At 67.5% G+C, this 98300-nt stretch carries 100 protein-coding genes, 2 pseudogenes and 1 riboswitch (1 of these 103 cut by a window edge); of the genes and pseudogenes, 48 read left to right on the top strand and 54 right to left on the bottom strand.

Annotated elements, in window-relative coordinates; all coding sequences use genetic code 11:
* Positions 1-172 precede the first annotated feature (172 nt).
* Complete coding sequence (gene ligD / locus ACYU8W_RS03370; RefSeq protein WP_499466626.1) at positions 173-1153, bottom strand: non-homologous end-joining DNA ligase; 981 nt, start codon at positions 1151-1153, stop codon at positions 173-175.
* A gap of 30 nt (positions 1154-1183) precedes the next feature.
* On the opposite strand from ligD, the gene ACYU8W_RS03365 reads away from it, so the two are divergent.
* Positions 1184-1474 carry a hypothetical protein gene (locus ACYU8W_RS03365; RefSeq protein WP_499466624.1) on the top strand — a complete coding sequence of 97 codons (291 nt, stop codon included), beginning with the start codon at positions 1184-1186 and terminating at the stop codon, positions 1472-1474.
* A 43-nt stretch (positions 1475-1517) separates the two neighbouring features.
* Here ACYU8W_RS03365 and ACYU8W_RS03360 read toward each other — a convergent pair whose 3' ends face one another.
* The 4 genes from ACYU8W_RS03360 to ACYU8W_RS03345 form a co-directional block, all read right to left on the bottom strand.
* Entirely contained in the window at positions 1518-1880 is a 363-nt protein-coding gene (locus tag ACYU8W_RS03360) for a type II toxin-antitoxin system death-on-curing family toxin (protein WP_129625446.1), read from the bottom strand.
* Complete coding sequence (locus ACYU8W_RS03355) at positions 1877-2080, bottom strand: CopG family transcriptional regulator (protein ID WP_129625447.1); 204 nt, start codon at positions 2078-2080, stop codon at positions 1877-1879. Before ACYU8W_RS03355 ends, ACYU8W_RS03360 begins: the two co-directional genes overlap by 4 nt.
* Before the next feature lie 208 nt (positions 2081-2288).
* Positions 2289-2708, bottom strand: a complete 420-nt coding sequence (locus ACYU8W_RS03350; protein ID WP_129625448.1) for an SCO6045 C-terminal-like domain-containing protein — start codon at positions 2706-2708, stop codon at positions 2289-2291.
* Complete coding sequence (locus tag ACYU8W_RS03345) at positions 2695-3567, bottom strand: MbnB/TglH/ChrH family RiPP precursor modification enzyme (protein WP_499466621.1); 873 nt, start codon at positions 3565-3567, stop codon at positions 2695-2697. The genes ACYU8W_RS03350 and ACYU8W_RS03345 overlap by 14 nt, the downstream gene beginning before the upstream one ends.
* Positions 3568-3658: 91 nt before the next feature.
* Between ACYU8W_RS03345 and ACYU8W_RS03340 the strand changes: the two genes are divergently transcribed.
* Positions 3659-4270 (top strand): maleylpyruvate isomerase family mycothiol-dependent enzyme, encoded by a 612-nt coding sequence (locus ACYU8W_RS03340; protein ID WP_499466619.1) that lies wholly within the window; start codon positions 3659-3661, stop codon positions 4268-4270.
* A 58-nt stretch (positions 4271-4328) separates the two neighbouring features.
* On the opposite strand, the gene ACYU8W_RS03335 is transcribed toward ACYU8W_RS03340, so the two are convergent.
* Together ACYU8W_RS03335 and ACYU8W_RS03330 are read right to left on the bottom strand one after the other, a co-directional pair.
* Positions 4329-5060, bottom strand: coding sequence for an ATP-binding cassette domain-containing protein (locus tag ACYU8W_RS03335; protein ID WP_499466617.1), 732 nt, complete (start codon positions 5058-5060; stop codon positions 4329-4331).
* A 72-nt stretch (positions 5061-5132) separates the two neighbouring features.
* Positions 5133-5918 (bottom strand): ATP-binding cassette domain-containing protein, encoded by a 786-nt coding sequence (locus ACYU8W_RS03330; protein WP_499466615.1) that lies wholly within the window; start codon positions 5916-5918, stop codon positions 5133-5135.
* Between the two features lie 195 nt (positions 5919-6113).
* On the opposite strand from ACYU8W_RS03330, the gene ACYU8W_RS03325 reads away from it, so the two are divergent.
* A complete protein-coding gene (locus tag ACYU8W_RS03325; RefSeq protein ID WP_499466613.1) occupies positions 6114-7880 on the top strand; it encodes a long-chain-acyl-CoA synthetase in 1767 nt (588 codons plus the stop codon).
* A gap of 256 nt (positions 7881-8136) precedes the next feature.
* On the opposite strand, the gene ACYU8W_RS03320 is transcribed toward ACYU8W_RS03325, so the two are convergent.
* The 6 genes from ACYU8W_RS03320 to ACYU8W_RS03295 all read right to left on the bottom strand — a co-directional run bounded on the left by ACYU8W_RS03320 (position 8137) and on the right by ACYU8W_RS03295 (position 12664).
* Positions 8137-8397 (bottom strand): hypothetical protein, encoded by a 261-nt coding sequence (locus tag ACYU8W_RS03320; protein WP_499466611.1) that lies wholly within the window; start codon positions 8395-8397, stop codon positions 8137-8139.
* Between the two features lie 309 nt (positions 8398-8706).
* A complete protein-coding gene (locus ACYU8W_RS03315; RefSeq protein WP_115921368.1) occupies positions 8707-9180 on the bottom strand; it encodes a hypothetical protein in 474 nt (157 codons plus the stop codon).
* A gap of 181 nt (positions 9181-9361) precedes the next feature.
* Positions 9362-10486 (bottom strand): NAD(P)/FAD-dependent oxidoreductase, encoded by a 1125-nt coding sequence (locus ACYU8W_RS03310; RefSeq protein ID WP_499466608.1) that lies wholly within the window; start codon positions 10484-10486, stop codon positions 9362-9364.
* A 141-nt stretch (positions 10487-10627) separates the two neighbouring features.
* Positions 10628-10930 carry a putative quinol monooxygenase gene (locus ACYU8W_RS03305; protein WP_075818624.1) on the bottom strand — a complete coding sequence of 101 codons (303 nt, stop codon included), beginning with the start codon at positions 10928-10930 and terminating at the stop codon, positions 10628-10630.
* Positions 10927-11496, bottom strand: coding sequence for a type 1 glutamine amidotransferase domain-containing protein (locus tag ACYU8W_RS03300; protein ID WP_499466606.1), 570 nt, complete (start codon positions 11494-11496; stop codon positions 10927-10929). Before ACYU8W_RS03300 ends, ACYU8W_RS03305 begins: the two co-directional genes overlap by 4 nt.
* A gap of 1 nt (position 11497) precedes the next feature.
* Positions 11498-12664: a glutathione-independent formaldehyde dehydrogenase gene (locus tag ACYU8W_RS03295; RefSeq protein WP_499466604.1), complete on the bottom strand. Its 1167-nt coding sequence runs from the start codon at positions 12662-12664 to the stop codon at positions 11498-11500.
* Between the two features lie 326 nt (positions 12665-12990).
* Between ACYU8W_RS03295 and ACYU8W_RS03290 the strand changes: the two genes are divergently transcribed.
* Positions 12991-14640 carry a PucR family transcriptional regulator gene (locus ACYU8W_RS03290; protein WP_499466602.1) on the top strand — a complete coding sequence of 550 codons (1650 nt, stop codon included), beginning with the start codon at positions 12991-12993 and terminating at the stop codon, positions 14638-14640.
* Positions 14641-14692: 52 nt separating this feature from the next.
* Here ACYU8W_RS03290 and ACYU8W_RS03285 read toward each other — a convergent pair whose 3' ends face one another.
* The 4 genes from ACYU8W_RS03285 to ACYU8W_RS03270 form a co-directional block, all read right to left on the bottom strand.
* Complete coding sequence (locus tag ACYU8W_RS03285; protein WP_499466600.1) at positions 14693-15274, bottom strand: low temperature requirement protein A; 582 nt, start codon at positions 15272-15274, stop codon at positions 14693-14695.
* Positions 15271-15396 (bottom strand): hypothetical protein, encoded by a 126-nt coding sequence (locus ACYU8W_RS03280; RefSeq protein ID WP_499466598.1) that lies wholly within the window; start codon positions 15394-15396, stop codon positions 15271-15273. Before ACYU8W_RS03280 ends, ACYU8W_RS03285 begins: the two co-directional genes overlap by 4 nt.
* 87 nt (positions 15397-15483) lie before the next feature.
* Positions 15484-16743 (bottom strand): fatty acid desaturase family protein, encoded by a 1260-nt coding sequence (locus ACYU8W_RS03275; RefSeq protein WP_499466596.1) that lies wholly within the window; start codon positions 16741-16743, stop codon positions 15484-15486.
* Between the two features lie 42 nt (positions 16744-16785).
* Positions 16786-17841 carry a ferredoxin reductase gene (locus ACYU8W_RS03270; protein ID WP_499466594.1) on the bottom strand — a complete coding sequence of 352 codons (1056 nt, stop codon included), beginning with the start codon at positions 17839-17841 and terminating at the stop codon, positions 16786-16788.
* Positions 17842-17967: 126 nt separating this feature from the next.
* Here ACYU8W_RS03270 and ACYU8W_RS03265 point away from each other — a divergent pair, with 126 nt between their 5' ends.
* Positions 17968-19152 carry a PucR family transcriptional regulator gene (locus tag ACYU8W_RS03265; protein ID WP_499466592.1) on the top strand — a complete coding sequence of 395 codons (1185 nt, stop codon included), beginning with the start codon at positions 17968-17970 and terminating at the stop codon, positions 19150-19152.
* 66 nt (positions 19153-19218) lie between these two features.
* Here ACYU8W_RS03265 and ACYU8W_RS03260 read toward each other — a convergent pair whose 3' ends face one another.
* Positions 19219-19377: a hypothetical protein gene (locus tag ACYU8W_RS03260; protein WP_499466590.1), complete on the bottom strand. Its 159-nt coding sequence runs from the start codon at positions 19375-19377 to the stop codon at positions 19219-19221.
* 50 nt (positions 19378-19427) lie between these two features.
* Between ACYU8W_RS03260 and ACYU8W_RS03255 the strand changes: the two genes are divergently transcribed.
* The 3 genes from ACYU8W_RS03255 to ACYU8W_RS03245 all read left to right on the top strand — a co-directional run bounded on the left by ACYU8W_RS03255 (position 19428) and on the right by ACYU8W_RS03245 (position 21223).
* The gene (locus tag ACYU8W_RS03255) at positions 19428-19802 is read left to right on the top strand and encodes a hypothetical protein (protein ID WP_499466588.1); all 375 of its coding nucleotides are present in this window, start codon (positions 19428-19430) and stop codon (positions 19800-19802) included.
* Between the two features lie 70 nt (positions 19803-19872).
* Entirely contained in the window at positions 19873-20541 is a 669-nt protein-coding gene (locus ACYU8W_RS03250) for a histidine phosphatase family protein (protein WP_499466586.1), read from the top strand.
* 49 nt (positions 20542-20590) lie between these two features.
* Complete coding sequence (locus ACYU8W_RS03245) at positions 20591-21223, top strand: hypothetical protein (protein ID WP_499466584.1); 633 nt, start codon at positions 20591-20593, stop codon at positions 21221-21223.
* Positions 21224-21240: 17 nt separating this feature from the next.
* On the opposite strand, the gene ACYU8W_RS03240 is transcribed toward ACYU8W_RS03245, so the two are convergent.
* Positions 21241-22194 carry a hypothetical protein gene (locus ACYU8W_RS03240; RefSeq protein WP_499466582.1) on the bottom strand — a complete coding sequence of 318 codons (954 nt, stop codon included), beginning with the start codon at positions 22192-22194 and terminating at the stop codon, positions 21241-21243.
* A 106-nt stretch (positions 22195-22300) separates the two neighbouring features.
* Between ACYU8W_RS03240 and ACYU8W_RS03235 the strand changes: the two genes are divergently transcribed.
* From ACYU8W_RS03235 to ACYU8W_RS03225, 3 genes are read left to right on the top strand one after another with little or no spacing between them, the layout of a single operon-like run.
* The gene (locus ACYU8W_RS03235) at positions 22301-23980 is read left to right on the top strand and encodes an FAD-binding dehydrogenase (protein ID WP_499466644.1); all 1680 of its coding nucleotides are present in this window, start codon (positions 22301-22303) and stop codon (positions 23978-23980) included.
* Positions 23981-24011: 31 nt separating this feature from the next.
* Positions 24012-25229, top strand: a complete 1218-nt coding sequence (locus ACYU8W_RS03230) for an AI-2E family transporter (RefSeq protein ID WP_499466580.1) — start codon at positions 24012-24014, stop codon at positions 25227-25229.
* The gene (locus tag ACYU8W_RS03225; protein ID WP_499466578.1) at positions 25226-25726 is read left to right on the top strand and encodes an NUDIX hydrolase; all 501 of its coding nucleotides are present in this window, start codon (positions 25226-25228) and stop codon (positions 25724-25726) included. The genes ACYU8W_RS03230 and ACYU8W_RS03225 overlap by 4 nt, the downstream gene beginning before the upstream one ends.
* Here ACYU8W_RS03225 and ACYU8W_RS03220 read toward each other — a convergent pair.
* The 3 genes from ACYU8W_RS03220 to ACYU8W_RS03210 are packed head-to-tail and all read right to left on the bottom strand — an operon-like array spanning position 25715 to position 27533.
* Complete coding sequence (locus ACYU8W_RS03220) at positions 25715-26332, bottom strand: response regulator (RefSeq protein WP_499466576.1); 618 nt, start codon at positions 26330-26332, stop codon at positions 25715-25717. The two genes, ACYU8W_RS03225 and ACYU8W_RS03220, sit on opposite strands and share 12 nt — an antisense overlap.
* On the bottom strand, positions 26329-26766 hold the full coding sequence (locus ACYU8W_RS03215; RefSeq protein ID WP_499466574.1) for a sensor histidine kinase: 438 nt from the start codon (positions 26764-26766) through the stop codon (positions 26329-26331). Before ACYU8W_RS03215 ends, ACYU8W_RS03220 begins: the two co-directional genes overlap by 4 nt.
* On the bottom strand, positions 26703-27533 hold the full coding sequence (locus ACYU8W_RS03210; protein WP_499466572.1) for a histidine kinase: 831 nt from the start codon (positions 27531-27533) through the stop codon (positions 26703-26705). The genes ACYU8W_RS03215 and ACYU8W_RS03210 overlap by 64 nt, the downstream gene beginning before the upstream one ends.
* 183 nt (positions 27534-27716) lie before the next feature.
* On the opposite strand from ACYU8W_RS03210, the gene ACYU8W_RS03205 reads away from it, so the two are divergent.
* The 3 genes from ACYU8W_RS03205 to ACYU8W_RS03195 are packed head-to-tail and all read left to right on the top strand — an operon-like array spanning position 27717 to position 30470.
* Entirely contained in the window at positions 27717-28778 is a 1062-nt protein-coding gene (locus ACYU8W_RS03205) for an ABC transporter permease (RefSeq protein WP_499466570.1), read from the top strand.
* On the top strand, positions 28775-29461 hold the full coding sequence (locus tag ACYU8W_RS03200; protein WP_499466568.1) for an ABC transporter ATP-binding protein: 687 nt from the start codon (positions 28775-28777) through the stop codon (positions 29459-29461). Before ACYU8W_RS03205 ends, ACYU8W_RS03200 begins: the two co-directional genes overlap by 4 nt.
* A gap of 31 nt (positions 29462-29492) precedes the next feature.
* On the top strand, positions 29493-30470 hold the full coding sequence (locus ACYU8W_RS03195) for a hypothetical protein (RefSeq protein WP_141927060.1): 978 nt from the start codon (positions 29493-29495) through the stop codon (positions 30468-30470).
* Between the two features lie 13 nt (positions 30471-30483).
* Here the strand turns inward: ACYU8W_RS03195 and ACYU8W_RS03190 are convergent, their stop codons facing one another.
* Positions 30484-31062, bottom strand: coding sequence for a bacterial proteasome activator family protein (locus ACYU8W_RS03190; RefSeq protein ID WP_246092249.1), 579 nt, complete (start codon positions 31060-31062; stop codon positions 30484-30486).
* A gap of 158 nt (positions 31063-31220) precedes the next feature.
* Here ACYU8W_RS03190 and ACYU8W_RS03185 point away from each other — a divergent pair, with 158 nt between their 5' ends.
* Positions 31221-32198, top strand: a complete 978-nt coding sequence (locus ACYU8W_RS03185) for an NAD(P)H-quinone oxidoreductase (RefSeq protein WP_499466565.1) — start codon at positions 31221-31223, stop codon at positions 32196-32198.
* A 94-nt stretch (positions 32199-32292) separates the two neighbouring features.
* On the opposite strand, the gene ACYU8W_RS03180 is transcribed toward ACYU8W_RS03185, so the two are convergent.
* On the bottom strand, positions 32293-33042 hold the full coding sequence (locus ACYU8W_RS03180) for an IclR family transcriptional regulator (protein ID WP_499466563.1): 750 nt from the start codon (positions 33040-33042) through the stop codon (positions 32293-32295).
* 71 nt (positions 33043-33113) lie between these two features.
* Here ACYU8W_RS03180 and hutH point away from each other — a divergent pair, with 71 nt between their 5' ends.
* Together hutH and hutU are read left to right on the top strand one after the other, a co-directional pair.
* A complete protein-coding gene (gene hutH, locus ACYU8W_RS03175) occupies positions 33114-34673 on the top strand; it encodes a histidine ammonia-lyase (RefSeq protein WP_211345102.1) in 1560 nt (519 codons plus the stop codon).
* A gap of 23 nt (positions 34674-34696) precedes the next feature.
* Entirely contained in the window at positions 34697-36448 is a 1752-nt protein-coding gene (gene hutU / locus ACYU8W_RS03170) for a urocanate hydratase (protein ID WP_499466561.1), read from the top strand.
* A gap of 114 nt (positions 36449-36562) precedes the next feature.
* On the opposite strand, the gene ACYU8W_RS03165 is transcribed toward hutU, so the two are convergent.
* A complete protein-coding gene (locus ACYU8W_RS03165) occupies positions 36563-37033 on the bottom strand; it encodes an aminoacyl-tRNA deacylase (protein WP_499466559.1) in 471 nt (156 codons plus the stop codon).
* Between the two features lie 23 nt (positions 37034-37056).
* Here ACYU8W_RS03165 and ACYU8W_RS03160 point away from each other — a divergent pair, with 23 nt between their 5' ends.
* The 4 genes and pseudogenes from ACYU8W_RS03160 to hutI all read left to right on the top strand — a co-directional run bounded on the left by ACYU8W_RS03160 (position 37057) and on the right by hutI (position 41049).
* Positions 37057-38271, top strand: a complete 1215-nt coding sequence (locus ACYU8W_RS03160; protein ID WP_499466557.1) for an allantoate amidohydrolase — start codon at positions 37057-37059, stop codon at positions 38269-38271.
* Positions 38271-38435, top strand: a pseudogene (locus ACYU8W_RS03155) (pyrimidine dimer DNA glycosylase/endonuclease V); the annotation flags it as partial. The gene ACYU8W_RS03160 and the pseudogene ACYU8W_RS03155, both read left to right, overlap by 1 nt.
* Before the next feature lie 53 nt (positions 38436-38488).
* Positions 38489-39856, top strand: coding sequence for a formimidoylglutamate deiminase (locus tag ACYU8W_RS03150; protein ID WP_499466555.1), 1368 nt, complete (start codon positions 38489-38491; stop codon positions 39854-39856).
* A complete protein-coding gene (gene hutI, locus ACYU8W_RS03145; protein WP_499466553.1) occupies positions 39853-41049 on the top strand; it encodes an imidazolonepropionase in 1197 nt (398 codons plus the stop codon). Before ACYU8W_RS03150 ends, hutI begins: the two co-directional genes overlap by 4 nt.
* A gap of 54 nt (positions 41050-41103) precedes the next feature.
* On the opposite strand, the gene ACYU8W_RS03140 is transcribed toward hutI, so the two are convergent.
* The 4 genes from ACYU8W_RS03140 to ACYU8W_RS03125 form a co-directional block, all read right to left on the bottom strand.
* Positions 41104-41412, bottom strand: a complete 309-nt coding sequence (locus tag ACYU8W_RS03140) for a DUF4333 domain-containing protein (protein WP_499466551.1) — start codon at positions 41410-41412, stop codon at positions 41104-41106.
* Between the two features lie 72 nt (positions 41413-41484).
* On the bottom strand, positions 41485-42768 hold the full coding sequence (locus ACYU8W_RS03135; protein ID WP_499466550.1) for a dihydrolipoamide acetyltransferase family protein: 1284 nt from the start codon (positions 42766-42768) through the stop codon (positions 41485-41487).
* A complete protein-coding gene (locus ACYU8W_RS03130) occupies positions 42761-43792 on the bottom strand; it encodes an alpha-ketoacid dehydrogenase subunit beta (protein ID WP_499466548.1) in 1032 nt (343 codons plus the stop codon). The genes ACYU8W_RS03135 and ACYU8W_RS03130 overlap by 8 nt, the downstream gene beginning before the upstream one ends.
* Entirely contained in the window at positions 43789-44913 is a 1125-nt protein-coding gene (locus tag ACYU8W_RS03125) for a thiamine pyrophosphate-dependent dehydrogenase E1 component subunit alpha (protein WP_499466546.1), read from the bottom strand. Before ACYU8W_RS03125 ends, ACYU8W_RS03130 begins: the two co-directional genes overlap by 4 nt.
* Positions 44914-44978: 65 nt before the next feature.
* Between ACYU8W_RS03125 and ACYU8W_RS03120 the strand changes: the two genes are divergently transcribed.
* Positions 44979-45503, top strand: coding sequence for an Lrp/AsnC family transcriptional regulator (locus tag ACYU8W_RS03120; protein WP_499466544.1), 525 nt, complete (start codon positions 44979-44981; stop codon positions 45501-45503).
* Positions 45504-45936: 433 nt separating this feature from the next.
* Here ACYU8W_RS03120 and ACYU8W_RS03115 read toward each other — a convergent pair whose 3' ends face one another.
* Entirely contained in the window at positions 45937-46275 is a 339-nt protein-coding gene (locus ACYU8W_RS03115) for a DUF4235 domain-containing protein (RefSeq protein WP_499466542.1), read from the bottom strand.
* Positions 46276-46420: 145 nt separating this feature from the next.
* Positions 46421-46528: riboswitch (TPP riboswitch) on the top strand.
* A 16-nt stretch (positions 46529-46544) separates the two neighbouring features.
* On the opposite strand from ACYU8W_RS03115, the gene ACYU8W_RS03110 reads away from it, so the two are divergent.
* Genes ACYU8W_RS03110 through ACYU8W_RS03095 form a run of 4 tightly spaced genes read left to right on the top strand, consistent with a single transcriptional unit; the run spans position 46545 to position 51170 of the window.
* Positions 46545-47609 carry a thiamine ABC transporter substrate-binding protein gene (locus tag ACYU8W_RS03110; protein WP_499466540.1) on the top strand — a complete coding sequence of 355 codons (1065 nt, stop codon included), beginning with the start codon at positions 46545-46547 and terminating at the stop codon, positions 47607-47609.
* On the top strand, positions 47609-49252 hold the full coding sequence (locus tag ACYU8W_RS03105; protein ID WP_499466538.1) for an ABC transporter permease: 1644 nt from the start codon (positions 47609-47611) through the stop codon (positions 49250-49252). Before ACYU8W_RS03110 ends, ACYU8W_RS03105 begins: the two co-directional genes overlap by 1 nt.
* A 2-nt stretch (positions 49253-49254) precedes the next feature.
* Positions 49255-50256 carry an ABC transporter ATP-binding protein gene (locus ACYU8W_RS03100; protein WP_499466536.1) on the top strand — a complete coding sequence of 334 codons (1002 nt, stop codon included), beginning with the start codon at positions 49255-49257 and terminating at the stop codon, positions 50254-50256.
* Complete coding sequence (locus tag ACYU8W_RS03095; RefSeq protein WP_499466534.1) at positions 50253-51170, top strand: N-acetylglucosamine-6-phosphate deacetylase; 918 nt, start codon at positions 50253-50255, stop codon at positions 51168-51170. The genes ACYU8W_RS03100 and ACYU8W_RS03095 overlap by 4 nt, the downstream gene beginning before the upstream one ends.
* An 8-nt stretch (positions 51171-51178) precedes the next feature.
* Here ACYU8W_RS03095 and ACYU8W_RS03090 read toward each other — a convergent pair whose 3' ends face one another.
* A complete protein-coding gene (locus tag ACYU8W_RS03090; RefSeq protein WP_499466532.1) occupies positions 51179-51985 on the bottom strand; it encodes a thioesterase family protein in 807 nt (268 codons plus the stop codon).
* A 93-nt stretch (positions 51986-52078) separates the two neighbouring features.
* On the opposite strand from ACYU8W_RS03090, the gene ACYU8W_RS03085 reads away from it, so the two are divergent.
* A complete protein-coding gene (locus ACYU8W_RS03085; protein WP_499466530.1) occupies positions 52079-54325 on the top strand; it encodes a heavy metal translocating P-type ATPase in 2247 nt (748 codons plus the stop codon).
* 9 nt (positions 54326-54334) lie between these two features.
* Here ACYU8W_RS03085 and ACYU8W_RS03080 read toward each other — a convergent pair whose 3' ends face one another.
* The 5 genes from ACYU8W_RS03080 to ACYU8W_RS03060 all read right to left on the bottom strand — a co-directional run bounded on the left by ACYU8W_RS03080 (position 54335) and on the right by ACYU8W_RS03060 (position 58053).
* On the bottom strand, positions 54335-55054 hold the full coding sequence (locus ACYU8W_RS03080) for an anti-sigma factor (protein ID WP_499466528.1): 720 nt from the start codon (positions 55052-55054) through the stop codon (positions 54335-54337).
* Positions 55038-55598: an RNA polymerase sigma factor gene (locus ACYU8W_RS03075; protein WP_499466526.1), complete on the bottom strand. Its 561-nt coding sequence runs from the start codon at positions 55596-55598 to the stop codon at positions 55038-55040. Before ACYU8W_RS03075 ends, ACYU8W_RS03080 begins: the two co-directional genes overlap by 17 nt.
* Positions 55599-55614: 16 nt before the next feature.
* Positions 55615-56301 carry a class F sortase gene (locus tag ACYU8W_RS03070; protein ID WP_499466524.1) on the bottom strand — a complete coding sequence of 229 codons (687 nt, stop codon included), beginning with the start codon at positions 56299-56301 and terminating at the stop codon, positions 55615-55617.
* Positions 56301-57140 carry a DUF4397 domain-containing protein gene (locus ACYU8W_RS03065; RefSeq protein ID WP_499466522.1) on the bottom strand — a complete coding sequence of 280 codons (840 nt, stop codon included), beginning with the start codon at positions 57138-57140 and terminating at the stop codon, positions 56301-56303. The genes ACYU8W_RS03070 and ACYU8W_RS03065 overlap by 1 nt, the downstream gene beginning before the upstream one ends.
* Positions 57141-57258: 118 nt before the next feature.
* The gene (locus ACYU8W_RS03060) at positions 57259-58053 is read right to left on the bottom strand and encodes an aminoglycoside adenylyltransferase domain-containing protein (RefSeq protein ID WP_499466520.1); all 795 of its coding nucleotides are present in this window, start codon (positions 58051-58053) and stop codon (positions 57259-57261) included.
* 56 nt (positions 58054-58109) lie between these two features.
* Here ACYU8W_RS03060 and ACYU8W_RS03055 point away from each other — a divergent pair, with 56 nt between their 5' ends.
* Positions 58110-59555 carry a protein kinase domain-containing protein gene (locus ACYU8W_RS03055; protein ID WP_499466518.1) on the top strand — a complete coding sequence of 482 codons (1446 nt, stop codon included), beginning with the start codon at positions 58110-58112 and terminating at the stop codon, positions 59553-59555.
* On the opposite strand, the gene ACYU8W_RS03050 is transcribed toward ACYU8W_RS03055, so the two are convergent.
* The gene (locus ACYU8W_RS03050) at positions 59552-60250 is read right to left on the bottom strand and encodes an aspartate/glutamate racemase family protein (RefSeq protein WP_129625498.1); all 699 of its coding nucleotides are present in this window, start codon (positions 60248-60250) and stop codon (positions 59552-59554) included. The two genes, ACYU8W_RS03055 and ACYU8W_RS03050, sit on opposite strands and share 4 nt — an antisense overlap.
* A gap of 174 nt (positions 60251-60424) precedes the next feature.
* On the opposite strand from ACYU8W_RS03050, the gene uraD reads away from it, so the two are divergent.
* The 3 genes from uraD to ACYU8W_RS03035 are packed head-to-tail and all read left to right on the top strand — an operon-like array spanning position 60425 to position 62371.
* A complete protein-coding gene (gene uraD / locus ACYU8W_RS03045; RefSeq protein WP_499466516.1) occupies positions 60425-60922 on the top strand; it encodes a 2-oxo-4-hydroxy-4-carboxy-5-ureidoimidazoline decarboxylase in 498 nt (165 codons plus the stop codon).
* A complete protein-coding gene (gene uraH / locus ACYU8W_RS03040; RefSeq protein WP_499466514.1) occupies positions 60922-61248 on the top strand; it encodes a hydroxyisourate hydrolase in 327 nt (108 codons plus the stop codon). Before uraD ends, uraH begins: the two co-directional genes overlap by 1 nt.
* Before the next feature lie 4 nt (positions 61249-61252).
* Positions 61253-62371: a glycerate kinase gene (locus tag ACYU8W_RS03035; protein ID WP_499466512.1), complete on the top strand. Its 1119-nt coding sequence runs from the start codon at positions 61253-61255 to the stop codon at positions 62369-62371.
* On the opposite strand, the gene ACYU8W_RS03030 is transcribed toward ACYU8W_RS03035, so the two are convergent.
* Positions 62344-63369: an endonuclease/exonuclease/phosphatase family protein gene (locus tag ACYU8W_RS03030; RefSeq protein WP_499466510.1), complete on the bottom strand. Its 1026-nt coding sequence runs from the start codon at positions 63367-63369 to the stop codon at positions 62344-62346. The two genes, ACYU8W_RS03035 and ACYU8W_RS03030, sit on opposite strands and share 28 nt — an antisense overlap.
* 81 nt (positions 63370-63450) lie before the next feature.
* Between ACYU8W_RS03030 and ACYU8W_RS03025 the strand changes: the two genes are divergently transcribed.
* The 7 genes from ACYU8W_RS03025 (at position 63451) to ACYU8W_RS02995 (ending at position 73187) form a co-directional block, all read left to right on the top strand.
* Entirely contained in the window at positions 63451-64281 is an 831-nt protein-coding gene (locus ACYU8W_RS03025; protein WP_499466508.1) for a bifunctional allantoicase/(S)-ureidoglycine aminohydrolase, read from the top strand.
* 250 nt (positions 64282-64531) lie between these two features.
* Positions 64532-65971: a xanthine dehydrogenase small subunit gene (locus ACYU8W_RS03020; RefSeq protein ID WP_499466506.1), complete on the top strand. Its 1440-nt coding sequence runs from the start codon at positions 64532-64534 to the stop codon at positions 65969-65971.
* Positions 65968-68253 (top strand): xanthine dehydrogenase molybdopterin binding subunit, encoded by a 2286-nt coding sequence (xdhB, locus tag ACYU8W_RS03015; RefSeq protein WP_499466504.1) that lies wholly within the window; start codon positions 65968-65970, stop codon positions 68251-68253. Before ACYU8W_RS03020 ends, xdhB begins: the two co-directional genes overlap by 4 nt.
* A gap of 12 nt (positions 68254-68265) precedes the next feature.
* Complete coding sequence (xdhC, locus tag ACYU8W_RS03010; RefSeq protein WP_499466502.1) at positions 68266-69084, top strand: xanthine dehydrogenase accessory protein XdhC; 819 nt, start codon at positions 68266-68268, stop codon at positions 69082-69084.
* Positions 69081-70358, top strand: a complete 1278-nt coding sequence (gene guaD, locus ACYU8W_RS03005) for a guanine deaminase (protein ID WP_499466500.1) — start codon at positions 69081-69083, stop codon at positions 70356-70358. The genes xdhC and guaD overlap by 4 nt, the downstream gene beginning before the upstream one ends.
* A gap of 49 nt (positions 70359-70407) precedes the next feature.
* The gene (locus tag ACYU8W_RS03000; protein ID WP_499466498.1) at positions 70408-72360 is read left to right on the top strand and encodes an MFS transporter; all 1953 of its coding nucleotides are present in this window, start codon (positions 70408-70410) and stop codon (positions 72358-72360) included.
* Positions 72357-73187 (top strand): aldo/keto reductase, encoded by an 831-nt coding sequence (locus ACYU8W_RS02995; RefSeq protein WP_499466496.1) that lies wholly within the window; start codon positions 72357-72359, stop codon positions 73185-73187. The genes ACYU8W_RS03000 and ACYU8W_RS02995 overlap by 4 nt, the downstream gene beginning before the upstream one ends.
* A 10-nt stretch (positions 73188-73197) precedes the next feature.
* Here ACYU8W_RS02995 and ACYU8W_RS02990 read toward each other — a convergent pair whose 3' ends face one another.
* Both ACYU8W_RS02990 and ACYU8W_RS02985 read right to left on the bottom strand, forming a co-directional pair.
* Positions 73198-73971 (bottom strand): SDR family oxidoreductase, encoded by a 774-nt coding sequence (locus ACYU8W_RS02990; RefSeq protein WP_499466494.1) that lies wholly within the window; start codon positions 73969-73971, stop codon positions 73198-73200.
* A 76-nt stretch (positions 73972-74047) separates the two neighbouring features.
* Complete coding sequence (locus tag ACYU8W_RS02985) at positions 74048-74776, bottom strand: transporter substrate-binding domain-containing protein (protein ID WP_499466492.1); 729 nt, start codon at positions 74774-74776, stop codon at positions 74048-74050.
* 78 nt (positions 74777-74854) lie between these two features.
* Here ACYU8W_RS02985 and ACYU8W_RS02980 point away from each other — a divergent pair, with 78 nt between their 5' ends.
* Together ACYU8W_RS02980 and ACYU8W_RS02975 are read left to right on the top strand one after the other, a co-directional pair.
* On the top strand, positions 74855-75883 hold the full coding sequence (locus ACYU8W_RS02980) for a GNAT family N-acetyltransferase (protein ID WP_499466490.1): 1029 nt from the start codon (positions 74855-74857) through the stop codon (positions 75881-75883).
* 49 nt (positions 75884-75932) lie between these two features.
* Entirely contained in the window at positions 75933-76274 is a 342-nt protein-coding gene (locus ACYU8W_RS02975; RefSeq protein WP_239700884.1) for a hypothetical protein, read from the top strand.
* Between the two features lie 150 nt (positions 76275-76424).
* Here ACYU8W_RS02975 and ACYU8W_RS02970 read toward each other — a convergent pair whose 3' ends face one another.
* Together ACYU8W_RS02970 and ACYU8W_RS02965 are read right to left on the bottom strand one after the other, a co-directional pair.
* Entirely contained in the window at positions 76425-76670 is a 246-nt protein-coding gene (locus ACYU8W_RS02970; RefSeq protein ID WP_499466488.1) for a hypothetical protein, read from the bottom strand.
* A 44-nt stretch (positions 76671-76714) separates the two neighbouring features.
* Complete coding sequence (locus tag ACYU8W_RS02965; protein WP_499466486.1) at positions 76715-76993, bottom strand: hypothetical protein; 279 nt, start codon at positions 76991-76993, stop codon at positions 76715-76717.
* 205 nt (positions 76994-77198) lie between these two features.
* On the opposite strand from ACYU8W_RS02965, the gene ACYU8W_RS02960 reads away from it, so the two are divergent.
* Both ACYU8W_RS02960 and ACYU8W_RS02955 read left to right on the top strand, forming a co-directional pair.
* A complete protein-coding gene (locus ACYU8W_RS02960; RefSeq protein ID WP_499466484.1) occupies positions 77199-78662 on the top strand; it encodes an HNH endonuclease signature motif containing protein in 1464 nt (487 codons plus the stop codon).
* A gap of 131 nt (positions 78663-78793) precedes the next feature.
* Positions 78794-79387 (top strand): GNAT family N-acetyltransferase, encoded by a 594-nt coding sequence (locus tag ACYU8W_RS02955; protein WP_499466482.1) that lies wholly within the window; start codon positions 78794-78796, stop codon positions 79385-79387.
* 52 nt (positions 79388-79439) lie between these two features.
* Here the strand turns inward: ACYU8W_RS02955 and ACYU8W_RS02950 are convergent, their stop codons facing one another.
* The 3 genes from ACYU8W_RS02950 to ACYU8W_RS02940 form a co-directional block, all read right to left on the bottom strand.
* A complete protein-coding gene (locus ACYU8W_RS02950) occupies positions 79440-79643 on the bottom strand; it encodes a 4a-hydroxytetrahydrobiopterin dehydratase (RefSeq protein ID WP_240795923.1) in 204 nt (67 codons plus the stop codon).
* 138 nt (positions 79644-79781) lie between these two features.
* Positions 79782-81785 carry a vWA domain-containing protein gene (locus tag ACYU8W_RS02945; protein ID WP_499466481.1) on the bottom strand — a complete coding sequence of 668 codons (2004 nt, stop codon included), beginning with the start codon at positions 81783-81785 and terminating at the stop codon, positions 79782-79784.
* Positions 81786-81796: 11 nt separating this feature from the next.
* Complete coding sequence (locus ACYU8W_RS02940; protein ID WP_499466479.1) at positions 81797-83185, bottom strand: magnesium chelatase ATPase subunit I; 1389 nt, start codon at positions 83183-83185, stop codon at positions 81797-81799.
* Positions 83186-83317: 132 nt separating this feature from the next.
* On the opposite strand from ACYU8W_RS02940, the gene ACYU8W_RS02935 reads away from it, so the two are divergent.
* Together ACYU8W_RS02935 and ACYU8W_RS02930 are read left to right on the top strand one after the other, a co-directional pair.
* On the top strand, positions 83318-84475 hold the full coding sequence (locus ACYU8W_RS02935) for an acyl-CoA dehydrogenase family protein (protein WP_499466642.1): 1158 nt from the start codon (positions 83318-83320) through the stop codon (positions 84473-84475).
* Between the two features lie 13 nt (positions 84476-84488).
* Positions 84489-85667 (top strand): acyl-CoA dehydrogenase family protein, encoded by a 1179-nt coding sequence (locus ACYU8W_RS02930; protein WP_499466477.1) that lies wholly within the window; start codon positions 84489-84491, stop codon positions 85665-85667.
* A gap of 3 nt (positions 85668-85670) precedes the next feature.
* Here the strand turns inward: ACYU8W_RS02930 and ACYU8W_RS02925 are convergent, their stop codons facing one another.
* Complete coding sequence (locus ACYU8W_RS02925; RefSeq protein WP_499466475.1) at positions 85671-85931, bottom strand: 3-hydroxyacyl-CoA dehydrogenase family protein; 261 nt, start codon at positions 85929-85931, stop codon at positions 85671-85673.
* A gap of 124 nt (positions 85932-86055) precedes the next feature.
* Between ACYU8W_RS02925 and purL the strand changes: the two genes are divergently transcribed.
* Positions 86056-89886 carry a phosphoribosylformylglycinamidine synthase gene (gene purL / locus ACYU8W_RS02920; protein WP_499466473.1) on the top strand — a complete coding sequence of 1277 codons (3831 nt, stop codon included), beginning with the start codon at positions 86056-86058 and terminating at the stop codon, positions 89884-89886.
* 5 nt (positions 89887-89891) lie between these two features.
* Here purL and ACYU8W_RS02915 read toward each other — a convergent pair whose 3' ends face one another.
* From ACYU8W_RS02915 to ACYU8W_RS02880, 8 genes and pseudogenes are all read right to left on the bottom strand, one after another.
* The gene (locus ACYU8W_RS02915) at positions 89892-91589 is read right to left on the bottom strand and encodes a serine/threonine-protein kinase (RefSeq protein ID WP_499466472.1); all 1698 of its coding nucleotides are present in this window, start codon (positions 91587-91589) and stop codon (positions 89892-89894) included.
* 214 nt (positions 91590-91803) lie between these two features.
* The gene (ptsP, locus tag ACYU8W_RS02910) at positions 91804-93480 is read right to left on the bottom strand and encodes a phosphoenolpyruvate--protein phosphotransferase (protein ID WP_499466640.1); all 1677 of its coding nucleotides are present in this window, start codon (positions 93478-93480) and stop codon (positions 91804-91806) included.
* A 19-nt stretch (positions 93481-93499) separates the two neighbouring features.
* The gene (locus tag ACYU8W_RS02905; RefSeq protein WP_141927013.1) at positions 93500-93769 is read right to left on the bottom strand and encodes an HPr family phosphocarrier protein; all 270 of its coding nucleotides are present in this window, start codon (positions 93767-93769) and stop codon (positions 93500-93502) included.
* 45 nt (positions 93770-93814) lie between these two features.
* The gene (locus ACYU8W_RS02900; RefSeq protein WP_499466469.1) at positions 93815-94375 is read right to left on the bottom strand and encodes a fructose-specific PTS transporter subunit EIIC; all 561 of its coding nucleotides are present in this window, start codon (positions 94373-94375) and stop codon (positions 93815-93817) included.
* A complete protein-coding gene (locus tag ACYU8W_RS02895; RefSeq protein WP_499466467.1) occupies positions 94351-95010 on the bottom strand; it encodes a PTS fructose transporter subunit IIB in 660 nt (219 codons plus the stop codon). The genes ACYU8W_RS02900 and ACYU8W_RS02895 overlap by 25 nt, the downstream gene beginning before the upstream one ends.
* A gap of 67 nt (positions 95011-95077) precedes the next feature.
* A pseudogene (locus ACYU8W_RS02890) lies at positions 95078-95371 on the bottom strand (PTS sugar transporter subunit IIA); the annotation flags it as partial.
* Positions 95372-95393: 22 nt separating this feature from the next.
* Positions 95394-96344 (bottom strand): 1-phosphofructokinase, encoded by a 951-nt coding sequence (gene pfkB, locus ACYU8W_RS02885; RefSeq protein ID WP_499466465.1) that lies wholly within the window; start codon positions 96342-96344, stop codon positions 95394-95396.
* A complete protein-coding gene (locus ACYU8W_RS02880) occupies positions 96335-97090 on the bottom strand; it encodes a DeoR/GlpR family DNA-binding transcription regulator (RefSeq protein WP_129624704.1) in 756 nt (251 codons plus the stop codon). The genes pfkB and ACYU8W_RS02880 overlap by 10 nt, the downstream gene beginning before the upstream one ends.
* A 192-nt stretch (positions 97091-97282) precedes the next feature.
* Between ACYU8W_RS02880 and ACYU8W_RS02875 the strand changes: the two genes are divergently transcribed.
* From ACYU8W_RS02875 to ACYU8W_RS02865, 3 genes are all read left to right on the top strand, one after another.
* A complete protein-coding gene (locus ACYU8W_RS02875) occupies positions 97283-97936 on the top strand; it encodes an NAD(P)H-binding protein (RefSeq protein WP_499466463.1) in 654 nt (217 codons plus the stop codon).
* 74 nt (positions 97937-98010) lie between these two features.
* A complete protein-coding gene (locus tag ACYU8W_RS02870) occupies positions 98011-98151 on the top strand; it encodes a hypothetical protein (RefSeq protein ID WP_499466459.1) in 141 nt (46 codons plus the stop codon).
* Positions 98152-98196: 45 nt separating this feature from the next.
* Positions 98197-98300 carry the 5' end (the start) of a carboxylesterase family protein gene (locus tag ACYU8W_RS02865; protein ID WP_499466456.1) on the top strand. It continues 1201 nt past the right edge of the window, so the window shows 104 of its 1305 coding nt (coding positions 1-104); its start codon is at positions 98197-98199; its stop codon lies off the right edge, out of view.

Here is a 98300-nt window from a genome sequence, read left to right as displayed (position 1 = left end):
AGCACAGCATCACGAACAACACGCGAGATCTCATCAGCCATGCCTGATGAGTGTCCCGGATGTCACGACACTCGGGTGTCCCGAATGTCATGACATCCGGGACACCCAGAAGTCACGAGACATCACAGCCAGTAGGTTCGGCCGCGCATCAGTAGGTTCGCATCTGGCCTGCTCACTCCGATGGTTCCGGTGGCGCTTGTTCGCCGGCCTTCTCATCGCGAGCGGCCCAGTCGAGCAACTGGTCGAGTCGGAACGCGACGTCGTCGATCTCGGCGGTCAGATCGCCCTTGTCCGCATATCGGGCCGGGACCGTCGCGATCGTGAAGTCGCGCGGGTCGATGTCGGCCAGCTCGTCCCAGTCGAACGGCGTCGAGACGGTCGCATCGGCGTTGCCGCGCACCGAGTACGCGGATGCGATCGTGTGATCGCGGGCGTTCTGGTTGTAGTCGACGAACAACGCGGCCGGGTCGCGATCCTTGCGCCACCAGGTCGTGCTGACGTCCTTCGGAGCGCGACGCTCGACTTCACGGGCGAACGCCAGGGCAGCCCGTCGCACGTCCGAGAAGCCCCACTCCTGCTCGATGCGGACGTAGATGTGCAGACCGGCGCCACCACTGGTCTTCGGGAAACCGCGAATACCCAACTCGTCCAACAGTTCCCAGCACACGTCCGCGATATTGCGTACTCGGTCGAATGGGCAGTCCGGCATCGGGTCGAGATCGATGCGCCACTCGTCCGGCTTCTCGATCTGGGGACGACGGGAGTTCCAGGGGTGGAACTCGACGCTCGACATCTGTACGGCCCAGATCACCTGTGCGAGCTCGGTGACGCAGAGCTCGTCGGCGGTGCGTTTGTAGCGCGGGAAGAAGACGCGCACGGTGTCCATCCACTCGGGCGCGCCGTGCGGCAGCCGTTTCTGGTGCACCTTCTCCCCGGAGACGCCGGTGGGGAAGCGGTGCAGCATGCACGGACGGTCGCGCAGCGCCCGCACGATGCCGTCACCGACCGACAAGTAGTAGTTGACGAGATCGAGCTTCGTCTCGCCCCGAGCAGGGAAGTAGACCCGGTCGGGGTTCGAGACCGACACGATGCGCTCGCCGACCTCGATCTCGACCTTGGGGGAGCTGCTGCGCCGTCCCGGTAAGGCTGCCATGGTCCGAACCTACGCGTACCCTTGGGCGCCGTGAGTGAGAAGCCAAGCATGTTCCGGATCTTCGCGCTGCGGGTCGCGGCGGCGATGGTGGCAGTCGTGGCCGGCCTGTGCCTCGTGGTGACCGTGCTGGCCGCGATCGTCTGGGCCAAGGGCGGGTCGGAGGCCGACGGCATGCCGGCACTCACCGGTGGCTTCTTCGCCGGCTTCCTCCTCTGCCTCCTCGGGTTCTGGTTGCTGCGTCGTCGCTCGGCGCGGGTGGAGGCGGCCTTCGACGATCCCGCGGACGGCGCGGGCAGCGGGAGCAGCTCCACATCTGTGTGATCCGTCGCTGACCGGCGGCGCTCGGTGGGCGACGGCGACGCGGTCAGTGCCAGCGGGTGAGCGCTGCGGCGATGTCGGGCAGCTCGATCCGCCCGGCCGCGGTGGCGATGACGAGGTCGTACGCATCGTCGTCGGGAGCCTCGATCCAGGCGCCGTTGAGATCGAGGAAGACGACGGTGGCGAGCCAGCCGAGTCGCTTGTTGCCGTCGACCAGTGGGTGGTTGCCGACCAGGGACTCCAGCAGCGCAGCCGCCTTCTCCTCCAGCGTCGGATACGCCTCGCGCCCCCACAGCACCGTCGTCGGTCGGTGCGCCGCCGCTTCGAGCAGACCTACGTCCCGCAACGGCCCGACGCCGAGATCGTCGACGAGACCGAGCAGATCCTCGAGCGTCAGGAACTCGGTCACTTCCCGAGGCGGTCGAGGACGTCGGCGTAACGGGCCCGGGCGCGAGCGGAAGCGTCGGTGACACGCCGCTCATGGCCCCGTCGAGCGGCGACCTCGTGGATCGCACGGATCGTCGCTTCCTGGCGGCTGATGCCGTCGGCCTCTGCCAGCATCGCCAGGACGCGCTCGTCTGCTTCGGACAGTCGCAGTGTCATCGCCATGCGGATGATGGTATCAATGTGGTATCACCATTGTGCACCGAAAGCGGGAGGGCGCCGCGGCGACCCGTGGACGCGACGTGACCGTCCGTCGATGCGGTGGCTCACGATTGCGTCACGACGGGGGCAGCGGTATTGATCGGTCCCGGCCTCCCGCTCGACTCTCAGATATGCGAAACGGCCTTGCCGCCGCAGCGCAGGCCCCCGAGGCTCAGTTCGGCAGGGCAGGCAGGGCGTGGAGGCGTCCGCGCCGACTCCACACCAGGTGCCGACGCGTAGCCATCTCGACCGTTGCTATACGTCGCCGCCCGGCGCGGAGGTCGTCGAGCACCACCCAGTCACCGTCGTCCGCGGTCGGGCGGTCGCGTACCCATTCCACGAACATCTCGGCGTCCCAGTGGGCGCACGAGCCCGCCGGTGTCGCCAGCACGAAGGCGATCGCGCGGTCTCGCCAGCGGGGGAGCAATGCGATCTCGGGTCGCACGTGGGTCATGCCGTCGACCCGCTTCATCGCGAGGATGCGACCGGTGTGGCGGGAGCGCAGTTCGTCGAAACCCTCGGGCGTGCGACCGCGCAGCAGTTCGCCGACGACCCCGCTCTGGCGCGCGGCCAGTTCGTCACGAGCCGACACGGGCGACTCCCCGGGCGACGGCGCGGTCGATCCGGTCGAGGTCGTGCAGCACCGCTTCGGCCCGCACGTCGGCGTCCCGTTCGAGCATGACGCCCGGCACCGGGGCGCCGCACGAAATCCGATGTGCAACAAAGGCACTCAACAGCTCCGACACCGCGTCGAGCACGGGGTGGGCATGGGTGTCGATGTAGAGACCGTCGCGTTCGGTGCCGCCGGCGACGTGCACGTAGGCGACGGCGTCGAGCGGGAAGCGAAGTAGGTCCGCGTGGGCATCCGTGCCGCGCGAGACCGCGCTCGCGTGCAGATTGGCCACGTCGAGCACCACCCGGACGCCGGTGCGGCGCACGATCTCGCCAAGGAAATCCGGCTCGTCGAACTCGTCCTCGGGCCAGCTGAGCAGGGCGGCGATGTTCTCGATGGCGAGTGGCACCAGCAGCTGCGCCTGCGCGATCTCGATGTTCTCGACCACGATGTCGAGCATCCGGCGGGTGCGCGGTGGCGGCATCAGGTGGCCTGCCTCGAGCACATCGCCGTGCAACGAATCAGGCGTCCCGGCGGCCCGCACGAACGCGAGGTGCTCGCTCACCAGTGGCGCGTCGAAGAGCATCGCGAGCGACGAAAGTCGTTGCAGCCGAGCGGGATCAGGGGTGGAGGCGTCGGCAAGGCCCAGGCTGACCCCGTGCGGGATCACCGTGACGTGCTCGGCAAGGGTCATCAAGGCGGCCGGCGGACGGTCGGGATCGACGTTCTCGGCCACCACCTCGGTGAACTGCAGCCGTCCCTGCGCGGCGAGGTCGGCGAGGTCGGGGGCGATGGGCGCCCGCCAGGCGATCGCGGTTCCGCTCGGCATCGGCTTCATGGGTCCGATGGTAGGTCGCAACCAACTCCGTGAGGCGGACGGCGAGACCGTGCCGGCAGCCACCGTCAGGGCGACATGTGAGGCTGGAGTCATGAGCGACATCTGGAACCTCGTCCACGCCGAACGGCACGCCCTGGTCGACGACCTCTCGAGCCTCACCGACGCGCAATGGCAGGCGCCTTCGCTGGCCGACGGGTGGACGGTGCACGACGTCGCCGCACACCTCGTCGACAATGCCACGGCGACCACCTGGCGACTGGTCAAGGCGATGGTGAAGGCCCGGGGCAACTTCCACCGGCAGAACGACACCGGCCTGCGCGCCGCCAAGGGGGCCACGCCGCAGGCGACTCTCGAGCGACTGCGTGCGGTGGCCGAGCGCACCGACACCCCGCCCGCACCGCTGGCGAGCCGGTTGGTCGAGGAGATCGCCCACGGTGAGGACATCCGGCGCCCGCTTGGCATCGTCCGCGAGTATCCGGTCGCCGCGATCGTGCCGGCCATCGGCTACCAACTGCGCACCCCCGATGCCTTCGACGGCACAAAGTCGCTCGCCAAGAGGGTGCGCTTCGTGGCCGACAACGCAGATCTGGCGATCGGGCAGGGACCGGAGTTGCGTGGCCCCGCGCTCGAGTTGCTGATGGTGGCCACGCGGCGGGCACCGCGTGAAGGTGCGTTGAGTGGCCCGGGGCGCGCGCTGATCTGACGTCGGTGCGGGAGGTGGTCAGGTGAGCGGGGGCTCGAGCTCCCGCTCCTGCACCAACTCACGACACCAGTAGCACCGTCGGCCCGCTCCACCGCGACCGCAACCACCGATCGTGGCTGGCCACGAGCACCGTCGCCGGGGCGTCGAGCAGTGCCGCCTCCAGTTCCTCGACCAGCCCGAGCGAGAGGTGGTTGGTCGGCTCGTCGAGCAGCACCAGGTCGGGGCGCCCCGCGATGAGCATCGCCAGCGCGAGGCGCTGCCGCTGGCCGAGGCTGAGCTGTCCGATCGGCCTGCGGGCGTCGCGCGGCGGCAGTAGCCCGAGTGCGTCCAGGCCGAGCTGCGACTCGTCGTCGCCGTACGCCTGCAGCGGGGTGAGGTGCGGTTCGGCGAAGCTGATCTCCTGACGAAGGAATCCGATTCGCCGGGCCGACACCTCGAGCGTGCCGTGACCCAGGGCGAGCTCGCCCGCGATCGCCGCGAGCAGGCTCGACTTGCCCGAGCCGTTGGCCCCGGTGATCAGCCAGTGTTCACCGGCGCACACGTCGAGCCGCCCGATCCGGAAGCGGCCGGCCACGGCGGCGTCACGCGCCGACACCCACCCCGCGCCGTCGGCCGAGAATGTGCCGCCGAACCGCAGGGTCTTCGGTGGCTTGCTGATGCGCGCCCGCTCGATCGCCGCGATGCGCTGCTCTGCGTTACGTCTGCGCCGCGACACCGTGGCCTGCACCCGTGACCCCTTGAACGCGTAGATGAACTTGTCGCCGTCCCTGGGCGGACGATCGTGGGCCACATCGAGATTGGTGGTGCGGGCGGTGGCGCGAAGTTCGTTCAGCTCCTCCTGTTGCGCCTCGAACGCCTCCTGTCAGCGCGCCCGCGACCGGGCCTTCTCGGCGAGGTAGTCGCTGTAGTTGCCGGTGTAGCTGCGGCCGCCTTCGCCGTCGGTGCCGAAGTGGGTGCGGTCGAGGTCGACGATCGAGGTGCACACACCGTCCAGGAAGGTGCGGTCGTGGCTCGCCGCGACGACGACGCCGCTCATCGTGCGCAGTTCCTCCTCGAGGAAGGTGAGGGCCGTCTCGTCGAGGTGATTGGTCGGTTCGTCGAGCAGCACGCAGTCGGGCCGGCGTGCGAGCAGCGCGGCAAGGGCGAGCCGTCCACGCTGCCCACCCGAGAGCGTCCCGACGGGCCGGTCGTGGGGTAACTGCTCGAGACCGAGGAGTGCGGCGGTGCGCTCGGCCCGCGTGGTCGCCGTCCAGGCGTCATGACGGGTGGCCCACGCGAGCACCTCGTCGTATCGATCGGCGGCGCCGGGTTGCTCCAATCCGGTTGCCAGCTCTTCGAGTTCGCGTACCGCGGCGTGCAGCGGCGCGAGCGCGTCGTGTAACACCCGGGCGATCGTGTGCTCCGGATCGAGTCCGCCGTCCTGCGCGACGTAGCCCAGATCTGCCGGTGCGTGCACCGCGCCGCGGGTCGGCGGCTCGACACCAGCGGCGAGGCGCAGCAGCGTCGACTTGCCCGAGCCGTTCTCGCCGACCAGCCCGACGCGGTTGCCGGCGGACGCGGCCAGGGAGATGCCGTCGAGGATCCACCGTCCGTCGTAGGTGACGGCGAGATCCTCGAGGAGGAGAGTGGGGGAGGAGTTGGCTGGCATGAGGCCTCGGAGGGGTCGGCATGGTGCGCCGCCGGGCAGGGCCGCGAGCGGGGCGATGATCCGATCAGTTCTCCATGGTGCATCCAGTCTGAAGGACGAGATCGGAGCGGGCCAACCGGTTTTCGTGGGACGGCTCGTTACCAGTGGGTAGCAAACCTGGCTAACCTTGTCCCGGTCGTTCGTGAGGAGAGTCACATGAGTCCTGCCACTCGCCGTCGCGTCGGTTTGACCGACATCAGCAAGGGCCTGCTCGGTTTCGCCCCCGACCTGCCGATGCTGGCCCGTGAGGCGCCCGGTCTGCTGCTGCGTAAGCCGACGCACACTGCGTCCATCGGCCAGCAGTTTCAGCGCACCGTCGAACGCCACCCCGACCGTCCGTTCCTCAAGGGGGAGGGCCGCACGCTCACCTATCGCGAGGCGAATGCGCTGATCAACCAGTACGCAGACCTGTTCGCCGAGCGCGGCGTCGACCACGGCGACGTCGTGGGTGTGAACTCGGCCAATGACGTCGAGAACGTCCTGGTCATCCTCGCCGTGGTGAAGCTCGGTGCCGTTGCGGGCCTCATCAATTACAACCAGCGCAGCGAGGTGCTCGCGCACAGCCTGCGGACGCTCGACGCAGCACTCGTCGTGATGGCTGACGACCTGCTCGAGGACTTCGCCAGTGCCGGCGAGATCGCTCACGAGCAGAACGTGATCCTATATTCGCAGCTGGCCGGTCTGGCCGAGGGCCGCCCGAGCGAGAACCCCGCGTCGGCCGAGCAGGTCAGGGCCAAGGAGCGGGCGCTGCTGATCTTCACCTCCGGCACCACTGGCATGCCGAAGGCGTCGGTGATGACGCACTACCGTTGGCTGAAGTCGTACTCCGGCCTCGGTGCGCTCGGCGTCCGGTTGCGTCCGACCGACACGCTCTACTGTCCGCTGCCGCTGTACCACAACAACGCAGTGACGGTTGCGCTCGGCGCAGTGCTCGCGGGCGGCGCAGCGTTCGCGGTGTCGCCGAAGTTCTCGGCCACCAAGTTCTGGGACGAGTGTCGCGCCTACGACGCAACCGCCTTCGTCTACATCGGCGAACTATGCCGTTACCTGCTTGCCCAGCCGGAGAAGTCGGACGACCGCGACCACAACATCCGGGTGATCGTCGGGAACGGGCTGCGTCCGGACATCTGGGACGAGTTCCAGCAGCGCTTCGGCATCGGTCGCATCGCCGAGTTCTACGGCGCGTCCGAGTGCAACATCGCCTTCATCAACGCGTTCAACATCGGTCAGACGGCCGGCACCTGCCCGCTGCCTTACAAGGTCGTGGCCTACGACCCCGAGACCGGTGCAGCCACCCGCGACGACGCCGGGCGCCTCACGACGGTGAAGACGGGCGAGGTCGGGCTGCTGCTCAGCAAGGTCACCGACCGGGCTCCGTTCGACGGTTACACCGACGACGAAGCCAGCGAGAAGAAGCTGCTGCGCAACGGATTCAAGGACGGCGACTGCTGGTTCGACACCGGTGATCTGGTGCGCAATCAGGGGCTCACGCACGTTGCGTTCGTCGACCGGCTCGGCGACACCTTCCGCTGGAAGGGCGAGAACGTCGCCACCACCGAGGTGGAGGCAGCGCTCGCCGGCGCACCTCAGGTGGTCGACTCCACCGTCTACGGCGTCGACGTGCCGGGTTGCGACGGCAAGGCCGGTATGGCTGCGGTCGTGCTGCCCGACGGTGAGGCCTTCGACGGTGCAGCGCTCGCGGAGCACGTGCGCTCGCAGCTCCCAGCCTATGCGCGGCCGCTGTTCGTGCGACTGGTCAACGAACTCGAACACACCTCCACCTTCAAGTCGCGCAAGGTCGAGCTGCGCAACCTCGGCTTCGCCGACGGTGACGAGGCAGTGTACGTGCTCACCAAGGACGAGGGTTACGTGCCGATCTACGACGGCTACACGGACGCGATCGTGGCTGGCACTGCCGGCTGACGACCACGCGGATGTCACTGTCAGGCGCGGGTCTTCGCGGGCGCCCGAACGCCGGCCTTCTTGGTGGCGCAGTCCCGCTTGCCGTCACCGTCCTGCGGTGCGGACGACATCTTGTGCTCCCCGGTGAGCGCCCGTGAGTTCGATGCCCGGCTCCGCGCGATCGCAAGGCCCCTTCGCCTGCTGGGGCGAAGGGGCCTGATCCCGGTGACCGGTCGGAGCCGAATGAGAAGACGGCACCGACCGGGCTGGTGGCGGGTCAGACGGCGCGCACGGTGCCGTCCTTACCGACCCGGTAGGAGATCGATCTGCCATCGCTGCGTGGTAGGTCGGTGGGGGAGACGATCGATGCCTTCGATGCTGGCGAGACGACGGCGTAATCGGTCGCCTTCGCTCCGGCTGCCTCGGCCTGGGCGGCCGGCACGACCGACGCCCCGACGAGCGCGACGCAGGTCGCGGCGAGAACACCGCGCCCGACGCGCTTTGAGGTGGACAGTGAGTTGGTGGCTGCGGTGTTCATGAAGAAGAGACTGCCGACGGTGTCTGTGCACTTCCTGTGCGAAGACTACGACTGCGCGATGCGCGTTTTCAGCGTCCTTGTGCGGCGTCCAAGTTCGCCGGGTTGATCTTGGGCGCCCGGACTGCCCGCGATCTTCGCCATCGGTGTGCGCGTGCCGGAGCAGCGCTGCACCGGACGATCAGTCCGCGCTGCGCCGAGCCGTTGCGCTCGGCGCAGCCTGGACGATGTTCGCGCTCGTCGCCCCGGCCGCACGCACGTCGTTGTTGACGCTGTCAGGTCGAGCCTTGCGGGACGTCGAGCTCGGGGGAGTCAGCTCTCGACGAACGGGGTGACCTGTCGAACACCGCGGCCGACCGATTTGGCGCCCGCCTTGGTCGCCGAGGTCAGGCCTTGGGTGAGCAAGGTCAGGCCGGCACCGACGAGCCAAACGTCCTTCGCCACGCCGGTGCCTTCCTGGGTCGGACGGATGCCGTCGGACTGGGTCATACCAGGGGTCTTGAGGTACATCCGAACCAGACTCGCGCCGAAGCCGGTCAGCGCAGCGCCGGCGACTACAGGGGAAACCATCGGAGCAAGAAGCAGCGCGCCGACTCCAATTTCGCTGTAGGACAACACCTTTGAGAACGTCTTCGGGTCCATCGAGTCGAAGACGCCGGGGTAGGCGGTCTTCGCGCCGTTGTGCAGAAACGCGGCCGTGCCCTCGTCGACCTTCAGCTTGCCGACCCCGGAGTTGAGGATGAAGGCGCCGGTGGTGACGCGCAGCGGCATCTGTGTCAGGTTCATGGACTACTCCTCATGGTGGATGACTGGACAACAAAACACACTAGATCCCAGACGCTCGTCGATGGCGCTTCGGGCAGCGTGATCCGAGGCGCACGTCGACCGTGGCCTGGCAGGTCCCCACCGCGAAGTGCCCGGACGCCGGGAGGTGCTCGCCGCGTGCCGCGCCGCAGACCCGCTAATCCTAGGCTTCGCCGAGGCGCGCTTCGGGCGTGAGCTCGTCGCGGAGACCGCCGCCGGTCGCAGCCCGGGCAAGAGCGCGACCCAGCGCCGGTGCCTGCTTGAACAGATTGTGACCGGCCACAAAAAAGACAGAGCCTGCCTCCCACACGGCCACGCCGTCCTCACTCCACGGGAGGTCGGTCACCCAGCAGTGAAGGAAGTCGCGCGGCTCTGGGTGGAGACCGGGCAGCGCTCGTGTCACGTAGTCGCGTGCGCGTTCGTCCAGCGATCGAATCGCCGCCGGGTCGATGAAAGTTCCGTCGTCGCGGACGCCGACGGTGTCGCTGAGTCCGACCGAATAGCTGCTGTTGCCCGGTAGCGGCGTCGCGTAGACGCCGACTTCGCCGAAGACGCCGCTGCTGTCCTGCAGGCACGCGACTCGTGCCGGGGCGGCGGCTTTCACCTCGAAGGTCAGCCGGACGTGTGCGGCAAGGCGAACCGGCAGCGACAGGCCGACGCTGCGGGCCAGGCGGGCGGTTTCGCGGCCGGCGCACACGACCACCTTGGAGTAGACAGCCCGGTCGGTGATGCTGCGCACCTCGACCGTCCCGTCGGCGCGGGGATCGATGGAGATGACCTCACCAGTGGTGATCGCATCTGCGAGGGCACCCGTGAGTGCCGTGATCGCGGCGCGGGTGCGGATCGCGCCGCCCGACTCGTCAAGCACCGCCGGCCCCGAATACCCAGCGAGCAGCGGCATCCGTTGGGCGACCTCGGCCGCGTCGATCTCGCGTGCTTCCACGCCGCCGACCTGGTCCAGCACCCGCAGCCGCGCGAGGGCGCTGTCTCCGATCGCCACGACACCGTCTGATGAGACCAGCTCGACGTCGAAGTGTTCGGCCCACTCATCCCATACGCCGCGGCTTTCGCGCGCGAAAGCGACGAGTCGCGGGTCGTCGTGGGCATGCCGGAAGATCCGCGACTCGCCTGCGGACTGACCCGTCCCGGGCAGACCAGCCTCGTACAAGCGCACCGCCACGCCCTGCTCTCGCAGCGCGTACGCCGTCGACAGACCGACGATCCCGCCCCCGATCACTGCTACCTCGGGTGAACGCGTCGTGGCATCGCCGTCTTCAGTTCCTGTCATCGCGGTTCCTCGATCTGTTCGTGATGAGCGATTGGCCGCAAGAGAAGGGGCCGCTGCCACGACGTCAGCGGGCTGTGTGAGCCCGAAGTCATCGCGCGCAGCGACCCCTCCTGTCTGGGCCAGTACTCCCAGTTTGTGGTGTCAGGCGGGGAGTTTGGAGCCCAGTACGTCGAGCTTCTCGATCGTCGGTTCGGAGAACAACGTGCCGGTCTGCTCGCCGAGAGCTACCGCAACAGGGCCGGACAGGTGGGCGTCACGTCCGGCGTCATCGGGGAACACGTCGAAGATCCCGAACGAGGTCGGCCCGAGGCGGATCGCGAACCACGCAGTGGTCGCCTGCTCGTCCTCGACAAGCGCACGGCCGCTGTCAAGGAACTCCTTCACGTCGTCCTCCTTGCCGGGCAACGCGTCAAACCTGACCAGCAATCCCTTGGTCACACTCATGACTTCTCCTCTTCCTTTGTCGTGGTGCCTGCGAGTTGGGACACTATCGCCTCGGAGAACGCCGGCAGGTCCTCCGGCGAGCGGCTGGTGATGAGATTCTTGTCGATCACCACGTCCTGGTCGACGACGTCAGCGCCGGCGTTGCGCAGGTCGGTGCGAATGCTCGGGTACGACGTCAGGGTGCGACCCGCGGCCACGCCGGCCTCGATCAACGTCCACGGCCCGTGACAGATCGCCGCCACTGGCTTGCCGCTCTCGACGAAGTCGCGGACGAAGGAAACGGCGTCCTCGTCGACCCGGAGCTGGTCGGGGTTAACCGTGCCGCCGGGAAGCAGCAGGGCGTCGTAGTCGCCCACCGAGGCGTCTGCGACCAGCCCGTCGACGGTGAACGTGCCCGCTTCATCCAGGTCGTTCTCACGGGCCTTGATCTCGCCGTCGTGGATCGAGAGGACCTCGGTCTGAGCGCCCGCGCGGTCCAGTACTTCGCGGGGTTGCTCGAGCTCAACGCGCTCGACGCCGTCGGCGGCGAGGATCGCGACCCTCTTGCCCTGAAGATCTGCTGCCATATCAGTTTGCCTTCTTTCCGTTTGACATGCCGGGCTTGATGACGACCTTGGTCCAACCCTCGGACCTGGAGTCGAAGTTCCTGTAGGCGTCGGCAGCCTGATCCAGCGAGATCTCGTGGGAGACGATCCAGGACGGCTTCGCCTTGTCAGCCGCGATGAGGTCTCGCAGCCGGCGGTTGTACCTCTTGACCGGGCACTGACCGTTGCCCATGGTCTGTCCCTTGAACCAGTGGGTGCCGAAGTCGATGGCCGCCTTGCCCTGCTTGGCCAATTCGCCCTTGGCCCCCGGGTCCTCGGGGACGAACACGCCGACGGTGCCGATCCCGCCGGTGAACCGGACCGAGTTGATGAGCATGTTCAGGGTGGCAGCCGGGTCTTCGTTGCCCTCAGGGTCGTGGGCCTGGTAGCCGACACACTCGCAGCCACGGTCGGCTCCGAGCCCCATGGTCTCGTCCAGCACAGCCTGCACGGGGTCGACCTTGGAGTCGTCGATGGCGATCGCTCCGATCTGCTCGGCCAGCGCGAGCCGGTCGGGGTGGCGATCGACCACCATCACCTTCGCGGCGCCCTTGATCGTCGCGGACAGGGCGGCCATCAGTCCCACGGGGCCGGCCCCGGCGATCACGACGCTGTCGCCCGGGATCACGCCGGCCATCTCGGTGGCGTGGTAGCCGGTGGGGAAGATGTCGGAGAGCATGACGTAGTCGTTCTCCTTGTCCTGCGCGTCTTCACCCAGGCGCAGCGCGTTGTGGTCGCCGAAGGGCACCCGGAGCAGTTCTGCCTGCCCGCCGCCGTACGGGCCCATTTCGGCGAAGCCGTAGGCCGCACCGGCGGCCGACGGGTCAGGTTGCGTTGTCAGGCAGTAGTTCGTGAGCCCGCGCTCGCAGTTCTTGCAGAACCCGCACGAGATGTTGAAGGGCAGCACGACCCGGTCGCCCACCTTGATCTTCTCTACTCCCTTGCCGATCTCCACCACCTCTCCCATGTTTTCGTGGCCGAACGTCCGGCCCTTCTCGAAGGAGGTGCGCCCCTCGTACATGTGCAGGTCCGAGCCGCAGATGTTGGTCGTTGTGATCTTGACCAGCACATCGGTGGGCCGTTCGATCTCGGCGTCCGGAACGTCCGTGACCGCGACATCTTTGGGTCCCTGATAGACGACAGCCTTCATGGCGAATCTCCAATCGTTGTGTCGGTGACTCCGACCTGTCCACACTCGTCGCCGACCACCAAGAATTCATGGGCGCACCAGGCCAAAGTCCCGGGGCATGATTTGGGTCGAGTGCACAACTCCCCGCGGGTGGGTGTGCTGGGCAAGGGGTACGGTGAGCGCGACGGTGCCCCCGAGAGTTGATGAGGACCGATGAGCTCGCACGGATTCGGACTGGATCCCGGGATACATCCGTGCTGCATGTACCGAGGCGTCGCCACTCAGCGCGACGACCTGTGGGGTCCCTACACAGGGGGATCCCGGGCGGGCCGCCCAGGGATCAAGAGATGACCGTCTGCGAGCCCGCCACAACCGGAACCGTTGTGCCAACCGGCGAGCTGGATCTGCGGCGTGCCCTCACCGGCGTCGAGGGGCTGCTGGTGATGTCCATGGCGATGATGCAACATCACGACGTGGACGAGGTCATCAACGTCCTGGAGCGTGAGGTCGAGTCGGTGACCGGCTGCCAGTTGGTTCACGTCACCTTCCAGCGGCACCGGGAGTGGATCACCCTGCCCCCCGGGGAGCCAACGAAGCCGGCGGAACCGAGCCCCTCAACCGGTGAACGGGTATTCGTGCAGGACCACGGCGACTCCTGGACGTCGACGACGGCTGTGGCGGTCTTGAACGGCGCCCCGGGCCAACTGGTCCTTCGCAGCTTCGCCCGGCCCGACCCCGAACAACTGTTCGTCATCGAACGGTTGGGCGATCTCCTCGGGACGGCGCTCGCGGATGCGCAGGTGCGCGAGCGCCACCGCCGACGCGCCCACGAACTCGATGCAGCCAATAACGAGATGGCGCGCACCGTCGCGGCGCTGCAGCACCGTGAGGGGGTGCTTGAGGAGTTCGCCCGACTATCCACGACCGGGACTGAGCTCGACGTGGCCACCTCACTCAGCCGGCTCACCGGCTCCGCTGTCGTGCTGCGGGACAGATTCGGGCACGAGTCGACCCGGATCACGGTTGCCGGCCGGTACCAACCGGTCCTCGAGCGAACCTCGCTCGAGGAGGTCATCGGCGGACGCCCCGAACTCGGCACGATCGAACTGGAGGTGCCACCGGACAAAGACCGAGACGACGCATCATTCGCTCTGCGGTACGCGGGCGTCGCACTGGGGCTGCTGAGGGCTCAGGCCGCAGAGATGAATGAACTGGAGAACCGACTGAGTCGAGACCTCCTCGACGACCTTCTTGGAGGGCTCCCGGCCGACGTTGCCGTGGACCGGGCATCCGCTCAGGGCCACGACCTTGGCGTTCCGCACGACCTGATCGTGTGCGCATGGTCCTCCGATCGGGGTCACCGCGGGCACGGCCGCGACGTCGATCACCTCCGGATGGCCATGGCTCGTCAGCGACTGCCCTGTTTGGTCGTCCGGAACCGGGGACTGGTCGTCGTCCTCGCCCATCGAGGTGTCGACATGGGCCGCCTGTTCAACGACTTGTCGCGCGCCTACGGCGACACCAACGGTGTGATCGCGAAGGGGGAGCCGGCCAACTCGCCGGAACAGATCCCACGTGCCTATGAGCAAGCCCAACGAGCACTCAGGGCTCGTCAGCAGTCCCACAATCCGTATGGCTTCATCGCCTACGCCGACTTGGGAGTAGACCGGCTGCTCGCCCTCGACGGCAACGCTGAGGAAGTCGAGCGCCTCATCAGGGACTGGCTCGGCGACCTATTGAGCTACGACCGTCGCCACGGCACCGAGCTCGTCTCCACGCTAGCGGCCTACCTTGACCACGGGGGCAAGTACGCCGACACGTCAACGACGCTCACCATCCACCGCAACACACTGCGCTACCGAATCAGCCGCATCACCGAGATCTCGGGCCACGACCTCAACGACGTCGAGACACAACTCAACCTCCACCTGGCGACACGCGCGTGGCGACTGCGCCGTGCCTCCGTCGGCGAGCCCCCGCGAAACGCCGTCCGGTGAGGTAGTCCCAAGCCGTAGTTGCGAGAGTCTGCGCGGCGATGGCACTGGACGATCAGGAGTCGCCGCCCGGGCCGATCGCCGGGTGGCGCCAGAGTTCCCAGCTGGTGTGCAGAAAGCAGACGAAGGTTAGCCCGGCGAGCGCCGCCAAAGCAGGCGCCACCACCGCGACCAGAATCAGGGAAGCAGCCCCCACTGCGGCCACCAGGCGACCGGTGGCGAGCTGGTGGTGGTCGCGCCATCGGTAGGCGACGTCGCCGACGTAGAACACCGCGACGCCACCGGCCAGGGCGACGGCCGGCAACAAGGGGAGTGGTTCCCCCGGTGCCGCGACTGCTTCGTGCACCCCGAGAGCGAAGAACACCACCCCTGCCACGAGCGGCAGATGAAGGTAGCTGTAGGAGTCGCGCGCGAGCCTCGACCGCTCCCGACCAGTGGTGCCGCGCAGCCGTCGTTCGGCACCGCCGCGCAGATAACCGAAGTAGGACCACCACAGACCGGCCGCGACCAGCACGGCCGTCACAACACTCGGGCGCGGAAGAGCGGCTTCGGCGCCAGCGCCTACCCCGACGATCGCCTCACCCAGCGCGATGATGATGATCAGCCCGTGCCGCTCCACGAAGTAGGCAGGTGTCACGCTCCAACCGTCAGTCCGTCGCCGGCGTTGGTCCCGACCAGGACCGGCCCCGACAGATCCATCACCGCGACCACGATCCACAGCAACTCCCGTTGCGGCGTGTCGAAGAACGCCGCGGCCACCAGCACTGCCGGGCCGGCGAGCAGGGTGGGTTCGCTCGGCGTGGCGGCTCGCAGTCTGTGCCCATGACACCCGGGCGATTCAGTCGCTCAGACCGTCTTGGGGGTGGTGCGGCCCTTCCACGCGTCGCGCAGCACCTGCCACTTGCCGGGCTTGCCCGACTCGTGACGCTCCCAGAACTCGTCCGGCAGCGACAGCTTGGCGATCTTCTTCCAGGTCTGTGCAAGCTGGGTGCCGAGCGGGCCCGTCGTGTAGTGCAGGTTGTACCGGTCGCAGATCTCGCGCACCTTCGGCGCCACCTCGATGTAGCGGTTCGAGGGAAGGTCGGGGAACAGGTGGTGTTCGATCTGATGGCTCAGGTTGCCGGTGAGGATGTGGAACAGCGGGCTGCCCGACAGGTTCGCCGATCCGAGCATCTGGCGGATGTACCAGTCGCCGCGGGTCTCGCCGTCGAGCACGTCCTCGGTGAACACGTCGACCTCGTCGGGGAAGTGACCGCAGAAGATCACCGAGTGTGCCCACACGTTGCGCACCATGTTCCCACCGATCATTCCGGCGAGCGACCACTTGCCGGAGCCGGTGAGGGTGGCGACCAGCGGGGTGGCGATGTAGTCCTTCAGCACCTGTCGAACGGCCTTGGCCTTCAGCGCCTCCAGATCCTTGTTGAACTGCTCACGGGACTTGGCACCGGTCTGCACCTGGTCCCATTCGAGGTCGTAGGAGGCGATGCCCCACTCGAAGGTCGGCGCGAGGAAGGCGTTGACGATCGGGTTGAAGATGTCGCGCTTCTGCCACGGCTGCTCGTCGCTGATCCGCAGGATGTTGTAGCCCACGTCGCGGTCCTTGCCCATCACGTTCGTGTACGTGTGGTGTAGGTCGTTGTGGGTGTGCTGCCATCCGCGGGCCGGGGCAACGAAGTCCCACTCCCAGGTGGTGGAGTGGATGTCGGGGTCGCGCATCCAGTCCCACTGCCCGTGCAGGACGTTGTGGCCGATCTCCATGTTCTCCAGGACCTTGCCCATGGAGACGCCGGCAATGCCGAGCAGGAACATCGGCTTGTGCTTGCCGAAGATCAGCGCCGTGCGTCCGGCGAGGTCGCAGGTGCGCGCGACCTTGATGACCTTGCGGATGTAGGCCGCATCGTCCGCGCCGCGCTCGGCAAGTACGGAAGCGCGGATCGCGTCGAGCTCACGTCCGAGTTCGTTGACCTGCTCGTCGGTGAGGTGCGCGGCCGCCTTCGGACGCGTGTGTGCACCGCCCTCGGTGGGCAGCACGCCGGTGCGCTTCTTCTGGGTGTCGTCGTAGATCGCGGTGCGACGTTCGATGACGGAGGCATTGGTGATCGTCATGAAATCTCCTGACTATCAAGGGGGTTCGTGAAGTGCAACGGTTCAGACTTCAAGATGGACGGGGCCGACAGCGGCCGTGATGCAGGTCTGGATGAGTTCGCCCTCGTCGGCGTGGATCTCGCCCGTGCGCAAGTCGCGCACCTGACCCGAGACGAGGGGAGTCAGGCAGGTGCGGCAGATGCCCATTCGACAACCGCTCGGCATGATGACGCCGGCTTCTTCGCCGACCTCGAGGATCGGGGTGGAGCCGTCGCAGACGGCTGCCTTGTCGGACTTGGCGAACGTGATCGTGCCACCGTCGGTGTCGGACGGTGCGAGCAGCGCCGGTGCGAATCGCTCCACCTGCAGGCCCTGCGGGAGTCCGGCGTTCGCCCAGAGCTTCTCGGTGTCGTCGAGCAACTCGGTGGGGCCGCACACGTAGGCCTTGCGCGAGCGCCAGTCGGGGCAGACGGTCTCGACCGCGGACGCGTTGCTGAAGTCGATACGTCCGTTGTTGCCGGTGAAGTGGATGACGACGGTCAGGCCGGCGTACTGCCGATCCATCGTACGCAGTTCGTCGATGAACAGTGCATCGTCCTCACTGCGGGCGCAGTGGATCAGGACGACGTCGGCGTCGGGGCGCCTCGGGATCAGGGTGCGCAGCATCGACATGACCGGAGTGATGCCGCTGCCCGCGGTAATCATCAGCAACGGGCGTGGGCCGGTCGGCAGGATGAACTCACCCTGCGGGGGAGCGAGGAACAGAACGTCGGCGGTCTTGGTGTGTTCGACCAGGTGACGCGACACGCGTCCGATCGCGGTGACGGTGATCTCCGGGTCGTGCCCCTGGGCCGCGGACAGGGAATACGAGCGCCACTGGCGGACCCCGTTGATCTCGACCCCGATGCGGGCCCATTGCCCAGCCAAGTGCGGCTCCCAGCCACGTCCGGGCCGGAAGGAGATGGTCGCCGAGCGGGTGCCGTGTCGGCGGACTTCGGTGACGACACCACGCAGCTGACGCGCGGAAGCGAGAGGATTGATGATCTGCAGGTAGTCCTCAGGGGATGCCGGCGACGTCCAGACGGACGCGGCACGATGAATCGCCTTCAGAACTCCCATACGTCAATTCTGATTGGCGCGGTCCGCGTAAACGGTGAGTCTGTAGGTAGAATTTCGACCGATAAACTGTGCTCCGGTGATAATAATGGGACGGAACGGCACGTTTCTTCGTTCGGAGGCTCGCTCATGACCACACCAGTCACACCCGATCGGGTGAGTCGCCCCCAGCCGTGGGCTCAATTGCCGCCTGAGATCAGTGCCACGATCGGTCCCGTCGTCCCTGAATTGGTGGCGACGATCATCAGCAACATTCCCCGTGAGATCACCGAGTACGCGCGCCCGCTCGACGGCGAGTTCGGTGCGGCCGTGCGGCGTGGTGTCGAGACCGCGCTGCAGCGTCTGCTGATCGAACTGCCCGGCACGGATGAGCCGCCCTTCACTCCCGAGGGCCGTGCGATCTATCGGACGCTCGGCATCGGCGAGGCGCGCACCGGTCGTTCGCTGGAAGCCCTGCTGTCCGCCTACCGGCTCGGCGCCCGCCTCACGCTGCGCAGCGTGAGCGAAGCAGCGCTCGAGGCCGGACTCGACGCGCGCGTCCTGCTCAATGTCGGCGAAGCGATCTTCGTGTACTTCGACGAGATCTCGGCGGCGAGCGTCGAGGGCTTCGCCGAGGAACAGTCCCGGCAGATGGGGGAGCGGGACCGCGCCCGTGCAGCCCTGCTGAACTCGTTGCTGTCCACTCGCGTGGACGAGATCGAGGTGCGTCGGTTGGCGGCGCGTGCCGGTTGGGTGATCCCGGACCGCTTGATCGCGCTGGTTGTGCCGCTGGAGAACGCGGAGGGCCTGCGATTGCGCCTGGGTGATCGGGCGCTCGCGTCCGCTCGCGGGGGGCAAGCCGTCGCGATCGTGCCTGAGCCGAGCACGCCCACCGCTCACCGCGAACTCGAGTTGGCGCTCGCGGGACGCAGTGCCTGGCTCGGCCCGGGGCGCCCCTGGACAGCGGTGAACGAGTCGTTGCGCGCAACGATGCAGACACTCGGAGTTCCGTCGGTCGATGAACCGCGGTGGGTCGTCGACCACGTGGTCGACGTGGTGCTCGCCTCGCAGCGTGAACTGGTGGCGGACCTGGCCGAGCGTCGACTCGCACCTCTCGACGAGGCCGGCGAGACGCAGCGCGAGCGTCTGTTGGAGACGTTGGAAGCCTGGCTGCGCTGGCGCGGCGAGCGCAAGAAGATCGCCGAGGAACTGCACGTGCACCCGCAGACGGTCGGTTACCGGCTCGGGCAACTGCGCGAACTGTTCGGCGAGGCCCTGGAGGATCCGCAGTCCCGGTTCGAACTCGAACTGGTGCTGCGGGCTCGGCATTCGTAACCGAGAATTGACGATCAGGCGGTGACGGCTTGACCCGGACATCGCCACGCTTGGCACGTGGCCACCTCACGCGTCCTCGCCTCTGCCGCCCTCACCTGCGTCGCAGCACTTGCCGCCGGTGGCGTTCACCGGATATCCGCGGCTGTTCAACGGTGAGGACTGCAACGCGCTCACCTGGTTCTCACCCCAGGAGTCACTCAATGCCGCCACCGACCAGCTCGACACGCTGCTACTCACGAAGGCGGCGAACCGCGGGTTCAAGACGGTCGACGTCCGTGCAGCGTTCGACACCCACCGGGTGCGACAGCGTCGAGTGGGTGAACGGGTTGTCGAATCCGATCGAGGAGTCCTACCACCCGAACGTCGCGGGCAATCAGGGTTACGCGGCGGCCCTGTCGCCGACTCTGGTCGGTTCTGCGATGCGTGCGACAGCCGCCGCCACAACTCAGCACAGCGGGAAGCTCGCCGCGCCGCAGATCGGCCTGTTGTCGGCCGAGTCGGTGGCGGGCGCACGCAAGGTCGGGATCAGCATCGACGAACTGTGCCGGCTCGACCGCGAACTGCGCTCGGGTGACTCCACCAGGATGACGAACGCCGGCCGGCGGATCGGGCAGCTGGACGCCTACGCCACGGCGAAGCTGGGATGCTGACGCCGCCTGTTCTTCGTCTCAGCTCACGGGGCGTTCACGTCCCGGTCAGGTCCATGGTGAGAATGGACCCATGCGGCTGATCCTGATTCGGCACGGCGAGACGCCGGCCAACGTGCAAGGTTCGCTCGACACCACTCTTCCCGGGCCCGGTCTGACCGACCGTGGCGTCGAGCAGGCGGAAGCCATCCCGGCGGCGTTGCATGGGGAACAGATCGACGGGTTGTGGACCAGTCGCGCCCTGCGCACCAAGGAGACCATCGCACCGCTGGCCGAGCACCTGGGCATCGAGCCGCAGGCGCTCCCCGGCACGCACGAGATCCAGGCCGGCGAGCTGGAGAAGCGCACCGACCCCGACAGCATCCACGCCTACCTCAAGCTGCTGGGTGACTGGGCCGAAGGTGACCTCGACCAGCGGGTCCCCGGCGGCGAGACCGGTCACGAAGTGTTGGACCGCTATGACGACAGCGTCGCGCGCATCGAGGCATCCGGTGCGCGCACTGCGGTGATGGTCAGCCACGGTGCGGTGATCCGTTTCTGGACCTACCAGCGCGCCGACAACATCAAGGACACCGACCTCGCCGTAGAACCACTGCCCAACACCGGAATCGTTGTGCTGGAAGGTGATTCGGACGATGGGTGGAGCGTCGTGTCCTGGCTCGGCACCGCGCTCGCCGGTACCGGCCCGCACGACCCAGACCCCTACGACGGTCCGACCGGGCACCCGTTCGACGAGGACTGACGGATTCGCTGATTTGGCGGGCTTGGGCGGCGCGTTGCATGGTGGTCGGATGAAGTACGCACGACGCGGCCGGGCGGCCGCCCCGATGGCCGTTCTCGTGGTCGGTGCTCTCGCCCTCGGCGGGTGCAACAGCGGTGACGACAACTCCTCGAGTTCATCCTCGAGGTCTACGACGAGCTCATCGACGAGTTCGACGTCGACTTCGTCCACCACCACCTCGGCCACCTCGACTCCCTCGAGTGCTGCGACGTCGTCCGCCCCGGCGAGTTCGTCATCGAGCGCTCCGACCTCCGCCGCTTCCTCGAGTCCCGCCTCGAGTCAGTCGTCCGAGCCGTCGGCCACCTCGTCCAAGCCGGCCGCCTCGCCGACGTTGGTCAAGTCGTGCATCAACGCGAACTCGCGGTCGAACAGTGCGGTCAACGACTGGAACGCCGCTGTTCGCTCCAAGGACAGCACGCAGCTCGACAACGCTGCGAAGGGCTTCCGCCAGACTGCGACCTACCTGCGCACGCTCACCAAGGCGCCGGGCGACAAGCAGTTCACCCCGTTGGTCTGGGCGGTCGCGAAGGACTTCGACGACCTGGCCACCGCGCGCGTCCGCCGACAGACCGTGTCGACCAAGAACTTCAACTCCGACGCCCAGAAGATGCGTACCTACTGCCTGAGCAAGATCAAGGTCTGACTGCGGCTCGTCGTCACTCAGCCGAGTGAGTCGAGCAGGTCCTCGGCGTCCTGGCGAGCCTTGGTGACCGCCGCCGCGTGTGATTTGGCAGCCGCCAGTGCCTCGCGCGCGGCGCCGACCGCCTCCTGCGCCTGGTGCTCCAGGTCTTTCAGTTGTTCGACGACGCGTTGTGCGTCTTCGGACGAAACCGGTTCCCTTTCAGCTGGTTTCGCCGGTTCTGTCGGCTTCTCTGCCTCCTCGTCGGGGGTCTCCTCGGGCCCGTCGGACAGCTCGGCGTCGTCGGGCGCTTCCTCGGTGGGCGCGTCCTCCGCGGGCTCCTCGTGTGTGGGTTCGTCCGCGGCCGGTGCCTCGTCCGGCTGATCTTCGGGTTCGGCCGGTTCGTCGGACCTCACCGAGCGCAGCGGGCGTTCTGCGCGTGCGGCGTCCCGCTCGGCGATCTCGGCCAGCCGTGCCTGCTGCAGTTCGCGCAAGGGCACGGCGACCGCCTCGTCCACCTCGACATCGCCGAAACCGCTGTAGGACAACGGGTTCACCAGGTTGCCGCTGCACACGACGTCCTCCGCCTTCTGCGAGGCGAGCGCAGCGGTGAAGGTCTGCGTCAATTGATCCTTGGCCGAAGCGGTACCGGCCCCATGCGGTTCCGCGTCGGCGAGCAGTTGTGCAATGAGTTCGGACCGCTCGGCACCCAGCTTCTTCAGGGTGGCGGCGTCCATCCGCCCCTGTGCCTCGCGCATCCGCTCACCGAGTTCGCGCAGCGCCGGGATGTTCGGTGGATCCTCCTGCCGGGCAAGGTGATTGACCGCGTCCGCTGCCACCGAGGGGCGACGTAACCCACCGACGGTCTTCGCCACTTCCTTGTCGCCCGCCTTCCGGATCTGCGCCACCAACCGCTTGCGGGTCGCGATGAACTCGGCCGGGTCGCCGGAGTAGAGCTCATCGATCGCAGCGTGCAGGGTGGGCGCGTCGTCCATGCGCCCAATCTAGTTGGGCATCAGGACGATCGATCGGGACGAACGACTCCCGCGATCAGTCCTGGGCGACTAACTTCGTCATTACCCAACAGTAGGAGTTGTCGTGATGGACGCTGACGTCATCGTCGTGGGAGCCGGGCTCGCCGGTCTGGTGGCCACCGCAGAACTGGTCGCCGCGGGCCGCAAGGTGCTCGTGGTCGACCAGGAGAACGAAGCCAATCTCGGTGGTCAGGCCTGGTGGTCGTTCGGCGGCATCTTCCTGGTGGGTTCACCCGAACAGAAGCGGATGGGCGTCAAGGACTCCTTTGATCTTGCCTGGCAGGACTGGCAGGGCAGCGCGCAATGGGATCGCCTCGACGGTGAGCACGACGAAGACCACTGGGGCAAGCAATGGGGACGCGCGTACGTCGAGTTCGCGTCGTCGATCAAGCGCGAGTACCTCACCGGCAAAGGCGTGAAGTTCACACCGATGGTCGGTTGGGCCGAGCGGGGCGACGGCCGCGCGACCGGGCACGGCAACTCGGTGCCCCGGTTCCACGTGCCGTGGGGCACCGGCACGGGCATCGCGAAGCCGTTCATCGACCTGGCCCGTGAGGGAGCGCAGAAAGGCCTGGTGACCTTCGCCCACCGGCACCGTGTGGACGGCCTGGTCACCTCGGGCGGCGCCGTCACCGGCGTCCGCGGACGCGTCCTCGCGCCCGACTCCTGTGAACGTGGTGTGTCGAGCAACCGGGACGAGATCGGCGACTTCGAGTTCACCGCGCAGGCGGTCGTGGTGGCGTCCGGCGGCATCGGCGGAAACCACGAACTCGTCCGCAAGTTCTGGCCGGAGCGCCTCGGCACGCCGCCCAAGCGCATGATCACCGGCGTCCCTGCACACGTCGACGGACGCATGATCGAGATCACCGCCGAGGCGGGCGGTCGCCTGGTCAACCGTGACCGCATGTGGCACTACGTCGAGGGCATCCACAACTGGGACCCGGTATGGCCGAACCACGCGATCCGCATCCTGTCCGCACCCTCGCCGATGTGGTTCGACGCGCTCGGGCGCCAGTTGCCCGCACCGTTCTTCCCCTCCTACGACACGCTCGGCACGCTGCGCTACCTGCGCACGACGTCCGGCATCGACCAGCACGACCACTCATGGTTCATCCTCACCACGACGATGATCGCCAAGGAGTTCGCTCTGTCGGGCTCGGAGCAGAACCGCGACCTCACCGACAGGGACGTGAAGGCGGTGTTGAAGTCGCGCGTGGCCAAGGGCACGCAGCGCGAGGTGCAGGCGTTCGTCGACAACGGCGAGGACTTCGTCACCGCCGACACCCTCCCCGAGCTCGTCGCGAAGATGAACGCGCTGACCGACGAACCGTTGCTCGACGTCGATGTCGTCACGGCCCAGGTCGAAGCACGTGACCGCGAGATCGGCAACAAGTACTCCAAGGACTTCTCCGTCAACGCCATCCACAACGCCCGCAGCTACCGCGGCGACAAGATCGGCCGCGTCACCGCTCCGCACCGAATGCTCGACCCCAAGCACGGTCCGTTGATCGGCGTGAAGTTGAGCGTCCTGACCCGCAAGACGCTCGGCGGCATCCAGACCGACCTCGAGTCGCGGGTGCTCGGCAGCGACGGCAACCCGATCGAAGGGTTGTACGCCGCCGGCGAAGCGGCCGGGTTCGGAGGAGGCGGCGTCCACGGGAAGAACGCGCTCGAGGGCACGTTCCTCGGTGGTTGCATCTTCTCCGGACGAGCAGCCGGCCTGTCACTCGCTCGTCGGGTGGGCTGAACCGGCGGTCGAGCAGTGGCAGGCTGTCACTGTGCGTGACTTCCTTCGTTCCGGACGGGCTTCCGCCGCGGAGCCCGATCCGGTTCAGCCGGTAAAGACCACCCCTGCCATGGTGTCGGCCGAAGTACCGGAGGATGCCCAGGACGAGCGTCCCAAGCGTCCGCTGGACGACGTCAGTTTCGGGGTGCAGGTCGCCGCATGGTGGTCGCTGTGTCTGATCCTGATCGTCAGCGGTGTCATCACGCTGTTCTGGCTGCTCAACGAGATCAGCCTGGTCACGATCACCATCGCCGTGGCGATCATGATCACTGCGCTGCTCCAGCCGATGGTCGCGCTGCTGACCCGATGGAAGGTGCCACGCACCCTGGCGGTGTTGATCGTCTTCCTCGGCGGTATTGCGATCATCAGTTGGCTGCTGTGGTTCGTGATCAGCCAGATCGCCTACTCCAAGGACAGCCTGCTGGACCAACTCAACGGTGGTCTGGCCTCGGTGCGGGACTGGTTGGTGCACGGTCCGTTGGAGATGACTCCGAAGCAGGCCGACCGCTTCTCGGTTCAACTGGGTGACACTTTGCAGCAGCAGTTCGGCGGATCGCCCGAGGCGCTCGATCGTGCGACCGGCGCGATCGGCGTGCTGTCCGGTGGGGTGTTCTGCCTGTTCGCGACCTTGTTCATGTTGTTCGATCGGGGACGCATGTGGGCATGGTTCGTCTCGATGTTTCCCGATCACATCCACGACCACGCGCAGGAGGCCGGACAGGCTGCCTGGCGCACGCTGACCGCGTACATGCGCAGCCTGGTACTGCTGGCCGCGATCAATGCGCTCGCGATGGTGCCGGTGATGATGATCGCCGACATGCCGTTGGTCGTTCCGCTGGCCGTGCTGCTCTTCCTCGGATCGCTGGTGCCGCTCATCGGGGTGCTGGTTGCAGGTGTGGTGGTGTGCCTGATCGCGTTCGTCAGCCAGGGCCTCACCACGGCGATCGTCGTCGCCGTCGCGCTGGTGCTGATCGTCCAGTTGTTCGGCAACCTGCTGAACCCGATCATCCTGGGCAAGGCGGTCGACATCCACCCGCTTGCGATCCTCGTCGGCGTCACCGGTGGAACGCTGCTCGCCGGCATCTTCGGAGCGTTCGTGGCCGTCCCGTTGATCGCGGTGCTCAACAACGCGATCAAGGCGGTACGTCACCACCACACTTCCAGGCCGAACGGCAGCACCGCCGACCCGGCCGAGGTGGCGAAAACATGAGCGACGAACCAGGTGCGTTGCAGCGCATCGGTTTCCGGCTCTACCGCAAGCTCTCCCCGGCGGTCGGCCAGCGGCTCGTTCGTACCTTCAAGCCCACCTATTCGCTGGGCGCGATCGCGCTGATCGAGTTCGACGGCAAGCTCCTGGCGCTGCGGCAGGCGCATCGCACGGGCTACTCCCTGCCGGGTGGTCTGGTCGACCGCGGCGAACAACCCCGGGACGCGGTGCGGCGGGAAGTGGCGGAGGAAACCGGGATCGACATCGACCCGGGCGACCTGGTCGCCGTCGTGTTCGACCCGCGGGTGCGGCACGCCGATGTCATCTTCCGCGTCGTCTGTGACCGCGAACCCGAGGTCACGGTGGCCAGCGAGGCGTACGACCACGCCTGGCTCGATCTGGCCGGCTGGCCCGAGGCCGACTACGCGACCGCGCGGATCCTCAAGGCCGTTCGCGCTGCGTCCACCGTGCCGCAGCCCGGCCGGTTGTCAGCGCAGTAGCCCGAGATCGCGGGCGCGCCCGACGGCGGCGGTGCGGGAATCCACGCCGAGCTTGTCGAAGATGTGCACCAGGTGCGATTTCACCGTCGCCTCGCTGACGAATATCTTCCTCGCGACCTCCCGGTTGGATGCGCCGTCGGCCACGAGTGTGAGCACCTCGAGTTCGCGAGCGCTGAGCCGTTGCACCGGGTTCCGCAGACTCGCCAGCAACCGGTCTGCCACCACGGGTGCGAGGGCGGTCTCGCCGTGCGCGGCCTTGCGGACTGCGCGGATCAGTTCGTCGGGCGGCGCGTCCTTCAGCAGGTAGCCGACGGCCCCCGCTTCGACGGCACGCAGGATGTCGGCGTCCGTGTCATAGGTCGTCACGATCAACACGTGCGGGGGATCGGGCAGTTCCCGTAATGCGGCGGTGGCCGCGACGCCGTCCATGCCCGGCCCGAGTTGGAGATCCATCAGTACCAGTTCCGGTTGGTGCATTCGGGTGAGTTCGATCGCCTCCGTGCCACTCGCCGCTTCGGCGACAACCTCGATTCCGGCTGCCTCCAACAGCATCCGCAGACCTGCGCGAACCACCGGGTGGTCGTCGGTGATGAGCACTCGCGTCATGAGCGCGCTCCGTTCAGCGGGATCTCGACCTGGACGGTGGTGCCCTCACCGGGTGCGGACTCGACCGCGAAGCGTCCGCCGGTCTCTTCGGTACGGGCTCGCATGGCGTTCAACCCGTAGCCGCCGCTCTGACTCGGGACGATGGGTGCGGACGGGTCGAAACCGCGTCCGTCGTCGCGGACATCGAGTCGGACGACGTCGGCGTCCCCGCCCAGGGTGACGACCGCGCGGCAGGCATCGGCGTGCTGACGGACGTTCGCGAGCGCGCCCTGCGCGATGCGTAACAGTGCGACCTCGACGGTGGTGGGGAGCGAGCCCACCTGATCGTCGACGACGAGTTCGAGTCCGGTCGGGCCGGACTGGCGGTCGATCAGCCGTTGTAGCGCAGCAGAGAGCGGGGCGCGTTCGAGCTCGGTCGGGGTGAGGGCGTGCACACCGATCGTGCGTCGGTGAGGCCGTCGGCGGCCGCCTGCTCGATGCGGGTCAGCACGTCACGCAGCTGGGATTCGTCGGCAGTGCCGGTGAGCCCGGCACGCGACAGCAGCACGATGCTGGAGAAGCTCTGCGCGAGGGTGTCGTGCACCTCGCGGGCCAGGCGGGCTCGTTCCTGCAGCACTCCGGCCTCACGCTCAGCACCGGCGAGCGCGTCGTGGGTAGCGATCAGATCACCTTGTGCCGCGAGCAATTCGGCGTTCAGTTGCCTTCGTTGCTCGCTCTCGGTCCGCAACTGCCGGTAGATGGATGCGATGCCTATCGCCACCAGCGCGCCGATGCAGGGGCCGAGGATGCGCGGCACCACGGGGCCGTCGCCCCGGGCCAACTGAGCCGTGACCACGACGAGCGTTGCGACCCCGATGACGGCCAGGGCCACTGGCACCCGGAGCAGGTGCAGCGCGATGAAGAACAGCGCGAACGCGACCCAGGACAACTCGACACTCACTGCGACCAGGGCAATCCACCCGACGAACAGCACCGCGAACCAGACGACACCGGACGAGGGCCTGCGTTTCTCGGGGACGAGTCCGATCGCGTACCAGGCGCCCAGCGCGAGACACCCGAGCACGAGGGGGATCGGGTGGCTGCTCTCCTGCGCGCCGCGGACCGTCCCGACGGCCAACAGCAGTGCGAAGAGCCCGTGCACGGCGAGTTGGAGGGTACGCAGCACAGGGCTCGGTGCGATCGGAGCGGTGGCGGCAGGCATCACCATCGACCGTACTTCGACAGCGCCCGTCGGCGCTGCCTCGCGGCATCCCTCGAACGGTTGATCCCGTCGTCCATCGACGGTCGATCCGCCGATTCCATCGGTTGCGCGATGTGCGACCTGCCTGGTACGGGGTGAACTGGACGACATCGACATCAGTGTGTCCAGAAGGAGTTGTGCAACGTGTTCTTGGCAGTCCGTGACCTGTGGTGGGCTCGGGGCAGATTCGCCCTGATGGTCGCCGCGGTCGGCCTCATCACCGCACTTGTGGTGATGCTCAGTGGGTTGACCGAAGGGCTTGCGCGGCAGTCGATCTCGGCAGTGACGTCCTTGTCGACCGATCGCATCGTGTTCGAGAAGCCCGCCGCCGGACAGGAACTGTCGATGAACGCCGGCCGGGTGACTGACGCACAGGTGGCCGCGGCCCGGCGCCAACCAGGAGTGAGGTCGGCCGATCCGCTGCGTATCGGCAACTCGCGCGCCACGGTGGACGGTGTCGTCGTCCAGGTCGCGTTGTTCGGGATCGACCCGTCGGCCCCAGCCGCGCCGAAGGGACTTACCGACGGATCGACGGTGATCAGCCGTGAACTGGCCGACGATCGGGGGATCGGTGCCGGGGACGAGATCACCGTTGCAGGCAGCAAGTTGCGCGTCGCGGCCACGGTCGACGATGCGTCGTTCAGCCACCTGCCCGTGCTCTGGGTGACCCCGTCGGTGGGACGACAGGATCCCGGCGACGGGGTCGGTTCGGTGATTCTCATGAACGTCGGATCCTCCTTCGAGGCAACCGGTTTCGAGTCCTCGACCGGCTTGCTGGCGAAGACGAAGGACGACGCGCTCGGCGCGATCGGTTCGTACTCCGCGGAGAACGGGTCGCTGACGATGATCCGGGGTCTGCTCATCGCGATCAGCGCACTCGTGATCGGTGCGTTCTTCACCGTCTGGACGGTGCAACGCGAACCCGATCTCGCCGTCCTCAAGGCCATCGGCGCCCGCACCTCCTACCTCGTCCGGGACGCGCTCGGGCAGGCGTTGCTCACCCTGCTCATCGGCGGCGCGCTCGGTGCTGCCGCGTCCGTCGCGGCCGGCCTCGCCGTCGGCGGACGCGTGCCGATCGTCATCGAGGCACGCACAGTCGTCCAACCACTCGTCCTTCTCGTAGTGGTCGGTTCGATCGGTGCGGTGGCAGCCCTGCGCCGTGTCGTGACCGTCGACCCGATGGCCGCACTCGGAGGCGCCCGATGACTTACGCACTCGAACTCGAACGGGTCTCGGTCGAATTTCCGGACGGCGACGGTGTCGTCAAGGCGCTCGACGACGTGTCGATGACGATCGATCGCGGTGCGTTCGTCGCGGTGACCGGGCCGAGCGGATCAGGAAAATCGACCCTGCTCGCGGTGGCCGGACTGCTCTTGCGGCCGACGTCAGGGCGGGTGATGCTGGCCGGCCAGGACGTCACCGGATCCTCCCGGTCGCGAAGTACCGATCTGCGTCGAGAACGGATCGGCTTCGTCTTCCAGCAGCCCCACTTGATCGGATCACTCACCGCGATGGAGCAGTTGGAGATGGTGGCCCGTCTGTCCGGTGACCGCTCGGCGCAGATGCGGGAGCGCGCCATGCACCTGCTCGAGTCGGTGGGGTTGGAGGCCGTGGCGAACCGTCGTCCGGCGGCGATGTCGGGCGGCCAGCGCCAGCGGGTGGGGATCGCGCGGGCGCTGATGAACGACCCGCAACTGTTGCTGGTGGACGAGCCGACCTCTGCGCTCGACCACGAGAGGGGCGTCGAGGTCATCGACCTGCTGCGGGGGATCACCAAGGACCAGGGCACCGGGACGATCGTGGTCACGCACGACCTCGCAACGCTGGGTGAGCAGGACGAGGTGGTGCGGTTGGCCGACGGGCGGATACAGGAACCGGTGTTCGCCTGAGTGCGCAGGGCGGTCGCCTAGGGTGGCGGGCGTGACCCAGAACCAGACAAGTCGTCGTGCAGCCCTGGCCGGAGCCCTGGCGGTCGGACTGAGCGCATGTAGCAGTAAATCCACGAACGACCCGGTCAAGACGGCGGGGACCTCCGGGACACCCGCCGGTGGGTCGTCGACCACGCCTGCGCCCTCGTCCACGCCGCCTGCCGGCAAGACGCTGCCGGGTGGGGCGCGCACGATCCTGCCGCAGCACCGGCTCGTCGGCTACTGCGGAATGCCCGGTGCCCCGGCGCTCGGAGAGCTCGGCGCAACCAATGATCTGCAGGCGCAGATCGACAAGATGATGAAGGTCGTCAAGCAGTACGACGACGGCACGGTGAAGCCGCTGCCGGTCATGGAACTGATCACCACCGTCGTCCACCCGTACGCCGGCCGGGACGGCATGTTCCGCGAGCGCCTCGACCCGAAGGTGATCGGGGAATGGAGCAAGGCGGCAGAGGACAACGGGGCCATCCTGCTGCTCGACATCCAGCCCGGTCTCGCGTCCTTCCTGGACGAGGCGAAGGCGTACGAGGAGTGGCTGCTCAAACCGCACATCGGTCTCGCCCTCGACCCGGAGTGGGCGATCAAGCCCGGGCAGATCCCGGGCAAGGTGTTCGGCACGACGACGGGCGCGAAGGTGGACGAGGTCGCGGCCTACCTGTCCGGACTGGTGAAGGAGAACGACCTGCCGGAGAAAGCGCTGATCGTCCACGTGCTGCGCCGTTCGATCTTCACCGAGGAGTCGGGACTCAAGCAACACCCCGGCGTGCTGGTCATCAAGTCCGTCGACGGCATCGGCGTACCGGCGGATAAGGTGAAGGCGTACGACGCGGTCATGAAGGGCACGCCCTCGAACATCAAGGGCGGTTTCAAGATCTTCTATCAGGAGGACACCGCGGGTGGTGGGCCGCTGATGAAACCGGACGAGGTGCTGGCGCTCTCCCCGAGGCCCGATTACGTGATGTACGAGTGAACGTGCGAGCGCGTCAGAGGTACTGACCCGTGGGGTGGTCGTCCCCGCCATGTTCGGACGGCTGCTCGGCCCGCTGCGGCAACCCGCGTCGCATCGCCTGCAACTGGGCTTGTGACGCCATCTGCTGAGCGACGATCGCGGTCTGGATGCCGTGGAAGAGACCTTCCAGCCAGCCGACCAACTGCGCCTGCGCGATCCGCAACTCCGCGTCGCTGGGCGCTTGCTCACCGAACGGCAGCACGATGCGGTCGAGTTCCTCGGCCAACTCCGGCGCGAGACCGTCCTTCAGTTCGGCGATCGAACGCTGGTGGATGTCGGCCAGCCGCTTGCGCCCCTGATCGTCCAGGCCCGCCGTGCGCACCTCTTCGAGCAACTGCTTGATCATCGAGCCGATCCGCATCACCTTGGCCGGCTGCTCGACCAGCTCGGTGGCGTTCTCGACCTTGCGGTCGCTCGACTCCTCGTCCGAGTCCTCGGAGTTCTCGTTCGGATCGGCGACACCCATGCCGTCCTGGGTGATCACCACGAACCGGCCGTGTTCGTCGGCTGCGGTCGCCGCGTCCTGCTGGGTGTTCTCGTCCTCGGGCGTCATGGCCCCATCCTGACATCCGGTTCGTGTCCGGCGATCCGGACCGCAACCGGTGCCGTCGGTGACGCCGGTCGTGATCTGCATGTCCAGAAGTGCCGCGGACGTCAAGAAGGTGGTTTCGATCCCATGGACACGTCCGTCCCCGGTCGTAGGGTCGACACATGCGTGCTGTGACCCTTCCCGAGTTCGGCGACGAGTCCGTCCTGACCCTTGCCGAGGTGCCCGACCCGCAGCCCGGGTCCGGCGAGGTCGTGATCGATGTCGCGGCGGCCGGGGTGAACCGGGCCGACCTGCTGCAACGACAGGGCCACTATCCGCCGCCGAAGGGTGAGTCGGCCATTCCCGGCCTCGAGGTCAGCGGCACGATCAGCGCGGTCGGCGACGACGTTGACGGCTGGAGCGTGGGCGCCGAGGTCTGTGCGGTGCTCGCCGGCGGCGGGTACGCCGAGAAGGTCGCCGTCCCGGCGGGGCAGTTGCTTCCCGTTCCCAGCGGTGTCTCACTGATCGACGCTGCCGGTCTGCCCGAGGTCGCGTGCACGGTGTGGTCGAACATCGTGATGACCGCGCACCTGCAGGAGGGTGAGGTGTTCCTCCAGCACGGCGGCAGCAGCGGCATCGGCACCATGTCGATCCAGGTGGCCCGCGCGCTCGGGGCGAGGGTCGCTGTCACCGCAGGGTCTGCCGAAAAGCTCGAACGGTGCCGCGAACTCGGTGCCGAGATCCTGATCGATTACAAGCAGCAGGACTTCGTCGAGCAGATCAAGGATGCGGCAGACGGGCGCGGAGCCGATGTGATCCTCGACGTGATCGGTGCAAAGTATTTGGCGCGCAACGTTTCTGCGCTCGCACCCGACGGGCGCCTGGTGATCATCGGCATGCAGGGTGGTGCGAAGGCGGAGCTGAACATCGGGGCGCTGCTGGCCAAGCGGGGCTCCGTCATCGCCACGTCGTTGCGTGGACGCGACAAGGCCGACAAGGAGCGGATCGTCGCCGAGGTCCGCAAGCATCTGTGGCCGCTGATCGAATCCGGACAGATCAAGCCGGTCATCGACCGGACGATGCCGCTCGACCAGGTGGCCGATGCGCATCGTCTGCTCAACGACTCGACGCATATCGGCAAGGTCTTGCTCACCGTCTGAAAGCCGATCACGCAGGCGCTATCAAAATCGGCGTGAGTTTCTGCCCTTCGCCAGGCGCGGCGAAGGGCAGAAACTCAAGCGGATTCGGGGTGGGTCAGGCTCGGTGGCCGAGGCGGTGGCTGAGCGACTCGGCGCTCGCCTGCACCTGTGCCACGAGGTCGTCGCGGTCCGACTCAGGTAGGTCGGCACCGAAGGTGCAGGCCAGACCGGCTGCCGGCTGCCCGGTGTGGTCGAACACGCACGCCGCGATCGACGCGATTCCTGTTGTGACAGAGCCGTTCTCGATCGCGTAGCCGCGACGGCGCACCTGAGCGAGTTCCGATTGGAGGGCCGTGAGTGAGGTCGGTCCCACGCCTTGGCGTTGAACGAACTCGGCTCGTGACGGAAACAGCGCGCGGACCTGAGCGGTGGGCTGCGCCGCGAGCAAGGCGAGCCCGGACGCGGTGAGCGGGGCGGGCAGCCGGACGCCGACGTCCGTCACCAGCATGGGACGCCCGGGCGCTCGCTCCTCGATCACGTAGAGCACGTCGCGTCCGTGAAGCATCGCGAGGTGGGCGTTCTGCTGCACCTCGTCGACCAACCGCCGGATGGTCGGGAGGGCGACCCGTTGTAGTGGTTCCTGGCGGGTGTAGGCCGAGCCGAGTTCGTAAGCAGCGACGCCGAGTCCCCAGCGTCGATCGTCGGGGGAGTGGGTCACGAAACCTGCATCGCGCAGCACGCCGAGCAGTCGGTAGGTCGACGAGCGCGGGATGCCGAGTTCGCGCGCCAGGGCGGCGCCGGGCTGGGGCGTGCCTCGACGGGCGAGCAGTTGAAGGAGGGCGAGCGCTTCGCCGGCATCGGGCACTGTTCGAATGTCTCATATCTGAGACAGTGAAGATGCCTCGGCGGTGTCGCTCCCGCCGCGACGGGAGTGGAATGACAGACATGAGCAACGAGCACGCAGAAGCTGTCGAAGTCGGGATCGGTCCGCTGAGCATCGACGACGTCGTCGCGGTTGCCCGGCACGGATGCCCGATCGCGTTGTCGCAGCAGTCGCGGGCCGAGGTCGAGAAGTCGCGGGCGATCATCGACGGTCTCGCCAATGACACGGTGCCGCACTACGGCATCTCCACCGGATTCGGCGCTCTTGCAACGAAACACATCCCGGTGAGCAAGCGACAGCAGCTCCAGCGGTCGCTCGTCGCCTCACACGCCGCCGGTTCCGGTCCGCTCGTGGAGCGCGAGGTGGTGCGCGCACTGATGCTGCTGCGTATCTCCACCCTCGCGACCGGTCGCACCGGTATCCGTCCGCAGACGCTCGATACCTACGTCGCGATGTTCAACGCCGGCATCGTGCCGTGCGTGCGCGAGTACGGCTCGCTCGGCTGCTCCGGCGATCTGGCGCCGCTGTCGCATTGTGCGCTCGCCTTGATGGGTGAGGGTGAGGTGCTGGACGCCTACGGCACCCTGATGGGGGCCGGTGAAGCGCTCCGCGCGGTGGGTATCCAACCGCTCGTGCTGCAGGAGAAGGAGGGCCTGGCGCTCATCAACGGCACCGACGGGATGCTCGGCATGCTGTGCCTGGCGATCGACGACCTACGGATGCTGCTCACCACTGCCGACCTGTCGGCGGCGATGAGTGTCGAGGGACTGCTCGGCACCGACGACGTGTTCGCGCCGGAACTGCACGCGCTGCGTCCGCATCCGGGCCAATCAGCATCCGCCGAGAACCTGCGGAAAGCACTGGCCGGCAGTGGTATTCGTGAGTCACACCGCGACCCCGAAGCCTGCACCAGGGTCCAGGACGCTTACTCTTTGCGCTGCTCGCCGCAGGTGCACGGCGCCGCGCGCGACACCCTGGCTCACGCGATCACTGTCGCCGACCGGGAACTTGCCTCGGCCGTCGACAACCCCGTCGTCACCCTCGACGGACGCGTGGAGTCGAACGGCAACTTCCACGGCGCTCCCGTCGCCTACGTGCTGGACTTCCTCGCGATCGTCATCGCCGACGTAGCGAGCATGAGCGAACGGCGCACCGACCGCTTCCTCGACGTCGCCCGCAACCACGGTCTGCCGCCCTTCCTGGCCGACGACCCAGGCGTCGACTCCGGACTGATGATCGCGCAGTACACGGCGGCCGGCATCGTCTCCGAACTCAAGCGACTCGCTTCCCCGGCCAGTGTCGACTCCATCCCGAGCAGCGCGATGCAGGAGGACCATGTGTCGATGGGATGGGCCGGCGGACGCAAGCTGCGTCGGGCCGTCGACGGGCTGGCTCGGGTGCTCGGCATCGAACTGATCACCGCTGCCCGTGGCGTGCAGTTGCGCGCTCCGCTCGAGCCCAGCCCGATCACCGCTGCGCTCATCGAACAGCTCGACCTGCCCGAGCCCGGCCCCGACCGGTACCTCTCGCCCGAGATCGAACGGGTCAGCGCACTCGTGACGAGCGGTATGGCCGTACAGGCCGCCGAGTCCGTCACCGGCCCGCTCAACTGACCCACCGCCGAAGGAGATTCACCATGCAAGGTGCACGCCACGTCCGCGCTCCCCGCGGTACCGAGATCACCGCCACCTGCTGGCAGACCGAAGCGCCCCTGCGGATGCTGATGAACAACCTCGACCCCGAGGTGGCCGAACGTCCGGACGACCTCGTCGTCTACGGCGGCACGGGCCGCGCGGCCCGGAGCTGGGAGGCGTTCGACGCCATCGTCGAGACACTGAAGTCGTTGCAGCCCGATGAAACTCTGCTGGTGCAGTCGGGTAAGCCGGTCGGTGTCGTCACCACCAACGAGTGGGCACCGCGCGTCCTGATCGCGAACTCCCACCTCGTGCCCGACTGGGCCACCTGGCCGGAGTTCCGCCGGCTGGAGGCCGAGGGCCTGATGATGTACGGCCAGATGACTGCGGGCTCGTGGATCTACATCGCGACGCAAGGCATCCTGCAGGGCACCTACGAGACCTTCGCCGCCGTCGCACGCAAGCGGTTCGACGGGACACTGGCCGGCACCATCACACTCACCGGTGGATGTGGCGGCATGGGTGGCGCGCAGCCGCTCGCCGTGACGCTCAACGGCGGTGTCTGCCTGATCGCCGATGTCGACCGCACCCGCATGGAACGTCGCGTCGCCAAGCGCTATCTCACCGAGATCGCGGACGACCTCGACGACGCCATCGCGCGGGCCGACAAGGCGAAGCAGGACAAGCGCGCGGTCTCGATCGGCATCGTCGGCAACGCCGCAGACGTCTTCCCCGAATTGCTCAAGCGTCACCAGAACGGCGACATCCACATCGACGTCGTCACCGACCAGACCTCCGCGCACGACCCGCTGTCGTACCTCCCGTTGGAGTACTCGGTCGACGAATGGCAGCGCGAGGCCGAGGGCGACCCGGACGGCTTCACCAAAAAGGCTCGTGAGTCGATGGCCCGCCAGGTGCAGGCGATGGTGGGGTTCCAGGACGCCGGTGCCGAGGTCTTCGACTACGGCAACTCGATCCGGGACGAGGCACGTGCTGCCGGATACGACCGGGCGTTCGCGTTCCCCGGTTTCGTCCCCGCCTACATCCGTCCGCTGTTCTGTGAAGGGCTCGGTCCGTTCCGATGGGTCGCGCTGTCGGGTGACCCCAAGGACATCGAGGTCACCGATGCAGCTCTGAAGGAACTCTTCCCCGGCAACGAGCACCTGCACCGATGGCTCGACGCCGCAGGCGAATTCGTCGAGTTCGAGGGACTGCCGGCCCGGATCTGCTGGCTCGGCTACGGCGACCGCCACAAGGCGGGCCTGCTGTTCAACCAACTGGTCAAGGAAGGCAAGGTCTCCGCGCCGATCGTCATCGGTCGCGACCATCTCGACTCGGGCTCGGTCGCGTCCCCGTACCGGGAGACCGAGGGCATGCTCGACGGCTCGGACGCGATCGCGGACTGGCCGCTGCTGAACGCCCTGACCGCCGCGAGCTCCGGCGCCACCTGGGTCTCGCTGCACCACGGCGGCGGGGTCGGCATCGGACGCTCGATCCACGCCGGGCAGGTGGGTGTCGCGGACGGCACGGACCTCGCAGCCGCAAAGCTCAACGCGTTGCTCACCAACGACCCGGCGCTCGGTGTGTTCCGGCACGTCGACGCGGGTTACCAGCGTGCGGTCGACATCGCCGACGAGCGCGGGGTGCGAGTGCCGATGGAGCCGGTCGTGCGGGACGCCGACGACGCCGATGCGGCCCAACTGGCCGCCACGCGCAAGGCGGCGGAGTCCAAGGCACCCAAGGCAGGACGCTGAGATGACCCCCGAAAGTCCGCAGATCGAGCGCGTTGACCCGCGCTTTCTGCGGACTTTCGTGGGGAGTGTCCGCAGATCAGGCGGGTCGACCCGCGCGTTATGCGGACTTTCGGGTCAGCCCTGCTCGGACAGGTCGGCGACGGTGGCACCGAAGTGGGCGATCACATCGTCACCGCTGACAGAGAGACCGACGCCGTGACCGCCACCACCGAGACTGATCGTGCGGCCGCGCAGGTGTTCGTCGGCGTAGACCGGCAGGTCACGCGCCGAACCGAACGGGGTGATGGTGCCGCGTTCGTACCCGGTCACTTGCTTGGCCGTCGCCGCGTCGGGCATCGACAGTCGTTTGGTGCCGAGCAGCTCACGCACCTTCGGCCAGGAGAACTGACGGTCACCCGGCACCAGCACGAACACGTACTCATCGTCGGTGACCCGCACGACGAGGGTCTTGATCAGGTCGCGCGGTTCGATCCCGCGCGCTGCCGCGGCCTCCTCCAGACTCGACACTTTCCCGTGCCGGGTCACGGTGTGTTCGATACCTGCCGCACGGGCGGCCTCGATCGCCGGAGTCGTTTCGTCAGCCATGTGACCGAGCCTAGGTTGGACAGGTGACTTCTGTGCACTCCCATTTCGACGCGATGTGGGCCGAACTGCAACCGATCGGACGCGACGGTCGGACGGCCGGTTACCGGCGGTTCGCGCTGACCGACGAGGACCTCACGCTGCGCGAATGGTTCGCCGGTGAGTGCGGCGCACTCGGTCTCGACCTTGTCGAGGACCGGATGGGCAACCAGTGGGCCTGGTGGGGAGACCCGGACGCAACCGCCGGGGTCGTCACCGGCTCGCACCTCGACTCGGTGCCGGACGGTGGTGCCTACGACGGGCCGCTCGGCGTCGTATCTTCCCTCGCCGCCGTGAAACGTATGCAGGACAACGGGTTCCGGCCCGATTGTCCGATCGGGATCGTGAACTTCGGGGACGAGGAAGGTGCACGCTTCGGTGTTGCCTGCGCCGGGTCACGGGTGATCACCGGTGCAATGACCACTGACCGTGCGCTCGCGCTGAAGGATGCCGACGGTGTGACGATGGCCGAAGCCATGCAGCGCGCCGGTCGATCCACGGGCATCGGACGGGACGAGGAGACCCTGCGCCGGGTCGCTGCGTTCGTCGAACTGCACGTGGAGCAGGGCCGCGCCCTGGCCGACCTCGACCCGGCCACGTCCGCGGTCGCCGTCGGTACGGACATCTGGCCGCACGGGCGGTGGCGCGCCGACTTCGCCGGACGGGCCGACCACGCCGGCACCACCGCACTGGGCGACCGAGCCGACGCGATGCTCGAAGCGGCTGCCTTCGTCCAGGCCGCACGCGAGGAAGCTGCCCGTCGCGACGGTGAATCCCGTTGTGTCGCAACGGTGGGCAAACTCGACGTACAACCCGGTGGTGTGAACGCGATTCCTTCGCATGTCACCGCTTGGTTGGACGCCCGTAGCAGCGACGAGCGCCTCGTGCTCGACACGATCGCCGCACTCGAGCGACGTTTCCCGGGTGCGCTCAGCCAGGAGTCCTGGACCCCGACCACACCGTTCGACGCCTCGCTGTGTGCCCGACTGCAGCGCACGCTCGGTGCACACACGCCGATGCTCGGCACGGGCGCCGGCCACGACGCAGGCATCCTGGCCAATGCCGGTGTGCCGACCGCGATGTTGTTCGTGCGCAACCCGACCGGCAGTTCGCACACACCCGAGGAGTTCGCCGAGGCGGACGACTGTCACCGAGGCGTCGACGCACTGGTGAAGGTGCTGGAAGACCTGGCGAGCGTCTGATGCGCATTTGGTCGGTCCACCCCGCTCAACTCGACCGCGCGGCTCTGGCGTCGTGTTGGCGAGAGACCCTGCTGGCTCAATCCGTGCTTGCCGGGCGCACCAAGGGCTACACCCGGCACCCGCAACTCCAACGGTGGCGAGCCACGCCCGAACCCCTCGCTGCGCACCCGATGCTCGAGTTGGTCGACGGCGGGATCGAACCGTGGGAGATCGTGAAATGAAGCAGTTCTGGTGCGAGTACGCATTGCTGCCCGACGGACTCGCGCGGTCGGTGCTGTTGACGATTGAGGACGCAGAAGACGGCGACGATGCCCGACGCTTCGTCGCCGTCGAGCAGGACGCGCCGGCCGGGGGTGCCGAGGTACTGCGCGGGGTCACCATGCCGGGTTTCGCGAACACCCACAGCCACGCCTTTCACCGCGCCTTGCGGGGTCGCACCCACGACGGCGGGGGCACGTTCTGGACCTGGCGTGACCGCATGTATCACGTTGCGGGGCAACTGGATCCCGACAACTATCTATCGCTGGCCAAGGCGACGTACGCAGAGATGGCGCTCGCGGGCATCACGACGGTCGGTGAGTTCCACTACGTGCATCACAACCCGGACGGCACCCCGTACGACGACCCGAATGTCATGGGCATGGCCCTGCAGCAAGCGGCACGGGACGCCGGTATCCGGTTGACCCTGCTCGACACCTGCTATCTGCGTGGCGGGTTGACCGCCGACGGGCACACCCCGTTGTCAGCCCAGCAACGTCGGTTCGGCGATGCGGACGTGATGGCCTGGGGTGAACGGGTGAGCCGTCTCGACGCCTGGCATTCGCGCGGCTTCGCCGTCGGCACCGCGATGCATTCAGTGCGGGCGGTGCCTTTCGACCAACTGACAGCCGCCGCGAACCTCGCTTCACACGTCTGCGAGGGCACATGGTCCGTCGATCCGTTGCACATCCACTTGAGCGAGCAGCCGGCGGAGAACGAAGCCTGCCTCGCTCACTACGGACGGACCCCGACCCAACTCCTCTCGGAAGCCGGCCTGATCGATCGCAATCTGACCGCAGTCCATGCCACCCACCTCAACGACGAGGACATCCGCCTGCTCGCAGACGAGCACGCCTTCGCGAGCTTCTGTCCGACGACCGAGCGCGACCTCGCCGACGGCATCGGTCCGGCGAAGGCGTTGCGCGACAGTGGAGTCGGCATCTCGCTGGGCAGCGACCAGCACGCGGTGATCGACATGTTCGAGGAGATTCGAGCGGTCGAGATGCACGAGCGTCTGCGCACCAATGCACGAGGTCACTTCGCAGCGCAGGACCTCCTCGGTATGGCCACCCGGCACGACAGCCTGGGCTGGGAGGACGCCGGCCAGCTCGCTCCCGGAATGCACGCCGACTTCGCCACCGTCTCGTTCGACTCACCACGCACGGCCGGCATCGACCCGGCGCAGATTCTGTTCGCCGCGACGTCGGCCGACGTGCACACCGTCGTCCGTGACGGTGAGCCGATCGTGACCGACAGGCACCACCACCTCGGCGACGTGGGACGAATGCTCGCCGACTCCATCGCACCCTTCTGGGAGGACGCATGACCAGCACGCTCATCACCGGCATCAGCGAACTCGTCACCAATGACCCAGAGCAGGACAACGGGTTGCTCGGCATCGTCGAGGACGCGGCGATCGTGGTGTCGGACAACGCGATCGAATGGATCGGTCTGCAGTCCGAGGCGTCCGCGGCGGACCTGCACCGCGACGTCGGCGGACGAGCAGTGCTGCCGGGTTTTGTCGACAGCCATACTCACCTCGTCTTCGCCGGGGACCGCAGCGCCGAGTTCTCGGCACGGATGACCGGTGAGCCGTACGACGGGGGCGGCATCGCGGTGTCGATGGCCGCCACCCGGGGCGCGTCGGACGACGAACTGCGCTCGCTCGTCCGTCGCCGCGTCCAGGAGATGCGCGGCCAGGGGACGACCAGCTGGGAGATCAAGTCGGGTTACGGACTCGATGTGGACACTGAGGCCCGGTCGCTGCGTATCGCCCGCGAATTCACCTCGGAGACAACGTTCCTGGGTGCTCACGTCATGCCGCCGGAGGCGAGGAAAGACCGCGCGGCGTACGTCGAACTCGTGACCGGACCGATGCTCGAGGCGTGCGCTCCGCACGCGAAGTGGATAGACGTGTTCTGTGAACCACACAGCCAGTACGCCTTCACCGAGGCGGAATCACGCACGGTGTTGGACGCCGGAAAGGCGAGGGCACTCGGTGTGCGGGTACACGGCAACCAGTTGGGCCACGGTCCCGGCGTGCAGCTCGCGGTGGAACTGGGTGCGGCGAGCGTCGATCACTGCACCTTCCTGACCGACGGCGACGTCGATGCCCTCGCAGCGAGCGACACCGTGGCCACGCTGTTGCCGGGCGTGGAGTTCTCCACCCGGATGCCGTACCCGCGGGCGCGTGACCTCATCGATGCCGGCGCCACGGTCGCACTCGCGAGCGACTGCAATCCGGGTACGTGTTACTCCAGTTCGATCCCGTTCGTCATCGCGCTGGCGGTGCGCGAGCTACGGATGACTCCTGCCGAGGCGGTATGGGCGGCGACTGCCGGGGCGGCGACGTCGTTGCGCCGCAACGACATCGGAGTGCTCACTCCGGGAGCGCGAGCCGACCTCGCAGTTCTCGATGCGCCGAGTCACCTGCACCTGGCGTACCGGCCGGGGGTGCCGATCGCTGCGGCGGTCGACCTTTGCGCGGGAGAAGAGCTGGATGAGCTGCACCTGGAGTAGGAATGAGGAAGGGCCGTACCGAATCGTCGCGGCCCTTCCTCATCGAGCGAAGGATCAGTCCTTCTCGACCGAGTAGTTGACGGTCTTGCCGTTGACCGACTTCACGACGGCCTTGAACTTCTGCTTGGAGCCGGCGACCTCGGCCTCACACTTGACCTCTTCACCGACCTTCGCCTTGAGGTCGTCGTCGCAGTCGACGTCCTTGACTTCCTTGTCGGGGTTGGTCGACTTGATGCGCTGCTCGATCTGCTTCTCGACGTCCTTCTCCTTCACAGCCGGTTCGCTACTGCACGCGGTGAGCCCGCCGAGGAGCAGGACACTGGTGAGGGACGCCGCTGCTGCGCGGCCGAGGCGGTTGGTCATGATGATTCTTCCTCCGAGGAATTGAGGTTTGTCCTCGTGGATCCTACGCAGGAATGCGCGCACCGAGGCGGCTCAGCAGTCGGCCAGTAGTCGCACCGGCTGCTCGACCGCATCGGCGACGAACCGCAGGAATCCGCCGGCTGAACCGCCGTCGCACACGCGGTGATCGAAGGTGAAACCGAGTTGGGTGACCTTGCGGACGGCGAGTTGTCCGTCGACCGCCCATGGCCGATCGATGATGCGTCCGACACCCAGCATCGCTGCCTCGGGGTGGTTGAGGATCGGTGTGGACCCGTCGACTCCCAACACGCCGTAGTTGTTCAGCGTGAAGGTGCCGCCGGTGAGTTCGCCGGGCGACAGGTCGCCGGTGCGGGCGCGAGCAGTCAGGTCGGCCAGCGCCTCGGCCAACCGGCCGGTGGTCATCTCCTGAGCACCGCGCACGACGGGAACGACCAGACCCCGGGGCGACTGGGCCGCGAACCCGAGATTGATCTGCTTGTGCCGCACGATCGTGTCGCCGTCGACGGACGCATTGAGTTCAGGGAACTGCTGGAGTCCGGCGACGCAGAACCGCGCCAGCAGCGCGAGCAGGCCGATGCCGGACGACTTCAACTGTGCGCGCACGGCCAGCAGTTCGGTGGCATCGACGTCGACCCAGGTGGTGGCGTCCGGGATCTCCCGACGCGAGGTCGACAGCTTCTCGGCGATGGCCTTGCGGACGCCGGTCAGCGGGATGCGTTCGTCACCGTCCGCGGCGACCACGGCCTTCTCGGGCTCGGCGGACTGCTTGTTCGTCCTGGCCGAGAGCGCCGACTCGATATCGCTGCGTCGCAACACAGTTCCCGAAGCCGGTCGCAGGGTGCGCAGGTCGAGGCCACCGTCGGCGGCGAGCTTGCGCACCAGCGGCGAGATGACCTGCGGGGCACGCTGCTGCGTGAACGCCGGCGGCAGGGAGGCTGTGGCGTCCACGCAGGAGCGGTCTGTGGCGCCGTTCAGCGCGCCGCGAGGGGCGCGCCGACGGCGGGTCTGGTCGGCGTGGCCCGTGCCGTACCCGATCAGGACGGCGCCGGAACCATGGTCGCCGTCCTCGCCCTGCACGGCCTCCGTGGCAGGGGCGTTGTCGGAGACCGTGATCAGCGGGGCACCGACTCTGACCACATCACCGGTGCTTCCGTGGCGAGTGGCGACCCGCCCGGCGTAGGGGATGGGTACCTCGACCGTGGCTTTGGCGGTCTCGACGACCACGACGTTCTGGTCGATCGACACCTCTGCCTGGTCGTGAACCAGCCACTCCACGATCTCGGCCTCGGTGAGTCCTTCGCCGAGGTCGGGCAGATTGAAGACGCGCTCAGCCACGGTTGTCACCGACGAACGGCTCGTCGTCCCACTGCAATCGGTCGATCGCATCGAGGATGCGGTCGACACCGGGCAGGTAGGTGTGCTCCAGCATCGGCGCCGGATACGGAAGCGGCAACCCGCTGACCCGCAGCACCGGGGCGGCCAGGGAGTGGAAGCAGCGTTCGGCGATCCGAGAGGCCAATTCGCCTGCGACGCCGGCAAATCCCTGCGCTTCGCTCACCACCACGCAGCGTCCGGTACGCCGCACCGACTCCATGACCGTCATGTCGTCCAACGGGACGATGCTGCGCAGATCGACGACCTCGACGTCGTAACCCTCTGCGGCGGCTGCTTCGGCCGCTTTCAGCGACACCGGTAGCGAGGGACCGTAGGCCACCAGGGTGACCTCCTTGCCCGGCCGGCGCACGGCGGCCAGACCGACAGGCGCCGAGGGAGTCTCGGTGTCGACGTCCGCCTTGCTCCAGTAGAGGACCTTCGGCTCCATGAAGATCACCGGGTCGGGATCGGCGATCGCCTCGCGCAGCATCCAGTATGCGTCCTGCGGCGTGGCCGGGGTGTAGACCTTCAGGCCGGGCGTGTGCGCGTAGTAGCCCTCGGAGGAGTCGCAGTGGTGCTCGACCCCACCGATGCCGCCGGCGTAGGGCACCCGGATGACCATCGGCAGCGTGACATTGCCGGCGGTGCGGTTGTGCATCTTCGCGACGTGAGAAGCGATCTGTTCGAACGCCGGGTAGGCGAACGCGTCGAACTGCATCTCGACCACGGGCCGGAAACCGGTGTAACACAGGCCGATCGCGAACCCGACGATGCCGGACTCAGCCAACGGCGTGTCGAAGCAGCGGTCCTCGCCGAAGTCGCGGGTCAACCCGTCGGTGATGCGGAAGACGCCGCCGAGGGTGCCGACGTCCTCACCGAAGACCAGGACGTCGTCGTTCTCGGTCATCGCATCGCGCAGCGCCTGGTTGATCGCCTTCGCAAAGGTCAGCGAGCTGGTGCGGGCAGGAGCGTCGATGGTGGTCATCGGGTCACCTCGTCGGCGGCCTGCAGTTCGCGGACGACCATGGCGCGGGCGTCCTCAACCTGAGGCGTCGTGGACTGGAAAACATTGTCGAACAAGGACATCGGGTCGACAACGGGGTCGGCGTTCATGCGGTCTCGCAGGTCGCAGGCCAACGCTTCGGCCTCCTGGCGGACCGCGTTGGCCTGGTCGTCGTTGAGCAGACCGCGTGAACGCAAGTACGCCTCGAGACGCGCGATCGGGTCACGGTCGAGCCAGGCGCAGACCTCGTCGCCGGAGCGGTAGCGGTTCGCGTCGTCGGCGTTGGTGTGTGCGTCCATGCGGTAGGTGTGCGCCTCGATGAGGAACGGACCCTTGCCGATGCGGCAGTGCTCGAGCGCCGCGTCCATGACGGCGAGCACCGCGGCCGGGTCGTTGCCGTCGACCTGCTCGCTGGCCACGCCGTAGCCGATTCCCTTGTACGCCAACGACGGTGCCTTCGTCTGCTTGGAGAGCGGGACGCTGATCGCGTACTTGTTGTTCTGCACGAAGAAGATCGCGGGCGCATCGAAGACCGCCGCGAAGTTCAGCGCCTCGTGGAAATCGCCCTCGCTGGTCGCACCGTCGCCGATGAAGCCGAGCGCGACGGAGTCCTCACCGCGACGCTTGAGGCCGTAGGCCGTGCCGGCTGCGTGCACCAGCTGCGTCGCCAGCGGAGTGCACTGGGCGGCCGTGCGGTGCTTCATCGGCTCGTACCCGCAGTGCGCGCTGCCGCGCAGCAGGGTCAGCACCTCGACCGGGTCGATGCCGCGGGTCACCAGAGCCATCGACTCGCGATAGGTCGGGAACATCCAGTCGCGCTCGGTGAGCGCACGGATCGCAGCGACCTGGCAGGCCTCCTGGCCACGCGAGGACGGATAGACCGCCAGCCGACCCTGTTTGGTCAGAGCGGTCGCCTGCAGATCGAAGCGGCGTCCGATCACCATGTGCCGCCAGACGTCCTGGAGCCGGTCGGCGTCCGGCATGACATAGGGACGACGGGTGCCGGTCTGGGTGACCTCGGCGCCGGTCGGGTCGATCAGCTGCACCGGTCGGGCCGAGGGCAGGAGGTCCTCGATCGTCGGATCATGGACTGTGGTCTGCATCACACTATCGTCGCGATCCGGGCCGACTGGCTCAAGTTCGGCGCAAAGGAGTGGATGATCGGCGCATGAATGCCGAAGATGAGATCAATTCGTCCAGTAGTGATGCACGCTCCGCACCCACGGCTGGACGATCGGCAGCGGCCCTGGACGTGGTTGATTCACGCATCCTGGCGGCGTTGCGCGAGGATTCCCGGCTGTCCGTGCGAGCGCTTGCCGAGAAGCTGCATCTGAGTCGGGCCGGGGCCTACGCGCGCATCGAGCGGTTGCGTGAACGAGGAGTGATCACCGGCTTCACGATCGCCATCGATCCCGCGGCGGCCGGCCTGACCACCACGGCGTACGTGGCGATCAACATCGAGCAGAACACCTGGCGGCGGGTCAGCGAGGAACTAGCGACGTTGCCCTATCTGGACACCATCTCGCTCATGGGTTCGGACTTCGACGTCCTCGTCCAGGTGCACGCGCCCGACAATGCCTCGCTGCGCACGCTCGTCCTCGAACGCATCCAGGCCATCCCGGGCGTCCTGGGCACCCGCACCTGGCTGGTGTTCGACGAGTCCCGTGGGGTCGGGACTCCGTGGGAGGCGTGAGCACATGGCTGTGTCTCCCGCTGCGGGCGGGGGATTCCGCGGCGGGAGGCACATGTCAAGCTGCGTGCGCCCTATGGACGACAAGGCTTGTCGGACTACTGGCCCTATGTCGCAGCCGGGAACGCGGTCGCTCTGGCGCTGCCGACCTACGAGCCGCTGACCGGGTCGACCGCAGCGAAGCGCTCGCCTGCGCGCGGTCGGCGGCGGCGGTGTACGAAGCGCACGTGGCCGCCGCGGCATCGCGGTACTCGTGGTGGAACCAACTGTCCGACCACCACCCGCGTCCGGCGCGGGATCTGCGGAGCTGACGCGGACCACGTCCGGACATACAGATCGCTTCTGGTCATCCAAATCACGACTGGCCGCGCAGGCGGCAGCCGTCGCGGACCGGGCGGCCAGAAGCGACCCGGTGGGCCGGACGTGAGGCTGTTGGTCAGGCCTTCTTCGTTGCCTTCTCCAGCGCCTTCTGGTGCTCCTTGACGACGACCTGCGGCGGGTGACCGGCGGTCTTGGTCCAGAATTCGGCGGCCTTGCGCTCACCCAGCGCACGCACACCCTGCGCGACGGCGGCGGCGAGCAGGACGAACAGCGCGGTCTCCTTGGCGGAGTAGTTCGGGTCGTGCTTGCCGACCGGCGCCGGCTGTCCGGTGACTGCGTGCCAACCCTGGTTGGTGACCTTGTTGGCGATCTGAGTTGCCGCCACACCGGCCGCAGCCGCGACGATCTTCCACACCACAGAGCCCATGAGTTCCTCCAAGTCAGCGGCCGTCACCGGCCGGTCGGGTCGATTTGTCTGGTCAGAGCCTGCCATGTTTCGCCCGGCTTGCACGTTTGCGCGCCCGATGATTCGGGCTGTGATCCCGGCCGCATGGAACGGCCGCCGACAAGACGCCGGCGAGACGGTGTAGCGTCCGATGCGGAAACGACAGGGGAGCGCACGGTGCGCTGAGAGTGCGGCGATCGGGCCGCAGACCCTCGAACCTGATCCGGTTAGTACCGGTGTAGGAAGTCGAGCCCCTCCTTGCATCCGAGGAGGATCAGTTGTTCCGGAGAACCTTCACCACCGCGTGCTGCGGCACCCTCGCCCTGGCCATCGCCGGCTGCTCGACCACCGGCGACGACAAGCCCGCAGCGACATCGTCCGGCAAGGTCACGACCGTCAAGCTCGTCACTCACGAGTCGTTCGTGATCCCCAAGGACGTGCAGGCCGAGTTCACCAAGACCACGGGATACCAACTGCAGGTGCTCGCCTCCGGGGACGCGGGCAAGCTCGCCAACGCGGTCGTGCTCGCCAAGGGCAACCCGACGGGCGACGTCGTGTTCGGCATCGACAACACCTTCGCTTCCCGGGTCGTCGACTCCGGTGCGCTCGCCGCCAACGAACCGAAGGCACTCCCGAAGAGCGCATCGAAGTACGCGTTACCCGGCGAAGCCGCGCAGTCGCTCGCGCCGATCGACTTCGGTGACGTGTGCGTCAACGTCGACGACGCCTGGTTCGCGGCGAAGAAGAAGGCGAAGCCGCAAAGCCTGGACGACCTCACCAAGCCCGAGTACAAGGACCTCTTCGTCACGCCCGGTGCCGCGACGTCCTCGCCCGGTATGGCCTTCCTGCTCGCCACTGTCGCGAAGTACGGCGACGACGGTTGGCAGGACTACTGGAAGAAGCTCAAGGCGAACGGCGTGAAGGTCACCAGCGGTTGGAGCGACGCGTGGGGCGTCGACTACACCGCCGGCGGCGGCAAGGGGACGCGTCCGATCGTGTTGTCGTACAACACTTCTCCCGCCGACACGATCAAGGACGGCAAGCCGACGACGTCCGCCATGACGGACTCCTGCTTCCGGCAGGTCGAGTACGCCGGCGTGCTGAAGGGCGCGAAGAACGAGCCCGGCGCGAAGGCGTTCATCGACTTCATGCTCGGCAAGAAGTTCCAGGCGTCGATGCCGAAGAACATGTACGTCTTCCCGGTCGATGACCAGGTGAAGCTGCCCGACGCCTGGCAGACCGCGGTCAAGGTGCCGGACAAGCCGTTGCAGGTCGACCCCACGAAGATCACGAAGAACCGGGACGACTGGCTGCGCCGCTGGCAGGACGCCGTCTCCGGGTGATGCCTACTCGCCTCGGGCGATCGCTCGTTCCGGCGCTCGCAGCACTGATCCCGCTGGCCTTCCTGGCGGTGTTCTTCCTGCTGCCCGTGTCGGCGATGGTCGCCCGAGGCCTGCACCTCGACGGGCAATGGTCCTTGGACGCGGTACGTGACGTCCTGACGAGGCCACGCACCCGCCGCGTCGTCTGGTTCACGGTGTGGATCAGCTCGCTCGCGACGCTCATCACCGTGCTGCTCGGCGTGCCGATCGCGTACGTCACCTACCGGCTGAAACTGCCGCTGACGGGGCTGGTGCGCGGGCTGCTGGTGATGCCCTTCGTGCTGCCGACCGTCGTGGTCGGCATCGCGTTCCGTAGCCTGCTGTCGACGTCCGGTCCCTTGGGTTTCCTGGGTTGGGACGGCTCGTGGCAGGCGATTCTCGCCGCCCTGGTGTTCTTCAACATCGCGGTGGTCGTGCGCACCGTCGGCGGACGCTGGCAGTCGCTCGATCCACGGCAGGCCGAGGCTGCGGCCTCGCTCGGCGCGAGTCCGTGGACGGTGCTGCGAACCGTCACTCTGCCGGCGTTGCGTCCGGCCGTCGTCTCCGCCGCGATGGTGGTGTTCCTCTTCTGTGCCGGGTCCTTCGGCGTGGTGCTGACGCTCGGCGGGGTGCGCTACTCGACGGTCGAGACCGAGATCTACCTGCTGACCACGAACTTCCTCGACCTGCGCGCCGCCGCGGTGCTGAGCCTGCTACAGGCACTGGTCGTGATCGCACTGCTGTTGCTGACCGAACGCATCACCGACCGTGGCGAGACCCGTCTTCGATCGGGCACCTTTGTGCAGCAACGGGTTCGGCGCAGCGATCTGCCTCACCTATTGCTCACCGGCGCCGCGTTGATCTTCGTGCTGGCGCCGCTGGTCACCCTCGTCGCCCGGTCGCTGCAGGTCGGTGACGGCTGGGGCTTGGCCCATTACCGCAAGCTCACACAGGTCGGATCGGTGCCGGCCCTGCAGGTCAGCGTCTTCGATGCGCTGCTGACCTCGTTGCGGGTGGCGGTCGACGCCACCTTGCTCGCGATGCTCCTCGGACTGCTGGTCAGCTTCGTGATCACCCGGCGTCCGACCTCGGCGGGCGGACGCCGTCTGCTGTCGGCGCTGGACGCCACCTTCATGCTGCCGCTGGGTATCTCCGCGGTCACCGTCGGGTTCGGCTTCCTGATCGCGTTGGACGAGCCGCCGCTCGACCTGCGCTCGTCGCCGCTCCTCGTCCCGGTCGCGCAGGCGCTCGTCGCTCTGCCGCTGGTGGTGCGGGTGATGGCGCCCGCGCTGCGCTCGGTCGACCCGCGGGAACGGGAAGCGACCGCTGCACTCGGTGCCAGCCCGATGAGGGTGTTCTGGGACGTCGACCGGCGGGTTTTGACCAAGCCGCTGCTGGCTGCGACCGGGTTCGCCTTCGCCGTGTCGTTGGGTGAGTTCGGCGCGACGAGTTTCCTTGCGCGGCCGGAGAATCCGACTCTGCCCGTGGTGATCTACCAACTGATCGGTCGCCCCGGCGCCGACCACTTCGGCATGGCCCTCGCGGCGTCCGTGATCCTCGCCGGTGTGACTGCGACGATCATGGTCGCGGTCGAGCGACTGCGCGGTCGGACGGGAAGTTGGTGAGCATGCAAGAGGGTCTGGTGGTGAACGACGTCCGCGTCCGTTTCGGCGCGACGGTGGCCGTGAACGACGTCTGCCTCGAGCTTGCGATGGGCCAGGTGATGTCGATCCTCGGACCGTCCGGTTGCGGAAAGTCCACCCTGCTCCGGGTCATCGCCGGGCTGCAGGACCTCGAAGCCGGCACCGTCGGTTTCGACGGTCAGGACGTCACGCGCGTACCGACCCACCGCCGTGGGTTCGGGTTGATGTTCCAGGACGGGCAACTGTTCGGTCATCTCGACGTCGGCGGCAATATCGCCTACCCGCTGCGGCGGCAGGGGGTTGCGTCCCGCGAACGCACCGCCCGGATCACCGAACTGCTTGAGCTCGTCGGACTCGCCGGCTACGAGAAACGCTCGATCAACACGCTCTCCGGCGGACAACAGCAGCGCGTGGCGCTCGCCAGAGCGCTCGCCCCACGACCGCGACTGCTGCTGTTGGACGAGCCGCTGTCGGCTCTCGACCGCGACCTGCGAGAGCGGCTGGCCACCGATCTGCGCCGCATCCTCACCGAGACGGGCACGACCGCATTGCTGGTCACGCACGACCATGACGAAGCACTCACTGTCGCTGATCAGCTGGCGGTCATGCTCGCCGGCCGCATCGTGCAGCACGGTCCGGCGCAGCAGGTCTGGCGTGAGCCACGCGGCCGGGAGGTGGCGCGCATGCTCGGCTACCGAACCGAGGTGGATGCCCGGCGTTGGTCGTCCGCCGGCCTCCCGGGAGCGAATGCCGACGGACCGGTTCTGTTGCGCGACAACGCTTTCCGCGTCTCCGATGCCGGCACGTTCGAAGGAGTCGTACGGGAGACGCGTGCGGTGAGCGGGGGTTCGGCACTGACCGTCGAGCTGCCCGGCGTCGGCCTCGTCCCGGCGGTGGGGGACGACCCGTCGTCCGCGCGCCCAGACGAATCGGTCAGGCTGGAACTCAACCCGCACGCGATCACCACGTCGAAGGCCGAGGCATGACCGAACTCATCGACATCCACTGTCACGGCGGACTCGGTCATGAGTTCGGAGCAGACGTGAAGGCAAGTCGCGCCGCCGCCGGCTATCACCGGTCGCAAGGGGTCTCGCAGCTTGTCGCCAGCCTCGTCTCCGGCACGGCAGAGACGATAGAGCACTCGGTGCGCGTGCTCGCCCCGCTCGTCGCCGACGGCACGTTGCTCGGCATCCACCTCGAAGGCCCCTTCCTGTCGGACGCGCGGCGCGGCGCTCACGACCCGACCGCCCTGCGCGATGCCGACCGCGCGTTGATCGAGCAACTCGCGGCCGTCGCGGAGCACGCCGGAGCGCCGAATGCGTTGCGCCAGATGACGTTCGCTCCCGAACGTGGTGACACCCGAGGCTTGATCGGCGTGCTGGTCGCCCACGGCATCACCCCCGCGATCGGCCATACGGATGCCGATGCCGCCACCGTGACGGCTGCGATCGATCACGTGGTCGAAAGGTCGGGACATCCGGCGTTGATCACGCATCTGTTCAACGGCATGCCGCCGATGCACCACCGCGCCGGTGGTCCCGTGGCGGTCGCGCTCGCAGCAGCGGGCCGCGGAGACGTGTTCGTCGAACTGATCGCCGACGGCGTCCACGTCGCACCCGAGGTGGTTCGGATGGTCTTCGAGACCCTCGGTCCCGAAGCGATCGTGCTGGTCTCGGACTCGATGGCCGCGACCGGGCTCAGCGACGGCCCCTACCGGATCGGCACGCTCGACGTGCGGGTGGAGGGCGGCACTGCCCGCCTCGTGCAGGGGGGTTCGATCGCCGGCAGCACCTCCACGCTGGCCGACTGTGTCCGTTGGGCGATCGACGTGGCGGGTCTGCCCGAAGCCGACGTGCTCACCGCGGCGTCCGTGACCCCGCGCCGAGCGCTCCGGCTCTGAGCAGGCAGCTACTCGGCCGAGTTCCGGTCCGGGAACTCGCGCACGGTCAGGCACTGCTCGATCTTGCCGACCGGGCCGTCCTCGTCGTGGACCGTCGTCGAGGTGAGGCCGAGGCCCGTCGGTCCGAAGGTGACCGCCGTGTCCAGACCGACCCAGCCGGGTCGTGGCGTCCGGATCAGGTGCAGTGACAACTCGACGTTCGGGAACATCAGTTCGGTCGGGCGGACCCTCGTCGCAACGCCGTTGGCCGTGTCGACGCGGGTGACCAGAGCGGCCACAGGAGTGGTCCGCTCGCCCTCGACCAGCGTCGGACGCGTGCGGATCCAGACCGACCGGCGTCCGTCGCGCCCACTGGGCAGTTGTCGCATCTCGAGCGAGGCGATGTAGCCACCGGGCCACTCCTTCGTCGGGTCCATGGGAGCGGCGTGCTCCGGACCGTCCATCGTGGGCAGTTCGTTTCCGGCACGAGCGGTGGTGTCCTGCACCGAAAGCCGCCAGGCGCGGGCGCGGATGATCACGCGGCCGCCGATCGTGAGGGTGGCTTCGAGCAGTTCGATGGTGCGTCCCGGGCGCAGCGTGACCACCTCGATGTGCGACTCCGCGGCCGGGATCATGCCGAGGATCTCCCAGGTGATGCGGCCGATCTGCATGTCGTCGCGAGGATCGTGCGCCTCGAGCATGTAGGTCATCAACGCGCTGATCGGGGCCATGTGCTGCTCGGCGTCCTGCCAGGCACCCTGGGCGTGCAGAGTGGGCATGAAGGTGTTCTCGTCGATGCGCCGGTAGTAGGCGTCGGAGTGCGGATCGAGGCTCACTCGATTGAGCGTAGTTTCGGATACAGGGAATGGACGACCGGGCTGGGCGTTTATACCCCCCAGGGGTATAGTGAAAGGTGGAGGTGAGTCCACATGACCACAGATCAGGACGTCCGGAAGGCCGACGCGAACGGCGATCTGCGGGATGTCGAGCTCGACATCACCGGAATGACGTGTTCGTCGTGCGCGGCGCGCATCGAGAAGAAGCTCAACCGGGTCGACGGTGTGAGCGCCTCGGTGAACTATGCGACCGAGAAGGCGCTGGTGCGGGCGCCGCGCCCGATCACGGTCGATGACCTGATCGGGGTCGTGGAGAAGACCGGTTACGGCGCGTCCGAGCGCACGCACGATGCGCACGACCACATGAATCACGAGGTGGCACCTGCCGAGGTGCTCAAGCGTCGCTTGATGATCGTCTGGCCACTCGTCCTGCCCGTGATCCTGTTGTCGATGGTGCCCGCGTTCCAGTTCACCGGCTGGCAGTGGGTCGCTCTGGCGCTCACCACGCCGGTCGTGCTCTGGGGCGCGCTGCCGTTCCACCGCGCCGCCTGGACCAACGCCAAGCACGGCGCCTCAACCATGGACACCCTCGTCAGCCTCGGCACGCTGGCCGCGTACCTCTGGTCAGTCTGGGCCATGGTCTTCGGCGACGCCGGCGAACTCGGCCTCAAGCACCACTTCGAGCTCCTCATGCACCCCGAGCACGCATCGAGTGCGATCTACCTCGAAGCTGCGGCGGGTGTCTCGGCATTCCTGCTGACCGGCCGTTACCTCGAGGCCCGGGCCAAGCACTCGTCCGCCGAGGCACTGCGGGCCCTCGCCGAACTCGGCGCCAAGGATGTCGCTGTCCTGCGCGACAAGACCGAGCAACGAATCCCGTTGGCGCAGCTCAGGGTCGACGATCACTTCGTCGTCCGACCGGGTGAGAAGGTCGCCACCGACGGCGTCGTCGAGATGGGCAGGTCGAGCATCGACACGTCCGCCATGACCGGTGAGTCGGTCCCGGTCGACGTCAGCATCGGCGATGACGTCACCGGCGCAACGGTCAATGTGAGCGGCCGTCTCGTCGTCCGCGCCACCCGCGTGGGCTCCGACACCGCGCTGGCCGGGATCGCTCGCATGGTGGAGCAGGCGCAGACCGGCAAGGCCAACGCGCAGCGGCTGGCCGACAAGGTGTCGAGCATCTTCGTGCCGATCGTGCTCGCTGTCGCACTGGTCACCTTCTTCGGCTGGTGGACTATCGGCGGGTCGCTCGCAACCGCTTTCACCGCCCTGGTTGCCGTACTCGTCATCGCCTGCCCGTGCGCGCTCGGTCTCGCCACTCCGACAGCGTTGTTGGTCGGTACCGGTCGAGGGGCCTCGCTGGGCATCCTGATCCGCGGTCCGCAGGCACTGGAGACCTCCCGCGGCATCGACACCGTTGTGCTGGACAAGACGGGCACGCTTACCACGGGCGAGATGTCGGTCGTCGACGTCCACGGCGGCAAAGCGGTACGTCGTGCCGCTGCCGCGGTCGAAGCGGGTTCGCAGCACCCGATCGCCCAGGCCATCGTACGTGCGCAGGAGCCGCCGCTGCCCGAGGTCGACGACTTCGAGACGGTCGACGGTTTCGGAGTGCGTGGCACCGTCCGCGGTGTGCCGGTGGTCGTCGGACAGGAGAAGCTGCTCACCGACTCAGGGATGCCGCTCTCGGACGAACTCACCGCTGCGGTCCACAAGGCGCGGGACGGCGGTGGCACCGTGGTCATCGTCGGCTGGGACGGCGCGGCTCGCGGCTTCGTGAAGGTGGCCGACCAGCCCAAGGAGACTGCGGCGCAGGCCGTTTCGGCGTTCAAGGCGCTGGAGTTGCGTCCGGTGCTGTTGACCGGTGACCACGAGTCGGTGGCGCAGTCCGTTGCCGCGGAACTCGGCATCGACGAGGTCATCGCGCAGGTCACTCCTGCCGACAAGGCCGAGCAGATCCGGCACCTGCAGGAACAGGGACGCAAGGTCGCGATGGTGGGCGACGGGGTGAACGATGCCGCGGCGCTGGCCCAGGCCGATCTCGGTATCGCGATGGGCACCGGCACGGACGCCGCCATGCAGGCCGCCGACATCACGATCATGAGCGGTGACCCGCGCAAGGTCGCGACCGCCGTCGAGTTGTCGCGCAGCACGCTGCGGACGATCTACGGCAACCTGACCTGGGCGTTCGGCTACAACGTCGCGGCGATCCCGCTGGCGATGTCGGGTCGGATGAGCCCGATGGTCGCCGGTCTCGCGATGGCGTTCTCGTCCCTGTTCGTCGTCGGTAACTCGTTGCGTCTCAAGGGTTTCCGTCCGAACCACGGCGGCGACTGAACGGAGAACTCAGATCGGTAGTGTGCCGCGAACGATGCTGTCGCCGGAGTGTTTCGGGTCGCCGTCCAGCGGCTCGCGCGATACATCGACGATCACGTAGCCCTCGTCCAGCAGTCGCGGGTCGATGACGAACTGCTGCGGCTCGGTGCCGTGCACGAAGCCGATGCTGATCATCCGCCGGCCGTCCTTGTTGATCAGCCACGCTTCGACGATCTGCCCCTTCGACGGCAACGAGTTCATGGCGATCCGCACCTGGGTCGTCGAACCGCTGCGGGTCAGGTCGGCCTCCCCGAGTTCCTCCGGGGCATCGCCCAGCGTGGACAGGGGCGTCCGAGCCAGCGTGGTGGTCGCGACCGTGGGCTCGTCCGATACTCCTGCGGTGAGCCGCCCGATCCCTGCGCCGATCAGCAGCGCAGCCGCGACCGCGAGCAGGGTGCGCCGCCGATCGCGTGGCTTGGGCGCAGCAGGCGCGGTGGGCTGCAGTTCGGCCGATCCCTGAGATCGGGTGCGCAGCTCGACCGGCGCGTCGATCTCAGCCAGTACGCGCTGCCAGACGGCGTCGTTCGGAGGCTCCAACCGATCCGGACCGGACGCTGTCGCGTTGATCGCGCGGACGAACTCGTCGACGGCACGGCGGCATTCGGCGCAGGTGTCGAGGTGTGCCGCATCGGGGTGGTTGCCGTGCGACAACGCGATCTCGATCAGGACGTCGTCATTCGGATGCTGCATGACCCACCTCCTGAAGTCGGGTGCGCAACTGTTGCAGGCCGCGTCGGATATGGCTCTTCACGGTGCCGAGCGGGAGGTTGACCCTGGTGGCGATCGCCTCGTGGGTCAGGTCTTCCCGGAAGGCCAACAGGAGAACGGTACGGCGTGGTTCGCCGAGTTCGTCGACGGCGTCGGTGACGACGACGCGGTCGATCGTTCGTTGAATCTCATCGGGCGTCGCGTCGGGTTCGCTGCCGGCAACCTGGTCGACCAGCCGTGACTCCCGAGCCCGCGACGCCATCCGGTCTGCGACCCGGTGTCGGGTGATTCCGACCAGCCAGGCGGGGAATGCCGCCGGATCGGGTCGCAGTGTGTGCCGGCTGTTCCACGCGGAGACGAACACCTGTTGGGTGACGTCCTCGGCGTCCACGCTGTTGCCGAGCGACCGGTAGGCGATGGTGTGGACCAGCGGGCTCCAGCGTCGGTAGATCTCAGCAAGCGCCTCCCGGGACCCTTCCCGCAACTGCACGGCGAGCTGCTGCACGTCGTCCTCGTCCGGGGTCACGTGGCCACGATAGACGTCACGACGTCGAAATCCTTTGTGCGACAACCACGACGTTCTGGTCGTAGTGCCCGGTCGAGGGGTCGAACCGGCCGCCACATGTCACCAGGTGCAATCTCTCGGGCCCGGTCGAGGAGAAGAGGTTCGCGGTGTCGAGCCCGCTCTTGCGGATGCGGTTGACCGACGTCGTGCGATAACGGACAGCGCCGGTGCTGGTCTGCACGACGACTTCGCTGCCGACCCGAACCCGTGTCAGCGCCGCCCACGGACCCTTGCCGGAGGTGGCCGTGTCGACATGAGCGGCCAGCACCGTCGCGCCGGCGCCTTCCCCGGGCGACGAGCCGTGGCGGTACCACCCGGCCGTGGTCACGTCAGTCGGGATCTGCATGAGTCCGTCCTTGTCGACACCGACCGGTCGTACCGTCGACCGCAGCCCGATCGAACCGACCGTCACCACCAGCGGCCGGCTGCCCATCGTCGCGGAGGTCGGGTCGGCCGCACGCCGAACAGGCGTGGGCAGTCCCGTCGTCGGTGACCGAGTAGAACCCGAGGTTGCGGACGGTGCAGGAGTGGACGACGCGAGCGCGGCGAGTACCGACCCGTCCCCGGCTGCCGGGGTGCCGGCCCGATCGACCGCCGCGGCGACGGCACCGCCCAGGAGGGTGGCAGCCAGTACGGCCGCCACCCGTCCCGAGCGGGCAGGCATCACGCGCGTTCGGTCTTCACACGGCGACGGGTGGCGAGCAGCGCAAAGCCGCCTGCGACTCCTGCGCCGAGAGCGATCGCAGCACCGGACGCACCCTGGTCCGTCGCTGCCTGTCCACCGTTGCCTGCGGGGACGCCCCCGGGCATCCCGCCGAGTCCGTCGATGGTCTGCACTGCGAGCTTCAGGTTCTTGTCGGCGGCGCTGCCCCACGCGTAGACGATCGTGTTCGAGCCCGCCTTGAGCGGCACGTCGGCCGGCCCGATGGCGACGGTCGAAGTGCCGGCCAGGACGACGTCCGCGGAGACGGTGCCGGCGGCGAGGTCGGCCATCGCCTCCTTCGGGTTCACCAGACCCTTGAACGCGGGGGTGCCGTTGGCGCGCACGTCGACGGCCGGGGCCGCAGCAGTGTGACGAACGGTCAGGCGTGCCTTGCCGGCGGCCAGGGCCGAAGTGTCGTTGACGAACGGGGTGAGCGTCGGCTTGCCGTCGGCGTCGAGGTGAGCCACCACGGTGATGTTCGCACCGGCGGGCACGGCCACGTCGTTCGCCTCGATGACGGCCTTGCCGTCTGCGCCGGCACCCGGGGCGACCACCTTCAGGTCGTATGAACCGGCCGGCAGCGACACCGGGTCGGTCAACGTGCCCGGCGCGAAGTTCGGCAGCAGTTCCTTGCCGTTGGCGTAGACGTCGACCGTGACACCGGGAACTCCGTGAAGCACCGACACCATGGACGGCTTCGCGCCGTCGGGCGCCGCGGCGGACGCGTGGGCAGCGGCCGGGGCGAGCGCGAGTGTTCCGGTGGCCAGGACGCCTCCGGCGAGGACTTTGGCGAGATTCATGATGGTCTCCCTCAGGTTGAGGCACTCCCGATGAGTGCTTCTGTCCTCTTTTTCGCTGTGCGTGCCCTCGGTGGATGCACCCGTCGCGAAGATTCTTTCGAGAGGTCTCGCGTCGGCGTCAGGGAGTGTCGGTCGGGCGCAGGTCATGCTGGACCAGGACGTCTGACATCAGGTCGACGGTGGCGCTCTGCCGGGCGGCATCGTCGGCGAAGGCGCCGTCGTCCCGGCCCTCCTCCCGCCACGCCAAGGCGTGCTCGATGACCGGGCGGTGGCGCTCGTCCATCGCCTCCAGTCCCCAGCGTCCGGCACCCGACTTGGACGTGATCGCGTGCTGGGTCAGCGCGTGGTGCAGCCGGAGTACTCCCAGTGCACTCCACGCCGCTTCGCGCGGGGAAATCCCGGCGTCCGGGGTGTCGACCAGCCCCTGCAGCCGTGGCAACCAGTAGCCCTCGAGATTGGTCCGGGTGTTGAGCTCGAGCACTGTGTCGCTGGTGAAGATGTCGAGTTCGCCGGCGTCCGGGCCGTGCACGGTGATGCCGCGCTCGGCCAGTTCCTGCCAGGTCACCTGGTTGGCGTCGCAGTGATGGGCCACGGTGAACGTGCCGTGCAGCACGCCCGGGTGCACCGGCAGGACGGACGGGTCCTCGGTGAGCTGGGTGGTCGGCACGTAGAAGCCGTCGAAGTGGTCGGGCAGGTCGCGGTGGATCTGCTGCAGTGTGGCGATGTCGGTCTCGTTCGGGCGCCGGGTCGTGGTGGCGACGAAGTCGATGTCGCTGTCGTCGAAGTACTCGCCCCAGCACAGCGACCCGTGCAGGTACATCCCGTCCAGGTAGCCCGGCAGGCGCTCATCGATGAGTCGCACCGCCCGCTCGGCGGTCGCTCGGACGTCCGACGGCAGCTGCGGGGTAGACATGAGTTGAGGCTAGCCGCGCGCACGCGCACTAGGGTTGACGCGCGGAGGGGAGAGTGATGGACGCAGCGGCAGCGACCAGAGTCGGCAACCGTTACGGTTTGCGCACCCGTATCGCCGGAGGCGGCATGGGCGAGGTCTGGCGGGCACACGACGAGGTCCTCGACCGTCCGGTCGCGGTGAAGATGCTGCATGCCGGTTTGAGCGACGATCCCGACTTCCTCGATCGCTTCCGTACCGAGGCACGCAACGCCGCGAAGCTGTCCCACGCAAACATCGCCCAGGTCCACGACTACGGCGAGGACGACGGATCCGCTTACCTGGTCATGGAACTCGTCGAGGGCGATCCGTTGTCGTCGATCATCCGGGCGCGAGCTCCTCTGTCACCGGCCGACACCGTCGCACTCCTCGTTCAAGCTGCGACCGCGCTCGACGCGGCCCACGTCAAGGGCATCGTCCACCGCGATGTGAAGCCCGCGAACATCGTCGTGACGCCCGACGGCACCGCCAAGCTCACCGATTTCGGCATCGCCCGCGCACTCGGCTCGGCCGGAATGACCAGGGCGGGCGAGGTGCTCGGCACCCCGCAGTACCTGCCGCCAGAAGCTGCCCTCGGTCACGAGGTCGGGCCCTTCTCCGACGTCTATTCGCTCGCGGTCGTCGCCTTCGAGATGCTCACCGGTGCGTGGCCGTTCAGGGCCGACACCGCGGTCGGCTTGGCCATGGCACACATCCAGCAGCCGGTGCCGCCCCTGCCGGCGGGTGTCCCGCAGCCGGTGAGCGAGGTCGTCCATCGCGGTCTGGCCAAAGAGCCCGAGCAGCGGTACGCATCCGCGAAGGACTTCGCCGCCGCGCTGCAGCAGGCGCTTGCGGCGACCCCGCCGGCGGCCCTGGACGAGGACATCACCGAGGTCTCGACGATGGTGATTCGCTGCACTGAACCGGAACCCGACCCGTCCGAGCCCGTGCCCGTGCCCGGGGCTTCCGACAACACCGTTCATCCGGACGCGTTGTCCGGCGCGACCGTCCTCGCGCCCGGGCAGAACTCCGCGCTGCCGGGCACCGTCGTCGAGGTGCACGCGACGGTCGGCGCCGGTCTTGGCGAACCGGTCGACCCGATGGCCTTCGAGGTCGACGGCAACGGTCAGGCTCTTGCTGAATCCTCGTTCGTCTTCTTCAACAATCCTGTCTCGGCGTCCGGGGCGGTGACCTTGCGGGAGAACGGAATTCGGATCGATCTGACCGAACTCCCGGATGATTGCCGCGCGGTCAACGTCGCTCTGTCGGACGACCACCCGCTCGGCGGACAGCAGCTCGCGGTCAAGGTGCAGATCGGTGATGCTGCGCTGGAACTCGACACGACGGTGCTGACCGAGGAGAAGGCGGTCGTGTTGCTGCGGGTCTACCGCCGGGACGGCCTGTGGAAGATGCGCAACGTGATGGCCGGTTGGGTCGACGGCATCGAACCGCTGGTCCGCGCCTTCGGGATCGAGATCGAGGACTAACGAGCCTCGTCCAGCGCGGCCTTGATGTGCAGGCGGGTCGTCGGGAAGATCGGCACGTCGGCGTCCATGGCGGTCACGAGCAGCTCGATCTCGGTGGCGCCCAGGATGATGCCCTCGGCGCCGCGGTCGGCGAGGTCCTGCATGACCGACCGGAAGTAGCGGCGCGATTTCTCGTTGACGATGCCGACACACAACTCGTCGTAGATGATCCGGTTGATCTCACCGACCGCTCCCTGCGCGGGCGTGTGGACGGTCAGGCCCTGACGTTCCAGGCGCTCGGTGTAGAACGTCTCGTTCATCGTGAACGCGGTGCCGAGGAGGCCGACCTCCTTCATTCCGGCGTTCTTCGCGGCCGCGCCGGCGGTGTCGGCGATATGGATCAGCGGCACGTCGACTGCGTCGTCGATGCGGTCGGCGACCACGTGCAACGGGTTGGAACACAGCAGGATCATCGTGGCCCCGGCGGCTTCGAGGCGCTTGGCCTCGCCGCCGAGCACGGAGCCCAGGGCATCCCAGTCGCGGGCATCCTGGAGTTGTTGGATCTGCGCGAAGTCGAGGCTGCTGAGCAGGACGCGTGCTGAATGCAGGCCGCCGAGCCTGCTGTGCACGGTCTCGTTGGCAAGGCGGTAGTACTCGGCGGTCGACTCCCAGGAGAGTCCGCCGATGAGGCCGATGGTCTGCGTCGAGGAGGACATGAGTCCAGCCAATCACCCCTGCGGCCGTCATGCGACCGGGTTTGTACAACTGGGACGGATTGACCGTCTCGCCGGACGGCACGATCCTTGACCGGGTGGGCGCACCCGACTAGCGTTCCGCCATGCGTAACTAAACTTCCGAATCGCGGAAGTTTGAGATTCCGAGGAGCCCAGATGAGCGCCCCTTCCGTATTCAACGCCATGAATGAGGAACAGGTCCACGAGGCGCTGCTTGCGTGCTTGCCGGTCGAGCGCTGGGCGGGGGAGGTCGCGGCCGCTCGTCCGTACGACTCGCGCGAAGCGCTCCTCGCGCAGGCCGAGGCATCGGCCGGGGCGCTCGACGACGACGAGCTCGACGCTGCCCTGGCCGGTCACCCGCGCATCGGTGAGCGCGCCTCCAGTCCCGACCACCAGGCCGAGCATTCCGCGAAGGAGCAGGCCGGCCTCGACCAGAGCGATCAGGACGTGATGGAGCGACTGCGTACCGGCAACGAGGCGTACGAGGAGCGGTTCGACCGTGTCTTCCTGATCCGGGCCAAGGGGCGCACCGCTGCGGAGATCCTGAGCGAGTTGGAACGCCGCCTGGCCAACGACGACGAGACCGAACGAGAAGAGACCGTCGCGCAGTTGCGCGAGATCGCGTTGCTGCGACTTGAAGAGGTTGCACGCTGATGGGCACGTTGAGCACACACATCCTGGACACCAGTCGCGGCAAGCCGGCCGAAGGCGTCCGCATCACGCTGGAGACGCTGGCCGGTGAGCAATTGGGTGAAGGCGTCACGAACGCCGACGGTCGCGTCGGGAAGATCGGTCCCGAGCGCATGGAGGTGGGTGACTACCGCCTGCACTTCGCCGCGAAGGACTACTTCGACGGCCTCGGCGAGCAGTCGTTCTACCCCGAGATCACGGTGGCGTTCACGATCGCGGACGCCGACCAGCACTACCACGTGCCGATCCTGTTGAACCCCTACGGTTTCAGCACCTACCGGGGCAGCTGACGGCATGACTCGGGTGGTCATCGCGCCGGACAAGTTCAAGGGCACGCTGACGGCTGCACAGGTCGCCGAGGCCCTCGAGCGGGGTTTGCGCAGTGTGGTGACCGATCTGGACGTGGTCACCGTGCCGGTCGCCGACGGTGGCGACGGCACGCTCGCCGCTGCCGAGCATGCCGGCTTCCGGCGGGAGACTCTGACGGCGACCGATCCGGTCGCACGGACGATCGACACTGCCTATGTGCGTGACGGCGAGCGCGCGGTCGTGGAGATGGCCGAGGTGAGCGGCCTGGCGATGCTGGGCGACGATCTCGACCCGATGAACGCCTCCAGTCGAGGGCTCGGTGAGGTCATCGCCGCGGCTCTGGACGCCGGAGCGAGCACCCTGGTGATCGGCATCGGCGGGAGCGCGTCCACCGACGGTGGCGCCGGCATGGCGCAGGCGCTCGGTGCTCGCGTGCTGGACTCGAACGGCACTGACATCGCACCGGGCGGAGCCGGACTGGATGATGTGGCCGAGCTCGACCTGACGGGTCTTCATCGCGGCCTGGCCGATGCAGAATTGTTGTTCGCCTGCGATGTCGACAACCCGCTGACCGGGGAGCGCGGCGCAGCTGCCGTGTACGGCCCGCAGAAGGGTGCCTCGACCGAGCAGGTGCGCGAACTCGACGCCGGCCTCGGACGCTGGGCGGACGTGGTTGCGAAGGCAACCGGCGCCGACCGCCGCGATGTCGCCGGGGCGGGAGCTGCTGGCGGAGTGGGTTTCGCCGCCGTCGCGCTGCTGGGTGCCGAACTGCGTCCGGGTGCCGAACTGCTCTTCGAGATGGTCGGCCTGCCGCAGGCTGTCGTCGGCGCCGACCTGGTGATCACCGGCGAGGGAGCCCTCGACGAGCAGACGTTGCATGGCAAGGCACCCGCAGCCGTCGCCAAAATGGCTGCAGCACAAGGCGTTCCAGTCGTCGCTGTATGCGGAGTGAACAAGCTCGGCGCCGACGGCCTGTCCCGGCTCGGCGTGCGCAGGGCCTACGCACTGATGGACGTCGCACGCGATCAGGACGAGGCGATGACACAGGGGGACCGCCTGCTGGAGCAGATCGGCGCTCAGGTTGCCGGCTTCGCGTTGCTGTGACACAGGCGCAGATTGCTCCAGACCGCACGGTGGTCGCTGCCCGGCACGTCGATGGCCGCCGCATCGGTCGATTCGAAGCCGCGCACCATGATGTGGTCGATCGTCACGAAGCTCGGCAGACGTCCACCGACGGGCCAGGTCGGACGGTCGAACGGACCCCAAGACGGGCCGGCATCGTGCAGGCCACCCACCGCGTCTCGGAAAGCGGGATGGGCCCACGATGCGTTGAAATCGCCTGCGAGCACGAGGTGTTCGTCCGTGCTCGCCCGCTGCCAACGGCCCAGCTCGCGCAGCGAAGCGTCCCAACTGCGCACCTCTTCCACCGGGGGGTAGGGATGCACGGCTTGAACGGTGACGGGCAAGCCGGCGACAATCAGTCGCACGGCCGGCTGATCGAATGTGTGCCTGGCCGAACCGCCGGTGGCTCCGCCGATCTGTTCGATGGGCAATCGGGAAAGCACCGCGGTACCGGAGAACCCGTCGTCCCGGATGACAGGGGTGCGGTGGGTGAGCCGTCGTCCACCCGTGGTCTTGGAGAACTGCGCCACGAAATCGTTCGTCGCTTCCGGCACCACCAGGAGGTCGACGTCCCGGTCGAGGACGACCGTGCTCAGCGCCTGCAGGTCGGCGCTTGCGACATAGGCGTTCGCGGTGAGCACCGAGAGTTTTCCGGTGGGCGTTTCGCCGTCCGCGCAGCCGGCCGGCCGCCAGTGGTTGATCGGCACCAGCGCTGCGAACGCCGCGCAGGCAGCGAGCACGCAGGCCACGGTGTGACGGCGCCGGACTCCGATCACGATCACCAGAAGTCCGAGCGCCAGCGTGACCGGCCAGAGGGTCTGGAGTACCGGCACGGAGAGCCGGCCGAGTCGTGCGGTGGAGGGCACGATCGGCAGCAGCGCGAAGCCGAGCACAGCGAAGCCGATCGCGGTCAGAGCCCACCAGCTCGACGGCCGTCGTGCCGTCGGGTGGGGAGTTGCTCGTTCGTCCAGTTCTTGCACACGACCAGGTATACCCACCGGCACCGGCACGGCCGGCCCCGACCGCTTGAATGCAGTACGAACTGTTACGGAAGGACGCTCATGACCAACACCTATTACGTTCCGAAGGGTGGGCTGCCGCAGCAGACCGACCTCACCACGGACCGCGCGATGTTCACCGAGGCGTACGCCGTGCTGCCGCGCGGCACGATGCGCGACATCGTCACCAGCCTGTTGCCGTTCTGGGACGACACCCGACTGTGGATCATCGCCCGGCCCCTCTCCGGGTTCTCCGAGACGTTCTCGCAGTACATCGTCGAGGTGGCTCCGGGTGGAGGTTCGGACAAACCCGAACTCGATCCGGGTGCCGAGGGTGTCTTGTTCGTCGTCGGGGGCAATCTCAAGCTGACCCTCGCCGGCCGGAGCCACGACCTGCGTCCGGGAAGCTACGTCTTCCTGCCGCCACAGGCGCAGTGGACGCTGCACAACGAGGGCAGCGAGAACGCCACCTTCCACTGGATCCGCAAGGCGTACCAGCGGGTCGAGGGCATCGAGGTGCCCGAGGCCTTCGTGACCCACGAGGACGACGTCCCCGGCGCAGAGATGCCCGGTGCCGAAGGTCGTTGGACCACACAGCGATTCGCTGACCCGACCGACATCCGCCACGACATGCACGTCAACATCGTCAACTTCGAGCCCGGCGGCGTGATCCCGTTCCCGGAGACCCACGTGATGGAGCACGGCTTGTACGTGCTGGAGGGCAAGGCCGTCTACCTGCTCAACAAGGACTGGGTGGAGGTGCAGGAGGGCGACTTCATGTGGCTGCGCGCGTTCTGCCCGCAGGCCTGCTACTCCGGCGGACCCGGACGCTTCCGCTACCTGCTCTACAAGGACGTCAATCGGCACGCGGTGCTCAGCCGCCAGTTGGTCTGAGTCGGCTTCGACGGACGGCTGGTCACGCAGGCAGCGGACCGGCCGTTCTCGTCCGCGAGATTCCACCAGACGAAATACATATTTCCCCCAGCGAAACCTTCCGTTCTGTCGGGCGAGTCCGTACTGTGGCTCGGACGGGTGCCCGTTCGCATGGATAACCGGGCGCCGGTCAGGCATCGACAACCATGCTCCCGGTTTCCCGGGTAGACCGTCCAGCGGCGGAGCGCCGACTGCACTGGGGAGTGAAAGCATGACTTCTGGACAACCCGAGATGATCCTCAACGGACGCGCAAGTTCGATGGCCGGGATCGATCCGTCCACCAACGCCCTCGACTACGTCCGCGACCGCGGCTTCACCGGAGCCAAGGAAGGCTGCGCCGAGGGTGAGTGCGGGGCTTGCTCGATCATGGTGCTTCGTCCCGACACCGGCGGCCGTTCGCGCTGGACCGCGATCAACGCCTGCCTCATCTCGGCGCTCACGCTGGACGGCCAGGAGGTGGTCACCGCCGAAGGCATCGGTACGCCCGACGATCTGCACCCGGTGCAGCGCGAGATGGCCGTGCGTGGTGGATCGCAGTGCGGTTACTGCACCCCCGGCTTCATCTGCTCGATGGCCGCCGAGTTCTACCGCCCCGATCGCGAGGCCGGGGGCGACGACAGCGAGGAGCACGGGGCCAACGGGTTCGACCTGCACTCGCTGTCGGGCAACCTGTGCCGCTGCACCGGCTACCGCCCGATCCGGGACGCCGCGTACGCACTCGGCGACGCGGACGAGAGTGACGAGCGGGTCACCCGCCTCTCCTCGCCGGCGCCCGAAGGCGCTGCCACCAGCGTCGAGCACCACTACGGACGGTTCGTGCGCCCCACGTCCCTCGACGAGGCACTCTCGATCATCTCCGGCGACGAGGACGCGGTCGTCGTCGCCGGTTCCACCGACTGGGGCGTCGACGTGAACATCAAGGGCGTGCGTGCACCGTTGGTCGTCGCGATCGACCGGCTCGCCGAACTGCGCGGCTTCGAGATGAACGACGACGTCGTCGAACTCGGCGCCGCACTGACCCTCAGTGAGGCCGAGCGGCTGCTCGACGGACGTGTCCCGCTGCTGGCCCAGCTGTTCCCACAGTTCGCCTCCCGCCTGATTCGCAACGGCGGCACGATCGGCGGCAATCTCGGCACCGGATCGCCCATCGGCGACACCCCTCCCGCGCTGCTCGCGCTCGAGGCGGACCTCGTCCTCGCTGGCCCCGGCGGGGAGCGCGCGGTGCCGCTGGCCGACTACTTCACCGGTTACCGCCAGACCGTCCGCGACCCGGACGAGCTCATCAAGGCGATCCGGATTCCGTTGCCGCTCAGTGGGGTGACGGCCTTCCACAAGATTGCCAAGCGTCGCTTCGACGACATCAGCAGCGTGGCCGTCGGCATCGCGCTCGACATCGACGGCGGCGTGGTCAAGAAGGCACGCATCGGACTCGGCGGCGTCGCGGCCACTCCGATCCGGGCAACCGCCACCGAGCAGGCGCTCGAGGGCACGCCGTGGACGGCGCAGACGGCTGCAGCGGCGGGTGAGGTCCTCGGCGGCGAAGGCACGCCGATGGACGACCACCGAGCCAGCGCCCGCTACCGCGCCGCGACCCTGCGTACGTCCTTGCCGAAGTTGTTCGCGCAGACGACCGAGGAGGTCGCGTCATGAGCACCCTTTCCCAGCGTCCGATGAATGCCGTTGTCGGACAGGAGATGCCGCATGAGGCGGCTGATCTGCACGTCACCGGTGCGGCGCTGTACACCGACGATCTGGTGGGCCGTACGGCCGGCACGCTGCACGCGTACCCGGTGCGGTCCGAGGTCGCGCACGGCAAGGTGACCCTGCTCGACGTCCAGCCGGCGTACGACGTCCCCGGCGTGGTGCGGGTGCTGACCGCCGACGACGTGCCCGGGATCAACGACGCCGGCATCAAGCACGACGAGCCGTTGTTCCCGGACGAGGTCATGTTCTACGGGCACGCCGTGTGCTGGGTGCTCGCCGACAACCACGAAGCAGCCCGTCGTGGTGCCGCCGCGGTCAAGCTCGAGGTCGAGCCGCTCCCGGCGCTCATCACGGTCACCGAGTCGATCGAGGCCGAGAGTTTCCAGGGTGCGACACCGACCATGGTGCGCGGCGACATCGAGACCGCGTTCGCGCAGGCAGCTCATGTGTTCGAGGGCGAGTTCGAGTTCGCCGGGCAGGAGCACTTCTACCTGGAGACCCACGCCTCGCTCGCACTGATCGACGAGAACGGCCAGGTCTTCATCCAGTGCAGCACCCAGCACCCCACCGAGACGCAGGACATCGTGTCGCACGTGCTCGGCGTCGAGGCGCACGAAGTCACCGTTCAGTGCCTGCGTATGGGTGGCGGCTTCGGGGGCAAGGAGATGCAGCCGCACGGCTTCGCCGCCATCGCCGCACTCGGTGCCAAGCTCACCGGACGCCCGGTCCGCCTGCGGCTCAACCGGAATCAGGACATGACGATGTCCGGCAAGCGGCACGGCTTCCACTCCTCGTGGAAGGTGGGGTTCGACGGCGAGGGCAAGATCGTCGCGCTCGACACCCTGCTCACTGCTGACGGTGGGTGGAGCCTCGACCTGTCCGAGCCGGTACTCGCCCGGGCGCTGTGTCACACCGACAACGCGTACTGGTTGCCGAATGTCCGAGTGCGTGGACGCATCGCCAAGACGCACAAGACGTCGCAGACTGCGTTCCGTGGGTTCGGTGGACCGCAGGGCATGCTGGTCACCGAGGACATTCTCGGACGCTGCGCGCCGGCGCTCGGTATCCCGGCCCATGAACTGCGGCGCAAGAACTTCTACGTGGAGGGTCAGGAGACCCCGTACGGCCAGGAGGTGCGTCATCCGCACCGGATGGTTGCCTGCTGGGACCAGGTCTGGAGCAACGGCGAACTCGACCGCCGGATGGCCGAGGTCGAGCAGTTCAACGCCGCGCACGACGACGTGAAGCGCGGTTTGGCGATCACGCCGGTGAAGTTCGGCATCTCGTTCAACTTCGTCTCGTTCAACCAGGCGGGCGCGTTGGTGCACGTCTACAAGGACGGCTCGGTGCTGATCAACCACGGCGGCACCGAGATGGGCCAGGGCTTGCACACGAAGATGCTGCAGGTCGCGGCGACCACGCTCGGTATCCCGCTCGACCGGGTGCGGCTCGCGCCGACGCGTACCGACAAGGTGCCGAACACCTCTGCCACAGCTGCAAGTTCGGGTGCCGACCTCAACGGTGGGGCGGTCAAGGACGCGTGTGAGCAGATCCTTGCGCGGCTGGAGAAGGTCAAGGCCGACATGCAGGAGGAGATCGGATGGGACGATCTGGTGAAGAAGGCCTACTTCGACCGGGTCCAGCTCTGGGCGGCGGGCTACTACCGCACCGAGGGTCTGTCCTGGGACGCCTCGATCGTGCAGGGAAACCCGTTCAAGTACTTCGCGTACGGCGTCGCCGCGGCGGAGGTCGAGGTCGACGGCTTCACCGGCGCGTACACGACCCGTCGGGTCGACATCGTCCACGACGTCGGCGACTCCCTGTCGCCGCTGGTCGACATCGGACAGATCGAGGGCGGTTTCGTGCAGGGCGCGGGCTGGTTGACGCTCGAGGATCTTCGGTGGGACACCAGCGACAAGCCGACGCGCGGACGCCTGGCCACGCAGGCCGCGTCCACCTACAAGCTGCCGAGCTTCTCGGAGATGCCGCACGAGTTCAACGTGAAGCTGCTGGAGAACGCGCATGAGGACGGCGTCGTCTACGGCTCGAAGGCCGTCGGTGAGCCACCGCTCATGCTGGCTTTCTCGGTGCGCGAGGCGCTGCGACAGGCTGCCGCGGCGTTCGGCGACGGGGGAGCGGTCATCGAGATCGGTTGCCCGGCCACGCCGGAAGCGGTGTTCTGGGCGTTGGAGGATGCCCGCGCGGGCAACTCGTCAGATCCCGACTGAGGATCACGAATCATGCACTGGGCCAAGGTGATTCAGCGCCTTCGCCACGAACGGGTGCCGGCGGTTCTGGTGACGGTCGTTGCTGTGCGCGGACACGCTCCGCGGGCGGCCGGCGCCAAGATGGTCGTCACCGCGGTACAGGCGTACGGCACGGTCGGCGGTGGCAATCTCGAGGAGACAGCCATCACCCGCGCGCGGGAGATGCTGGTCGAGGCGAGCGGCGAACCCGAGCAGATGCACATGTCACTCAGCGCGCACGCCGACAACAGTTTCGGTGTGCAGTGCTGCGGAGGTGAGGTCACGATGATGTTGGAACCCTCGCCGCCGACGCCGGCGGTCGCCGTGTTCGGACTCGGTCATGTGGGTCGGGAGTTGGCGCACATCCTCGCGCGGCATGACGTCCTCCTCTACCTCGCCGATTCCCGTGTGGCGCAGGTCGATTCGGTGCGTTCCGAGCTGGTCGACACGGTGGCGGAGGTCGAGGTCCGTCATACTCCGGTGCCTGAGGTGCTGCTGACCGAGGTGCCGCCCGGCACGCATGTGGTGATCATGAGTCACGACCACGCCGAGGATGCTGCGCTCTGCGACTCGGCGCTGCGCAGGGACGACCTGGGCACGATCGGCCTCATCGGGTCGAACGCGAAGTGGCGACGCTTCGAGAAGACCCTCGTCGAGGAAGGGCACACGCCACAGGCCATCGCCCGCATCCAGTGCCCCGTCGGAATCCCCCAGATCACCTCCAAGGAACCGGCCGCCATCGCCGTCGGCATCGCCGCACAACTGCTTCAGGCTTTCGCGAACGATCGCGACAACGAAGGGGCCACTCGATGACCATCTACCGCGCGACCGTTCTCGACACACCGGACAGTCCCTTCGACGGTGCGGCATTGCGTACCGGCACCGACATCGGACTGCGGGTGGTCGAGGGCGTGATCACGCGGCGCGACTCGTTCGAGGCCGTCACCCGGGAGTATCCCGACGAGCAGGTGGTCGACCTGAGCGACGGCATCCTGCTGCCCGGGTTCGTCGACACCCACGTCCACTTCCCGCAGTTGCGGGTCATCGGTGCGCTCGGCATGCCGTTACTGGACTGGCTTGACCGTGCGGCTCTTCCCGAAGAACTGCGCATGGCCGACGACGAGCAGGCTGCGCGCGTGGCCAAGGGCTTCCTGCGTGGCCTGCGGGAGGCCGGCACGACGACCGCGCTCGTCTTCGGTTCGCACTTCGCCTCGGCGATGGACGTCTTCTTCAGCCAGGCCCGCGCGAGCCGGATCCGCATCATCAGCGGTCTCGTCGTCTCCGACCGGATCCTGCCGGAGGGTCTGTTGACCACTCCCGAGCGTGCGTACCAGGAGTCGATCGACCTGGCTCGGCGATGGCACGGGGTGGGCCGACTGCATTACGCGGTCACCCCGCGGTTCTCGCTGTCGGCGGGGGAGGAGATGCTCGCGGCCTGCGGCCGGGTGATGAAGGAGATCGACGGCCTGTACTTCACCTCCCACGTCAACGAGAACAAGCGCGAGGTGGAGGAGGTCGAGGAACTGTTCGGTGGGCTCGACTACACCTCCACCTACGACGTCCACGGTCTGCTCGGACGGCGCTCGGTGCTGGCGCACGACGTCCACCCGAAGGACGAGGAACTGTCGATGATGGCCGCGCGCGGTACGTCCGTCGCACACTGTCCGACAAGCAACTCGGCCCTCGGCAGCGGACTGTTCCCGCTGAAGCGGCACGTCGAGCAGGGCGTTTGGGTCGCGCTCGGTAGTGACGTCGGTGCAGGCACCGGGTACTGCCTGCTGAAAGAGGGCCTGCAGGCCTACTTCATGCAGCAACTGCTGGCCGACGAGGGACTTCCGCTCACCGCCGCGCACCTGCTCCACCTGGCCACGCGCGCCGGTGCGGTGGCACTGGACCTCGGCGACCGCGTCGGCGATCTGTCCGTGGGGCGTGAGTTCGATGCGGTGTGGATCCGTCCGCAGCACGGTGACCCGCTCGACATGGGCATCGAGTACGCCAAGGACTCCGAGGACGCTCTGGCGAAGATCTTCGCGCTCGGCACGACGGACGACATCGCGTCGGTCTGGGTTGGCGGCGAGCGGCTCTGATCGCGCTCGAATAGGTAAATAGGCGAGCTATGTAATATTCTCGGCGGCGATGACTCACGCCGCCACCTCCCCGACCCGGCGCCGTCCGGCCGGACTCGTCACCGCAGTCCTGGCAATCACAGGGACACTCGTCGCACTGCAACAGACGCTCGTCGTCCCGCTGTTGCCCGAAGTGCCCAAGCTGTTGCACACCACCGAGACGAACGGTTCGTGGCTGGTGACCGCGACCCTGCTGACCAGCGCGGTCGCGACCCCGATCGTCTCCCGGTGCGCCGACATGTTCGGCAAGCGGCTGATGATGCTCATCTCGCTCGGCGCTATGGTCGTCGGCTCGTTGATCGGCGCGCTCGGGCACGAGCTGTGGCAGGTCATCGTCGGCCGGTCGCTGCAGGGCTTCGCGGCAGCTCTGGTGCCGGTCGGGATTTCGATCATGCGCGACGAACTGCCACGCGAGAAGGTCGGCGGCGCCGTCGCACTCATGTCCGCGACGCTGGGCATCGGGGCGGCCATCGGGCTGCCGCTGTCCGGCTTCATCTACGCCCACTTCGACTGGCACACGCTCTTCTGGGTCAGTGGCGTGGCCGCGATCGTGATGTTCATCGCGATCCTGTTCGTCGTTCCTGAATCGTCGATCCGGTCGCCGGGGCGCTTCGACGTGCTGGGCGCACTGTTGTTGTCCAGCGCCCTCGTCTGCTTCCTGCTCGCCGTGTCGAAGGGGGGCGACTGGGGATGGGGCAGCCGTACCACTCTCTCGCTCCTGGCCGCCGCTGCTCTCCTCGTGGTGGCGTGGGTGCCGTGGGAACTGCGGACGCCCGGCCCGATGGTGGACCTGCGCACGGCCGCGCGTCCGCCGATCCTGCTGACGAACATCGCCTCGGTCTTCGTCGGACTGTCGATGTTCGTCAACCTCGTCTCGACCACGCAGTTGCTGCAGATGCCCGAGGCGACGGGCTACGGGCACGGGTTGAGCGTGCTGGATGCGGGCCTGTGCGTGCTGCCGGCCGGCCTGATGATGGTCGTGTTGTCGCCGGTGACGGCCACCATCACCCGTCGCTGGGGAGGTAAGTACTCGCTCATCATCGGCGCAGTGGTGCTGGGTCTGAGCTATGTGCTGCGCGTCTTTCTGACCGGGTCGGTGTTCCAGATCGCGCTGGGCGCAGTCATCACCAGCGCCGGGACGGCCATCGCCTACGCGGCGATGCCCAGCATCATCATGTCCAACGCACCGATCAGCGAGACGGCTGCCGCGAACGGGTTCAACGCGTTGCTGCGAGCCGTCGGCACCTCGACCTCGAGCGCGATGGTGGCCGCCGTCCTTTCCACCGTCGCCATGCGCGTCGGTGACATCGAACTGCCGACCCTCGAGGCCTTCCACGACATCTACCGGATCGCCGCCGCCGCAGGTCTGATCTCGGCCTTCATCGCCGTCTTCATCCCTTCCAGTCGCCGGCAGGAGGCGAACCGGAGCCACACGGGCAACGACGTGATCATCCACGGGCATGTGCGGGACGCGTCCGGTCGCCCTGCCCGCAGCGCAGTCACCACCTTGCTCACCGACACCGGCGAGGAGGTCGACTGGTCGCGGGTCGAACCGGACGGTTCGTACTCGCTCGTGCTGCCCGGTCCCGGTGTCTACCAACGGATCACGAACGCCGATGGTTACCAGCCGCGCGCCGAACTCGTCCGCATCGACAAGCCGGGCGCGTACGACGTGGAACTCGGACCACGTCTGGAACTCACCGGACTGGTCCGCCTCGAAGGGCGCCCCGTTTCGGACGCGTTGATCACCGTCACCACTGCGTCAGGTGAGGTCGAGCAGACAACCACGGCCGGCCCGGACGGACGATTCACCGTCCGTCTCGGGGTGACCGGACGGCATGTCGTGAGCGTCATCGATCCGTCGACGGGTGCCTCCAGTTCCCGCCACGTCGTCGTTCTGGGTTCGATCGAGCCGCTCGTGGTCGACCTCGAACCCGTTTCCACGCTTACCGTGGACGCATGACCTCCACCACCGAACGCGAACTGTTCACGCTTCCCGCCGTCGGCTTCGGCACCTACCCGCTCAAAGGTGAGGTGGGCGTCGAAGCGATCGTCTCGGCGCTGAAGACCGGCTACCGCTACCTGGACTCGGCGGTGAACTACGAGAACGAGGAAGAAGTCGGCGACGCGATCCGCAAGAGCCACATCCCGCGCGACGAGGTGATGGTGGCGACCAAGATCCCGGGCCGATTCCATGCCAAAGGCCTTGCCGCGCAGTCACTTCGCGATTCGGCGTCCCGGATGAAGCTCGACCACATCGACGTCGGCCTGATCCATTGGCCCAACCCGAGCGTCGACCTGTACGTCGAGGCGTGGCAGGCGCTGATCGAAGCTCAGCGGGCCGGACTCGTGAAGGAGATCGGCGTCTCCAACTTCACCGCGCAGCACCTGCGCCGCATCATCGCCGAGACCGGGGTGACGCCGTTGGTGAACCAGATCGAACTGCACCCCTACTTCCCGCAGGTCGAGATGGTGCAGGTGCACGAGGAACTGGGGATCCGGACGCAGGCATGGAGCCCGCTCGGCAAGGCGAGCGCGCCCTACTCCGAAGGCCCGGTCGTCGAGGCAGCCAAGGCGCACGACGCGACACCGGCGCAGGTCATCCTGCGCTGGCACGTGCAGCGCAATGTCATGCCGTTGCCGAAGTCGGCCACGCCGTCACGGCAGAAGGAGAACCTCGACGTGCTCGGGCTCGACCTCACCGATGCCGAAGTCGCGGCGATCACCGCACTCGGTAAACCTGACGGACGTCTGTTCGGCGGCGACCCGGACACCCACGAGGAGCAGTAGGGCGGCCCGGTCACCGGTTGCCGAGGATCTTGTTGACCAGACGGTTGCCGGCACCGGACGGGTTGGCGCTCGCCATCATCGTCCGAGCCTGCACGCCGACTCCGCGGTGCACGCCGCCGCGTCCGCCCTGCGCCACCTTGAACGCGGCGCGGGCTACGTCGTCCGGAGTCAGGCGTACCCCGAGCGCACGGGTGGTGCCGATGTCCATGCCTTCGACCATGTTCGTGTTCACGAACAGTGGCCACAGGGCGTTCACCTTGATTCCCTCGCGCTGCCACTCCAGTTCGAGCGCTTCGGTGAGTCCGCGGACGGCGAACTTGGAGGCGGAGTACGCAGCGAGGTCCATCTGCCCGTAGATCGCGGACGCCGAACACAGGTTGATGACCTGTGCCTCACCGGCACGCCTGAGGTAGGGGTAAGCCGTGTGGCAGCCGTTCATGGTGCCGAGCACGTTGATCTCGACGGTTCGCGTCTGGTCGGCCAGCGAGATGTCGGCGAACCGGCCGCTGTGCAGGATGCCTGCGTTGTTGATCAGCACGTCGAGTGTGCCGTCCGCGCCGCACAGTTGCTCCAGGGACAGCTCCCAGTCATGGACGTTGCGCACATCCATCGAACCGGTGACAATCTCGGTGCCTGCACCCGCTTCTCCAAGAAGCTTTTCCAGGGCCGCGACGTCGATGTCGTACGCACCGACCTTGTAACCGTCGCGCGCGAACTTCAGCGCGATCGCCCGTCCGATGCCGTTGGCGGCGCCAGTCACAAGGACGGTCTTCTGCTGGGCCATGGGGGTCCTTCCGAAGACGATTTGCTCCCAAGTTACCGGCCGGTCACCCCGGGCGTCCCGGAAAGCGGAGGGTTGCCTACTCCTGACGTGACTCGGCGGGTGCGACCCGGACGCCGCCCTGTCCGCTGCGCTTCAACGCGGCTGCGACCCAGCCGTTCTCCTTGAGTTGCTCGACGAGCGAGTGCAACCAGGCGACGGTTTCGTCCGACATCGCCTTCGGCACGGCAACGGCCTGTCGAATCTGCATGAACGCGTCCTCGATCAGGCGGTGGCGGGCGTCGGATTCGACGAACACCGTTGCGGGCTGGCGGATTCCGGCTCCTGCCTCGAGCTCTTGATCCGCGTAGACGTCCACGCCTTCAGACCCGCGGACCAGTCCGGCGTGCTCGAGAGTGCGGGTGAGGAACAGGTCGTACGCCGATCCCTGCTTCACCCCGATCCGCACGCCTTCCCGGTCCACATCAGCGACCGTGCTCAGCGAGCTGTCGGCGGGGACCACGAAGACGCCTTCGATCAACGCGTACGGCGCGGTGAAGTTCACCTGATCAGCGCGGGCGGGCTCGATTGCCATGAACCCGATCACCGCGTCCCCGGTCGTGAGCGCTTCGAACGATTTACGTGCCGCATCGAAGCAGACGTACTCGACCGCGACTCCGAGTCGCTGGGCGATTTCGGCCCCGAGATCGACGGTGACCCCGGATGGACCGGCCGAATCTCCCTGCGCAAGAACCGGATTGCCGAGGTTGATCGATGCGCGCAGCATGCCGAGCGGGGCGAGTTCGTCACGGATCTGATCGAGATTCATTTCGCCAGCGTAGAAGTGGGAGCCGTTGCACACCCGGCGAACGCCCGAGCGGATACGCGCCCTGGGAAACTGGGCCGCATGACCGCTACCGAACTCACGATCGAAGGTCTGCCGGACGGATGGACGGTGCGCTCTCCTGAGCCGAACGATGCGGACGATGTCGTCCAGCTCGTCTCCGACCGGCGCCGCGCCGTCGGCCGTGACGGCTCCGTCGACGCCCCGATGCTCAAGCGGCAGCTGACCGGTATCGGTTCGTGGACCAGACGGCAGGTGCTGGTGTTCGACGAGGATGGCCACCTTGCTGCGTGGCTTTCGGTGCACGACAGGGCTGCCGGTCGGACGGATATCGAGCCTGAACTGCGACAGGACTTGACCGGGGCGCGGGCCGATCAGGTTGCGCAATGCCTGTTCGAGGCGGGGGAGCGGTTCGCGGCGGCCATCTCGAAGGTTCGTGGCTTGAAATCGACGCTGCTGGACGCGCATGCCTACTCCGTGGACGAACGCCAGCAGAAGTGGCTCGCTGCAGCGGGCTACGACCACGTCCGCACGTGGTGGCACATGTCGCGTCCGGTGTTCGCGTCGGAGGCCGGTTCGCTGCCGTCGCCGCGCGCAGGGGTCACTGTCCGTCGCGTCGAGAAGCACGACGACGGTCTGCCCGTCGCGAAAGACCTGCAGACCGTGCACCAGTTGCTTGAAGAGTCCTTCCAGGACCACTTCAGTTCCTATCGCGAGAGCTTCCCGGAGTTCGTGATGCGATTGCGCGAGGACCCCGGACACCGCTGGGACCACTGGTGGTTGGCCACGATCGAGCAGGACGGTGAGCAGTTGCCGGCCGGTGCTGTGGTGTCGTCCGTGAGCCCGCCGGACGTTGACGGCGTCGAGGGCAGCTATATCGACTACATCGGCGTACACCGTCGAGCGCGCGGACACGGTGTCGCAAAAGCGTTGCTGCACACAGTGATCGCCGATGCCGCGGAGCGCGGACGGAACCGCGTCGGGCTCGAGGTCGACGCTGATTCGCCGACCGGTGCCGACGGGCTCTACACGTCCCTGGGTTGGAAGACCGTCTACGAGACACAGTCCTGGCATCAGCACCTCGACCTCTGATCACAGGGACGCCACTTAGACTGCAGACACGACCGCAGAGGAGGACCAGATGATCATCTTCCTCATCGTGTTGGCCTCGATCTACCTCTTCGGTGTGATCTTCGCGGTCACCGCCGCGAGCATGCACCTCGGTGACGAGTCGGCGTTGAAGCGGCAGGAAGCGCTCAACCAGCTGAAGCGTGCTCCGCTCTGGCCGATCGACGAGGTGCGCCGCCTGAAGGCCGAGAACGAACTGTCAAAGCACCAGGCGAACATCGAGCAGTCGCGCCGGCTGCTGGAACAGCTCGACCGCGTCGAACGGGAACAGCGCCGCAACCTGCAGACCTGGGAGAAGGCGGCTCAGTCGCAGGAGAAGCTGCGCGAACTCACCCGCCGCGACGACAACGCCTGATCCTGCTCGCTGGTGAAATCAATTCGGTGCTGCTCGGGCTGAAGTCACCGACGGTCGAGCCGAGATTCACCGCTGGTTGAGCCGCGGGGCTGAGGTACAACGTCCCGCGTGCCGAAACCAAGGTGCGGTCGGCGTCAGGCCTCGCGACCTTCAGTTCGTCGCACAGTCGACTGCGATGCGCGGCGCGACCAAGTAGGCGATGAATGCGATCGCGACTCCGGCAGCGACGATGCCCACGAACACTGCGTCGGTGGACGCCGCGAGCGCGATCCCGGCACCGCCGCCGGCCGCGGCGAGGCCTTGAGCCACGACGCCGACCGTGCTCGCAGCAGATTGGTGGAAGCGCAGCGAGGACTCAGGGGCCAGGTCGAGCAGCGCCGTCGTCAGTAAGTTCACGGAGAGTCCCATACCGATGCCCGACAGCGCCCAGGTCGTCAGTGCTATGGCGTACGTGCCGTGTCGCGCAGGTATGCCAGGACGCCGGTGCCGCTGACTCCGATGAGCGCGAGCCCGATTCGGCTGCGCTGGAGTTCGGTGCTGTGGGCCTGGACGTACCGGCGGCTGGCGATGTTGGACCCAGCCGCCCAGAACAATCCGGTGATACTCAGCGTGATGCCAGACGCGGCGGGCGACAGACCCGCGGGTGTCTGCAGGATCAACGGTAGGAACGCACCGAGGAGTCCGAACGCTCTTGCGACGAGACCGCGCAGGGCGATCACGGCAGAGGCCGCATCGCGCGAGCAGCCAGCAGGACGCTCATCGTCGGTGCGAGCGACTGGCCGTCGGCCGCAACGACAAAACCGCCCACTCCGAGCAGGAGTGCGACGGATGAGGAACGAATCCCTCGGTGCCGAAACCACCCCGAACCCTCGACGCAAACGTGACCACACGGTGGTTGTCAGTGCTCGATGGTTGACTATTCGTATGAGGGAGAACGAAGCAGTCGACACCACGAAAACGGTTGAACCCGAACCGTTTTCGTCGGAGGCTTTGCTCGACAACGCGGACGATTACGACCCCGCGTACGTGGCCAGGTACGACCTGGAACGCGTCGCCGGTGCCCTCACCGGCGCGTACGCCGACCTCATCACCGTGATGCGCGAATCCCTCACCGAACAGCACTGGGCTGTCTCCGGGATCCGGTCCCCGGAACACTGGTTGACCTGCTTCGCCGGCGTCTCCCGCGCCGCCGCAACAGACATTGTCCGCATCGCCTCCCGCGCGAACGAACTCCCGCACGCGATCGCCGCGTTCGAACGCACCGAGATCACGTTCCACCAATTGGCGGTCATCGCCCGTCATGTCCCGGCCGGGTTCGACGAAGACGTCACCCGCCTGGCACCACACTGCGACGTCGGCCAACTCCGACGAGCCGTCGCGAAATACCCCTTCCCCGCTGATGACACCGACGACAACTTGGACGACGATGTGGACGAGGACGAGGTGCCCGAACCCGAGCCGTCCACCCGGCCGGCGCAGTTACGGTCCTGGTTCGACGAGGGCCAGTATCACTTGGAGTTCGACGGGCCCGTCGACCAGGGCGAACTCCTCGAGCAGGTGTTGAACGAAGCCAAGAACGCGCTGTTCCAGCAAACCCGCCACACCGACAGTGATGGCGGCAACAACTGCGATCAGGACTGCGGCCAGGAGCCCGAAATCGAGTCCGACGAAGACACCACGGCTCAATGGATTCCGGCCGCGTTCGGCGGCACCCACCTCGGTGCCGACTCGGGTGAAGGTTTGGACGCGGCTGGGAAACCGCGGATCACCCTGGCGGACGCGTTCCTCGAAGCCATGCTCCGCTCCCTCAACGCCGGCACTCAGGGGGTGTCGGGTCGGGCGGACACCTACCGGGTGCTGTTCCACCTCGATGCCCACGGACACGGCTGGTCGGGCGGTGCCGGAGCCCTCCCACCCGCACTCCGCGAGAAACTCTCGTGTGACGGGCTGATCGTGCCGATCATCGAGAAGAACGGGTACCCCGTAGACGTCGGACGCACCCAACGCATCGTCCCTAGACGAACCCGCCGCCTCGTGCACGACCGCGACCACGGCTGCCGCTTCCCAGGGTGCGGAACCCACCGCTACGTCGAAGTGCACCACGTCATCCACTGGTCCAAAGGCGGCAACACCGACCTGGGCAACCTGATCAGCGTGTGCCCCTTCCATCACGACCGTTTACACGCCGGCGACTTCACCATCACCGCTCTCACCCCAGGGTTCTTCGTGTTCCGAGACCGGTACGGCGACCGCTTCGGCTACCGACCGCCCGACCCAGCAACCCCACCCGGCGCGCGCTCCACGCCGACGAAGCCGGCGAAACCGTACGAGCGACAATCCTGGGAACCCCTCAACCTGCACTGGATCGAGTTCCACAACACCGGCTGACAACGAGCCCTGCCGTCGCACGCACAAAGCGCGGCTACATGACGCTCCGCTCAACACGAGGACAGCATCGTGCGTCGGCGACAGCGGGAAAGTCGTTTGACGATCGACGTTACGGCTGTGAGTGTCAGCGGGTGCCTCCCCTTCGTCCTTGGCCCAAGACCATCAACGGTGTGTTGCTGCGCGATCCCCAAGACGCAGACATCGAGGTCATCGCGAGCTTCCGCAACCTGCCCGAAGTCAACCGGTGGATGATCGTCACCCACCAGACCCTTGACGAGCTACGCCGAAGCTGGCTCGCCGTTCCGTCCAGCCAGACGGACTTCTCCTGCGTCGCCGAGGTCGACGGTGAGCTTGCTGGGGTCGGATTCCTTGAGGTCGAGGACGGAGCGGGCCAGCCCGGCAAGCCTCGCGGGACCGACGCGTGCATCGGATACATCGTCCGTCCGGGGTACGAAGGTCGCGGTGTGGGATCAGCCGTTGCCCGCGGCCTGGTCGAGGCTGCGTTTGTGCACCTTGAACTGCGACGAGTGACGGCCGGCTGCTTCGCGGACAACTTCGCTTCGGTACGCATCCTGGAGAAGACCGGTCTGCGGCGCGAGCAGCACGGGCGAGGGGACTCCTGGCACGCCGAACTGGGATGGGTCGACGGCTACACCTACGGCGCGCTCAGAGACGAGTGGCTCGCTGCGCGAGCCGGAAGCCTGGCAGCCGGCACCGAATCCTGAGGCAGCCTCCGTGGTTCGAGCGGGTGTGGCCTCGCGTCCGGTCGACGCTTGATCACGCGCTTCGGAATTTCGCTCGCCCGAACGGTGCAGAGCAGCGGCGTGGATCAAGTTCTGATCGAGCAGCGACAGGCCGGCAGCCGCTGCGAAACCGCTGATATGACCCCCAAGGCTGAACATCGCGATCGGTCACGCCGCCGGCGTCGTGGCTGGTCAGGGTGACGTCAACGTACCCGTACCGCGGGTCGAGGTCGGGAATGAGGCGGTGCGGCCGGCCACCGTGCCGACAGCGATGAGGCGGCAGCGCGGCGCAGTGCGGGGGTGTTCATGTGGGACCCCTTTGCGATCGAGAAGGGTCGCTGTGTCGACGTCCGGGAAGTGGTGTCTGTCGGTGGGGCTAAGCCCACCAACCGCGGCCCATGCCGAACTCGCTGTACAGATCGTGCGGCAGGTCGGTGCGCGAGCCGAGGAAGGAACCCACGACGGCACTGCCCAGATCGTCGAGATCGGGGGTGACCACGCGGCCGTCGACCCGCTTGGCGAGTTCGCCGAGGAAGCGTCCGAGCGACGGCTCGTCGCCGAGTTGGAAGAAGGTGGTCTGCGCGCCCATCCGTCCGGCGGTCTCCAACTCGCGGACGGTGACCGCGAGCGTGAACGGGTGCGGCGGGTAGTCGAAGAAGGACTGTCCGTCGCGTTCGAGGTGCGCAGTCGGCTCGCCGTCGGTGACGATCAGCAGCACCGGCTGTGCGGACGGGTGCTTGCGGAAGAAGCGATTGGCCAACAGCAACCCGTGGTGCAGGTTCGTCCCCTTGTACTGCATGCCCGACAACGCGGTGAGTTCCTCGATGCCCATGACCTCGGCGTTCCGCCCGAAACCGATGAGCTGCAGGTGATCTCCGCGGAAGCGTGTCGAGATCAGCTGGTGCAGCGCGAGAGCAGTGCGCTTCATCGGCACCCATCGACCGGCGCGGATCATCGAGTACGAGGTGTCGACCAGCAGAGCCACCGCGGCCTGGGTGCGCGCCTCGGTCTCGACCACCTCGACATCGCCCATCTCGATCCGGATGCGTCCGTCCCGCCGACCGTCCGCAGCTTTGCGCTGGACGGCGTTGGTGATGGTGCGGGTGACGTCCCAGCTCTGGGTATCCCCGAACTCCCACTGCTTCGAGGCGCCGGTCAGTTCGCCCGCGGCACCCGATCGACGCATGTCCCGCGACCCGGAGCGACCGGACATCCGGTCGGCGACATCCCGCAGGAGCGTCTTGCCGAGCTGCCGCATCGCCTTGGGGGACAGGCGAAGTGCGCCATCCGACCCCTTGGTCAGGTATCCGGTGTCGCGCAGTTCGCGCTCGAGGTCGGCGAGCGTGCGTGCGTCGAGCGCCGCTTCCGGGCCGAGCAGCTTGGAGACGGCGTCCAGATCGATGTCGTCCATCCGGGCTCCCGGCCGGTCCTGGTCGAGTTGTTGGACGAGGTCGTCGAGTTGGGCGAGCTCCTGCAGCGCGCCGGTGCCGTCGCCCAGACCAAGTCCTTCCTCGCCGCCGAACTCCTCCGAGCCGCCCCAGTCCTCGCCCGGACGCAGTGACTGCAGCTGGGAGTCGAGCTGCGCGAGTTGCTCCATCAGCTCCGGTGATCCGAACGCCTGCCCGGCCAACTGCATGAGTTCCTCACGCTGCTCGGGGGTCATCGAGTTCATCATTCGCTGCGCGGCCGCAGCACGGGCTGCCATCGCGTCGAGGAGTTCGTCGAGATTCTGCGGGTTCTCGGGGAAGAAGTCGCCGTGCTTGTCCATAAACTGCTCGAACGCCTCGTCCACGTCCTGCCCGGCTGCCTTCTTCGCCAGCAGCTCGTTCAGATCGCGCAGCATCTCGGTGACCACGGCTCGATCCTCATCGGTCGCGGACTCCAAGGCCTGCTTCATACCCGCGAACCGCTGGTCGAGCAGTTCCCGACCCAGCAGGTCCTTGATCTGCTCATAGTGCTCGCGCGCATCGGCCGACCGCCACGGGTAGTCGGCCAACTCGGTGACGGCCTGCGCGGGAGACGGCGGGAGGTTCTCGATCCGCATCTCGGCGAACCGGGCATCGTCGTCGAGGTCGCGAGCCAGCCGCTTGCGCTCCTCCAGCACCGCCTTGTCCAAAAGCTCCTTGACCTGCTTCAGGGTGCCGCCGAGGTTGCTGCGCGCCAGGATCTCCTCGCGTCGCTTCGACACCTGCTGCATCAACTGATCGAGCCCGCGCTGTTGCTCGCTGCCGCGTCGCAGGTACTCGCGCATCGCCTGCTCGGGGGAGTACCCGGCCATGACGTCCTCACCGATCGCGGCAAGTGCGTCGGCGAGGTCGACGGGAGGAGCCAGCGGATCGGGTCCGCCGGTGTACTTCCCGTAACGGGAGCGATGGGTCATTCGAATTCCGTTCAGCCGTAGATGGTTTCGCCGTCGCCGGACTGCTTGCCCACCTTGCGGATCAGGTACAGGCCTTCCAGTGCGAGCTCGATCGCGCAGGCACGTTCGCCGTCCGTCGTCGCACCGACCCGCTCGGCGATGTCGTCGTAGAGCGTCGATCCGGCGAGCGAGGGAAGTCCGTCGAGGAAGTCCTTGGCCGTCACCCGCTCGCCGGTCGTGACCATCGAGCCGTTCTCGAACGCGTCCACCAGTGGAGCCAGGTCGAGTCCCTTGAAGAGGTGACGCACGGTGTCGGCTGTCGAGGTACGCAGCAGGTGGTCGAGCACCGCGCGTTCGCGTCCCTCTTCGCCGACCTCGAACTCCACCTTTCCGCCGAGCACGTCGACCGCTGTTTCCAGATCGACCACGCGAGCCACGGCGTCGTCCTCGCCACGAATCACCTTGCGGTGCAGCGCCGCTGCCGCGATGGTCTCCGCCCCTGCGATCGAGAAGCGGGCCGAGACACCGGAGCGTTGGTCGACGGACGACGCCTCACGCAGGGCACGGGTGAAGCGGGCCAGGATCTCGACGAGTGCGTCCGGCACGGTGGCGACCAGATGTGCCTCCTGCCGAATGACGGCCACCTCGTCATCGAGCTCGACCGGGTAATGGGTGCGGATCTCCGCGCCGAAGCGGTCCTTGAGCGGAGTGATGATGCGTCCGCGGTTGGTGTAGTCCTCCGGGTTGGCGCTCGCGACGACCAGCACGTCCAGCGGCAGGCGCAGCAGGTAGCCACGGATCTGGATGTCTCGCTCCTCCATCACGTTGAGCATCGCGACCTGGATGCGCTCGGCGAGGTCGGGCAGTTCGTTGATCGCGACGATGCCGCGGTGCGAGCGGGGGATCAGGCCGAAGTGGATCGTCTCCGGGTCGCCCAGACTGCGCCCCTCGGCGACCTTCATCGGATCGACGTCACCGATCAGGTCGGCCACCGAGGTGTCGGGGGTTGCAAGCTTCTCCGAATACCGCTCGGCGCGGTGCCGCCAGGTGATCGGCAGGTCGTCACGGAGTTCCTCGGCACGCTGCTTGGACGCGTGGGTGATCGGGTCGTACGGGTGCTCACCCAGTTCGGACCCCTTGATCACCGGCGTCCACTCATCCAGGAGCCCGGCGAGAGTACGCAGGATGCGGGTCTTGCCCTGGCCACGTTCGCCCAGCAGGACGACGTCATGACCGGCGATCAGCGCCCGTTCCAACTGGGGGACGACGGTGTCGTCCAGGCCGTGCAGGCCCGGCCACGGGTTGCGTCCCTCGGCGAGGGCCGCGAGCAGATTGTCGCGGATCTCTTCGCGGATGTGCTTGTGCTGATGGCCGCTCGCGCGAAGTTCGCCGACGGTGCTGATGGTGGGTGCCTCGGTCACCCCCTCACGCTACGTCGTGGACCGGTTCGGTCGTGAGTGTCCGGACAATGGGCGAGACACCACGGCCGTTTTCATCCCCTGAGGTGGCAGGATCCAGACATTGCCCGGGTGGTTCTCAGAGAGCGGGACGTGATGGTGGATCTGACCCTCGACGACGAACAGCGTGGCTTCCAGCAGGTGGCCCGTGAGTTCCTCGCCAAGGAGGTCCTGCCCTACCGGCGTGACTGGGACCGTGCCGAGTCGATCGATCTCGCTCTGGTGCCCAAGCTCGCGGAGATCGGCTTCCTCGGGCTGACCGTCCCGGAGCAGTACGGCGGCATTGGCGGCGACTGGATCACCTACTGCCTGGGCATGGAGGAACTCGGTCGTGCTGACTCGTCCGTGCGTGGACTCGTGTCGGTGTCGATGGGATTGTGCGGCAAGCCGATTCTCGATTACGGCACCGAGGAGCAAAAGCAGCACTGGCTGCGCCGCATCGTCACCGGTGAATCGATCGGCTGCTTCGGACTGACCGAACCCGACAACGGGTCCGACCCCGGCTCGCTGAAGACGAAGGCGGTCAAGGACGGCGACGACTACCTGCTGCGCGGACAGAAGATCTTCATCACCAACGGCACCTGGGCGGACGTCTGCCTGGTGTTCGCGCGCACCAGCCCGGACGGGCCGAAGGGCATCAGTGCCTTCCTGGTGCCGACGAATTCGCCCGGATTCGAGCGCCGCGAGATCAAGGGCAAGCTCGGCCTGCGCGGTCAGGCGACCGCGGAGATCTTCCTGGACGAGGTACGGGTGCCCTCCTCCGCCCGCCTGGGTGACGAGGGCAAGGGAATGTCGATCGCGATGTCGGCCCTGGACAAGGGTCGGGTCTCGGTCGCTGCCGGGTGTGTCGGAATCGCGGCCGGCTGCCTCGACGAGGTCGTGAACTACACGACCGAGCGCAAGCAGTTCGGCAAGGTCATCGCCTCCTACCAACTGGTGCAGGAGATGATCGCCGACATCAGCGTCGACACCGATGCGGCCCGCCTGCTGACCTGGCGCGCGGCCGACCTGTTGGAGAAGGGCGAACCCTTCAAGGTGGAAGCCTCGAAGGCGAAGCTGTTCGCGTCCGAGACGGCCGTGAAGTCGGCCAATCTCGCCATCCAGGCGTTCGGTGGCTACGGCTACATCGACGAGTACCCCGTGCAGAAGTACCTGCGGGACGCCCGCGTGATGACGCTCTACGAAGGCACCTCCCAGATCCAGAAACTGCTCATCGGCCGCGCCGAGACCGGCATCAACGCGTTCACCAGCTGAAAGGTCCCACCCCATGGCAACCCAGAGCCCGATGCAGTTGTTCGGCATCGACACGCTGATCGAATCCGACGACCGTGACATGTCCGCGGCCGTCCGCAAGCTGCTCGACGCCGAAGTTCGCCCGCACCTGCAGGAGTGGTACGAAGCCGGCACCGTCCCGGTCAAGGAACTTGCGCCGAAGCTCGGGGAGATGGGGCTGCTCGGCATGCACCTGGAGGGGTACGGGTGCGCCGGAACGTCCGCGACCGCGTACGGCCTGGCCTGCGTCGAACTCGAAGCGGCCGACTCTGGTATTCGGTCGCTGGTGTCGGTGCAGGGCTCGCTCGCGATGTTCGCCATCTGGCGGTTCGGCAGCGAGGAGCAGAAACAGGAGTGGCTGCCGCGCATGGCGGCCGGGGAGGCAATCGGTTGCTTCGGGTTGACCGAGCCCGACTTCGGTTCCAACCCCGCAGGCATGCGGACGCGGGCCCGTCGCGACGGTGAGGACTGGGTGTTGAACGGCTCCAAGATGTGGATCACGAACGCACCGGTGGCCGATGTCGCCGTGGTCTGGGCGCAGACCGGGGAATCGAGCAAGGAGATCCGTGGCTTCGTGGTGCCCACGGACACGCCGGGATTCAGCGCTCCGGAGATCAAGAAGAAGCTGTCGCTGCGTGCATCGGTGACGGGTGAGATCGTGCTGGAGAACGTGCGTCTGCCCGACTCGGCGATGTTGCCCGAAGCAGCAGGTCTGTCCGGTCCGCTGTCGTGTCTGAACGAGGCTCGCTTCGGCATCGTGTTCGGCGCGGTCGGCGCCGCGCGTGACTGCATCGAAGCGGCGATCTCCTACGTCGGCGACCGCGAGATCTTCGACAAGCCGCTCGCCGGCTACCAGATCACCCAGACCAAGCTCGCCGACATGACGCTCGAATGGGGCAAGGCGATGCTGCTCGCGCTGCACCTCGGTTCGCTGAAGGACAACGGCGGTGTGCGCCCCGAGCAGATCAGCCTCGGCAAGCTCAACAACGTCCGGGAAGCCATTCAGATCGCTCGGGAGTGCCGAACCCTGTTGGGGGCCAACGGAATCACGCTCGAGTACCCGGTCCTGCGCCACGCCAACAACCTGGAATCGGTGCTCACCTACGAGGGCACCTCAGAGGTGCACCAGCTGATGATCGGTCAGGCGCTGACCGGCGTCGCGGCCTTCCGCTGAGCCTCACGCGCTGCCTCGGGCGAAGCGCTCGGCCCAGTCGGCGAGGGTCTGACGGATCTGCGGGCTGGAATCCTCAACCCGGAACGGGACGCCGCTCATGTCCTGCAGTTCGAACGGGCCCCTCGGGTGGCCGAGCGCGGTACGGCAGGCGGCGTCGATGTCGGTGATCGACGCATAACCGCCCTCGAGCAGGAACACGGCCTCGTCCCGGGTGGCGTTGAGGATGCGGTTGGCGATGAATCCGTTGATCTCCTTGTCTATCACGACGGCTTCTTTGCCCAAGCGCTTTGGTCGGCGCAGAGGCGACGGGTGGTGGCCCGGCGGTCACGCGATGGGTGGTCGATAGGCTGAAGGCTCCTGCCGGTCGCCTCTGGAGATGCCCTCGTTCATGGCTTCGTCGCACTTCGTCCTGACCCACGTCCCAGGCGGCTCCGCCCTCTCCGGCTTCCGGGCCCGAGCGCTGCTGACGCGCTTGCAGCAGGTGCAGCCGAATGTCACCGGGGTCGATGCCCGGTACGTGCACTGGGTCGCGAGCACCCGTGAACTCGACGACCTCACCCGCGACTCCCTCACCCGGATCCTCACCTACGGCGACGCCTACGAGGGCCCGACCGAGGGCACCCTGGTCGTGGTGACGCCGCGGCTCGGCACGATCTCGCCGTGGGCGTCCAAGGCGACCGACATCGTCCACAACTGCGGCATCGAAGTGCATCGTGTCGAGCGTGCGACGGAGTTCGTGCTCACCGGTGAGGTCGACGACTGGGACGCGGCCGCTGCCGTCCTGCACGACCGGATGACCGAGACGGCGTTCGCCGATCACGACGCAGCGGCGCACCTGTTCGACGAGCGCGACCCCGAGCCGATGGAACGCATCGACGTTCTGGGTCGCGGGCGCGAGGCGATCGAGGAGGCCGATGCACGTTTCGGTCTCGCCCTCTCCGGCGACGAGATCGACTACCTGGTCGAGGCGTTCACCGGGCTCTCCCGCAACCCCAGCGATGTCGAACTCATGATGTTCGCACAGGCGAACTCCGAGCACTGCCGCCACAAGATCTTCAACGCCGATTTCGTGGTCGACGGCGAAGTACAGACCCAGTCGCTGTTCGGGATGATCCGGTACACCGAGGCCGTCGCGGGCGAGGGCACCGTCGTCGCGTACAAGGACAACGCCTCGGTCATGGCCGGTGGGCCGGTCACACGGTGGATGCCCGCCGAGCAGGCCGAACCGTCCCCCTACGGCGAGCACCCGGACGAGGTGCACGTACTGATGAAGGTCGAGACGCACAACCACCCGACCGCGATCAGCCCGTTCCCCGGTGCGGCCACCGGCGCGGGCGGCGAGATTCGCGACGAAGGCGCGACCGGCCGCGGCTCCGCACCCAAGGCCGGCCTCACCGGATTCATGGTCTCGAACCTGAATCTTCCTGGCACTCAGGAAAACTGGGAGGAAAAGGATTACGGCGCACCCGAACACATCGCGTCCCCGCTCGACATCATGATTGAGGGGCCGATCGGCGCGGCCGCCTTCAACAACGAGTTCGGACGGCCGGGCCTCGGTGGTTTCTTCCGCGTCTACGAGCAGACCGTCGACGGGGTGCGCCGCGGCTATCACAAGCCGATCATGAGCGCGGGCGGCCTCGGGGCGATCAGCGCGAACCAGACCGAGAAGATCATCTTCCCCGCGGGAACGCTGCTCGTTCAGCTCGGTGGCCCCGGGATGCGGATCGGAATGGGCGGTGGCGCGGCATCGTCGATGGCTTCGGGCACCAACGCCGCCGAACTCGACTTCGACTCCGTGCAACGCGGCAACCCCGAGATCGAGCGGCGCGCGCAGGAGGTCATCAACCACTGCTGGGCGATGGGCGAGCAGAACCCGGTGCTCGCCATCCACGATGTGGGGGCCGGCGGACTGTCCAATGCCTTCCCCGAACTCGTCGACGGCGCGGCCCTCGGTGCCCGCTTCGATCTGTCGGCGGTGCCCCTGGAGGAGTCCGGGCTCGCGCCGAAGGAGATCTGGTGCAACGAGTCCCAGGAGCGCTATGTCATTGCGCTGCAGGAAGATTCGTTGGACCAGTTCGCTGCGCTCTGCGAACGCGAGCGCTGCCCTTTTGCCGTGGTCGGCGTGGCGAAGGACGATGCGCAACTGGTGCTCGCGGGCGAGAGCGACGACCACCCCATCGACATGCCGATGGAGGTGCTGCTCGGCAAACCGCCGAGGATGACCCGCGACGTCCGCCGAGTGGAGCGTTCGACGGCGCCGCTCGACGTGTCGAGCATCGACCTGCGCGAGTCGGCCTACGCGGTGCTTCGTCACCCGTCCGTGGCCTCGAAGCGTTTCCTCATCACGATCGGTGACCGCACTGTCGGCGGTCTGACTCACCGCGACCAGATGGTCGGTCCGTGGCAGGTGCCGGTGGCCGATGTCGCGGTCACGCTGTCCGATTTCGTCGGCCTCGCCGGACAGGCGATGAGCAGCGGCGAACGGTCGCCGTTGGCAGCGGTCGACGGTCCGGCGTCCGGCCGCATGGCCGTCGGTGAGGCGATCACCAACCTCGTCGCCGCTCCGATCACGCTGTCCGGCGTGAAGCTGTCGTGCAACTGGATGGCGGCCTGCGGCGAGGACGGCGAGGACGCGGCGCTGTTCGACACCGTCCACGCGGTCGCCATGGAACTGTGCCCCGCGCTCGGCGTTTCGGTGCCGGTGGGCAAGGACTCCCTGTCGATGCGCACCAAGTGGGACGACAAGCAGGTCACCTCGCCCGTGACGCTCGTCGTGTCGGCTTTCGCGTCCCTGCCCGATGTCACCGGCACGCTCACCCCGCAGCTGCGCGGCGGTGACACCACACTCTTGGCGGTCGACCTCGGTGCCGGCCGAAACCGGCTCGGCGGTTCAATACTGGCTCAGGTCAATGCTGAGTTCGGCGGGGAGGTGCCCGATCTCGACGACCCCGCGCGACTTGTCGCTCTCGTCGATGGCGTGAACGCGCTGCGCGCGAGCGGTATTGCGCTCAGCTACCACGACCGCTCCGACGGTGGGTTGTGGACGACTGCCACTGAGATGGCGTTCGCCGGCAACACCGGTGTCGACCTCGAGGTTGCCAGCATCCAGGCGTTGTTCACCGAGGAGCTCGGTGCGATCGTCGAGGTGCCCTCCGCGCAGGTCGACGAGGCGCTCGCTGCTCTCGCGGGGTGCGGCGAGGTCACAGTGATCGGAAAGCCTAACTCCGACAAGCGAATCCGGGTGAAGATCGCCGGTCGGTCTGCCGTCGAGGAACCTCTGTCGGACCTCGCACAGGCGTGGGACGAGGTGTCGTGGCGTATTGCGTCGCTGCGCGACAACCCCGAGTGCGCCGACTCCGAGCACTCGGCGGTCGGCACCGACGTCCCGGGTCTGGTCGTCGCCCCGAGTTTCGACCCGGCCGACGATGTCGCCGGGCCCTATCTCAACCTCGGTGCACGTCCCAAGGTCGCGATCCTGCGCGAGCAGGGAGTCAACAGCCATGTCGAGACCGCGTTCGCGTTCGACCGGGCCGGGTTCGAGGCGTACGACGTGCACATGACCGACCTGCAGGCCGGACGGTTCGACCTCGCGGACGCCGTCGGCCTGGTCGCCTGCGGCGGGTTCTCCTACGGAGACACCCTCGGCGCCGGTGAAGGTTGGGCGCGTTCGGTGTTGTTCAATCCGGCTCTGACAGAAACGTTCTCGACGTTCTTCCACCGCGAGGACACTTTCGGTCTCGGCATCTGCAACGGCTGTCAGATGTTCGCCGCGCTGGCCGACCTCATTCCGGGAGCGCAGGCGTGGCCGCGGTTCACCCGCAACAGGTCGGAGCAGTACGAAGCGCGCCTGTCGCAGGTGGAGATCCTCGACAACCCGTCGATCTTCTTCACCGGCATGGCGGGCTCGAAGCTGCCGATCGCGGTCGCTCACGGAGAAGGCTTCGCCAACTTCGCTGCGCGTGGCGACGAGCAGTCGGTGATCCGGGCCGCGCGCTACGTGGACGGTGCCGGCAATCCCGCGTCCGGTTACCCGACCAACCCCAACGGCTCGCCCGACGGCCTCACCGCCGTCACCACCCCCGACGGCCGGTTCACCGCGATGATGCCGCACCCCGAGCGGGTGCAGCGCAACGTGCAGATGAGCTGGACCGACGGCCCCCTCGGCGACGCCAGCCCGTGGCTGCGGATGTTCCGCAACGCCCGCGTCTGGGTCGACTGACGCGGTCAGACGATCAATCGTCTTCCCGCACCTGTCGCGTCTGCGAAGTAGTAACAATGTCGACGAGTCGCATCCCAGCGGTAGAAGTGTCCTGCCGGATGAGTGTTGTCCAGGTACTTCCCGTAGGGGGACGCAGAAGTGCCGTCGGAGTACTGGAGCACTCGATTGCACAGACTGATCTCGTCGAGCACACCTTGATCGAGGTAGACGGTGTAGATCTGCTTGCCGTCCGCGACGTTGCGGAGCGATGCGCATGACGGCCTCATGTAGTTGGCCTGTGGCCACTTCCTGAGCGCGGCGGCGATTTCACTGCGCTGAGCAGAACGGTCGTTAGTCACAGCGTTCGACAGGATCACCGCTGAGCGTCCGTCGCAAACGGGCGCAGCGATTGGTGTGCTCAGGCCGAGATCCCCTGGTGCGGGCGCGCCGGGGGATGCCGGTGTCGTTGTGCTGGAAGTCGTTGTGCTGGACGTACCCGTAGTGGCCGCAGCAGTGGGTTCGGCTAGCGACGGCCGTTGTGAGCCGGCTGACGCAGTATTCGCAGGATTGCCGGCCACCGGCTGTGACATCTGCGATGTTGCAGCGGCGAGGTCTGCGGGCTCCCGCATCATTCTGTGGGCGACCGTGGCGCCTCCACCGGCGGCGACCAGCGTCGCTGTGACAGCGACGATGATCGATGTCTTTGGTTTCCTGGATCTCGTTGAGGCAGGTGAACCACCAGGCTTGGTCACCTCAGCCGTCTGGGTAGGGGCGACCGACGTGGTGGGTCGGACGACGGTGGGAGCCTCAGGGGTGGAGGGGCGATAGGGGCGTACGTGAGTGAGCTGAGTGACGTCGAGTGCGTGGCGCAACTCAGTGAGGAACTCGGTTGCGCTCGTTTGTCGGGCAGCAGGATCAACGGAGAGCGCACGCTGGATGACCGCGTCTGCTGCGGCCGGCAGATCGGGCCGTGCGCCAAGTAGACTAGGACGATCCTGTGCCATGTGAGCGCCGATGATCGAAGATGTTGTCGGACCGTCGAAGGACCGTCGCCCGGTGAGCATTTCGTAGACGGCACAGGCGAATCCGTACAGATCGCTCCTCGCCGTCGAAGGTTCACCGTCGATCTGTTCGGGCGAGATATAGGGCATCGAACCGACTACCAGCCCGGTGCCGGTCATCGATCGATCGTCGTCTACAGCGCGGGCAATTCCGAAGTCGGTCACGACGGCTGCGGGCAGCCCACTGCCCGGCAGCAGGATATTTGCTGGCTTCACATCGCGATGGATGATGCCCCGGTCGTGTGCGTGGTCCAGTGCGTCGGCGACTGGTGTGGCGATCGACAGGGCGCGGTCCGTGTGGAGTGCGCCTTCCCTGCGAAGCAGGCTGCCGAGATCCTCGCCGTCCACGAATCGCATCGCAATCCAAAGGCGGCCGCGTTCTTCACCCCGATCGAACACGTCCACGATTGCAGGGTGCTCCAGGCGAGCCACCGTCTCCGCTTCACGAAGGAACCGTTCGCGGGACTCTGGGTTGTCCGCGGTACCGGCACGAAGCACTTTCACGGCAACTTGTCGTGGCAACCTCGGGTGATCGGCGAGCCAGACCTCACCCATCCCACCCTGGCCAAGCAGGCGCAACAGCCGAAATCCACCGATCTGTCCATCCGGGCATTGCGCCACGCCTGTTCCTCCTTCTGCGGGCTGCGAGATCTCGTTGCGCACAGTCTGTCAGTCAGGTCTGATAGAGGTTGCTTGATTCGTGGGTTGCGCCGACAATCTGGGGGTCCAGCTGCCCGACCACCCGTTACCCCGGCGGCCTCACTGCTGTCACCTCTCAAAACGCAAACGCTGCGGTTACCTAGAGAGGCTGCTGTTGCAACGGCAGCACCTGCTGGCCGCAGCTCTTGCGGGGGAGTGGGTGGGTGTGGTCAGTTCGTCAGGCGAGGAGGGCCTGCAACTGCGGGTCGGCCACGCTGAGCACGGCTTCGCGCGCCGCCGCAGCCGTCGGCGCCGAGACGGCCGACTCAGCCAGCCGCTGACACGCCTCCAACGAGTGGCGCGACAGCGCGAACCGCACCGCAGGCACCTTCGACGGCGCCATCGACAGTGACGAGACGCCGAGCCCGGTGATCACCAGCGCCATCAACGGATCGCCGCCCGATTCACCGCAGACGCCGATCGGTTTGCCGAGTTCGGCGGCTCCTGCGCAGGCGGCTTTGATCACGTTGAGCACGGCCGGTTGCCACGGGTCGAGGAGGTCCGACAGTGCTCCCTGCATCCGGTCGGCCGCCATCGTGTACTGCGCGAGGTCGTTGGTGCCGAGGCTGCCGAAGTCGACGGGTGCAAGCACGTGGCGTGCGCCGAGAGCCGCGGCGGGCACCTCGATCATCACGCCCGACTTCGGGAGCCCCGCGGCCGCCACCTGATCGGCGAACCATTGCGCTTCCTCGACGGTGGCCACCATCGGCGCCATCACCCGGACGTCGGCACCGGTGGCCGACGCGGCCGCGGCCAACGCCTTGAGCTGGGTCTCGAGCAACTCCGGGCGAGCCTGCGACAGACGCAACCCGCGACGTCCGAGGGCGGGGTTCTCCTCCGCGCCCAGGTCGGCGAAGGCGAGCGGTTTGTCGGCACCCGCATCGAGCGTGCGGACGGCGATGCGCCGGTCGGTGCCGAACGGCTGGAACACCCGGGTGTAGATGTCGGTCTGCTCCTCTAGGGTCGGCGCGGTCTTCGCCGACAGGAACACGAACTCGGTGCGGAAGAGTCCGACCCCTTCGAGGTCCTGGGCGCCCGCCGCGACCGCGTCGTCGACACCGCCGATATTGGCCAGCAGCCCGACCGCGTGCCCGTCCGAGGTCTTGCCCGGGCCGGACGTCGCGGACAGCAGGGTGGCCCGCTTGGAGTCGCGATCAGCCAGTGCCGCAACCGATTCGGCGGACGGGTTCGCGACGACCGCTCCCGAGTCACCGTCGATCGACACCGGGGTGCCCGCCTCGATCGAGAGCGCGTCGGCGCAGTGGACGACCGCCGGGATGCCCATTTGTGCGGCGAGGATCGCGGTGTGGCTGTTGCGTCCGCCCTCCTGGGTGACGATGCCGGCGACCAGGTCGCGGTCGAGCACCGCGGTGTCGGCCGGCGCCAGATCCAGGGCGACGACGATCGAGCGCTGGGCCAACGTCGGAACGCCCGGCGCCGGTAGGCCGAGCAACACCGAGATGGCCCGGGCGCCGACGTCACGCAGATCGGTGACCCGCTCGGCGAAGTAATCGCCCAGCGCTTCGAACTGAAGGACGTACTCCTCGACTGCGAGGTGCACCGCGTTCGCGGGGCCGTTTCCGCCCGCGAGGTGCTTGCCGGCCGCCTTGTGCAGGCCCTTGTCGCGGGCGATGAGGGCGGTGGCGGACAGGATCTGCGCGGCCGTCTTGGGCGCCGCTGCGGCGCGGGCGTCCAACTCGGTCGCGACCGATTCGAAGGCGGCCTTGACCTCGAGCAGTGCCGAGTTGGCGTCACTCGGTGCCGGCTCATCGGCCGGTGCCTGCGCCGGGGGAGCGACGAGGACCGCCGGGGCGTAGGCGGATCCGGGGCTGACGCCGATCCCTTGCAGAATCATCTTCTCCACCGCCATCAACTCATTCCGCGTCGAGGTCGCGCGAGAGCAGGTCGACGAGCGAGTCGAGTGCCTCGTCGGCGCCGTCGCCTTCGGCGGTCAGCTCGACCTCTTCGCCGTGCCTGGCGCCGAGCGCCATGACCCCCAGGATGCTGGTCGCGTCGACCGGGTCCTCGCCCGGCTTGGCGATCTGGACGTCCAGTCCGGTCTCGGACGCCGCCTGGACGAACAGGGCCGCGGGGCGGGCGTGCAGCCCGACCTTCGAGGCGATGGTGACGGTGCGCTGTGCCATGTGAATGACTCCTTCGTCGTGGTGGTTCGAGTCTGCCCGAGGGGATCAGGCAGCGGGGACGGGTGCCTCGGTCGCGGTGGTGGTCTTGTTCGCGGCGGCCTGCTTGAGGGTGACGACCAGGGCCGTCATCACCAGCACGCCGGCGGCGAGTGCCACGAGGAACAGGGCGAAGTTGCCGATGAGGGGGAGCACCCAGATCCCGCCGTGCGGTGCGCGGAGCGTGGCACCGAAGGCCATGGTCAATGCCCCGGTCACGCCCGAACCGACGAGTGAGGACACGATCACGCGCCACGGGTCGGCGGCCGCGAAGGGGATGGCTCCCTCGGAGATGAACGAGGCACCGAGCAGCCACGCGGCCTTGCCGTTCTCCCGCTCGGGCTCGGTGAACAGCTTGGGCCGGATGGTGGTGGCCAGTGCCAGACCGAGCGGCGCGACCATTCCGGCGGCCATGACCGCGGCCATGATCTTCAGTTGCGGGGCATCGCTTGCGGTGCCGGCTGCGGACAGCCCGGTGGTCGCGAAGGCGTACGCCACCTTGTTCACCGGGCCGCCGAGGTCGAAGCCCATCATCGCGCCGACGATCAAGCCGAGCAGGACCGCAGCCACTTGCGCAGCCGCGTGCCGAGGCCCTCGCTCTCGGGCTCGTCGTCCATGACGGACGCCGGCGTCGCCTGGGCGCGCGAAGGATCCTTCCTCCACTCGTCCGCGAGCCGTCCGGCCTGCGCCAGCAGGGCAGAGGCGTCGCTGATCGCCTTCTTCACCCCGACATCGACCGTCGGCTTACCGGCGAAGCGCTGCTTGTCGCGCACCTCGACGTCGTGAGCGAAGATCACGGCGTCCGCCTCGGCGATCTGGCGTGCGGTGAGCGGAGTCGATCCGGCGGATCCCTGTGTCTCCACGGTGATCGAGTGCCCCGCCTCGCGCGCTGCGTTCTCCAGTGCCTCGGCGGCCATGTAGGTGTGGGCGATGCCGGTCGGGCAGGAGGTCACCGCGACGAACCGCCGGGAGGTGGACGCATCCGCGGTCGGTGCGGTCGGCTCGACCTCGTCCGGGACCGATGCCCTGTCCGGTGTCTTGTCCGATGCCGGCGCAGCAGCGGTGGCGCCGGCGGCAGCCGTGGTGGTCGAAGCTGCAGCGGGCTTGGCGGGCGCATCGTCGAGCGAGACCCGTGAGTTCACGAGCTCGACGACCTCGGACTTCGTCCTCGCCGACTGCAACTGTGCGCGGAACTCCTTGTCCATCAACGCTTTCGCCCAGCTTGGGCAGCATCTGCATGTGCGCCTCACCGCCCTCCTCGGGAGCGGCGATGAGGAAGATCGTGGTCGCCGGGCCGTCCTTGGCGCCCCAATCGATGCCTTCGACCGGGCGTCCGAAAACCAGCGATGGTTCGGTGATCGCCGCGCTACGGGCATGCGGGATACCGATGCCGCCGGGCAGGCCGGTTGCCATCTTCTCCTCGCGGGCACGCACATCGGCGAGGAACGCATCGAGGTCGGTGCAGCGACCGGTCGCGACCAGCGTCTCGGCGAGAGTGCGCGTGGCCTCATGGCGGTCGTCGCCACCCAGGTCCAGGATGACCTGTTCGTCGGTGATCAGAGACACGACGTGTCCTTTCGTCGGTGCGTCAGGAGATGACGCGGTCGAGTTGCGGGGTGCGAGTGGAGTGCACCTCGATGTCGGTGAGGTCTTCGAGGTGCGGTACCTGACTGCCGGGTAGTCCAACGGCGGCGGCGCCCCAGCGGACGCCCTCGCGAAGGGCGGCTTCAAGGTCGCCGCCCGCGACGGTCGAGTGCAGGAAGCCGGCGAGCAGGCAGTCGCCGGCTCCGACCGTCGACAACGGGTCGGCGATTTTCGCTCCGGCCCAGACCAGTTCGTCGGCGGTCACGGCAATCGCGCCGTCGGCGCCGAGGCTCACGACGACTGTCTCGACACCGTCCGCGACCAGTTCGCGTGCCGCGTCCACGACGTCACCGACGGTGCTGAGCGGGCGGCCGACGAGCTCGGCGAGCTCCTCATGGTTCGGCTTGATCAGGTGCGGTCGAGCCGCGACGGCCAACGGGAAGGGGGCTCCGGAGGTATCGATCGCGACCTTCACGCCGCGTCCGCTCATCCGACGGACCAGTTCGGCGTACAGCGTGGTCGGGACGCCCGGCGGTAGCGAGCCACAACCGACCACCCAGGACGCGGACACGCACGCCCGTGCGGTGGCGCCGAACAGGGCGCTGACCTCGGCGTCCGTCAGATGTGGACCCGCCTCGTTGAGCTTGGTCGTCGTGCCGTCCGGCTCGACCGCCGAGATGTTCATCCGGGCCGACCCGGCGATCTCCACGGCGAGATGAGGGACCCTCGCAGCGTCGAGCAGTTCGGTGAGCAGGTGACCCTCAGGGCCACCGGCAGGAAGGACCGCGAGCGTCGGTGTCTCGTTGGCGGCGAGGGCTCGGGAGACGTTGATTCCCTTGCCGCCCGGGTCGATTCGGCCGGAAGCGGCGCGCTGTACCTCGCCGAGGGCGATGTGCTCGAAGGACATCGTGCGGTCCACGCTGGGGTTCGGAGTGAGGGTGACGATCACGCGCATGCCACCTTCGTTCCTGCATCGACCAACCCGTCGCGGTCGTCCGCAGCGAGCGCGGAGTCGGTGATGACGAGATCGACGGCGTCCAGCGGCGAGAAGCGGTGCAGGTGGTCGACACCCACCTTGCTGGAATCGGTCACGACGACGGTTTTGGTCGCGGCGCCGATCATCGCTGTTTTCACTGCGGCCTCGGCCTCGTCCGGGGTCGTCAGTCCGCGTCGGGTGCTGATGCCGTTGGTGCCGACGAAGGCGACATCGACGGTGAGGCCGCCCAACAGGTCCGACGCCCAGGAACCGACGGCTGCGCCGGTGACGCCGCGAACGCGTCCGCCCAGCAGCAGGAGGGTGAGGTTCGGGCGGTCGGTGAGCAATGCCGCGGCCTGTACCGAGTTGGTGACCACCGTGAGCGATATGTCGACCGGGAGCAGGCCGGCGATCGCGAGGGTGGTCGAACCGCTGTCGAGCAGGATCGTGCCGTCGGCAGGGATCTCATCCAACGCGCGGGCAGCGATCCGGGTCTTCTTTTTGGTCGAGCGGGTGGATCGGGCGGCCAGGGTCGGTTCGAGACGTTCGACCGGAATCGCTCCGCCATGAACTCGTCGCAGCGTGCCGCGGTCCTCCAGGACGCTCAGGTCGCGTCGCACCGTCTCGGTGGTGACCTCGAGAGCACCGGCCAGGTCGGCGACCGCGACCCGCCCGTTACGGCGGGCCTCGTCGACGATGCGCTGGTGGCGCTCGGCTGCGTACACGGCTGACTGACTCCTCGTGTGAGTTGGCCCACGTGGTCGTGGTCACATCAGAAAACCACCTGAACGTGCAGAAGTCAACAGAAAACAACATTTGTTTATATTTGAACGTCGGGAGGTGCCAACCGGCGGTCCGGGCTACGTACCGTGGGTCGAGTAAGCGCACACGAATCGGACCGATACCTGGAGGCGTACATGACCCGCATCGCGATCATCGGAGGGCACGGCAAGATCGCCCTGCTCGCAGCTCACAAGCTCGCCGCAGCCGGGCACGAGGTCAGCTCGATCATCCGCAATCCCGATCACGCCGCAGATGTCGCCGAGACCGGCGCCGCACCGGTCGTAGCTGATGTCGAGCAACTCGACACCGACGAACTCGCCGAACTGCTCACCGGGCAGCAGGTGATCGTGTGGTCCGCAGGAGCCGGCGGTGGTCACCCCGAGCGCACCTATGCCGTCGACAGGGACGCCGCGATCCGATCGATGGACGCCTCCCGCCAGGCCGGCGTGCTGCGGTACGTGATGGTGTCCTACTTCGGTGCCGGTCCCGGTCACGGTGTGCCGGAAGACAATTCGTTCTTCGCGTACGCCGACGCCAAGGCCGCGGCCGATGAACACCTCAAGGCGTCCGAACTGCAGTGGACGATCCTCAAGCCGAGCACTCTCACTCTCGACCCGTCGTCCGGGACGCTCGACCCGGCGAACGACGGCCAGACGTCCACGTCACGTGAGTTGGTTGCCGATGTGATCACCGCCGTCGTCGAAGCCGACCCCGAAACGGTCGCGGGCCGCGAGATCGAATTCACCGACGGCGACGTTCCGATCGCCGACGCGCTGCATCGTTCGTGAACCCCCAGCGGTAATTCCGGGATCCGTCGCCGCCCCTTCACCAACTGCCGGTGCAGAAGGAGGAGCATGGAGACATGGGTTTGGATGACGGGGTCCTGGCAGTGGTGATCATCCTCATGGTGAACGGACTGCTGCCGATCGCGATGGCGTGGCTCGAACAGCGCTGGCTGCACGATGAGGAGAAGGTGGGCGAGACGGTCCTGTCGCCTCGGTAGCCCTGGCCGCCCGGGCGGCGACGACGGTCTGCGACGATCGCCGGTATGAGCGTCCCGAACACCCCGGTCTGGACGATTCCCGGCGGCAAGGTCTCGGGTCGCGGCACCCCGAAGGTGTGGCAGGCGACCGGCCTTCCCTACGCGTCCGC

Source organism: Yimella radicis (genome assembly GCF_054778255.1).
This window is presented reverse-complemented; position numbering and strand designations above follow the sequence as displayed.

What these genes read in the sequence shown, in the direction of transcription:
- ACYU8W_RS03140 (WP_499466551.1), bottom strand. Translation starts at nt 41,412, where the DNA reads ATGACCAACCGCCTCGGCCGCGCAGCAGCGGCGTCCCTCACCAGTGTC.
- ACYU8W_RS03240 (WP_499466582.1), bottom strand. Translation starts at nt 22,194, where the DNA reads ATGGACGACGCGCCCACCCTGCACGCTGCGATCGATGAGCTCTACTCC.
- ACYU8W_RS03035 (WP_499466512.1), top strand. Translation starts at nt 61,253, where the DNA reads ATGACTCGGGTGGTCATCGCGCCGGACAAGTTCAAGGGCACGCTGACG.
- ACYU8W_RS03185 (WP_499466565.1), top strand. Translation starts at nt 31,221, where the DNA reads ATGCGTGCTGTGACCCTTCCCGAGTTCGGCGACGAGTCCGTCCTGACC.
- ACYU8W_RS02975 (WP_239700884.1), top strand. Translation starts at nt 75,933, where the DNA reads ATGATCATCTTCCTCATCGTGTTGGCCTCGATCTACCTCTTCGGTGTG.
- ACYU8W_RS02930 (WP_499466477.1), top strand. Translation starts at nt 84,489, where the DNA reads ATGGCAACCCAGAGCCCGATGCAGTTGTTCGGCATCGACACGCTGATC.
- ACYU8W_RS03125 (WP_499466546.1), bottom strand. Translation starts at nt 44,913, where the DNA reads ATGCAGACCACAGTCCATGATCCGACGATCGAGGACCTCCTGCCCTCG.
- hutU (WP_499466561.1), top strand. Translation starts at nt 34,697, where the DNA reads ATGCAAGGTGCACGCCACGTCCGCGCTCCCCGCGGTACCGAGATCACC.
- ACYU8W_RS03000 (WP_499466498.1), top strand. Translation starts at nt 70,408, where the DNA reads ATGACTCACGCCGCCACCTCCCCGACCCGGCGCCGTCCGGCCGGACTC.
- ACYU8W_RS03300 (WP_499466606.1), bottom strand. Translation starts at nt 11,496, where the DNA reads ATGGCAGCAGATCTTCAGGGCAAGAGGGTCGCGATCCTCGCCGCCGAC.
- ACYU8W_RS02990 (WP_499466494.1), bottom strand. Translation starts at nt 73,971, where the DNA reads ATGGCCCAGCAGAAGACCGTCCTTGTGACTGGCGCCGCCAACGGCATC.
- ACYU8W_RS03275 (WP_499466596.1), bottom strand. Translation starts at nt 16,743, where the DNA reads ATGACGATCACCAATGCCTCCGTCATCGAACGTCGCACCGCGATCTAC.
- ACYU8W_RS02960 (WP_499466484.1), top strand. Translation starts at nt 77,199, where the DNA reads ATGAGGGAGAACGAAGCAGTCGACACCACGAAAACGGTTGAACCCGAA.
- guaD (WP_499466500.1), top strand. Translation starts at nt 69,081, where the DNA reads ATGACCATCTACCGCGCGACCGTTCTCGACACACCGGACAGTCCCTTC.
- ACYU8W_RS02895 (WP_499466467.1), bottom strand. Translation starts at nt 95,010, where the DNA reads ATGGACAAGGAGTTCCGCGCACAGTTGCAGTCGGCGAGGACGAAGTCC.
- ACYU8W_RS02985 (WP_499466492.1), bottom strand. Translation starts at nt 74,776, where the DNA reads ATGAATCTCGATCAGATCCGTGACGAACTCGCCCCGCTCGGCATGCTG.
- ACYU8W_RS03290 (WP_499466602.1), top strand. Translation starts at nt 12,991, where the DNA reads ATGACCGTCTGCGAGCCCGCCACAACCGGAACCGTTGTGCCAACCGGC.
- ACYU8W_RS03085 (WP_499466530.1), top strand. Translation starts at nt 52,079, where the DNA reads ATGACCACAGATCAGGACGTCCGGAAGGCCGACGCGAACGGCGATCTG.
- ACYU8W_RS03330 (WP_499466615.1), bottom strand. Translation starts at nt 5,918, where the DNA reads ATGCCAGCCAACTCCTCCCCCACTCTCCTCCTCGAGGATCTCGCCGTC.
- ACYU8W_RS03070 (WP_499466524.1), bottom strand. Translation starts at nt 56,301, where the DNA reads ATGCCTGCCCGCTCGGGACGGGTGGCGGCCGTACTGGCTGCCACCCTC.
- ACYU8W_RS03150 (WP_499466555.1), top strand. Translation starts at nt 38,489, where the DNA reads ATGAAGCAGTTCTGGTGCGAGTACGCATTGCTGCCCGACGGACTCGCG.
- ACYU8W_RS03130 (WP_499466548.1), bottom strand. Translation starts at nt 43,792, where the DNA reads ATGACCACCATCGACGCTCCTGCCCGCACCAGCTCGCTGACCTTTGCG.
- ACYU8W_RS03225 (WP_499466578.1), top strand. Translation starts at nt 25,226, where the DNA reads ATGAGCGACGAACCAGGTGCGTTGCAGCGCATCGGTTTCCGGCTCTAC.
- ACYU8W_RS02870 (WP_499466459.1), top strand. Translation starts at nt 98,011, where the DNA reads ATGGGTTTGGATGACGGGGTCCTGGCAGTGGTGATCATCCTCATGGTG.
- ACYU8W_RS03080 (WP_499466528.1), bottom strand. Translation starts at nt 55,054, where the DNA reads ATGCAGCATCCGAATGACGACGTCCTGATCGAGATCGCGTTGTCGCAC.
- ACYU8W_RS02995 (WP_499466496.1), top strand. Translation starts at nt 72,357, where the DNA reads ATGACCTCCACCACCGAACGCGAACTGTTCACGCTTCCCGCCGTCGGC.
- ACYU8W_RS03315 (WP_115921368.1), bottom strand. Translation starts at nt 9,180, where the DNA reads ATGAACCTGACACAGATGCCGCTGCGCGTCACCACCGGCGCCTTCATC.
- ACYU8W_RS03025 (WP_499466508.1), top strand. Translation starts at nt 63,451, where the DNA reads ATGACCAACACCTATTACGTTCCGAAGGGTGGGCTGCCGCAGCAGACC.
- ACYU8W_RS03100 (WP_499466536.1), top strand. Translation starts at nt 49,255, where the DNA reads ATGCAAGAGGGTCTGGTGGTGAACGACGTCCGCGTCCGTTTCGGCGCG.
- ACYU8W_RS03345 (WP_499466621.1), bottom strand. Translation starts at nt 3,567, where the DNA reads ATGAAGCCGATGCCGAGCGGAACCGCGATCGCCTGGCGGGCGCCCATC.
- ACYU8W_RS03295 (WP_499466604.1), bottom strand. Translation starts at nt 12,664, where the DNA reads ATGAAGGCTGTCGTCTATCAGGGACCCAAAGATGTCGCGGTCACGGAC.
- ACYU8W_RS03235 (WP_499466644.1), top strand. Translation starts at nt 22,301, where the DNA reads ATGGACGCTGACGTCATCGTCGTGGGAGCCGGGCTCGCCGGTCTGGTG.
- uraH (WP_499466514.1), top strand. Translation starts at nt 60,922, where the DNA reads ATGGGCACGTTGAGCACACACATCCTGGACACCAGTCGCGGCAAGCCG.
- ACYU8W_RS03310 (WP_499466608.1), bottom strand. Translation starts at nt 10,486, where the DNA reads ATGACAGGAACTGAAGACGGCGATGCCACGACGCGTTCACCCGAGGTA.
- ACYU8W_RS03060 (WP_499466520.1), bottom strand. Translation starts at nt 58,053, where the DNA reads ATGTCTACCCCGCAGCTGCCGTCGGACGTCCGAGCGACCGCCGAGCGG.
- ACYU8W_RS03210 (WP_499466572.1), bottom strand. Translation starts at nt 27,533, where the DNA reads ATGCCTGCCGCCACCGCTCCGATCGCACCGAGCCCTGTGCTGCGTACC.
- ACYU8W_RS02935 (WP_499466642.1), top strand. Translation starts at nt 83,318, where the DNA reads ATGGTGGATCTGACCCTCGACGACGAACAGCGTGGCTTCCAGCAGGTG.
- ACYU8W_RS03190 (WP_246092249.1), bottom strand. Translation starts at nt 31,062, where the DNA reads ATGACGCCCGAGGACGAGAACACCCAGCAGGACGCGGCGACCGCAGCC.
- pfkB (WP_499466465.1), bottom strand. Translation starts at nt 96,344, where the DNA reads ATGCGCGTGATCGTCACCCTCACTCCGAACCCCAGCGTGGACCGCACG.
- ACYU8W_RS03245 (WP_499466584.1), top strand. Translation starts at nt 20,591, where the DNA reads ATGAAGTACGCACGACGCGGCCGGGCGGCCGCCCCGATGGCCGTTCTC.
- ACYU8W_RS03065 (WP_499466522.1), bottom strand. Translation starts at nt 57,140, where the DNA reads ATGAATCTCGCCAAAGTCCTCGCCGGAGGCGTCCTGGCCACCGGAACA.
- ACYU8W_RS02875 (WP_499466463.1), top strand. Translation starts at nt 97,283, where the DNA reads ATGACCCGCATCGCGATCATCGGAGGGCACGGCAAGATCGCCCTGCTC.
- ACYU8W_RS03055 (WP_499466518.1), top strand. Translation starts at nt 58,110, where the DNA reads ATGGACGCAGCGGCAGCGACCAGAGTCGGCAACCGTTACGGTTTGCGC.
- ACYU8W_RS03220 (WP_499466576.1), bottom strand. Translation starts at nt 26,332, where the DNA reads ATGACGCGAGTGCTCATCACCGACGACCACCCGGTGGTTCGCGCAGGT.
- xdhB (WP_499466504.1), top strand. Translation starts at nt 65,968, where the DNA reads ATGAGCACCCTTTCCCAGCGTCCGATGAATGCCGTTGTCGGACAGGAG.
- ACYU8W_RS03200 (WP_499466568.1), top strand. Translation starts at nt 28,775, where the DNA reads ATGACTTACGCACTCGAACTCGAACGGGTCTCGGTCGAATTTCCGGAC.
- ACYU8W_RS03165 (WP_499466559.1), bottom strand. Translation starts at nt 37,033, where the DNA reads ATGGCTGACGAAACGACTCCGGCGATCGAGGCCGCCCGTGCGGCAGGT.
- ACYU8W_RS03250 (WP_499466586.1), top strand. Translation starts at nt 19,873, where the DNA reads ATGCGGCTGATCCTGATTCGGCACGGCGAGACGCCGGCCAACGTGCAA.
- ACYU8W_RS03120 (WP_499466544.1), top strand. Translation starts at nt 44,979, where the DNA reads ATGAATGCCGAAGATGAGATCAATTCGTCCAGTAGTGATGCACGCTCC.
- ACYU8W_RS02905 (WP_141927013.1), bottom strand. Translation starts at nt 93,769, where the DNA reads ATGGCACAGCGCACCGTCACCATCGCCTCGAAGGTCGGGCTGCACGCC.
- ptsP (WP_499466640.1), bottom strand. Translation starts at nt 93,480, where the DNA reads ATGATTCTGCAAGGGATCGGCGTCAGCCCCGGATCCGCCTACGCCCCG.
- ACYU8W_RS02945 (WP_499466481.1), bottom strand. Translation starts at nt 81,785, where the DNA reads ATGACCCATCGCTCCCGTTACGGGAAGTACACCGGCGGACCCGATCCG.
- uraD (WP_499466516.1), top strand. Translation starts at nt 60,425, where the DNA reads ATGAGCGCCCCTTCCGTATTCAACGCCATGAATGAGGAACAGGTCCAC.
- hutI (WP_499466553.1), top strand. Translation starts at nt 39,853, where the DNA reads ATGACCAGCACGCTCATCACCGGCATCAGCGAACTCGTCACCAATGAC.
- ACYU8W_RS03095 (WP_499466534.1), top strand. Translation starts at nt 50,253, where the DNA reads ATGACCGAACTCATCGACATCCACTGTCACGGCGGACTCGGTCATGAG.
- ACYU8W_RS02980 (WP_499466490.1), top strand. Translation starts at nt 74,855, where the DNA reads ATGACCGCTACCGAACTCACGATCGAAGGTCTGCCGGACGGATGGACG.
- xdhC (WP_499466502.1), top strand. Translation starts at nt 68,266, where the DNA reads ATGCACTGGGCCAAGGTGATTCAGCGCCTTCGCCACGAACGGGTGCCG.
- ACYU8W_RS03270 (WP_499466594.1), bottom strand. Translation starts at nt 17,841, where the DNA reads ATGGGAGTTCTGAAGGCGATTCATCGTGCCGCGTCCGTCTGGACGTCG.
- ACYU8W_RS03105 (WP_499466538.1), top strand. Translation starts at nt 47,609, where the DNA reads ATGCCTACTCGCCTCGGGCGATCGCTCGTTCCGGCGCTCGCAGCACTG.
- ACYU8W_RS03305 (WP_075818624.1), bottom strand. Translation starts at nt 10,930, where the DNA reads ATGAGTGTGACCAAGGGATTGCTGGTCAGGTTTGACGCGTTGCCCGGC.
- ACYU8W_RS03340 (WP_499466619.1), top strand. Translation starts at nt 3,659, where the DNA reads ATGAGCGACATCTGGAACCTCGTCCACGCCGAACGGCACGCCCTGGTC.
- hutH (WP_211345102.1), top strand. Translation starts at nt 33,114, where the DNA reads ATGACAGACATGAGCAACGAGCACGCAGAAGCTGTCGAAGTCGGGATC.
- ligD (WP_499466626.1), bottom strand. Translation starts at nt 1,153, where the DNA reads ATGGCAGCCTTACCGGGACGGCGCAGCAGCTCCCCCAAGGTCGAGATC.
- ACYU8W_RS03265 (WP_499466592.1), top strand. Translation starts at nt 17,968, where the DNA reads ATGACCACACCAGTCACACCCGATCGGGTGAGTCGCCCCCAGCCGTGG.
- ACYU8W_RS03325 (WP_499466613.1), top strand. Translation starts at nt 6,114, where the DNA reads ATGAGTCCTGCCACTCGCCGTCGCGTCGGTTTGACCGACATCAGCAAG.
- ACYU8W_RS03050 (WP_129625498.1), bottom strand. Translation starts at nt 60,250, where the DNA reads ATGTCCTCCTCGACGCAGACCATCGGCCTCATCGGCGGACTCTCCTGG.
- ACYU8W_RS03320 (WP_499466611.1), bottom strand. Translation starts at nt 8,397, where the DNA reads ATGAACACCGCAGCCACCAACTCACTGTCCACCTCAAAGCGCGTCGGG.
- ACYU8W_RS03355 (WP_129625447.1), bottom strand. Translation starts at nt 2,080, where the DNA reads ATGGCGATGACACTGCGACTGTCCGAAGCAGACGAGCGCGTCCTGGCG.
- ACYU8W_RS03020 (WP_499466506.1), top strand. Translation starts at nt 64,532, where the DNA reads ATGACTTCTGGACAACCCGAGATGATCCTCAACGGACGCGCAAGTTCG.
- purL (WP_499466473.1), top strand. Translation starts at nt 86,056, where the DNA reads ATGGCTTCGTCGCACTTCGTCCTGACCCACGTCCCAGGCGGCTCCGCC.